A 94,369-nucleotide genomic window follows, 5' to 3' on the forward strand; every position below is an offset into this window, starting at 1 on the left:
CCTTTCCCCATTCCCCTTTCCCCTTTTCCCATTCCCCATTCCCCTTTCCCCATTCCCCTTTCCCCATTCCCAGTAGAATTGGCAAATCTCAACTTGACTAGGACTTAAAACAGTTACTAGAGTGAAAGCGTCAAAATAGAAGACACAGGTTTTGTACAAAAAACCTTGTCTTGAATAAGGAGTTTTTTATCAGTGGTATTACAAGTACAAACCAGCACCTACGAAGCTAAAACTCAAGAAATTGCTAAACAACTTCTAGCAGCTACCCAAGAAAATCGTTCGTTTTTTGCTTCCCTGCGCGACCAAATGCGCTGGGATGATAAATTACTAGCTTGGGCTATGAGTAATCCAGGGTTGCGGGTGCAATTATTCCGGTTTATAGATACACTACCTGCTTTGCACAGTAAGTCAGAAATTGCCTCTCATTTACAAGAATATTTAGGGGATGAATCTGTAGAATTACCATCAGCTTTGAAGGGAATGCTAAACTTTGCTAACCCTGACTCTGTACCAGGACAAGTTGCTGCTACAACCGTTGGTACGGCGGTTGAAACTCTTGCTCATAAATATATTGCTGGGGAAAATATTAAACAAGTCATCAAAACAGTTGAACGGCTGCGAAAAGAAAAAATGGCCTTCACCATTGATTTACTTGGTGAAGCGGTAATTACTGAAGCCGAAGCCCAATCTTATCTAGAACGCTATCTGGAATTAATGCAACAATTGGTGGAAGCATCAAAGAATTGGGCAGTCATACCAGCCATTGATGAGGCAGATGGCGAATTGCTACCAAAAGTCCAGGTTTCTGTTAAATTAACGGCGTTTTATTCGCAATTTGACCCATTAGATGCTAAAGGTAGTGAAGAACGAGTAAGCGATCGCATTCGTATTCTTTTACGTCGTGCTAAAGAATTAGGTGCTGCTGTGCATTTTGATATGGAACAGTATGCCTATAAAGACATAACTCTGAATATCTTGAAAAAACTTCTATTAGAAGCAGAGTTTCGCCAACGTACAGACATTGGCATTACAATTCAAGCATATCTGCGTGATAGCGAGCAAGATGCTAAAAACGTCATTTCTTGGTTAAAACAGCGCGGTTATCCCCTAACAATCCGTTTGGTAAAAGGCGCATATTGGGATCAGGAAACTATCAAAGCAGCCCAAAAGCATTGGCCACAGCCAGTTTACAATGATAAAGCCGCAACAGACGCTAACTTTGAAGTTATCACTCAGTTATTGCTAGAAAATCATCAATATGTATATTCTGCCATTGGTAGCCATAATGTGCGATCGCACGCTCGTGCCATTGCCATAGCCGAAACTTTAAATGTCCCCCGCCGCCGCTTTGAATTACAAGTCCTCTACGGTATGGGTGATAAAGTCGCCAAGGCTTTGGTTGATAGGGGTTATCGGGTGAGAGTTTACTGTCCTTACGGTGAATTATTGCCTGGAATGGCATATTTGATTCGGCGATTGTTGGAAAATACCGCTAACAGTTCATTTTTAAGGCAAAATCTCGAAAATCGTCCCATTGAAGAACTTTTAGCACCGCCACTCCTAAAAGACGCGGAGACTGAGAGACACTCTGACGCGGAGAATGAAAATTTCCCCGTGTCCTCTTCCTTCATCGGTGCTGCGGATACAGATTATGCTGAAGAGGAGGGTAGAAAAAAGGCTGCGGAGGCTTTTGCAAGCGTTCGTCAACAGTTGGGTAAAACTTATTTACCGTTGATTAATGGCGAGTATGTTAATACATCGGAATTTGTTGATTCTCTCAATCCTTCTAATTTTAGTGAGGTAGTGGGGAAAGTCGGATTAATCAGCGTTGAACAAGCTGAACAAGCTATGCAGGCTGCAAAGGCGGCGTTTCCTAAATGGCGGAAAACACCAGTTCAAGAACGCGCTAACATTCTGCGAAAAGCGGCTGATTTGATGGAACAACGCCGTGCTGAACTTTCCGCTTGGATGGTTTTGGAAGTGGGGAAACCTGTTAAGGAAGCTGATGGAGAGGTTTCCGAGGCGATAGATTTTTGTCGTTACTACGCCGAGGAAATGGAACGGTTAGATAAAGGTGTGGTTTACGACATACCGGGAGAAACTAATCGTTATATTTACCAGCCACGGGGAATTGCTGTGGTGATTTCTCCTTGGAATTTTCCTTTGGCGATCGCTTGCGGAATGACAGTTGCAGCGCTAGTTTCTGGGAATTGTACTCTTCTCAAACCAGCGGAAACATCTTCTGTGATTGCCGCCAAATTCACAGAAATTTTAATTGCTGCTGGTTTTCCTAAAGGTGTATTTCAATACGTACCAGGTAAGGGTTCCCAAGTCGGCGCTTATTTGGTAAATCATCCAGAGACACATATAATCGCTTTTACTGGTTCTCAAGAAGTTGGCTGTAGAATTTACGCAGAAGCAGCAACGCTAAAACCTGGGCAAAAGCACATGAAGCGAGTAATTGCAGAAATGGGAGGCAAAAACGCAATTATTGTGGATGAAAGTGCTGATTTAGACCAAGCAGTTGTTGGCGTAGTGCAATCAGCATTTGGTTACAGCGGCCAAAAATGTTCTGCTTGCTCGCGGGTAATTGTGCTGGAACCGATTTATGATGTTTTTGTACAGCGGTTGGTGGAAGCTACAAAATCTCTGAACATTGGGGAAGCAGAGTTACCCAGTACCCAAGTCGGCCCGGTAATTGATGCCAATGCCCGCGATCGCATCCGCGAGTATATTGAAAAGGGTAAGGCAGAAGCAAAACTAGCCTTGGAGTTACCAGCACCATCACAGGGATATTTTATCGGCCCTGTGATTTTTAGTGAAGTATCCCCCAATGCAGTAATTTCCCAACAAGAAATTTTTGGCCCTGTGCTAGCAGTAATTCGGGTAAAAGATTTCCCACAAGCCTTAGCAGTAGCCAATGGAACTAACTACGCCTTGACTGGAGGACTTTATTCTCGAACACCTTCCCACATTCAACAGGCGTACACAGAATTTGAAGTCGGGAATTTGTACATCAACCGCACCATTACAGGTGCGATAGTTGCAAGACAACCCTTTGGCGGATTTAAACTTTCTGGAGTCGGTTCTAAGGCTGGAGGCCCTGATTATTTATTGCAATTCCTAGAACCACGCGCAGTCACAGAAAATATTCAGCGCCAAGGTTTTGCACCAATTGACGGAGTTGATTAAAGTATAAAATTAAGTGGGGTCAACCCCACTTTTTTAATATTTTAAAACTAGAAAGAGTTTGATGAATAATTTAGTTATCAAAGTTGCTAAAATACCAGAGGAATTTCCAGCGATCGCTGCAATTAGAAAATCAGTTTTTCAAGAAGAACAAGGGGTAGATCCCGCCTTAGAGTTTGATGGCAAGGATGAAATATCTGAACATTTGCTAGCTTATTTAGATGATAAAGCTGTGGGCACTACCAGAATTAGATATTTAGATGACCAAACTGTCAAAATCGAAAGACTTGCTGTTTTGTCTACAGCTAGAGGGCAAGGTATTGGTAAGAAAATTATGGAAAATGCACTCTCGTTTATTGCTAGTAAAAATATTCGAGAAGTTGTGATTCATTCTCAAGAGTATATTAAAAGCTTTTATCAAAAACTTGGCTTTGTAGAAGAAGGAGAAATATTTGAAGAAGCTGGTATTGCTCATATAAAAATGAGAAAAGCTTTACATTTACCATAATTTAAGATTTTTATATCGATTATTTAATAAATAAAATGCAAGATCCCTCTAATAGCATCTCGCATTTTTCAAATTTGTTATTTTTCTTTAGCTAGAATAATGAAGCGCTCATCACGATTAAGCAATCACATCAAAATTGTTATTGGTTAGTGACACTCCACCAAATAGTTGGGCAAATTTTACTTGAGTAAACGTACCGCCACTGCCATCTTGGTCAAAGTACAGCGCACCTGTAGTACCATCATAGATAAATCGCTGAGTGGCGGTTGTTGCAGATGTTCCAAGAGTAAACTGATTCGCTGAAAGTGAACCTATTGACAACTCGCCACCAAAACCAGCAGCCGATACCTGAATAAACTCGTTAGTTGCATTGAAGTCATAAATACTATCAACGCCATCATTGAAACTATTGAAAACAAAGGTATCAGTACCAGTTCCTCCATAAAGAGTATCATCATTGTTCCCACTGATGAGAATATCATTGCCAGCACCACCTTTGAGGGTGTTATTTCCTGAGGCAAAAAACGCAGACAGAATATCATTGCCATTGCCACCATTAAGTAAATTATCCCCTGATGAAAAGTCAACGTACAAGAAATCGCTACCAGCACCACCATCGAGGGTGTTATTTCCTGAGGTAGTAAAGCCGAAATCGAAAGCTGGGACATTATCGGAGGCAAAAAGAAAATCATCACCATTGCCTCCCAAAAGTAGGTTGTCGCCTGTTGACAAATTAACATTCAAGGTGTCGTTACCAGCACCACCGTTGAGGGTATTATTACCAGAGGTGGTATAGATAGAGGTAACGTTTGGGAAATCAAAGTCGAAAACGCCAGTAGCAAAAAGATAATCATTGCCACTGTCACCATTAAGTAGGTTATCGCCTGTTGATAATCTAGCACTCAAGGTGTCTTCACCAGCACCACCGTTGAGGGTATTATTGCCAGACGAATAGCCAAAGAATTTTAACCCTTGCAAAAAGCTAATTAATAATAAGCTAGAGGTGGAGAGAGAATCGTTGCCATCGCCCCCTAAAAGCAGATTATTGCCTGTTAAATCGGATTCATCCAATACAACATCGTCGCCACTACCACCAATGAGAGTATCACTGCCTGCACCGCCCCTCAAAAGGTCGTTGCCACTCTTACCATCGATTTTGTCATTACCCCCTTGAGCATTGATGACATCATCTGAGTTGTCAAAGCCTTTGACATTGTTGTTTAAGTCGTTCAGGAAAGTGACTGTGTTCTTTCTGAAGACCGTGCTTTGGGTAAAGTTGGCATTGAAAACATCAAAGCTGTCCGTGATGCTAGTTTGCCCATAAAACAGAATATTGCCAACCTGGGCTAAATTGTCTAGGTTTTCCAGGGCAAAATTTTGCAGAATTACTTTTGGCTCCAACGAAGTTGCAAAGGCGATTTCTAAGTTGTTACCATTTTGAGTTAGTTGCAGATTTCTCGCAGTTTGCTCAAATTGTGTAAATTGCAAGGTATCCAAGGAGGCGAGGGTTGCAGGTGATGGATTTGAGCCTTTACCAATGCCACCGAAATCCGTGATAGTTGTAACAGTGCTTATGAAACCTAGAACAAATTTATCTTTGCCGCCGCCACCAGTTAATATTTTTTTGTTCCCACTGGCAAAAAAGACATCAAACGATTCACTATAGAAGGTATCGTCACCAGCACCACCGTTGAGGGTGTTATTACCCAAAGCGCCAGAGGCAGAGAGAGTATCATTCCCATCGCCTCCAAACAGCAGGTTATCCCCTGATGAATAGTCAATATCTAAGTAATCGTCACCAGCGCCACCCTTGAGGGTGTTATTACCAATCGTACTAGGAAAGAATGAGAGAGAGCCAGAGGCAAGGAGAGTATCATTCCCATCGCCTCCAAACAGCAAGTTATCACCTGATGAAAAGCCAATATAGTCAATATCTAAGTAATCGTCACCAGCGCCACCCTTGAGGGTGTTATTTCCTTCACCACCAATGAGAGTATCATTCCCCGCTTTACCATTAATCGTGTCCGTCTCATCAGTGCCCACTAGGCTATCATTACCTTTGGTTCCAATGATATTTGCCATAAATCTTACCTTCCTGAATCGATTTTTTCAGTAGCTTGAAGTTCTAAACCTGCTTTTAATGCTGTTTTAAGACACAATGAACTCACTAAGAGTTCACATTTTTTGCAATACTTTCAAGTCACCCTTAAGGGTTACCAATTTTTCCGAAAGATTCACTTTGTTGACCCGCCTGTGAGTAACACTTATCCAAATATGTAGGACTATCTAAGCCTTAAGCACTGTCAAATTCTTTAGGGTATGAACTGATGTAAATAGGCAGTTCCAACCTTTTTTCAATTATCTTTGATTCAGTAGTTATCGCTAACAAAGTGTCAATCAATCAAGCTGAAATGCCTAAAATTCACACTTTATCTTTGATTTGTTGTCAATGCATAAGTCTTACTGTCTTCAAAATACGGATAAACGTTCAGGGGAGAGGGAAAGTAATTTTCATGCTCTCGTTGTGAGCTATATGCCCGTAGGTATTTAGCTTGAAAATAGGGAACATCTAAATAACCTAATATTATTAGGTGCAGAATATTACTTAGATGTCTATAGTTACAAACTCATCTTTGCATATTCTTCACATTTTTCGAGAAAAATTTATATAAAATTACTAATCTTTTTGTAATTTTTATATTTTTATCTTGATTGTAGCAATGTCCCAGTTGCCATATATCTAAAGGATCGAGAACATCAAGCGATCGCTTAATATGATTTTACAATTTTCTTTACAACTAAAAATGTAAGTGCGATCGCCAAGTATTTAAATTAGTGTTTGGTCGGTGTCAAAATCACTTTCACCCAAATATCGCATTAACATTGATTCTAATTGAAATACTCTAATTGGTTTGAGCAGATAGTCGTTAGCACCAGCTTGCAGAATCGAAATTTGCTCTTCTAAAAGTTCGCTAAAGCCCATCATTATCACCTGCAAGTCTTGGAAAGCAGGCTCTTGTCTCAGAATATTTAATAAATCCCAGCCACTAGCATCACCTACTAACTGGACATCTAACAATATTAAATCCGGCTCTAAGGTTTGTACCTGCTTTAAAAAATCATCATTACTATTGATCCACTTGACTTGGTAGCCAATTGTTTGCAGATAATCTTGTAAGACAATACCAGTATTTTGCTCATCTTCCACAAGCAAAATAATTTGATTTTGAGGAATAGCTAGAGAAGGCAATGTAGAGATAGTACAATTTTCTCCTTCTTCCTCATCTCTCAGATGAAATCGATTAGGTAGAAATAAAGTAAACTGACTACCTTCTCCTAAAGTGGATGCAACAGTCACATCTCCACCATGTAAACGCGCTAATTTTCGTGTCAAAGCTAAACCTAAACCCGTGCCTTCATACTGCCGATTTAGCTTACTATCGAGCTGCTTAAATGGTTCAAATAAAAAATGAAACTGGCTTGAGTCAATTCCAATTCCAGTATCAGAAACGATAAATTTCATTCCTTGGGGTACTTTTTTCACTACCAACGATACCTTACCTGCTGGGGTAAATTTAACAGCATTGGTAAGCAGATTCAGTAACATTTGTTTGATGCGTCGTTCATCAGCAATACAAGTATCTGCTTCAGTATCGATTTCATATATGAGGTGCAATCCCTTTTCTAAAGCTGCATCGCGCACCGTTGATATAGCATAGTTACATATCTCTGACACTGGTAAAGGTAAAAGCAACAATTCTTCCTTACCTGCTTCCACCTTAGACAAGTCCAAAATATCATTAATCACTGCCAGTAACTGTTCGCCACTTGTGTATATACAATTAATGTATTCCTTTTGTTTTTCATTGAGAGAGCCAACTATTTCTTGTTGTAGCAATTGCGATAAGCCCATGATGGCATTTAAAGGCGTTCGCAACTCGTGACTCATGGTTGCTAAAAATTCGCTTTTTGCTCGACTGGCTGCTTCTGCTGCTTCTTGGGAAGCACGTAGTTTTAGTTCTGTTTGCTTGCGTTCACTAATGTCCTCAATCATTGCTAGAAAAAACTCAGGTTGGCCATTGCTATCTGGAATCACACAAACAGAGATATGAGTCCAAACTAACCTACCATCAAGATGTAGGCAGCATCTTTGCATTTCAATACGATGTCTATCTACAACTTGTTCTTTAACTTCAACCTTTGAAGTTTTTCCTAAATCCGTGGAAATTTGTGACACCAATTGTTTGTAAATTTCTAAATCACCTTTTTGTGTGCAAACAAAATTTGTAAAGCGTTTGCCGTAGAACTCTTCTCGGCTGTATCCTAAAATGTCGCACAGTGCCCTATTAGTATCGACTATCTGGGCTTTCATATTTATAAGTGCAATTCCCATACAAGAGCGCTCAAAAACTGCGCGAAATTTCGCTTCACTTTGTTGCAACGCTTCCTGTGCAGCATTCCGCTGGTTTGCTTCCATCGCCAAGGTGACAAAATCTGCAATTGAGCCGGCAAAAGTTTCTTCCTCTAGAGTCCATTGACGACCTTCGCCTACGTGTTCGTGACAGACTACGCCTACCAAACGTCCGTCTAGCCAAATTGGTGCATCCAGTAGAGATGTGATGCCAAAAACACAAAGATAAGACTCTGATAATTCTTGGGTTCTGATATCGTTTCTAGCATCTTCTACAGCAATGCTGCGTTCCTGTTCTAAAGCGTAAAAATAAGCGGGATAATTTTTTTTGAAAATCGAACTACCAAAACTATGTTCCTTAGTATTAGCATCGTATAAATCGATGCATTCCATTCTTGAGCGTTCTTCATTATACAACCACACCCCGACTCGCTCAACTGAAAGCGTGCGAGCAGCGGTTTCTGTAATTTCTCTGATGGCCGCATTGAGATTACCTTGCTGAAATGTTTTGCTCCTTGCCAGTTGCACCAAGGTTTGGCTTTTTTTTCGGCGACTATCTTCTCTAATTTGTAAACCCCCTTGGGCTTCGTTATGCTGTGTGATATTTCTAGCAGCCACCACTTGCATGAGTTGTCCTCAAGAAGAAATAATTTTGCCTAGCAGTTCTACGGGAACGATAGAACGATGTTTGTATAACTACAATTACTCCATAAGGTTTTTCATAACCGGAAACTATATTTGTTTTAATCAAATTTCCCATCTTGGAATAACGACTTCCAAAGTATAATTTGCCAATCAGTTCTCTGTCTTGATACCAGTCTTTTTTGCCTCAATGAATCATAATTGGCATTTAAAATTGTTTAGCTATCAAGTAGTATAGAATTTTTAAAAGTGGCTTGCACTGCCAATGTAATCATTACATCACTTAAGTATGTCTAGGTAAATAATTCTTGTTGGGATCGGGTAAGGATGTGGAAGGGAAAAGAGTTTGAGCGTTGTTTACTTTTCTTCACATAGCTTAACTTTTTTGTATTAATACCAATTCTGTATGAAGATGCACAGAATATTAAACGTAGACGCAAAGCGGCAAGACAGAGGCTACCGCCAAGTACGCCTTCTCTACGAGAGGCTTTTGCCAACGCGCAGCGTCTCGTAGAAAAGAACGCCAAGAATAGAGAGTTACTCATTTAGTGGAGCTTTACATTAAATTGGTATAACTTACTTAATTAATTACCATAATCACTACCTTGATACCAACAAACACTACTCATTACCCTTGGATTTTTGGTTTGTCCTGACCTTTGTAGAAGAAGAGGACAAAGAGTCACAGGACAAAGTGAAAATGAGAAAACCCTTTGTCATTGACCATGCTGTTTTTTCCCTTGTTCCTCATCCCCTTGTCTTTTTTCTTCTTCTGTGACTATTGGAATCCCCTGGAATTCCCCTACAGAAAGATATTTAATGACTTGAATTTTGCGAGAATTAAATTAATGGTAGCTGTTGCCAAGGTGGAGCGATGAGAGATAGTAATGTAAGAATTGTTTCCTTAATTCCGGGCGGAACAGAGATTTTAGCAGCATTAGGATTGGTGAATGCGATTGTAGGGCGATCGCACGAATGCGATTATCCTCCAGAAATCGAAAATCGCCCTATTTGTACTCAAGCACGCTTAAACTCCAAGGCTTCCAGCAGCCAAATTCACGATGAAGTCAATAATTTACTGCAATCTGCTCTCAGTATCTATCAAATTAAAACAGATGTTTTACAGCAGTTGCAGCCTACTCACATTCTCACTCAAGACCAGTGTGATGTCTGTGCTGTCAGCTTACAGGAAGTTGAAAAAGCAGTTGCTACACTCTTTGAGAGCCAACCCCAGATTATTTCTTTACAACCCAATATTTTTCAAGATATTTGCGCTGACATTGAGCGAGTAGGCAACATTTTCGGCGTAGATTCAGTCAAACTCATTGAAAATTTAGTGGCTCGCGTCAAAATTTGTCAGCAAAGAATCCAAGGACTTGGTTTAAACGAGTTACCTACTGTAACTTGCATCGAATGGACTAATCCTTTGATGGTAGCAGCGAATTGGATTCCGGAATTAGTCAACTTGGCAGGAGGACAATCTCTGTTTAGTGTTGCCGGTCAACCTTCTCCCCACTTACCGTGGGAAACATTAATAGCAAGTAATCCTGATGTCATTGTTTTTATGCCTTGCGGCTTTGATTTAAACCGCACCCGCCAAGAAGCCCAGCTGTTAACTCAACTGCCGGAATGGCAAAAACTCCACGCCACCAAAACTGGTAGAATCTACATCACTGATGGTAATTCTTACTTCAATCGTCCGGGGCCGCGACTGGTAGATTCTCTAGAAATTTTGGCAGAAATTTTACATCCAGAAATTTTTCAATACGGTTACAAAGGAACCGGTTGGGAAGTTTTATCTGTTGAGAATTAACTTTTAACTATTCACTATCAGAGGACGGCTCATTATTAAAGAACAGCAGACGCACAGCAAGAATGGCAAATCCTACAGCAGCGATCGCTTTCATCAAACGTGTAGGTAATAATTGAGCTACTGCTCCTCCTGCTAATGCTCCCAAAAGACTTGTCAATATTAACGCTGCTGCCGTCCCAAAAAATACAGCCCGTGGAGATTGACAACGACCCGTAAGTGCGATCGCCGCTAGCTGACTTTTGTCACCTAATTCCGATAAAAAAACAGTAATAAAACTCAGTCCAAGAAGATGCCAATCCATATTGTTGAGGGGGGAGATGGGGCAGGGGAGACAAGGGGGACAAGTAGAAAAAGTCATCACCAATGACTAATGACTAATGACCAATCAATACATCCCAAAATAGCATTAGAGAAATCAACAACAACATCACACCTGCTGATTTTTCTACGGTTTTGGGGCTGAGTCGGCTGGCTATCCAACTACCTAAAAGTACACCTAGTAAGCTGGTGGTGATGAGGGCAGCAGCAGATCCAATAAATACTAACCACGGTGAATGAGATTCTGCACTCATTAACAGAGTTGATAACTGAGTTTTATCTCCAATTTCTGCTAAAAAGATGGTTATGAAAGTTGTGCCAAAAATTGCTAGTGCTGATTCCTGCTTTCGAGGATTATCTGCAACTACAGACTTATCTGGTAAGCACTGAGGTGATGTTAAGTTGAAATCGTCACTATCTTTCAATTCTAGCTCAATCTCAGATGAAGATATGCCAGAAATCCCTATAGGTGCAGAATCTAGTTTCACAGGCAATAATTTTGTTGCTAGGTTGCTTTCATATTTCTATCATATTCTCAGATTTTTGTAATAAATTGCAACTCCAGACAAAAAAGTTATTCCAAGAAATGTAGAGACGTTGCAATTGCTAGTCTCTAGAAAATATTTTGGGTGTAAGTCAAATCATCTTAAATCGCTACAATTAAAGGCCAATAGCTCGATCGAACCGTAGTATTTCTAAACTGCGATCGCCGTATACTCCTTCTATTTGCTGACGACAGCAATCAATAGCAAAATCATTGAGTTCTTCTGCTTCAATACCATACATATCTTGAAACACTTCTGCCTCCACCCGGCAAAAGCGCGGACGATTTGGGTAAATACGGCACTCTCGCGTTGTATGGTCAAAATTAATGCACCATCCTCCTTCACCCACCATACTGAGGTAAAGTTCTAGTTCTGCGGGTGAGAGATACTCATCCAAATCTGGACGTTCTGCTGGATCTAGATGACAGCAGGCTCCACATTGCTTAACACATTGCCAAGTTGCCATTTGGGATTGGGGACTGGTGACTGATGACTGGGAGTCGTTATTATAACAATATTGGAATTCTTGTAGAAGTCGGGGAAAGGGGAAAGGTTAAAGGGGAAAGGGATAGATTTTTCCTTTACCCTTTACCCTATCTGTTGCAAAAGTATCTTTTGCAACAGGTCTATTGCTAAAAATAATATTTTGAATGTCATATCATGTCCGCCTAATCACTTATCGAAAAAATTCTCCGCGTAAGAGCGTCAGTCTTAATGATAAGTCTTCAACCGGACATAATGTTATTCTCCAGTCCCCAATCCATCACATTTTATGTCTTTTCTTATAATTTTGTTAAGTAAATTAAATTCCGTAGCCCGTGGCCAGATATGATCGATGGCGGGTTTCCTAACTAAGTTATTGATTTTTATAAACAGTTAGCAGGAGAAGAGAAAAAATGTTTGACGCTGTGTCTGATTTATTTAACGCTTTTACCAGCATCAATTGGGAAGTTATTTTCCAATTACTGTCCGTAGCGCTAATCGTGATTGCTGGGCCGGCGGTAATATTTGTATTGGCATTTCGCAACGGTAACCTTTAAGAACGCTGTTAGCAAAAGCGCGGCGTTTAGCCCGTGCTGAGTGCTGAGTGCTGGGTGGAAATAAATTCGGGTAAAACTCAGAATTCATGACTCAGCACTAGATATTGACAATGCTTGCAAAGCGGCCTGGATAATATTGTCATATTGTGGTTGGGAAATATCAATTTCCTTGGCATCTTGACGATTAGTACCAAGCAAAGCATTTGGCTGTCCTAGTTGCATAGCCAAGATTTTGCCTTCAGGATTTTTAATTCTCAATTCTGCTGCCAAACCATTTTTATAGAAACCACAACTATACTGCCGTTGGTTGTATTCAAAAGTGGTGGTTGAAGAGGTAGGGGGGGAAACAAGAAATTCCTGAAGCTGAATTGGTAATCTCGCACCTACTAACTCTACCTCGATGGTGGTGTTACCGTTGAAGTGATTATTTCGCAGTTTATAAGCCACATCCAAACGTGATGGTAGGCGGAAGTAATCGCGCCAACGCCAAGCGATCGCCTTAATTCTATACTGTTGACCATCAATAGTTTGGGCAATTGTCAGTTTAATGTGACCCTTACCAACTATTTGCTGTTCAATCACTTGGACATTAGGTGTCCAAAAAACAGGATCGGGATTGTCAATACCGCAAGGATGCAAAGCGTCAAGCTGTTGATAAAGCTGGTGGTTGATTTGACTGAGGTTGATTTCAGCATCAATTTTCAACAAAGGCTTGAGATGTTGGAGTTCGAGACATCCATTGGCAAACTCAATTAAACGCGATCGCAATGTCTGTAAATTTTCTGCTGGTAGAGAAAATCCACCGGCTGCTTTGTGTCCGCCAAATTTGCCTAGTAAATCGTGAGAATATTCCAAAGCTGCAAACACATCAAACTCTGGAATTCCTCGTGCTGAACCGCGTATGTGTTGCTCATCTTCATAAGTACCAATGAACACAGGAACACCGTAACGTTCTACCAACCGGGAGGCCACGATACCGATAACGCCGTGATGCCAGTTAGGTTGCACAATAACTAATACGCGGTGTTGCTGTAAAGACGTTACATATAACGTTTCTACAACAGCGATGGCTTCTTGCTCAATTTGCTCGCACATCTGCTGGCGACTGATATTTATTTGTTCGCACTGCATTGCTCTTTCCAGCGCCACCCCCATATCATCTGTGGTTAGCAGTTCAATAACAGTCTGGGGGTTACCAATGCGACCAATGGCATTAATTCGGGGCCCCAACCGAAATCCGATATCTTCAGGCTTCAGCGATTTGGGAGAAGATGCGGGGACGGGGAGACGCGGCGACGCGGAGAATTCTTTCCCCGTGTCCCCGTGTCCCCGTGTCTCCGTGTCTTCTCCCCTCGCCTGCACTCCAGCTACTTGAATTAACGCCTGGACTCCAGCTAAGTTGGATTTGGGTAAATGCTGTAAACCTCTTTTCACCCAACGGCGATTAACGCCAGTTAAGGGAGCTAAATCTGCGATGGTGCCCAATGTAAATAGTGCTAACATTGGTCTAATTAAGCCTTTAGTCTCTCCTAGCTGTTGTGCTAAAGACACTGCCAAGACATAGGCAACACCAACACCAGCAATACCCCTGTAAGGTGAAGATTCAGCGATGAGTTTGGGGTTAAGAATCGCATTGGCTGGTGGTAATTTTTGGGGAATGTCGTGGTGGTCGGTAATAATAATTGCAAGACCTAGTTCTCTAGCTCTAGCTACCGGTTCAAATGCAGAGATCCCATTATCTACAGTGAGAATTAGTCCCACTCCTTCAGTATGAAATTCTTCAACTATGCGTTTATTAATACCGTAACCTTCGTGCATCCGACTGGGAATAGCATAATCTACTTGCGCGCCTAAAGTCCGTAGGCTACGCAAAAGTAAAGCAGTGCTAGTCATACCATCAGCATCGTAGTCACCACAAATAGCGATTTTGGTTTGAGAAGCAATGGCATTTTCCAATAACTCTACACTAATGGCCAAATCTGGAAATTCTTCTAAAGGCGGAGGTAAAACTAAAGATTCTGGTTCTAAAAATTCTTGTGCTGCTTTTGGCGTATCAATGCCACGATTAATTAACAGCTGGCTGATAATGGGTGAAAGATTTGTCTCAAGGGCTAGCTTTTGAGCTAACTGAGTTTTTTGTGGATAAATCTGCCAACGCTGATTGGGTAAGGGTGTAGTTTGTTTTAAGGATTCCGTAAAAGGTCGGTCTGGCACAGTTCAAGATTAGAAGTTTCCTTTTAGATAATAGCGATGCCTGCGGCGGGCTACGCGCTTGAATCACTTTTACCATAAAGACGGCGAGAAAGCCCATTCCTTCTAGTAGTTCGCTTTCGTGACTTGGCTCTTTAAAGGGGAAAGGGGAAAGGGGAAAGGGGAAAGGGGAAAGGGGAAAGGGGAAAGGGGAAAGGTTTTAAATCCCTTACCCTTTCCTCAGCCCTCACAAGCGCATTTTTGGGTTGGCAGACCACTAGGGACGGGATGAATTGCCGATCGCCGTCTGAGTCATTAGTCATTGGTCAATAGTTATTAGTATTATTAAACACAAAATTATTAAGTATAAACCTTAGTAAATAATGACTCGAAATCCTCAGCGCGTAAAGCCGGGGGATGAGTTAACAAAACCCCTGGTTCTCTGCAATGCCTCAAAGATTATATATTTATTGCAATTAATTTTTTCTAGCGTAGTTATTTATCATACGTAGTTTTCAACTATAACACACGTATTACAAAATAACATCTCCCTGAAGCTTAATTGTTAAAAATTAATTTATATTTTAAATTTATTAAAACATTATTAAAAATAATTTACCAGCGACAAATTTAAGCTTTAAAAATTAATGAGGAATCAGAGCAATGACTAATGTTGTATCTCAACTAGAAGCATCACTAATTAAAACATTTCTCCAAGAATCAGAGGGAAATTGGTCTTCTGAACGACGATATTATGCTTTGCCAAATGGTAAAGTTAAGGAAATCAAAAAAACAGTTGCTATGCGGTTTCTAGACCAAGGAAGCCCAGAATTAACTGAACTCGCGCAACTGCACGAATTGAATGAAGATGCTGTCATGACCTGTGGTTCTTACGTTGAATGGAACAATGTAGATATAACAACAGGTGAAGAAGGTTCTAAGCGTTGGACAGTACTTGGTTCTTTGGGGACAACTATGTATTTTGGTCGCAATTTTCCTGTACCCAAACTAGTAGTAGCTGAATATTATTTTCGAGATCCAAAAACTATATATTTGTGGACAGAAGAAAATGGCGCTCTTTTCGAGGAAGAGTTAAGATTCGTGGGTAAAAATTATCGTACTCGACAAACTGTTATTTCTCGTGGTGGCGTGCAACAGATGATTGCTCAATATATGGAAAAGCTGATTGCATAAGTTATCAGCATGTCAAAACTTCTAATTCCTAAAGCAGATTGATTCTACCATCATCCATAATATACAAGGAGCGATCGCCTGGAGAGCGCCAAGTCGGACGAAGTTCGAGCCGCAATGTACCAAAGTCGGGTTTTGAGACAATTGCTTGTAGTGATAAACCCGTTTCGCTCCAAAATATCAAAGATGTGTTTGGTTCTGTACCTTCTATTTGTTCCAAATTTAATTTTTGTCCTGGACTCAAGGATATTGCATCAGTCCCGGAAGGTTTTTGGATTTTAACCAAATTAGGTGTGCTATTTACAACCTCAATTCTGATGTGTTGTCCAGGAGTAAACTGAATTGGACGCGAACCACATTTAGAAGCACATGTTCCGGCCAAGCTAGGACGCGGGTTATTAATGGATGCTGTGAAAACGGTAACTACAATTAAGGCTAAGGACAAAGGCTTAAACATAATACACAGTATAAGTACTTAACTAAAATTTTACTTTAGTTAAGTACTATTAAGCCTCAGCATATTTTCCAGAATTATTAAACTAGGGGAATAGAAAGATGGTGTAAGTGAGGATAGGAAAACTTTTCCATCTTTGCTTTTGAGCATTTAACCGAAACGTCCACTGATATAGTCCTCAGCTTCTTTAGTTTGAGGAGAATTGAACATTTGCAGTGTGGGACTGAACTCCACTAATTTACCGCGACGTTTGCCATACTCGTCAATTTCGGTATTGAAGAAAGCGGTGAAATCTGCGACTCTCGAAGCCTGCTGCATATTGTGAGTCACCATGACAATGGTGTATTGTTGCTTTAGTTCTAAGCACAATTCTTCTACTTGACGGCTAGAAATTGGGTCGAGAGCAGAACATGGTTCATCCATTAATAATACATCTGGCTTCATAGCGATCGCTCTAGCAATACAAAGCCGTTGCTGTTGTCCGCCAGATAATGCAGTACCTTTTTCTTTGAGTTTGTCTTTGACTTCATCCCAAATGGCGGCGCGTCTGAGGGAATCTTCTACTAATTCGTCAAGATTACCTTTATAACCGTTAGAACGGGGAGCAAAGGCAATATTTTCGTATATTGTTTTCGGAAAAGGATTTGGTCTTTGAAAAACCATTCCTACTTGGCGGCGTAATTTTACAGAATTGATATTGGGGTCATAAATATTGCGATCGCGATAATTCAATCTACCTTCTACCCTTGCTCCTGGGATTAAATCATTCATCCGATTAAAGCAACGCAGTAAAGTACTTTTACCACATCCTGAAGGCCCAATAAAAGCAATAATTTGTTTTTCTGGAATTTTTAAATAAACATCTAAAAGTGCCAGAAATCCACCATAATATACTTTTACTCCTTCAGCATTAAATACAGTATTTGCTTGTTCTAATGTAGCGCCATCTCGTTGATTTTTGCTATTACTGTAGGTCATTTGTTGTCTCTCCCAAATATAAAGAAAAAATCATCCAACTAGCTATTAATTTATGCTTGTACACATGCTATATTCTGCTTCAAATTATCTACATCAGGTATCCAAGCCTTATTAATTCTGAATTCTGAATTCTGAGTTCTTACCAATTACTTAACGTGTTGAGAAGCGTTGCCGGATATAAATTGCCACACCATTTAAGGCTAAAATTAACAACAACAACGCAATAATTGTTGCGGCTGCTGCATCAGCAAAACCTGGTTCTGGACGAGTGATATAACTGTAAATTTGAATGGGTAATGCCATAAACCTTTGGAATAAACCAGGATCGAAGGTGAGAAAACCCACAGCACCTACAACAATTAGAGATGCTGCATCACCAATAGCACGGGATACAGAGATAATTACTCCAGTCAAAATACCAGGAATTGCATAGGGTATGACATGACTGCTAATAGTTCGCCATTTAGTTACACCTAATCCATAAGAAGCGTTTCGTAGGGAATCTGGCACAGCGCGAATTGCTTCTCTCGCCGTCACAATAATTACTGGTAGAGACAATAAAGATAAAGTCAATGCACCAGAAATCAAAGCGGGGCCAAACCCAAGCAAATAATTAAAAACTCCTAAACCAAGCAATCCGTAAACAATAGAAGGTACACCTGCTAGATTACTGATGTTAATTTCAATAATTGCTGTCCACCAAACTTTTGGTGCGTATTCTTCCAGATATAAAGCTGCTCCCACACCAATGGGTACAGTTACTAAAATCACAATAATTCCGAGAAGAATACTGCTGACAATAGCAGGACGAATGCCACCTTGGTCAGGGAAACGAGAAGGTGTTTCTATCAGAAAACCAGGTGATAAAAATCTCCCTAATCCATCTTTGAGAATATCAAAAAGTAGCAAAGCTAGGATAAATAAACCAATGAGTAATCCTAATAAAAAAAGGACTTCAAATACTTTTCCTAGCGTTTCTCTCTTTTCAATATTATCAGTAAATTCTGTTGTTGCATCCCATGAATCATTTTGTTTAAAACTTGTAGCCATGCCTATTACTCGTATTTTTCTTTAAAGCGATTAGCAATCCAATAACTAACAATATTTAACGTTAGTGTAATGAGAAATAAAACAGCGCCTACAGCGTATAATGTCTTGAAATTGAGACTACCACGGGGACTATCTCCACCAGAAATTTGTGCCATGTAAGCTGTCATAGTTTCTATGGATTCGGCAAAATTAAGAGTCAGTTTTGGTTGTAGTCCGGCGGCTATCAAAACAGTCATTGTTTCGCCTACAGCACGAGAAATACCCAAAATAATTGAGGCGATAATCCCAGAAAGTGCTGCTGGTAAAACTACTTTAAAAATGGTTTCTAGTTTTGTAATACCTATGGCGTAAGCTCCTTCCCGCAAAGAACGTGGAACTGCTTTAATAGCATCTAAACTAATGGAACCAACCGTGGGAGTAATCATTATCCCCATCATTAATCCTGCGCTCAAGGCGTTAAAAATTTCCACAGGTATCAAATTCCTGAGTAATGGGGTAACAAATAATAGTGCAAAATATCCATACACTACTGTTGGAACCCCTGCTAGGAGTTCTACTGCGGGACGTAAAATAGCCGCTACTTTGGGTTGAGCATATTCACTCAAATAAATCGCAGAAGATAAACCCAAAGGTATGGCTACTGACATTGCGATCGCAGTAGTCAAGAAAGTACCATTAATCAAGGGCCAAACGCCAAAATGTCTCTCTGCAAATAAAGGCGTCCATTTAGTATCTAGAAAGAATTGGGCAAAGGAAACTTCTTGGAAGAAACCAAATGTTTCTTGAAAGATAATTAACACAATGCCAAAGGTAGTCAAAACTGAAACTAAGGCACAAGCAAATAAAATTACTGCAACAATCTTTTCTGAAATGTCTTCAGATGCATTTTTCTCCAGAGACTGCCTAGATGAAAAATAACTATCTTCTTGAAAATTCGTATTTGCCATAAATGCTTAATTTGTTTGTTAATTTTTGATTTCAATTACTTCTAAGCTGAAATATTTTCACTTTTTATCCTTTGGTTAACAGACCACCAGGAGCTTATTTAAATAAAATTTGTAATCGGTTCGCCTGGTTTTGCTTTTTTAAATTTTGTCCCAGTTTCACCCCTAGCAAATTTTTGTTTAGTTTTGATATAGGCTTCATCGGGTAGTGCAACATAACCAACGCTATCTACCCATTTCCAAGAATTGTCTAGATAAAAATCTACAAATTCTTTAACTGCTGGTTTGGTATCTAAAGATTTTTTACTGACATAGATAAATAAAGGTCGAGACAGAGGCGTGTAGATATTTTTGATTACATTATCTACAGGAACAGGTTTTTGACATTTTCCCAAAGGACTTTCTACAGCCACTAAATTCAGTTTTTCTTGGTTTTGAATATAGTAAGATATACCTACATAACCTAATGAAAATTCATCTCCTGATACACCTTGTACTAGCAAATTTTGATTGTGACTAGGAGTGTAGTCTGTACGGCCATTCTTGGCTTTGCCAGTAACAGCTTGAGTCAAATAATCGAATGTTCCTGTGTCAGAAGCGGGAGCATACAGCTTCAGTTTTTCATTGGGAAATTTGGGATTTACTTGATTCCAACTCAGTATTTTACCGTCTGATTTAGCACTCCAAATCTTGTCTAGTTCCTTAATAGTTAGACATTTAGCAAAGTTATTTTTGCGATTGGCAATCACGGCAATGCCATCTAAAGCTATAGGCAACTCAACAAAGTCAATGTTCTTACTTTGACATTTCTTGATTTCTTCATCTCTAATGGTACGAGAAGCACCAGCTATATCAATGTCACCATTACAAAATTTACTGAAACCGCCACCAGTACCACTTGAAGCCACACTCACCTTCGCTTCGGGTTTGCTTTTACCGTATTCTTCTGCAACTGCTAAAGAAACAGGAAAACCCACAGCTGCACCATCAATACTTACTTGACTTTTTAATTCTTGTCCGCTGCTACAAGCACTGATACTAGCAGCAATAAGCGTTATAGATGTTAGTAAAAGACTATTTTTTAACTGGGGACGAAAGTTCATATGATTATCAATTGAGGTAAAGTAACACAAATGCCTAACAGGTTATATTTATTTGCATCTAGAAAATACTGCATTCCAAATCAGTAATTATGCTTTTTTGCCAGCTACAACTTTATCGAAAATTGCCCCATCTCCAAAAAATTTTTGCTCGATATTATCCCAGCCACCTAAATCTTGAGACGTAAATAATGTGTCTACTTGTGGATATTCAGATAATACTTCTTGGGCAACAGTGGGGTTCACAGGACGATATTGTAATTTAGCAAATTCTCGTTGAGCTTCTGCTGAATAAAGATAGTCAACAAACGCTTGTGCAACTGTTCTTGTCCCGTGTTTATCAACGTTTTTATCAACTACAGCTACCGGGTTATCAATAGAAATATTGAGTTTTGGTACAACATAAGGCAGTTTATTTCCAGTTTTCTCTGCCAAAATTACTTCATTTTCGTAGGTAATTAAGACATCTCCCTGACCTTTTTGGAAAAATAAATCGCTAGCCTCACGAGCATCTTTTGTCAACGCAGGGGTATTTTTATAGACTTTGGTGACATAATCTAAAGCTGTTGTTTCGTCACCACCAGCTTGAGTCACCGAACCCCACAAAGCTAGGAATTCCCAAATAGCAATACCAGAGGTTTTTGGGTCAGCCGCAATCAATGTCACCCCATCTTTTGCTAAGTCTTGCCAAGTATATATGTCTTTGGGATTACCTTCGCGGGTAACAATCGTCGCAACCGATCTGCTGACGATACCATTTCTAGGAGATTTGATTTCCCAACCTGGTTTAATCAAAGCTGCTTGCTGAATTTTATTTACATCCAGAGGAAGTGCCAAATGTACGATATCTGCTTCTTGTGAACCGTCAATCACAGCAGCAGCTTGAGCGCCAGAACCCCCATAACTTTGTTCAAATATGACGTTTTGGTTGTGTTCTTGCTTCCATTTTTCTACAAATTTTGGAATGATTCGATCGTGAGCTGCTTTTGTAACAGAAAAGGAAACCAGCCTCAGCTTGACATCAGCATTGTTAGCTGAACTACTTCCACAGGAAGCAACTAACATACTTAAAACAGCACCTATGAGTACCAAACTCACAAAGCTTTGAATACTACGCCCATTCAACCAATTTCTAATTAGGCGTTGGTAGCAAAATTTCATCACTTGCAAAGTTTTCTGGCGATAAATCTGCATTACCTGAGCTAGGTAGTTACCTACTTGTGTCTGTTGTTGCGGCTCGCTCATCGGAATTCACCCCTAAAACTACGGTATTTCTAGTTAGATACCGTAAAAAGAATTATAGGGTATACACAACGAAAATTTTCATCTGACTTCAACTTTTTTTACTCTAGCTATAGTTATTTCAAATACAGCTACAGCAGTTGTGTTGGCAAGTTTGTGTATTAAATCTGAACAAGATAAGAGTAAGTCGCAGTGAATATTTATCTTTAGGATAAGACAGGAAACAGAAGGCTCTAAGGCTGATGTTAAGAGGATTTTAGTTCAATTAACATTTATTCACATAATTAGGTTTTTTCACACCCGCTTACCAAACCGACTTGAGACTTTCAGCTTTTTGTATTCAAAAACCAGTAAAAATAACAATCGCAGTATGTTGGCGTAACTGAATGTTGGTATTTACAGACATTGACTGTAAAGTAACTTGATGCTTTCCTGTACACCTGCGATCGCCCAATTAATTTATATACATATAATAAATAATACTTGAATATCAATATTCAACATCAAATTCCTGGTGGCTAACAGCATGTAAATTGTTGAATTTTTAGAAAAAATAATTCAGTAAATTTTCTGAAAAGATGTCAGATACAAAGTAAAAAATTCTGTTAGAGTAAACTTAGCGATCGCTCACATACTTGGTCTTTAGTTACTGCCCAATAATTTGCAGCTTGTTTTATACTCATTGATAAAAGTTTTGGATCTCCCAAATTCCAAATATCTTCAGGAGTAGTTGGAGTAATTCCCAGACATTTGATAATTTCTTGAGCAATGGCTCGTGCTAACGGTGGCGGTACTGCATTTCCTACCTGTCTTGCACCATGCCATTTAGTAATATGAAAACGGAACCAATCAGGAAACCCATGTAATCGCGCCATTTCCCGTACCGTAATGCAACGAGGCTGACTATAATGAATAGGTCTAGGAGAAGTATGTGCGCCGTGAGCAGCATCAGTTCCGGCTCTCAAAGTGTTGGCTATGCCATTTTTTGCAAGTTTGAAAAAATGAGAAATAGGTTCTTTTTTTCCTTCCTCTGTAGCGAGAAATCTAGCACGTGAAATATCGGAATGATTAGTTCTCATACTAGAAGTTAAAACAGAGGAATTCCAATTTCTTCTATAGCCAAAATGCCAACTTTTATCATTTAAACATCTCATTTCTTGGGCATAAATACTCGGATTGCTCCATTTTTCAGTTTCTACACAATCACTAAATAACAACTCCTCAAATTCTTCTGCTTCTGGTAAATCTCCAATGGCATCCCAACAACAAGGAGTAGGAGATAATAAAGCATTGGCTAATGTTTCACCAAGTTGTTTATGAGACGGTATAGGATACTCAGGCAAGGCAAAACCTTTCTTTGCACCGATAAGAAATAATCTTTCTCGCCTTTGTGGCACTCCATAATCAGCAGCGTTCAAAACTTTCCACGGTAAACGAACTTGATAGCCATTTTCGCTGAAAGTTTCGATTAATTCTGATAGAAAACATTTATGTTTGCCAACTGTCAAACCTTTAACATTTTCAAAAACAAAATAAGAAGGTTTTAATTCTAAAACAATTCTGATAAAATCTTTGACTAAAAAATTTCTGGGATCGTCTAATGCTCTGCGTCCTATGTAGGAGTAACCTTGACAGGGCGAACCAGAAATTATAGTTTCGATATTTTGATTAGCAATTCCAGTTTTTTCTCGAATTTCTTTACCCGATAATTCAGTTATCGAACAAGGTAATACAACACAATGAGGAAAATTAAACTGATGAATCACTGCATGAACCGGATCTATTTCCACAGCAGCTTTCACATCAAAACCAGCTTGTTCAAATCCTAAACTCAGCCCTCCTGCACCAGCAAATAAATCTATGACTATTGGTCTTTTTCGCTGTTGTTTCATTTTTTTGCATTGGGCATGGGGCATTGGGCATGGGGTATGGGGCATAGGGGATGGGGAGATGGGGAGATGAGGGAGACAAGGAGAGAAGTCACCAGCGACGGCTTGGGGTAATAGAGTAGCCATTGGCCGTACTTGCTTTGCGTCTGGCTTCTCTTCTCCTGTGGTCGCCCCTGGGCGAACGAGACAGTACGCTAACGCAGGAAAGAATTGTTGCAATCTGTCTCCCTTGTCCCCCTTGTCCCCCTCATCCCCCCATCTCCCCATTCCCTATGCCCAATGCCCCATACCCTATTCCCCACTTCCCGATAACATTGCTAAAATTTCTTGAGCAGCTCGATTGCAAACCCCAATTTCTCCCAAATTACGCTGCATTTCTTGATAATCTGCCAAAGTTTGCTGCCTGCGAATTGGATTGATTAGTAATTCCATAGCTGCTTGAATAATGTTCTCTGGGGTGGCTTCCTCTTGTAAAAATTCTGGGACAATTGGCTTCATCGCCACTAAGTTGGGTGGCGATGCAAAAGTTATGGAACCTTTGAGGAATTTACGAGCTATCCAAGCGGTCATGGGATTTAGGCGGTAAACTACAACTTGGGGCACGTTTAATAAGGCAAGTTCTAAGTTGACGGTACCAGATTTGGTAATGGCTAAATCAGCAGCAGCAAAAATTTCCTTTTGTTGACCTGACATAACTGTAGCCCGTAAACCATAACGTTTAATTGCCTCTTGGATTGGCTGTCTGTAGATTTCCAAAGACAGGGGAATCCAAAACTGAACTTCGGGTAATTTAGCTTGAATAGTTTGGGCGGCTTGAAAAATAATTGGTAAAAGATATTTTAATTCTTGGCGGCGAGAGGCGGGTAGCAGAGCGATCGCAATTTGTTCTGGCTCAATGCCCAGTGTTGCACGTGCCGCTTGGCGACTGGGAGCGTCTTGCATCCGGTCGACTAAAGGATGCCCCACCCAAGTAACTTCTGCTCCCTGCTCCCGATAGTAACGGGCTTCTTCGGGGAAAATTGCCAATAGCTTGTCTGTGAAACCGACAATTCGATTAGTATTACGCAGACTCAATGACCAAGCCCATTCTTGGGGAGCTATGTAGTATACCACAGGAACACGTGGTAAATTTTGTTGCATAAAAGTGCCGATCGCCAGATTGGGACTCATATAGTCAATCAGCACTACCAAATCTGGTGGATTTTCTTTTAGGTAAGCGATGGCTTGTCGTTGCACTTGGAGAGTCGGCAAAACATAAGGTAGCCCCTCCAGAATACCCATTGAGCCAATAGTACTAGTATTGCCCAGTAAAATTGCCCCAGCTTGCTGCATTTTTTCGCCACCCAGGGCTAAAATCTCCAATTCCAACCCCATCGCCACAGCTTGACGCTTGAGTGCTGTAATGAGCAGCGACCCTTGCAAATCGCCAGATACTTCGCCGGTGCTGATAAATATCCGCATTTGATAATTCAAGTTTTAAAAGTGAGGAGTTAGGAGTTGAGAGTGAGGAATTAAAAGTTATGAGTTAGAAATTATGGGTTAGGAGTTAGGAATTATGGGTTAGGAGTTCAGAGTGAGAAGTTCAGAGTTAGGAGTGAGAAGTTAAGAGTGAGCAGTTAAAAGTCAGGAATTACAAATTTAGAGTGAGGAGTTAGCAGTTAAAAAATTTTATTTATCAACTCATAATTCATAACTCCTAACTCCTAACCAATAATTCCTAACTCCTAACTCCTAACTCCTAACTCATAATTCATAATTCATAACTCCTAACCTCTAACTCACGATTCATCACTTACGCCTTTTTTTGCCTTGCCAGGAATTAACCCACGTCTTCCTGGCATCTGAGAAAGTAGTAGGAACCGCCTCAAATGCTGCAATTCTTCTGTATCTCCCAACAATTCCAGTTGTTCTAAGGCATCCTTAAAGGACAAATTAGAGCGGTAGAGAATACGGAAGGCTTTTTTGAGCATTTGTAAATCTGCTGCGTCCATACCAGAGCGTTTGAGTCCCACAAGATTCAGGGTTCGCACCCGCGCTGGATTTCCCTCCACCAGCATGTATGGAGCTACATCTCGGTCAATACGCGCCATACCGCCGACCATTGCTTGTTTACCAATATGCACAAATTGATGGACACCTAAAACCCCACTCAGCCTTGCACGTGATTCTATATGTACGTGACCCGCCAATGCCACAGAGTTGGCAATCACTACCTGGTCTTCAATCACGCAGTTATGAGCCACATGAACATAAGCCATGAGTAGGTTACCATCACCAATCACCGTGGCTTCGCCAGCACCAGTAGCGCGGTTAATAGTCACATACTCACGAATCAAGTTGTTATTACCAATTTTGACCCAGGTTGGTTCTCCTACGAATTTGAGATCCTGGGGTTCCATGCCTATGGCTGCTCCGGTAAAAATTTGATTTCCCGCCCCAATTTCACAAGGCCCCTCTAACACTACATGAGCGCCAATAATTGTTTCAGGGCCGACTTTGACATGCGCTCCAATCACAGCATAGGCACCGACTTGCACTGTATGGTGGAGTTCCGATTTGGGATGAACTACAGCAGTTGGATGAATAAGCGTTTTCAAGGGTGAATCTCCAGAACTGTCTTAATAAGCCAGCGCGAACGAGGTTTTCTCAGGCAGTGCTTGGCTCTAATTACAGAGTTGTAGCGACTGCCGTTCCATTGAGGCGACTGGCATTGCTGAGCGTGAGTGTTTCAGTGAACGAAAGTGTCGGGCAAGCAAGTTTGAGTGTGTGTGCGTAGCGTCTCGCCAGAGAGGGCGGCGAAAATTAAGAAATGATCGGATTGCTGTTGTGGATTTTTTTTTACTGTTATCCTGATGGGGATTCAGTAGGGCAGTTCACGGCGATCGCCCATACCACGAAAGCAAACTTTTAGTTAACTAAAGAAAACATCAATTCGCCTTCACAAGCGAGTTGACCGTCAACTTCGGCAATACCTTGCATTTTACCGAAACGACGTTGTTTTACCCATAACAGTTCCACTGTCATCACTAGTTGATCCCCCGGTATGACTTGCCGACGAAAGCGGACTTTATCGATACCAGCGAAAACGAACAGTCCACCTTCAACCTGAGACATTTGAGTTAAGACAATGCCCCCGACTTGTGCCATTGCTTCGACAATTAGCACTCCTGGCATCAGTGGTCGTCCGGGAAAATGACCTTGGAAACAAGGTTCGTTGATTGTGACATTTTTAATGCCAACAGCTTTTTTACCTGGGGTGTAGTCAATGATTTTGTCTACAAGTAAAAATGGGTAGCGATGGGGTAATAGTTGTTGAATTTCTTCAGATGTGAAAGTTGTTTTAATCTCAGATGTGATTGTAGTGTCATTTGTCCCTTGTTGTTCGGTAGATACGGGTGTAGTGCGATCGCTGCTATTCACTTGGGTAAGGATTGACATTAGCCGTGTAGTTTTTTGTTATCTGGTAATTGGTAGGCGTATAATGGAACCCTTGTCAATTTGGGATTTTCAGCTTTGAGATCCAATCTAAAATCTGTCTTGAAAAGTTCAGATGCCTGCGGCAAGCCCCTTCGGATCTACTCCGGAAGCCGACGCACCCTATGGGAAGCAAGCTACCGACTTTTCGCAAAATCCCAAATCTAAAATTTTCTTTGCCAGTTGAATGTGTAAATTGTGGCTGGCTTTATACGCTAAGAAATGAGCAACAGGAAAATTTCCCAGCAAACTCAAATCTCCTACTAAATCCAAAATTTTATGACGGACTGGCTCATTTGCAAATCTTAATGGTGGATTTAACCACCCTTGGGGGCCACAAACCAGTGCATTATCTAAACTACCACCTTTAATTAACCCTGTTTTTTGTAAGTGTTCAATTTGATGCAATAATCCAAAAGTCCGAGCCGGAGCAATTTCCGCAGCAAAGCTACCAGAACCATCTCCTAGTTCAGCCGTTGGTGACCAACTATACCATTGATTACCAATGGCAGGCAGGTCAAAATCAATACCATAACTAAAACGGGTTTCTAGTGCTGGGAGGGCACATACAAAGGCATCTTCTTGATAAACCCATATTGGTTGTTGAATAGCCAAAGGTTCTTGACGATCAATTGTTTGTGATACCAAACCAACTTGGGCAATATTAGCTGTCCACACCTCTGCTGAACCATCCAAAAGTGGCACTTCTGAACCGTCAATTTCAATGCGGGCGTTATTTACACCCATACCCGAAAGTGCCGCCAACAAATGTTCTACTGTGCGAACATATACCTCTCCCTTGCCCAATTGAGTTGAGAGAACAGTGTGATTAACCGCCGCAATCTGGGCTGGAATGATTGGCATATCAGGTAAATCCACCCTAACAAAGTAGCGTCCACTACTAGGTTCACCTGGTAATATCCGCACTTGTGTAGTCACACCGCTATGCAGTCCCACTCCAGTTTGGGTGATTGGAGCTGCTAGAGTGTGCTGTTCCATAGCCAAAAAGTTAGTATATTGCGTTTATCCTTCATCATCTGTTTTTGGTAAAACCCCTGATATTCCCTTAAAAATGTCATTAATCCCTTTATCGGAACAGTATTCAGGCAAACGTCAAAATTAGCAAGCTCATCTTAAAAAGTGATGAGTTAAGAGTGAAGAGTGAGGAATTAAAACTCCCAACTCCAAACTTCTAACTCCAAACTTCTAACTCCAAACTTCTAACTCCAAACTTCAAACTCCAAACTCTAAACTCCAAACTCCAAACTCCAAACTCCAAACTTCTAACTCCAAACTTCTAACTCCAAACTCCAAACTCCTAACTAGTTAAAACCTTTCACCAATACCGAAATTAATCCGGCTATCCCCGTCATCATTGATACCGTAATCAATACGAATTGGGCCTAAGGGAGATTGGACGCGAACGCCGACGCCATAACCATAGCCAGTACCGTTTTTGTTCAGTATTTCAGCCGGTCTAGTGGTGGTTCCCAAGTCACTACCGATATCAAAAAATAGCGCGCCGCTAACTACTGAAAAAACCGGAAACCGATACTCAACTGATGCTTGCACGTAACTGCGTCCGCTACTCAGTGCCCCTTCTTCGTAACCCCGAACCGAGTTACTACCGCCAATGGTAAAGGCTTCGTAGGGCGGTAAGTCACCAAGGACGGTTCCGGCTTGCACATTAAACGCCAGGGTTTGTGCCCCTTTAGTGAGGCGAAGTAATTGCACGGGGAAATATTGGCTGTAGCTACCACGCAATCTTGTGAGTAAAATATTACCCTCTCCTATAGGTACTGACTGATCGATTCCGAAGCGGAGATAAGAACCGCTAGTGGGTTGGAGAGGATTATTACGGAGATCCCGCTGCGCCCCCAATTGCAACAGCAATAAATCGTCTTGACCATTACCAGAAAAGCTCAGTGGCACTTCTTCTGGACTGATGCGGTTGCCATTATCGTCGAATAAGGCTCCTGTTATTCTTCGGTTGCCATCAGCATCTTCGGTGGTAACTCGTTGATACTGTAAACCTGCTGAGGCAGTCCACACTGAACTTTTGTAGGGATTGGAGGAAAGGGGACGGGTAAAAGTGACACCACCACCGAAACGGACGACACGGGGGCGATCCTGAGCTTCTGTATCTGCGGGATTATCAGGATTAAATGTCCTAATCTCCTGATCTTGGCCGTCAAAAATCAGCGAAATGGAACTACGGCGAAAAATATTGGTTGTGTAGGAAGTCCGGTAAGGATCTCCAGCAATCCAGGGATCGGTAAACCGCAGGTCAAACAGCAGTTCCCTTTCTCCTACCTGTACCTCTGCTCCTAGTTTTTGGTTTCTGCCATTGAGGTTTTGCTGTTGATAGCTAACTGTACCAAAAAGTCCGCTGGCAGAACTAATCCCTGCCCCAGCAGCGATGGAACCGCTGCTACGTTCAGCAACATTCACTACTACATCAACTTTGCTGGGGTCAGTACCAGGGTCAAGGGAGACATTCACATCCTCAAATAGTCCCAGCCCATACACGCGCTGTAGGTCTCTTTGGACTGTGTTGCGGTTGAATACCTGTCCTGGCTTTAATTCGACTTCCCGCGTAATGATGTATTCTTGGGTGCGTCCCCGAATTGGTTGTCCTTTTTCGTCTGTTTCCTGACCATCTTTATTGCGGAATCGGACTCGGATGTTTTCCACCACCCCTTCTGCTACTTGTAAGGTAACAACTCCGTTTTCAGAGACTTGGGGCGCTCCAATGACGTTGGCTAGTACGTAACCTTGGTCTTGATACCGCTTGTTTAACTGCTTGATTCCTTCTTGCAAGTCACGCAGGTTTAGTATTTTACCATACTGGTCGCGAAATACTTCATCTACAGTGTTTGCTGGTAGTACCGAGGGAACGCCTGTGCCAGGATTGGCTTCCACTTGTACCTTAGTCAAAACGGGATTGGGCTGGACAACAAAGCTGACTCGTACTCCCAAAGGGGTGTCTTCTGGCGCTGCTTGGACATTGGAGAAGAAGCCAGTACCAAAGATAGCGTTAATATCTTCTTGCAGTTGGGTACGGGTTGTGGTTCGTCCTGGTTGGGTACGAATGACTCTGTAAACTTGTTCTTCCAATTCTGGTGCTAGTTGCCCAGTTTGCGATCGCACCACTACTTCTGAGACCAGGACGCGGGGATCGTTGGCTTCTGGGGTTGCACCTGGTTGTGTATTTTCAGGAGCCGTGCTTGGGGCTGGGGCGACACCTGGTTGTGTATTTTGCGGAGTAGTACCTGGGGCTGGGGCTGGTGTCCGTTGTTGACTATCTGGAAGTGGGATGTCAGGAGTTGAAGATGGCTGTTGAGTATCTTCGGGAGTTGTGGGTAATACAGGTTCTGTTGCAGGGGGATTGACATTTTCTGGGACTGGAGTCGTCTCAGGAGTTGGTAAAGGCGTTGGTTGTTGAATATCAGGGGGTGGAATGTCTGGAGCCGGAGATGGCTGTTGAGTCAAATTGGTATTACTTTGAGGTATTTGTGCCGTTGTTGTGGAGGTTGGCACTATCACCTCTGGTGTGGCGTAGGCGGAGAGTGGTGAAGAGGTCGCAGTGTTGGCGGTTTCCGTCTTAGGTGGAACGCCTAGCGTTAGCGCAGCATTAGCGACGTTAGGAGCGTTACCCGCGAACTCGTTGGGCGAAGCCGTTCTCGAAGAGTAGGGCTTGTCGTCAGACATCGCTTTTGTTTTTTTACCAGGGAAAACTGCCACCACACGAGATTCTAGATGCTCGTTATTAGAGTCACTTTGACCAGTGTCTTTTTCTGGCTGCTGATTGGTTTCCAGCGTCAAAACTTCGGTTGTCTGTTTTGAACTGTTGGCGGTTTGTGCATTTGCACTCGGTGAGCCACCCAAAGGCGCTGCAATTGCTACTGCTGTCAGCAATACGGGATATAAACGCATTTTACTTATGATTCCTCTTCACAACCACACACACCATCACAAATTAGTCATTAGTCATTAGTCACTAGTCATTAGTCATTTGGCATTGGGGAGCCACTGCGCCCTTGCGGCTGTGCCGACTGAAAGCAAGTGGCATCATCGGGCATTGTTTTTTTACAAAAGACGAAGGACAAATGACAAAGGACAATCCACACGAGTTTAATAGATTTTTCCCAGTTTTTTAATTATTACTATCTATTGCTTTTAGTACTCGCTGTAAAACCTCCTGGTAGGCATCTTCTACATTTCCTAAGTCCCGACGAAATCGGTCTTTGTCTAGTATGCGGCGGTTTGAGTCTGCTTCTTTGGTATCCCACAAACGGCAGGTGTCGGGGCTAATTTCGTCTGCCAAGAGCAACTGCTGTTGTGAGTCCAAACCAAATTCTAGTTTGAAGTCCACTAGGGTAACGCCGCACCGCTGCCAAAAACCATTGAGAAACTCGTTGATTTGCAATGCTAGATGTGTAATTGCATCGACTTGTTCCGGCGTGGCTAACTCTAGCAGGTACAGGCGATCGCGTGTCAACAAAGGATCTCCTAATTCATCGTTTTTGTAATAAAACTCAACCAAAGGCTGTTTGAGAATTGTACCCACGGGTAACCCTGTTTGCTGACACAGGCTGCCAGCTGCAATATTTCTAATCACTACTTCTAAAGGCAAAATCTTTACTGCTCTCACCCGCATCTGATTAGGGGCAGGGCTGTCAATAAAGTGAGTCTTTATACCATTTGCCTCCAACTGTTTAAAAAGCTGGCTGGAAATGCGGCAATTAATTTCTCCTTTTCCTTGAATACTGCCGCGCTTTTGGGCGTTAAATGCTGTGGCATCATCCTTGAAATCAGCCAACAAGACTTGCGGATCGTCCGTTGCATAGAGAATTTTTGCTTTGCCTTCGTATAGCTTGGAATTAACAGACATGGTGGCAGGTAGAATTGTAGGCGTTTGAGGCTTCACCATTTTATCTTTAGTTATTAACCATTGGCCAATACTAATGACTAAGACGACGAGACGACAATTCCTTCCATCCTTAGAAGAAACGGACTTCCTCGTTGTCTTTTGGTGAAAATAGTTGTAAGAGTTTGGTTTTTCAGTGAATGATTAGTCAACACGAGCCGATTACTTGAGATTCAGGACTTGATCTCTAACTTTTAACAGAAGACAATTAGATTTAGTAAGTGCTAAATTTTTCGTGTGTAATTTATTCATTCGTAGTCTCCTTGTAATTATTTTTGCAAAGAAAATTTAAATAAATTGTATATATTAATACCTGGTAAATAAGGGTTTCTAGCGAAGTTAATTACAATACCAATTTCATAAATTAAGATGAGATAAATTGACAATTGAGAGAAAAATTAAATATTCTCTCTAGTCGCTTTAGCAGAGACTTTCTTTGTAAAGTTTACGGTGAAAGTTTTTTAACCTTTAGACTTTAGTTTCAATATCTGAATCGACCAATTCCCGGATCGCTAGTTGTAAATGGAGTTTGATGATTGGGTTTACCCAGTCTGACAAACAAAGAACGGGTTACCTAGTGATTTAGCTGCCAAAATTTGAACAAACGAGGGAATTTAATAAATGGAGAGAAAAATAGTGAATAAGGATGATTTTATCTATCCTCGCGGTCGCTACTACGGTCAAGTAAAACCAGAAAACTTGGTGTTTAACGCGAATCTACAGGAATTTGCCCAAAAAGTAAGCTACATTTGCAACCTGGAAACGGGTGGAAAAATGCCTCCAGATGAAGCTTACGACCAAATCAAGGATTTATGGAAACAGTTGAAACGCTCAAAAAAAGAGCTGAAAATTGGTGAAAATCCATTTTTGGATGATGGGGAAATTCCAGATTGAAAAGCTAATTGAGAACGAATAGCCCAAAGTTAAACCCAAAAAAAGCATTTGTTGACTTTCAGTTACCTTGTAACCTTGGCTGTTACTTAGCAATCATTGTCCAAACACCATCCCAAGATTCTGGAGGCGGCGTTTGTAGGTAACTACAAGCACGTTCTAGGTGGATATTCACGGCTTGGTCTTGGGGTTTGATGCGTTTAGCAGCTTCAAAGCAAGCGATCGCTTGGGAGAAGTTACGCAATAAATAAGCCGAACGTCCTGTATGATAGTGAAACAAAAACTCTTGAGTTTTGGGATCTAAAGGAATACTGCGATCGCCAATTAGCTCGTAGATATCAACAGCTTGGTGTTTTCCTTTGACTCGAATTCTATCTAACTGCCGCACCCAAATGCGATCGCTGCAAAGCTGGTAAGTAAATTCACTTAATAGAATATCACAACCGTATTCCTTAGTTACTCCTTCTAAGCGCGAACTTAAATTTACGCCGTCGCCAATTACGGTGTAATCCATTCGTTTGCGCGAACCAATATTACCCGAAACCACTTCCCCAGAACTAATCCCAATCCCAATACGGATTTCTGGCTGTGCTTGAATAATTCGTCGCTGGTTAAATTCTTCTAAGCGTTGTCGCATATCCAAGGCTGATTGTACAGCTCTCCAAGCATGGTTTTCTGTCAGTGGTAGCGGCGCACCAAATACTGCCATTAAAGCATCACCAATAAATTTATCGAGTGTGCCTTCGTAATTAAACACTGCCTCCACCATCGTTTCAAAATACTGATTTAGCAGCGATACCACCTCAGCTGCACCGAGATTTTCCGTAAGTGTTGTGTAACCTCGGATATCAGAAAATAAAATGGTTACTTCTTTACGTTCGCTTACCATTAAGCCATCTTCCCCCAAAGCCATGACTTGTTCCACTACGTGGGGCGTCAGGTAACGGGACATGGTAGTTTTCATGCGTTTTTCTTGACTGATGTCTTCCAACACCACCAAACCACCACGGACACCGCCTTCTGGGTTAGTCAGGGGATTAACAGTGAGATTGATGCTGCGTTCTAAGATTTGCACCTCATGGGATGTGAGAAACTTAGACTTGGAAGTCAGGGGTTGATTCCAGGGAATAAAAACATCGGGATTATGGCGATCGCGCACTGCTAAACTTAAGTACTGAGTTTTGGATGCTGAGTCTTGAATGAAACTCAAAACTGGACACTGACTCAACGCCCCGCTATCGCTAACAACATTCGTCACTTGATACAATCCCACAACTAAACTTTGCTCTGGCACATAATGTTTAGCTCCAGTTTTTAAACTATCTTCTAGCCGCATTTGCAGATTTTCAATGGGCACAACTTCCCAAACTCGGCGGCCAATCAAATTTTGTTCCCACAAAAGCTTGTTGGTTTTAGTAGTAGTAGCATCTCCAATGGGACAACCCAATAACTCCAAGGCTGCATCATTAATTGTGACAATTTTTCCTGCCATATCTGTGGAAATTACAGCATCGGAAAGACTCTGTAAAATGTCTTTTTGATACTGTTTTTCTAACAATACATTTTCAAATAAACGAGCATTTTCTAAAGCGATTCCCGCCTGGATATTAAAAGCCCGCATAAACTCTTCATCAGAGGCAGTAAAACTGCTTTGTTGTTTATTAATTAATTGCGTTACACCAATCAATTCATTGGCCGAATTAAACACAGGTAAACATAAAATATTGCGAGTTACGTACCCAGTTTTTGTATCTGTAGTCGGGTCAAAGCGGGGATCTTTGTAAGCATCAGGAATATTGAGAGCTTCACCGGTAGAAGCTACATAGCCAGCAATGCCACGGTTAGCAGGAATGCGAATTTCAATTAAATTTATACCATCTGCTGCCGCTACTTTTGTCCAGAGTTCGCTCATTTCTTTACGATATAAAAATAGCGTACTGCGGTCTGCTTGCATTAAAATTCGGGCTTGCTCCATGACTATTTGCAAAGTCGCTTCTAAATCCAAACTTTGCCCTAATGTTTGAGTTGCGCGCAGTAAAGCCGTTGCGCCTCTTTGATTCCGGGCAGCGACATAAAAAGATTGGCAGCTTTCTAGGATAATTCCAATGGAAGCAGCGAAATCTCGAAAACGTTCTTCATCATCATAATTAAATGGAATATTTCCAGTTTTATTAGCCAGTTGCACTACCGCTACAGTTTGATTTTTGCTACTAATAACTGGCATACATAAAATATTGTGAATTTTGTAGCCCATTTGTTTTTCCAGTTCTGGGCTAAATAAAGGATGAGTGGAAGTATCAGATATATTTAAATATTGCCCCGTACTTGCAACATGACCAGGAATACCGACTGTGATGGGAGTACGAATTTCTAAGAATTTTTGAGTATTATCTTGGGGAACTTTTGACCAGAGTTGACCTTTATCATGGTCAACTAAAAAAATAGCTGTGTGTTCTGCTTGCAGGATTTGACCAATTTTGAGGGTAATTGCTTCCAGGACTTTCTCCAACATCGTTTCTAGAGCTTCATTATTAATTAATTCAATGGCTCTGAGAAATTGCTGGAACTCAGCTGTTATAAAATCTAATAAACAAACAAATTCATTAACAGATAAATCTTTAACGCGACGCAGTAGGGCGTGAGTACGATTAACTTGAGTTAGTTCAGTTAATGTAGCCAAGACGCTACCAGGATTAGGGAGTGTCATGGAAATTTTAGATTTTAAATTTTAAATTTTAGATTTTGGGCATTAGGAGTTAGGAGTTGGGAGTTGGGAGTTAGGAGTTAGGAATTATTACCTCTGTTCCCTGCTCCCTGTTTGCTCGTTGCCTGTTCATGTCCCTCATCCCCCCAATACCCAATACCTATTGTCGAGAAAATACCACCTTTTGATAGTAATCTTGGAGCTGGAAAGTGGCGGCTGCCCAACCCCAGCTTTCTGCTTCCCTACGAGCATTTTGACGGATGATGTCTCGTTGTTGTTTCTGTTCTAAGAGGCGGACAGTAGCTGCAATTGCCCCTTGAACATCTACTGTTGGCTCAAAAAGATATCCATTAACACCATCTGTGACAATATCAGGGATGCCTCCAGAACGGGCTGCTACTACTGGACAACCCGCTGCCATTGCTTCTAGCAATACTAAGCCTAGTGTTTCGGTTCGGGAGGGAAAAATAAAGGCGTCAGCACTGGCAAAGGCAGAACCTAATTCTTGCCCCATGAGATAGCCAACAAAATGAGTGTTTGTACCAGCAAAGTGTTTTTCCAGTGCTTGGCGGTGAGGGCCATCCCCGACTAATGCTAATCGAGCTTCGGGTATTGCTTCTAAAATTGGTTTGATGCGCTCAATTTCTTTTTCAGCCGAAAGACGCCCAACGTAAAGTAGTAAGGGACTTTCTGGATGATTTTGCGATAGACGCGATCGCATTTCTACACTAGCTAAATCCGGATGAAATAATTCTGTATCCACCCCACGCTGCCATAAATCCACCCGTTCAATACCGTGTGCTGACAGTTCCTCCATCATCGCTGTGGAGGTACACAAATTCAAGGCTGCTTGATTATGAGCGCCTTTTAGCAGTTCCCAAAGTAGCCCTTCTAGCATACCCAAGCCGTAATGCTGGAGATACTGGGGTAAATGGGTATGATAAGAGGCCACTAAGGGTATTTTCAGGGTTTTGCTATAAAATATACCAGCTAATCCCAAAACAGCTGGATTCACGACATGAATAATATCTGGCTGAAAATCTTCTAAGGCATAACCAATGGCTGGGCGCGGAAGTGCCATTTTTAATTCTGGATACAATGGCAGAGGAAAGCCAGTAACGCCGTAAACTTTAGCGCCTTTATGTTCTGTGATGCCTCCCTCAGGGGCAACCACCAGCACTTGATTGCCATTGCGTTGTAAATGATCCACTGTGTGGCGCAGGCGCGTTACAATGCCGTCAACCTTGGGTAAAAAGGTTTCGGTGAATAGAGCAATTCTCATAAAAAACTATTCAGTCCAGGCAGATAATCCCAGCTTTTCTTGCGTTTCGACATCAAAAACAGAGTAAACTATCTCCTGTGGTGTAATCAATTGTTCACAGTCAGACTTAATGTTTTGCCGCTGCGTTTTTACAAAGTCTGAGATATCCTCGATGTTCATAATCCAATCTTTGGCATAAGCAGCTAGGACTTGACCACGCAACCCTAACTGAATAGCGCGTCGTTCTAATTTTGTACCCAATGGATGACGATCTGGATCCCATTGCAAACGAACTTGTGAGTGCTTTAGTGCTGTTTGCCACGCACTTTTGTTGGGATAAAGTTGTGGAACAAAGCTAGAATGAACAGCTGCCTTTAAAATTTCATTAAAAGCCCAACGCTTAATCCAAATAGCCAACACCACCTCTTGCCCAGTTTTTGTACCCCATCCAGAACGATACATCATCCACAGGAAGTTTGGTTTGATCCAACTCATACGGTCAAAACTGAACTCACCACCAAAATAACCGTAGGTGGCGGCGAAGTCACCAATAGCTGGACGATATGCCTGATAAACAACAATTGACTGGTCGTCATATTGTGCTAAAATATGCCGACCAGTTTTTGGCCAGTTATTGACTTGAGTGAAATAAGGTTCTGTTATCAGCCGCACGCAGGATTAACTCTAACTTCTATGCCAAGATACTTTGGGCAGAATTTGTTTTTTATCAACTCGTTTCTGATACTTGATTGCAAAGTTTAACAAAGAATCAAGTAAAGAATCAGAGAGATAATGGGGCTGTAAACCTAAATCCAGCAATTTGGTGTTTTTAGCGTTGAAGTAATGTTCTTCTTTTTCGATTCTGGGATTATCTAAGTTATTGATTTCTACATTCAATCCCATAGCATTGCCAGCTTTTTTCACCATCAAGGCCAAATCGCCGACGCTGAATTGTTCGGTAAATTGGTTGAAGACGCGGAATTCACCAGCTGCGGCAGGATTAGCGATCGCTAATTCTACACATCTGACTGTATCGCGAATATCCAAAAATCCACGAGTTTGTCCGCCTTTGCCGTAAACGGTAAGCGGATGCCCAATGGCTGCTTGAATGCAAAAACGATTCAATGCTGTACCAAACACGCCATCATAATCCAGTCGATTAATTAATAATTCGTCCATCCCCGTTTCTTCGGTTAGGACGCCGTAAACCACACCCTGATTTAAATCCGTTGCCCGCAATCCCCAAATCCGGCAAGCAAAATGGATGTTATGACTATCATGGACTTTGCTTAAATGGTACATCGAACCAGGTTGCTTGGGATAAGGTAGGGTATCCTTGCGTCCATTGTGTTCAATGGTGATATAGCCTTCTTCAATGTCAATGTTGGGTGTACCGTATTCACCCATTGTGCCCAGTTTCACCAAATGACAATCTGGGAAATCTTCCCGCATCGCATACAGTAAGTTCAACGTACCAACTACGTTATTTACCTGGGTGAGAACTGCATGTTCGCGGTCAATCATCGAAAAGGGAGCCGAACGCTGTTCGCCAAAATGCACTATGGCATTTGGCTGAAATTGATGTAATGCTTTGTTGAGAAACTCGTAATTAGTAATATCACCAACAAACAGGTCGATAGATTTACCAGTCAAATCTTGCCAGCGCTGGAGGCGTTGCCCAATAGGTGCGATCGGTGTGAGAGTTTCAACACTCAGTTCATTATCCCAGTGCCGCCGCACCAAACTATCTAAAATTCCAACTTCATAACCTTGATTAGAAAGGTAAAGAGCAGTTGCCCAACCGCAATACCCATCGCCACCAATAACCAGGACTTTCATCTTCACCAGTTTTTACTCGCTGATAGCTTAATCTATCAGGTTTGTGTCCCCTCTCAATCATCATTCTGAGAGAGATGTCAATTTTGGGCATGGGGCTTTCTAGGAAGTGTGGGAGGTGTGGGAGGTGTGGGAGGAAGGAGGGGGAAGCATAAATTCTCTTTCCCCCCACACTCCCCACACTCCCCACACTCCCTCATCCCCCCATCTCCCCATCTCCCTTATCTCCCAATGCCCCATTCCAAACAACTCAAGACTTCGGAATCCGATATTGCTGAGCAATGTAATAGAACAAACGGTAGTAATTTGGAAATTCTTGGCTGTTGCTTCGTCCCTGCCAATAGTATTGCACTTGATTATGAGTTAGTGTCAGTGTCATTGAAGTTGCTTGACGATCTACTTCTACAACCAGTACGCCGGATACTCCTTGGACGGTTTTAAAGTTGGGTTGTATTTTTTTCCCAGACTGTAGGCTTTTGTCAATGGAATTTGCTAGCTGATGACTTGCCCACCCACGAATTTCCACTGTTTTGTTCTGGGGGGAAATCAATCCAATCCCATCATCGTTTTCTGGGCCTGGTAAAGAATTCCAATTACTCGGATATGGAAACTCAAAACCGTAACGAGAGTTGCTATAAGTTTTCCAGGTAATGGCTTCAACGTTAAAATCGGCCGCCGTACAACTCCACAGCAAGAACGATAAGGGAATGAAAAATTTTTTTATCTGGACTGCCTTGTGCCTTTTGCCCCCCACCCGATCCTGACGATAAATATTCACGACGACCTACTTAGAAGTACCAAAAAATATATCTCTATCTCAATACTTGTCGGGTTTTGGGGAAAAGGGGAAAGAAAAAACCTTTACCCTTTACCCTTTAACCCCTTCGGGGTTCGCCAGTCGCTCATGGGGGAAACCCCCAAGACCGCGCTGGCTCACCTTTTCCCAAAACCAAATTCCGAGTTGAAAATGCACAAAGCGAGCAGTATTGATCTCTATCTCGTTTTTAGAGCTAAGCTACTGCTGCTTGATTAAATCTGGGTAAATTCCAGATAACCGTTTTATAAGTAACTCAATTTACCAAAGATGTCACTACTTCACACAGTGAATTCTATATTATGTAAACAAATGTAACGAAATAGCCGTCAAAACGTTTTACTGTCTTGACAATGAATAGAAGAATCGATAACGTAATATACATACCCGGGTAAGACCGTTAAAGAGTTATATGCAAACGCAAACTAAGCAAAAGGTCACTTTGTATTTATCGCCAGAATTGCACAGAAAACTGAAGATTCGTTCAGCAATCGATTGCCAAGCAATGTCAGATCTTGCCGAACGTGCCCTCACTTTTTACCTGTCTAATTCGGATTTAGTAGATGAAGTTGAAGCTTCATCTTATGGGCGGACTCATAGAGTTTATTCATGCCCGACTTGTAATAGCTCATTAGTCTTACGTGATGGGGAACTGGTTACTTTAGGCAATCAGCCAGGAGTAGTTGGTCAAGAGCATCTTTCCATTGATGAAATAAATGAAGATGAAACCCATCCCAAGGGTGAGGAAGAGTTGGTTCCTTGCTAGATAGGAATGATGAATGAATAATTCATCATTTCGGTTGCCTTTACTAAAAGCAATGTCTCTACTGTCTCTATTAGGTCTCAAGTAGGTCGATGTATGAAAGAAGAGCTCAATATCCTAATTCAAGCTCAATACCCTTTAATCTACCTTGTGACCTCCGAGGAAGAGCGGGCTGAGCAAGCGATTTCCACTACTGCCCAGATGTTGAAGCCTCAGCGCCGAGTATTTGTTTGGACAGTAACACACGGCATTGTTGAGTACGGTCAACCCCGGAATGTCACCCAACATAATACCGTATCTCCAGAGGCGGCGATTGAGTGGATTATCCGGCAAAAAGAACCCAGTATATTTATTCTTAAAGATTTACATCCGTTTATTGATGCGCCTGCAACCACAAGATCGTTGCGTGATGCGATCGCCAGTTTCAAAGGTACTCAAAAGAACATCATTTTGATGTCACCAATGCAGCAAGTACCGATAGAACTGGAAAAGGAAGTTGTAGTTCTCGACTTTCGCCTGCCAGATATGGCTGAGTTGAATAAAGTACTGACTTATCACATAGACCAATATCGTGGGCGGCGGTTGACAACAGAAGCTAGAGAGAAACTTCTCAGGGCAGCTTTGGGTTTAACCAAAGATGAAGCTGAAAAAGTCTACCGGAAGGCGCAGGTAACTACGGGGCGTTTGACGGAAGATGAAGTAGACATCGTTTTATCTGAGAAAAAGCAACTGATTCGGCGTAATGGCATCTTAGAGTACATTGAAGAAGATGAAACCATTGATGCTGTAGGTGGCTTAGAGGAGCTAAAAAAATGGCTCAAGCAGCGTTCTAATGCTTTCACAGAAAGAGCGAGAGAGTATGGTTTGCCTCAACCAAAAGGGATGTTAATTTTGGGTGTTCCTGGTTGCGGTAAGTCATTGATTGCCAAAACTACTTCTCGCCTGTGGGGTTTGCCATTGTTACGGCTGGACATGGGTCGAGTCTATGACGGCTCGATGGTGGGGCGAAGTGAAGCAAACTTGCGTAACGCCCTAAAAACAGCAGAATCTATTTCACCAGCAATTTTGTTTATTGATGAATTAGATAAATCTTTTGCTGGTAGTGCAGGTTCCTCGGATTCTGATGGTGGAACTTCGAGCAGAATCTTCGGTTCTTTCCTCACATGGATGCAAGATAAGAAATCTCCAGTGTTTGTGATGGCAACCGCAAACAGAGTGGAAAGGTTACCTGGAGAATTTTTGAGGAAAGGGCGTTTTGATGAAATATTCTTTGTGGACTTGCCAACTCCAGAAGAACGCCAAGATATTTTTAATATTCACCTGAGCAAGCGCCGTGAAGACATCTCTAGATTTGACCTTGAGCAACTAGCTAAGATGTCCGATGGCTTTTCCGGTGCAGAAATTGAGCAAGCGATCGTGGCGGCGATGTATGAAGCCTTCGCCCAAGATCGGGAGTTCACACAACTAGATATTATTGCTGCGCTAAAAGCAACATTGCCGCTGTCTCGAACGATGCAAGAACAGGTAACGGCTCTGAGAGATTGGGCCAGACAGCGAGCGCGTCCCGCAGCATCCTCCGTTGCTGAATATCAGCGAATGGAGTTTTAAAAGCTTTCCTCTGCCATCCCAGGGGGAAAGGCTAGCTTTCAGGCTAGCAGTTATGAAAAAAGCCGCCTCCTGCTAAGTGCGGCTTCGTCCAAAACAAACCGTTGTCGTATTTCTCAATCTTCTCATTGGAGGAAACCCAAATGTCTCACTTTAGCACCCTGCGTACCAAGATCACCGATGCCGAAATCCTCAAAGCTTCTTTGCGCGACCTCGGTATCAGCGTAAAGACTGAAGCTGATGTCCGTGGTTATAACGGTCAGCGCGTTCGTTCTGATATCGTTGCCGTATTGGAAGGCGAATATGACCTTGGCTGGTCTCGCAACAGCGATGGTTCTTTTGACCTCATCGCTGACCTCTGGGGCGTTGCTAAGAAGCACAACCAAACCGAGTTGATCAACTCCATTAACCAAAAATATGCTGTTAACAAGACCTTGGCTGAAGTAAAACAGCGCGGTCTACAAAACGCCAATGTGAAGTTGGTATTGCAATAACAATTTCTCTGCGCGTTCCCAAAGCTGCACGGGTTAACCAGGCATTAGCGGTTAGCCCGCTTTTTTTCGGGACTGAGATTTACAGCATTTTTTAGGTAGATGCTGTAAATCTCAGTTCCTATTTTAATGGTTTATGGTAATAGCCTAATCTCATATCATGTCCGGTTGAAGACTTATCATTAAACTGACGCTCTTACGTGGGGACGCTCTTACGCGGAGAATTCTTTTGATAAATAATTATAACATCATATCAAATTCTCAATAATTGTGTCCACCTACTTAGTAACTTCGATGTTATGAGAATATGTTAATTGCTACCCATGAATGAGTAGCAATCTTTGGTGTTCTACACCTGATAAAAACTAAGGAAGATTAAGAAATAATCACCCTTCACACTATTTAATGTGCATTGCTTTCAGCAGGCATACCAATCATTTTTGCAGCATTTTCTTCGCTTTCAAGAATACCGAATTCAATCAACAACTCTTCTAGTTCTTCCATTTCAATTGGTGTAGGAATTTGAAGATTCTGGTTGTTGATGATTTTGGTAGCCAATGTGCGGTATTCGTTAGATTGGTTGCTGTCAGGTGCGTACTCGTTAACAGTCATCCGACGCAACTCAGCGTGTTGAACAATATTGTCGCGAGGTACGTAGTGAATCATTTGGGTGTTTAAGCGTTTTGCCAGAGTTTCGATCAGTTCGATTTCTCTGTCAACGTTCCGGCTGTTACAAATCAAACCACCCAAACGCACACCACCAGTATGTGCATATTTCAAAATACCGCGAGCGATGTTGTTAGCAGCGTACATCGCCATCATTTCACCAGAGGTAACGATGTAGATTTCTTGTGCTTTGTTTTCACGGATAGGCATAGCAAAACCACCGCAAACAACGTCGCCTAATACGTCGTAAGATACAAAGTCAACATCTTGGTAAGCACCGTTTTCTTCCAAGAAGTTGATGGCAGTAATAATACCGCGACCAGCGCAACCTACACCTGGTTCTGGGCCACCAGACTCTACACACCTTACACCACGGAAGCCGGTCAGCATAACTTCTTCAAGTTCGAGGTCTTCTACTGCACCACGTTCAGCAGCCAAGTGCAAAACGGTGGTTTGAGCTTTACTGTGTAGCATCAAACGAGTGGAGTCAGCTTTAGGATCGCAACCAACAATTAGGATGCGTTGACCCATTTCTGCCATAGCTGCCAGAGTGTTTTGAGAGGTAGTAGACTTTCCAATACCACCTTTACCGTAGAAAGCTATTTGTCTGATTTTGCTATCGATAGACATGGTTTGTGTTTTCCTAGAATTAATTAGTTGATGGAAGTGAAGATTTACCTAAGACTGAACATTTGGTTGTGTTGGCACATAGCGTTTGCCAATAAACACACCAGTCAAAAATAGTGAGATTGGATAGACGAGGATTTGATGTTTTAGGAAGAATGCAAATATGACTCTCTCCAGCTTTCCATTGGATATTGTTGCTGGGATTTGATATCAGGAGAAATATCTGTCTGGTTTTGTTGACTGAAGCTTAAAAACCTTGGTATAAGCATTGTAGGTTGTTGTAACTAAATGACCATTGGTTGCTCAAGCCTTGAGAGTTTTTACAGTAGCAATTTCAACCTTTACAGGGTTTTTATCCTGCACCCAACCAACCAAAATTGCAATTTACTCTTAATGGTTGTTACATATTTCCTATGTTGCTTACGCCACAGTTGTCTCATTCGATATCCTAAAATACCGAGCGATCGCTTCTTGATGTTTCTTCCAGTTATTCCTAAAAAATCACTTAATCCCATCGTTATTAATGCAGAGAAATCATTCTCGTTCCTCATTTACAAGGCAATTCTCTGCATTGATAACCTTTCTCACTATGGTTTAGGCGGTGTATCAATGAATTTTGATAATCTAGTTAAATTCCTTAATTGTGTGGAACGGTATCTACTATGCTGGAAGTTTTAACTTCCAGAGTAAGCAATTACTAGAACATAGTTATAGTTGCGAAAAACACTTAATTTCGCTTATCCTAAGTTCAGTAACCGTTCTTATTTATTTCGGATTGCCACAATGTCCTAAGAGTCTTTCTCCCTCGACTCTAAGAATAATTTTATCTGGCTTTTTAACTAACTAGCATAGCCAAATATTACTGGCTATTACCGAAACAAGCTATGATTGACTTCAAGCCTTTACTAGGTGATTACCTTGCTGATCTGGTTTTTGTTTATCGTTACTAAAATAGATAACGATATTGAAGCGGACTTACCAGAGCAAAAGTACTTTTTTGAAGTCTTTTTGCATTTTTACTTTCGATTCCTATTTTTAGATTAGCACAACTTTTCTAATTTATTTTTTGTGAATCAAATTATTTTCCAATTTTGGAATTATTGCTCACATATAACTTATTTATCTTTTATTAAAGTTAATTCAATAGATTAAGTATAAATCTTAGCAATTTTTAGTAATGTGTTGCTTTAGCATCGCCCTCATTCAATCTGAAAACCTCATATAATAAGGTGATATACAATACTTGTCTATACGCGGTCTATATCGTCGAGTTTCATAATACTGCGCCTAAACCTAAGGTATGAATAGAAAATCTATCCTTGTACAATCTACCACTCAGACTTGAGAAAGATATTCTGTAGAGTAACTAAATATTGTGTTAAGGTTAAAGATGATAATAAAAATCGAACACAAATTTTGTTTTTATTGTTAACAGGCTTTTACTCGATTGTCTGGATGGTTTAAGACTAACCAGCAATAATTAAGTAAGGAAATAGAATGACCCAAATAATAGTAAACGATAGTGAAGGAATTGAATCAGCCTTACGTCGTTTTAAGCGAAAAGTTTCTAAGGCGGGTATTTTTCCAGATATGAAGAAAAATCGTCATTTTGAAACGCCAGAACAAAAACGTAAGCGTAAAGAAGTTGCACGGCATAGACAAAATAAGAGAAATTTCCGCAAATGAGTGGAAGTGTAAGTGTTTACACCATTGTTGTATTTTTATAACTACTCTAGAAGCAGATTATAAATTGCAACTTTAATGTGATAAGATTCATAAATTCCCCACATAAGTACTGTGGGGAAGAGAAAGTTTTTGATAAAAAATAATATTAGCTTGCTAATTCAACTAACGCGTCCCACTGAAACCTAATTACGCATGAAACTAAGCAGCCACGATAATGTTCGGTTGTAAATACTGACAGTGTGACATTGGTCTGACCTAGATCTAAAATTTGTTTGACCTTACAAATTTGCCGTTTATTCTTGCAGTATGCAACAATGCGATCGCCAGCTTTGACATCCAACGCTTTAATTTTCAATTTCTACCTACTCCTACAGTTATGGATCTAAAACTTCGTCATCTATTGGAATTTTTTTATATGATTTTTGCTTAAAATTCTTGACTAAAAATATTTCTCAATAATTTAATAATAACATGATTTTACATTTAAAAATTACTTAAATTTTTGTGAGTCTCAAGCAGTTTAGTTTTCGATCTGAAATTTCGCTCAAAATTATAAAATCAAGCTCATACACACAAAAAATTAAAATATTATTGTGCCAATCAGAAACGATTGAGATTTAACTAAATCTACTGTATGCTACGCGAAGGGAAAATCCGAAATACCATAATAGCGATCGCAACAGGAATTCAAATTGACACAGAGTTTTCCCTTAAACTACACAACTAACCATATTTGCAATTTACGGAAGTATTAAAAAGAAACAACACCACATAGTGGTTGGCTGTTAACGCTTCACAGTCAACAGTTAACTGTCTGCTATGAAATATTTTTTACTTGTAATATCATATCCGCATCATTAGTTATGATTCCTACAGCAATTGCACCCCGCCCCTTAATCGCCGAATTTCGGGGCTACGGTGTACACACAAGTTATCGAATCACTACCAGTCCTTTCTTTACCCCACCCTAACCCTCCCCTTGTCAAGATGCGGCTGGTGAATAAAGGATCAGACCCCTCGTCGAGCCACAAATTGGTTTGTAGAGACGTAGCAATGCTACGTCTCTACATCGGGTGGTATGACGAAAAATCCTTCAATGAGGGGTGTCACCCCTGATTCGCCAGCTGTATCTGCGTAGGGGCGAACAGCCGTTGGGTAAGTCTAGGGGCGTAGGCTCTGCCTTCCCGCAGGGTACAGCCGTTCGGCCGTACAAGTTATTGTATCTGTATCAAGATTTTGGTGAATTGGTATTATACGGTGGTTAGAAGTATGCGATGCGTGCCTGACATCGACATATTCCCTGCAATGCAGACATGATCTTGGTGAAGTTACTCACAGTTGCGAATGCCAGGGTTTGCTGACTTTCGCTTTAAAACCTACGTTTACAACAGTTCCAAAAGTTTGGTGGATCTAACTAAATCTCTCAAGGCGAAAGGATTGTCTTGGAGATTATGTTATTTCTCTTGGACAACATAACTGCGCTTTCGCTGTTTTGATTCCCCATATTTAAACAATATCACACTTTATGCAAAATTTTTTGCTAAAGGCAATTTTTTTTGCTAAAACTCTTTTTGAACTTTTGATTATGGCTCATAAGTCCCTAGTGGTCTTGCCAACCCAAAAATGCTGGGTGAGGGCTGGGGAAAGGGAAAGGGGTAAAGGGTAAGGGATTTAAAACCTTTCCCCTTTAAAGAGCTAAGTCACGAAAGCGAACTGCTAGCCATCGCCACTAAAGGACTTATTTGAGATTTGTGTTTTTACCAAATTTTTTAGCAAAAAGTAGCGTCGAATACTGTTTTCTAAATAGGTTTAGTATTTGATGCTTGATAGGTGAGTTATAGCAAATGAGTAGTAAGTATCAACCCATTTACTTGATTGCTCAAAGCAGTTAATAGTGCCTAACCTATGTGACTACAGCGTATAACCGTAAAGAATACACCACCAACAAATTTCGCTTTTGGGGTAAGTTTTGCCTCACTAAAAATTACTGCTTCAGCTAAACAAATATGCACATATTTATTGCACAATCGGCTATGGCAATCCGATTTGATTTTACTCTCAGATAATAGGGAGTCAGTAGGCGATGAATTGGTATATACAGGCAGGGAATCAGCTTTTTCCAGTTGATGGCGAGTTTTTTCATCCAATCAAATAGGGTTTCTATGTGAAGGCTGAATGGTTTTGCAATATTTGTGCAAAGAATCATTGTCGTACTTTGCCGTTGGTTAAAGTTCTATGAATAAATCTTGTCTACCTCCAGATGATTTGCCCTCAAATCAAACAATCAGAGTCAGTGAATTACTATTCAGACAACTTGAAGAAGCAATTAAAAAAAGCTTTTTCTTGGCATGTGACAATGTGACACGTATGTTGTTATGCAGTTGTCATTGGTATTTCCAAATCAATAGTGGCATTTTGATATTAATTATGGTTTGTCACGATATGCAAAGTTATCGCAACATTATGAAAAGTGTTCCCCATTTTGCTGAGAAGTTAAAACAGTTTAGCAACAGAGCTAGAATTACTGTTAGTTCTCCAATTGACAAAGGTATGCCCTGGGTACTTAGTATAGATAATATTTTACCGGATGGAGACTTGCCTATTACCTGATAAATCAATTTTGTGGCGTAGACGCAAAGCGTCTTGTCGTCAGACATGGCTTTTGATGTAGGAATTAGAGCGATACTAATTGATAGCAATCTTAGTTGATTTGTGAAAAATTTCGGTGGTGGATGTTGACTGATGACTGTTGAGTGTTGACTGTAGTCAAACAACGGTGTGGGGAGTAAAATTTTGCAAATGATTGAGGAGTGTTATGTATAGCAGGCAATAAGCAATAGGGAAAGAAAGTTTCTTGGTGTCTGGGTTTTACTGTCAATTTATGTCCTAAACTATGCTTTGACTGCTATAAGTTGTAGAAAAATGTTCTAAGCCTCTCTCCTAATAGGAAAGAGGCTTAAAACTTGAGAATTAATCTTTCTTATGGTCTATTACTTAGCTCCAAAAATACGCTTTATTTTTGAGATAGTTTTTCCTCACTGGTAGAAAGAGAGCGAATTAACTCGCGAATGACATCCGTTGCTGGCCTTCCTGTGGTTGAACAGTATTGTTCAAGCTTTTGCGCCTCTTCTGATGCCAGATTGATTGTAAATCGTTTAACAGCCCATTTTTTATTCATGATTTAACAAACTATGTTTTGACAACTACTTCTCTAATATCAGTTTTCTATGCTGTTACTACAATGGTATAATCAATGAAATTGCATTTAAGAAATAGTGAAGACAAACGCTATATTTCTTGATTAACCATGAAGAAATAAATTTTACTCTAAAATGTGAAGTTTAGCTAATTGAAATCCGAGAATTATAAACATAATGTTAAGCTCGCCATAAAGCATACAAATACCAATCGAAAAATTACTGAATTAGACAAAAACCAAAAGACCGAGAAAATATAAATTTAAGATTAATTTTTCCTTTTAATTTGATTGATAGATGATTAGCGATCGCCATAAATTAATAACCAAGGATAACCAACAATTTTACTGAAAAGCAAGGTATTTTTGTTCTAGTTCTAAGGTAATTATACTAGCAATTAAGCATAATAAACCTACGGCATAACCAACAAATACATCAGTGGGCCAGTGAACGCCTAAATAAAGCCGACTAAAACCGATGGCAATAATTAAAATAGCAGTCAACGCCAGAATTTGTTTTTGCCATTGAGGATATTCCTTGGCCAAAATGTAAGCGATGACACCATAAACTACTAAAGATAGCATAGAGTGACCGCTGGGAAAGCTGGGGTGACCAACATTAATAATCCACTTCCAAAGCGTTGGACGCGCTCTACCAAAGATTACTTTTAGTAACGCCATTAAAACCATTGCACCACTAGTAGCTATACCCAAAATAGTTGCTTGCCAACGATGATTATTATATAACCAATTAGTTTCCACTCCTAAACTAATTAATAGTAAAACTAGTGGTTCTCCAAAAAAAGTGATACCAACCATGAGCCTGTCGAGCAATGGAGTATGCAACTTTTGGATTGCTAGCAAAATAGTGGCATCAAGACCATATTTGTGCAACAATGCACTACAAACAGCCAAAGAAAAAATAACCCCAGATATCCGAGTCAGATCCTTGTTTAGTGTATATATAGGTAAATTTTTAGCTTTTTCTTTGATATCAAGTTTTTCTACAAGTAGGTTATTAAATTTTTTTGTGTAATCTAAGACAATATTTTCGAGAATCAAGGCCATGGCCTTTGGACTCAAATCTTGATGAAAAATTACGAGGACATTTCCTGTCAAATCATTAACCTGATATTGGGCGATTTTTTTCTCCTGCGATAATCTCAATGCAATGTGGTTTTTGAGACTTGGAGAATGCTTCAGTCCACTTACTTTGTATCTGGCTCTGCCTTTGACAGTGGTATGTATGGCTTGAATCAAAATACTTCGATGGTCGCCATTGCTCAAATCAGCGTTCATTATTGTAACTAATGATTTTGCTCAATAGGATATTCTACAGCGATTTCTGGAAAATCAACGACATTTTTTAACCGTTAACTTTAAACTATCAACAGTCAATAGTCAACAATTATTGTTAAAGTAGTGGCGATCGCTGCTGTAATTATGCTAAACAGGGTGTTGCCGATGACACCTCCAATAAAATGGAATATTCTGATTGTAATAAATAATCATATACTTTCCCAAATATGAATAACTTGAAATCATCAGGCTTCACTTGCTGGTTAACTGGATTATCTGGTGCAGGAAAGTCAACTTTAGGAATCGAAATCACTAAAGCACTAGAGGAATTATCAGTTCCATGTGAATATTTAGATGGTGATGTTATCCGTACCAATCTTTCTAAAGGCTTGGGTTTTTCTCGTGAAGATAGAAATACCAACGTTGCCAGAGTTGGTTTTGTTTGTGGACTGTTAAATAAACATGGCATCAATACCATTGTGGCTTTAATTTCACCTTATCGAGATGGCCGCGAACAACTGAAACTTCAAATACCCAATTTTATCGAAATTTTTGTTGATACTCCTTTGGATGTTTGTATTAAAAGAGATATTAAGGGTTTGTATAAAAAAGCTTTAGCTGGGGAAATTGCTGAATTTACTGGAATTTCGTCTCCCTACGAACAGCCTTTAAATCCAGATATCACTCTCAAAACTCATAAAGAAAGTGTCAGTCAATGTGTGGAAACGGTTATCAATTATCTTCAAAGACAGGGGAAAATATAAGGAGTCAGGAGTCAGGAGTCAGGAGTCAGAATTCAGGAGTCAGGAGTCAGGAGTCAGGAGTCAGGAGTCAGGAGTCAGAATTCAGAATTTTAAATAAGGTTTAGTTGAAGTAGGTGGACACAATTATTTAGAAGACGCATTTCGACTTTGCTCAATGCTCGTTAAGCTTATTCCAAGAGGGTTGAGTGCAGCGATGCACTGCGCCGCCGTGAGCTTGTCGAAGGGAGCCTGTCGAAGTGTGGAAACCCGGCGATATCGAGTTAGGTTTAATTTAGTTCTTCTATTTATCAAGAAAGGCAGAGGACTATCAGACGCGATAAATCGCTGTCTACAAGTGTTTTGGTGTTATCTGAAGTGTATTGGATTATAGACTAATACGGTTTAGTTAAGGCTAAAAGTCTTTGTCAATGTCAATTTTTTTAACGAACCGCAAAGGACGCAAAGGACGCAAAGAGAAGGAAGAAATGCTTAACTGAATCGTATTGAATTATAGATAGTATCTAAACAAACAAACCCGCTTAAGCGGGTTTATAATTTCTGAACGTATGTTTCCATTAATTCGCCTCCAAATTGTTATTGGAGACCTGTGACTGATATGCACATTTTTGCATGTGTATCTTTGGAAAAGTTTCCATTAATTCGCCTCCAAATTGTTATTGGAGACTTCACCCCATCTGTACAGAGTAAATGGTGAAACTTTAGTTTCCATTAATTCGCCTCCAAATTGTTATTGGAGACTGCTCCAAGAGCCAGAACTCCAGCACAAAATCAATTCGTTTCCATTAATTCACCTCCAAATTGTTATTGGAGACGAACTTATCGGTAAGTTCAATTTCTACTTTAAGAGTTTCCATTAATTCGCCTCCAAATTGTTATTGGAGACGCTGACTACATCAAAGATGGGCTAAACGATCGCATCACCCAAATCAAGTTTCCATTAATTCGCCTCCAAATTGTTATTGGAGACTCTTATTTGGATGGAGCAACATCTGGGGCTAAAGACGTTTCCATTAATTCGCCTCCAAATTGTTATTGGAGACAATACCGCGCCGACTCCGATTTACCCCTGAGCAATGTTTCCATTAATTCGCCTCCAAATTGTTATTGGAGACTTGGTCATCCTTAGATTGGACACCTGCCAAATCAGGGTTTCCATTAATTCGCCTCCAAATTGTTATTGGAGACGTTGCTAACTATGCCAGCAACGTGAAAGCAATCAGTTTCCATTAATTCGCCTCCAAATTGTTATTGGAGACTTCCTTTATGTATATAGTAATAATTCCCTTATTGATGCCGTTTCCATTAATTCGCCTCCAAATTGTTATTGGAGACCCCTCCGAAAGAGAGAGAAGAGTATTTAATGTTAAAAGTTTCCATTAATTCGCCTCCAAATTGTTATTGGAGACTTGAAATTAATATAGAAGATAAAGATCTGTTAGATAGTTTCCATTAATTCGCCTCCAAATTGTTATTGGAGACACTGGCATCATGTTGTAGGTTGGGGTGGATATTTCGTTTCCATTAATTCGCCTCCAAATTGTTATTGGAGACAGCAAGACTCTGGGAGGCTTGCAAAAACAGGGTTGTAAGGTCTGTTTGCGCGGGTCTATTCAAAATTAACGTTTGAGCGATCGCTTGTCAAGATTTTGGTTAAACAAAAATCCTTGAAAACCTTGTAACACAACGTTTTCAAAGCTTGCGCGGATCTATTTTTAGCAAAAATCGCTCAAATACAATCACAGTAAAGATTTCAGCCTAAAATATTCTACTGTCTAAAAAAACAGCCAAGCTCCGCGCAAATCATTGCTAAAACCCCCAGTCAACAGTCATAACTCATTACTCAACCCATAGAACGATTATCCTACCCAAATTGAAAACGATAAACTTTTTACAAGGTGATTTAAAAGGTGTAGGGTAATGGTGCGATTAAAGCTGTGGCAATGGGTTGTGTTGGCAATGCCCATCGCTTTTATTATCATTTTTTTGCTGGTATCCGCCGGTTTACAAATCCATGCGTGGGGTATTAATTGGATTTGGGCTGTGTTCACTCTTTTGTTTGTTGGCTGGCGTTGGCTGTTAGTTAAATGGACTCAACCCGCCTTACAACAGGTGGAAGCTGTGTTGGCTGAGGTGCAGCAAGAATTGGAATCGGCGGTGGAAGATACGGTGGTATCAGCAGGAGGTGACACTACTAAGCAAGCCGAAGCTGCTTTGCAAGAAATTTTGCAAGCTGCACAAAGCGATCGCCCCTTGTGGGAAGATTGGCAAACTTTTTGGACGCGATGTCAAAATTTAGTTGTAGCCATCGCTCATATTTACAATCCCCAGGTTCAATACCCGCTGCTGAATATTTACGTACCCCAAGCTTACGGGCTGATTCGGGGAACGGTGGATGATGTGGATGTGTGGATGCAAAATTTATCCCCGGTACTTAATCAGGTAACGGTGGGACAAGCATACCAAGCTTACGAAGTTTACCGGAAGTTAGAACCATCTGCCAGGAAATTCTGGAAAGCTTGGAACTGGGCGCAGTGGCTATTAAATCCGGTGGCGGCGGTGGCGAAACAAGTTAGCCAAGGTTCTAGTAATCGCGCTACTGAGCAATTATTGGTGAATTTGAGCCAATTATTGCGGGAAGTTGCCTTGAGGAATTTATGCAAGCAAGCGATCGCTCTCTACGGAGGTAACACGTCTGCAATTCCAGTATCTTCAACTACACTAACTTTACCCAAAGCAAAAACCCAAACACTCAAAGAAATCCTCACTCAAGCCCAACCTGCTGAGGTGGTTGAACAAAAACCCGTAAATATTCTGTTGGTGGGGCGCACAGGTTCGGGAAAAAGCAGTTTAATTAATACGCTATTTCAAGCAGATTTGGCTATTGTGGATGTTTTGCCTAGTACGGATCGCATTCAAAATTACCAATGGCAGTCTCCAAGTGGAGAAACTTTGACGCTTTTAGATACACCTGGATACGAACAAGTCAACCGTACAAATTTCCGGAATATAGTGCTTGATTATGCAGCTAACGCGGATTTATTGTTGTTAGTTACCCCAGCCCTAGACCCGGCGTTGCAAATGGATGTGGATTTTCTCCAAGATATGAAAGGGGAAATTGCAGATTTACCAGCGATCGCAGTTGTGACTCAAGTCGATCGCCTGCGTCCCATCCGGGAATGGCAGCCGCCTTATGATTGGGAATGGGGCGATCGTCCCAAGGAAATTGCGATTCGTGAAGCTACTCAATACCGGGCTAAGTTGCTGAATGAATATTGTAATTTGGTTTTTCCCGTGGTGACGGCTGAGAGTAAAACCAACCGAGTGCCTTGGGGAATCGAGGCGCTGTCTTTGGGACTAGTAAACACCATCGCCCCTGCAAAACAACTGCGTCTCGCCCGATTTTTGCGTAACCTGGAAGCCCGCACTGTTGCCACTGCGAAAATCATCGACCGCTACACCTTTCAAATGGCTACCACCAAGGGATTAACATCTCTACTTAAAAGTCCAGTTCTTCAGTTTATTTCCACTTTATCAACTGGATCTCCAAACTTGGCTTATGTGTTGGCAGAACAAATTCCTGTGGAACAGTTACCAATTGTAATTGGTAAACTCCAAATGGCCTATGAGCTGTTCTCGCTTTTGAATACAGATAACCCCAACCAAGTGAATTTTGATTTACTATCTTTGTGGCCGTTGTTGTTAGACAACTCCGCTTCAGCCGAACAAAATGCTTGGGCATTTGGTCACGCCTTAGTGGAATATTGGACTCAAAATTTGACGGTGGAACAACTTAGCGATCGCTTTCAGAAGTATTTATCTACTTTAAATCCAATTAAACAGCAAAATTAATATAAACTTAGGGACTTCTAAGTATTGTTGACTGTTGACGGTTCACAGTTAACAGTCAACATCTCCTTAACTGAACCGTATTACCTGATTCACTACCATAAAAAAACTACGAGATACACACGTGTGCCCCACCTCGTAGTAACAATTTATAATCTCTGCGACTTTAATCAGGGGAAAGTTCAAAATTTCCCGATGGAACCTTCTCCTTCAGAAAATGCAGTTGCCTCAGCTTCTTTCAAGAATCCGCTGTAGGCTTCCATGCCGTGTTCGCCGATATCCAAACCTTCTAATTCTTCTTCTTTGGAAACTCTGATACCTAAAGTAGCTTTGAGAACTAACCAAAAAATGCTACTTACTAAAACAGTGAAACCACCTACTGAGATTACACCCAAAAATTGAACGCCCAACTGTCCAAGGCCACCGCCTGCAAATAAACCTTTTGCTGGGCCAAGTCCCTCACCATACCAAGAGTAAACACCAGGGCCAACAGACCACAGACCGATTGCTAGAGTTCCCCAAATACCGCAAACTAAGTGGACTGAGGTAGCTCCCACTGGGTCATCAATGCCAATTTTGTCAAAGAAGGTGACGGAGAATACTACAATTACTCCAGCAATTAAACCGATGATGAAAGCACTACCAATATTGACGAAAGCACAAGGGGCTGTAATTGCAACTAAGCCAGCCAAAATACCATTGATAATCATTGACAAGTCTGGTTTACCTAAGTAAAGCCAAGCTGTAATTGTGGCAGCAATACCGCCGACTGCACCAGCCATGTTGGTTGTTAAAGCAATGTGAGTAATTGCACTAGGATCGGCAGTCATTGTTGAACCAGGGTTGAAACCAAACCAGCCCAACCAAAGAATTAAACAGCCCAAGGTGGCAATACTCATGTTGTGGCCTGGTAGGGCAAGAACTTGCTTATCTTGATATTTACCAATGCGGGGCCCAAGAAATGCTGCTCCCATCAAAGCTGCCCAGCCACCGACGGAGTGAACCACCGTAGAACCAGCAAAATCCCAGAAACCGCTTTTTGCCAGCCAACCGCCGCCCCAAATCCAATGTCCGGTAATTGGGTAGGAAATACCTACGAGTAAGAGACTGAAAATCAGGAAGCCAACAAATTTAATTCTTTCAGCAACTGCACCCGAAACAATTGTTGCTGCGGTTCCAGCAAATACTAGCTGGAATAAAAATTTGGCTGCTAGGGGTACGCCAGCCCAACTAAGGGCACTGAAGATACCTTTATAAGCATCTCCTGTGGTAGGACTATTATCTTCTCCTGCTAAGAAAAACCCACTCAAGCCAAAGAAAGGGTTACCATCACCGAACATTAAGCCGAAGCCAATTGCCCAAAAAGCAACGGTGGCTAAAGCAAACACAATCAAGTTTTTAGCAAGAACGTTGACTGCATTTTTCTGGCGACAGAAGCCGGTTTCTAACATACAAAAACCAGCGTTCATGAAAAATACTAAAAAAGCTGCCAGCGCAACCCACAGTGTATCGAGAGCAATTTTCAATTCTGCTGTAGTCGGGCCGGCAGCTGGAGTTTGGGCAACTGCGGCATAACCCCAACCCAATACAATCAAACAAGCTAAAGGTAAGCAAGCTTGCCAACTGGGGGTGAGTCGCCCAAGTGCTAAATAAAATCTCTTGACTTTTGAATTTGATTGTGTAGTCTCTCTGTAATTTCTTACAGACAAATGCCTTCTTTTTGGGTTCGATTTTTGTTTGTACATGAATTTGAACATCATCCTTCAAAACATCGTTCAAAATAGGAAAAAATGCAATCGCAAACTGAAATTCCACGACTTTTGATATTTTTCCTTGAGACCACTTGTTTCCAAAGCAGAAAATCAAATATCCTTAGTAGGAGTTTAAAGAAATATTGGTACATTTGTAAATATTTTTTATATATCTTTTTCAGAAATTCAGATATTGTTTCTCGAACAACAAACTCTACTTTACTTAATCTTTAACGACCCCAAACAAAGATTGTCACATGTGTGGCAAGTAACAGGCCTGTAAGCTTATGATTGTCAGGATTTTACGAGCAGTTTATCAGCTAAAGTATGCTAAAGTATGCTTCAACTGCTAACTAAGTAGGTGTGAAAAAACTCAACTATGTTAAGAGAAAATAACTTAGCTTGAACTCTCTTTCCTCCTGAATTCAAAGTGGTGAGTAGGGAGTAGGGAATGGGAAAGACCACTTTCATATTTGACCTTTACTGCCTCCTGCCTCCTGCATGATTCTGACGATAAATATTCACAACAACCTACAGGATTCATATTTGATTTCTGCGAAGCTAGGTACACTTTTATTTGTTTTTATTTGTTAAGAGTCTCTAGGTGTGGTTCTCCGAATCAAATCGGATTTCTATACTTAAGAAATCACTCAAATAAAAATATGCTCTATTCCTTCTCAAAAGTGTTAATTTCAGAAGTCTGAGTAGCTTTTTTTTCTGCTTCTGTTATTGGATAAACATCTGGCCACACTGAAGCACCGTGTTGGTAAATATCGATACCGATGCCATCGCCTTGGGGATTGACACGTAAGCGTCCTATTGCTTTGAGACCACCATACATTAAAAAGGCAAAGCCAATGGTGAAAATTGCGATCGCCACTAACCCCAAAAGTTGTATCGCCAGCAAATCAAAGCCACCACCTAAAAATAATCCTGCCTTTTTGTTTAGCGTCAGTTCTGCTTGACCGAACAAGCCTATTGAGAGAGTACCCATCATGCCATTGATACCGTGTACAGAAAACGCCCCTACCGGATCGTCGATGTGGACTGACTCGATAAAATCTATTCCCAGTACAACCAAAATACCACCCGTCAAACCAATCAAAACTGCTGCCCAAGGAGCAACGAAAGCGCAAGGTGCTGTAATTCCTACCAATCCAGCCAAAGAACCATTAAGACAATAAACCAAATCCCATTTCCCTGTGCGGATGTATTGGAAAATTATCGTTGCCAGTGCCGCTGTGCTAGCAGCTAATGTAGTATTAATTGTTACTAAACCCATTAATCCTGGATTAGCTGTGCTGAGAGTTGAACCAGGGTTGAATCCGTACCAGCCAAACCACAAAATCATCGTTCCCAGAGTTGCCAATCCCAAATTATGGGCTGGCGGTAGTGTCCCCCAAGGCGGACGACCGGGACGGGGGCCGAGTAAATAAGCACCAATCAAGGCTGTCCAGCCACCCACGGTGTGCACAACGGAACTACCGGCAAAATCATGATAGTACAACTTGGTTAACCAGCCGTTAGCGTTCCAAGCCCAATGAACTACCAGTGGGTAGCTAATTCCACCAATAATGCCACTGTAAATTAAATCACCAATAAAATCCGTTCTTCCGGCCATTGAACCGGTGGTAATGGTAGTAGCAGTAGCAGCAAAAGCGAATTGAAAGAAGAACAAGGTATAGGTATTGATGGCGGCTGTGGAACCAGGTGCCCCTAATGGATAACTACCATCAGCAGCTGGTAACTGACTGAGGAAGAAGGTATCTATGCCAAACAAACCGCCAAAACTCGTACCAAAGGCAATACCAAAGCCGATAGCCCACCATGTCAAAATGGTTACAGCAGCATTAATGAAGTTTTCCAATAAGGCATTAACTACACTTCTTTGCCGCAGCAAACCTGCTTCTAACATGGCAAACCCAGTTTGCATAAAGAATACTAAAAAACCAGATAGTAATACCCAGGTAGTATCAATGGAAATTTGCAGCTTTGTCGTCGTTTCCGATAAAGATTGCACAGTAGGAGGATCTGCCGCCTGGACAACTGTCGGCGCTAAAACTGCAAATACCATTGAACCGATACCTAGCGCCATTAGGCGATACCAGGGTTGAATACGGTTATTCATTGCTCACTTTTTGCTGCTGGAAAAGCGATCGCCGATGTTGATCGATAGCTCAACAACATTTGGCTGCACTTTGGTAAATTTATACCTCAAATGTATAAATTTGATTGATTGTCTATTTACTTGAACCAAAAAACTGTATTATTGAATACACTTTTCTAGGATTTTGATGGCAACATAGCTTTCGGTAAAACAAATAAAGCAACTATATCCTTTGCAGTTACGTATTTTCCGGTATTATAATTAGACAAATTTATATTTGATTAAGTTTTTATACGAAAAATTAATTACTCGTTACTTTTAAAGTTATGCGGAATACACGATATTCAATGTGTATGAAACCGCTCTGTTAAACCTACCCAAAACTACTTAAGTCTAGTAGTCTGCCAACTCAAAAATGTTAGGTGGACGTTGGGTAAAGGTTAAAGGGAAAAGGGAAAGGGATAAAAAACATGAGTCCCTTTCCCCTTCACCTTTAAAGAGCCAAGTTGCCTTGGCGTACTACTAGCTTGCTACCTGACGTTGATGTTCTTGATCCAGAAATGCGTTCGGCTGAAATTTGGCAATCTTTTCATCGATAATAAAAGATTTCACATATTCAATCATCATCGGTTGGAGGGAAAACAAACCCGATTTGACATCAATCCACGATCGCCCTTGCAGTAGTTCTAAGGTTTCCAGTAGTTCTTGGGATGAAACTGAGGATGGCATCTTTGTTCGTAGCTGTGAAAAAGAAATGGGTTGACGATCGAGTACCATGCATTGAATCGTTACTTTAGCTACATCCGGTAGGTGTTCAAATTCTGGATCTAAATCGTTGAGAATTGTACCGAAAAGTGTAACTTTTTGTTTTAAAAATTCAGTAATACTACCATCAAATAACCTTTGAATCGTTATGGCAATGCGGTTTAGTATATGGGGATTTCCTGCATAGGATTCGATTAATCGATTCCAGTCGTCTGGCGTTCCTCTAAAGGTTCCTTTTGTTTTCAAAAGTTCTTGTATGTCTGTAACCTGTAATCCTTGGAGAGAAAATACTCGCACAGGTGTTGTATTTCCTTCAAGCGGAGCGATCTCATGGGATTTGATCCGACTAGTTAAGATTAAGCAACTTTGATGGGTAGCTTCTCCCACTCTCCTAAATAATTCACAGTATTCCCCGACGGTTGTGTGGTGGAGCCAGATGCAATTTCGACAGGTGATTTCTGTGGCTGCACATTCTTGGAGAAATCTGTCAGCACCATCTAAAACTAGTAAACAACGATGATGTTGCAGATAATGAATCAGTCGTGAAATTCTGTGATTGAATGATTCTGGTAGATCGGTTTCTTTCCCATCGGATAGGACGGAGATTAAGTCTGCAAGGAGATCGTTGACTGAAGGAGCCGGAAGGAGCGATCGCCAAATCACGAACTCAAACTGATTGTGAAGTTGTTGAGCGAGCTTCACCGATAGACAGGTTTTGCCGATACCACCCATACCCAATAGTGTGATGAGACGGCAGGGTATTGGTTGCTCTGGGGTAGACTCAGCTAAAATCCAGTGCTTCAAGGTTGCCAGTTCTTCTGTACGTCCGTAAAAAAGGGATACATCTGGTGCTTCTCCCCAATCAATTCGATTTGGAATTTTTCTGTTGTCTTCCTGCGGATTGATATCTGGATTGGCTAACTGATAGTCGTTAGGTTCTAGTTGTAGTTTGAATGCTTGGAAACAATAATTCAGGGTTTGCCGATCTACTCCTATTTCACAGGCAAATACCTTTGCTACCGTATCTGGGTCTAACCCCATGCGAAAGCCTAAAGCTTCACGGGTATAATGTTTATCGAAATTTTCATTACTTTCTGATTGAGATTTTGCATCTTGGAGTTTCTGCAATCCTTGGGGCGTTAGGATTACACCACGTCTGCGGCTTCTTTGTTGGGATTTCATGGGGAATGTTGCAGGTGACAAATGTATTTTTTATGGATAGGCATGAACGTTTGTAGTGCATCGTTAAGATACACCAACAAACATGAGATAACTGGCACAAGTCAGCAGTAAATAACTTCAGCTGCCAAAGCTATAAAATTATCTACAACTCAATCGAGTCTTAATTGTCAAAACTGTACCTATTCAAACGATTTTTTTAAGAATTATGATAGGAAACACAGATATTAAGAACTATTTCAGTCTGAAATCAGGTAAGTTTTACAAGACTAAGTGAAGTAAATTTATCCAGCTAATTTTATGTTACCTGCTTTATTCTCCCACCAACATTAAGTAATTTTACGGATTGGATTTAGTTGGCGATGCCTTTCTTTTGTGTTGTATTTTCGTAATTCAGCTTTTGAATAGCGATCGCTGTTGCTGGAATTGGGAAGCGATCGCTTCTGCTGGCTAATATTCGTCTGTGCACCGCAGATACTCGATTTTCCTGGGGGGAAGGTCACGGTTGCCTATGTCTAATCAAATTGTACTCAGATTGGGCGGGTTTTTCGATTGATCTGAAATGTATGGGCGATCGCACAATTGATTCCAATGTCTGAGTCGTGAGAAAAAGGTCAAAGTTTTCAGGCTTTAAAGTTCATCAAACTCACGTACTTTTATGTTAGGGCAATACAGTTCGGATAAGTTCAAAATTCTGGGAGAGGCAGCCAGAAATATTTCTTCAGATTTGCTTTTTGGCAACCCGAAGTTAAGCAATTTTAGTGCCGCTGATTAAGTTCGTCATAATTAAGCACTTACTCCTGCAAGTGGTGAAATGCTTGTTGATACTAGTGATGATAAATTTTATGAGAAAATCCACACCATTTTTATTAAAATCCTTAATTTCGGTTGATGCAATTGACTTAATAAAGCAAAACTATAACAGAAAGCATTGTTCCCAAAGATTAAAAATAATTGGGTTGAAATAAAGGTCGTTACCAATGTCAATCACTGGAAAATTCACGAATATTCCTAATGGCAATATCGTGCCAACAGTATCAGGCAACCGTCTGAGTGCAACTTTTAAGATGGAGGCAACTTTTACAAATCCAAGTGGTTCTGATGATTGTGCAGGAGGTGAGTATCGTCAATACGTAAAAGGTGTCTTTAAGTGTAACGGGAAAGAGGTTACACATCAGTTATGTACAACATATCTTTCAAAAGAAAATTTGCAAGAAGATGGTTGTCCACCAGAAAAATGTACTGCTTATGGTTATCGGAGTTGTGATTATAAGAAACAAGAGTACACACCAACTAGAGACAAAGGTTGTACTTTCTCGGCAGACGACACACCTAGTATTACAAGCAATCCTGGAGATGAGGTAGAAATAGACCTAAGTTTTGTAGGACAACTTATAGATACAAAAAAACCCGATAAAATACTCGCTCAAGCAATATGGACGGTGAAAGGTACAGGAAAACTAGTGGCACAAAAGTTAAGCACTGTAGAAGATACGATCACAAAAACAAATGAAAGGCTCTCAGTTCAAGCAATTTATAATTGTGAAACTGATACTTGGGATTTTAACGTTATCATTTCCCGCCCATCTGGTTTACCACCTATCCACAGTAGTGAGATTGAAGTACAATTTCTAGACGCAACAGGCAAATTACTTAATATACTTACAGCCCAACGTGGTCAACTAACTGAGGTTGGTGGAACAAATCTTAAGAGTGCAGTTGCAATGTATCAAGTAAGCACTGGTAAAACTCTACCTGCATCTTTATTTGTGAAGTTTCGTGAAGATACTTACTCTATGAATCTTCAATAAATTTGAATTATCTTAACTTCCCGTTTTTCACAGTTTATTCAATCATTTGTTGACTTTTAAAAAGTCTCTTTTTTTACAACTATCTAGTAATCATAAGAGGTCAAGATGATGGTTCAAGATGAAGTTACATACACCCTTACAGCTATCAACAATTCCACCAATTCAACTAACATTTGTGTTTTTCAGCAAGACCCAAATATTGGAGTTTCTAATGTATGCTCTTTAGCATGGTTTTCAAAATATGCTTATCAAGGTACAACAGTTAATTTTAGTTGGAAATTAAATTATAACTTTGTCTGGTCTGTAACAGGTGAGTTGAAGCCAGGAATACCGTTTAATGCAACCCAGGCTCCTGTGGCCGGATTGCAAAATAACAACCAGATTTCATTGGACTATGACCCAATTCATGATGCTTATTTCTTCACTCCCTCCTCTCCAATTACAGCACCGCCATCAGGCATACTTCGTATCTTGGAAACTGACAACATCCCTCTTAAGAAAGCATCTGTAGGTATTGGTATGGATGGAAAGGGCACGTTTGTTGTAGAAGCTCAACCTAACTTGACATTGAACTTTACCCCTCACCCCAAATATTATATTCTTGCTGGTAATTTCACACAGGGTCAGGTATTGGACATTTCAGAAACGACTGCCGCTCTAGAAGTGTCGTTTGATAAAGTTTATCAAATGACAGCAATTTTGAATGAAGATAATATTTGGAGTATCAAATCAACTCTTGAGGTAAATAAGCGATTTCTTGAATTAAGGAAGACTAACCATCATGTGAAATGGGGATCGCTCTACTGAAGGAAATTACTTTTGGTTTAAAAAACTAGCCTCTTCATTTTCTATCTGGTGTTGCTGATTCAATGTATGAATCAGTAACACCAAATTGAATATGACCCAACTTTAAAACAGCGAGTCATAAATGCTATTAAAGAAGGTGGTTTAGCTGCTTTTGAGAAAGCGATTGATAACCCCGCAGGCGCTTTTATTGTAGGAGCTATCAAAGGTTGGCAGGAAGTAGAAACTTAGTAATTATCCCACCCATTTATTTAACCTAGTATCAACAATCGCTACTGCTGTAAATATTTTTCATAACCGAGTTCTTCTAGTTTGGCTTGCTTAGCGAGTACTGATTCAGATAAAGTTTGGCGATATTGTTGGACTTTTGCCAGCAATTGTGGTTGTGCTGTGGCGAGTATTTGTACTGCTAAAAGTCCAGCATTTTTGGCATTACCGATGGCCACTGTTGCTACGGGAATACCAGCAGGCATTTGTACTATTGAATACAAAGAATCCAAACCTTGCAAGTTACGGGTAGCTACAGGAACACCGATGACAGGAAGAGGAGTTAAAGAAGCTACCATTCCAGGTAGATGAGCCGCACCACCAGCACCAGCAATAATTACTTTAATACCGCGTTGGTGTGCGAGTTTAGCATATTCCACCATACGTTCTGGGGTACGATGAGCCGAAACTATCGCCACTTCAGTTTCAACACCAAATTCCTCACAAACTGCGATCGCATCTTTCATGGTGGGCAAATCAGAATCACTGCCCATGATAATACCTACTAAAGGAGTCATAGAATTAGTCATTAGTTGTTGGGCATGGGGCATGGGGCATTGGGCATGGGGCATTGGGAGTGTTGACTGTTGACTGAGGAATTATTCTCCTTGTCCCCTTGTCTCCCTTGTCTCTCCGAAGTTCTGATGCCTGCGGCAACCCCTTCGGTGTACACCGGAAGCCGGCGCTCAGACTTCTCTCCTCATCTCCCCAGTCCCTTTTACAATCAGATTTAGCTATATTCTCGCGGATGTGATGACTCAAGCAATACAAAGTGCCCTAAAAATTATCAATGCTAGAGTGCCCACTTACAAAGATTTGCAAATGCTCTTGATTAATCAACAGGGAATAATTGAGCAAATCTTACCAATGAATACTTCAGAGGCGCACAGCTCTACGCCCCTACTAAATGTAGCAGGTGATTGGATTTCTGTTGGCGGCGTTGATTTACAAATTAACGGTGCTTTGGGATTGGCATTTCCTGATTTGAAGAATGAAAACGCTCATCTGTTGGAAAAAATAACGCAATATTTGTGGAATGTAGGAGTAGATGGATTTTTACCAACACTTGTCACAACTTCGGTGGAAAATATTCAGCGATCGCTTGCAGTCATCGCTAATTTTATTGAAAAATCCAGTTTGGGGGCAAAGTCATCCGCCAAAATTCTCGGAGTACATCTAGAAGGGCCATTTTTGAATTTCCAGAAACGTGGCGCACACCCACAAGAGTATCTCTTACCCCTCACCATTGAAGAGGTAAAGCGGGTTTTGGGAGATTATGCCTCTTTTGTCAAAGTTATCACCTTAGCACCGGAATTAGATCCTAGTGGTGAAGTTATTCCATATTTGCGTTCTTTGGGAATTACCGTTAGTTTAGGACATTCCCAGGCGACGGCAACGGAAGCGCAACGTGCCTTTGAACTAGGCGCAACGATGGTAACCCACGCCTTTAATGCTATGCCACCACTACATCATCGCCAACCTGGGTTACTAGGGGCAGCAATTACTCATCCTAATGTTATGTGTGGTTTTATTGCCGATGGAGAGCATGTTTCACCCATTATGCTGCAAATTTTACTGCGCGCCAGCGATGGAGAAAAAGGGCTGTTTCTGGTGAGCGATGCCCTTGCACCTCTGGGATTACCCGATGGGGTATATCCTTGGGACAGCCGACAAATTGAAGTCAAAAATGGTACAGCACGACTACCAGACGGCACATTATCAGGAACGACTTTACCGTTATTAGTGGGAGTCGAGAATTTGTTAAAGTGGGGAATTTGCGATGTAGAAAGTGCGATTTTATTAGCTACCAATGCACCTAGAAAAGCAATTGGTTTACCAGGAATTGCCCCGGCTCAAACCGCCAATTTATTACGCTGGCATTGGGACGAACAAACAAAGAAACTATCTTGGCAACGATTATCAAAATAAACCATGTAATGGGGGCGAACAAATCTTCGCCCCCATTAATATGTTGACGGTTAACAGTCAACCGTCAACCGTCAACAATCAACAAAAATGCCCAACACTTTAGTAATGAGTGCCGGTTTTACGATGGTTGATGGCAGTTACAGCATCAGGTTTGAGCAACTTACCTTCATCTACAGTTGCATATACAACCCAGTGGTCGCCGCATTCCATACGTTGGTTAACTGAGCATTCCAAATATGCCAAAGCGTCGGTAAGAACAGTACAGCCGTTATCTGCAACTGCTGTGCTAAAGTTGGCAAATCGGTCTTCTCCAGGGGCAAAAGATTTACGGAAATGCTTTATGTAATCTTGATGATTGCCTTCAGGTAGAATATTTAAGGCAAATTTACCACCAGAATACATTAAAGATTCCATTGCTCGATCTTTGGCGATCGCTACAGTAATTCCAGGTGGATTAAAGGTAGCTTGAGAAACCCAAGCGCCTAGCATCCCAGTAGATACTTCTCCTTGCTTTGCTGTCAGCACGCAAACGGAACCAACAATTCGACCCACAGCTTGTTCCACTGGAGTTGCAGCTTGTTGGGGTACGCGCACTTTTTTCGCCTTTCTCAAGGCTTGGGCAAAATCTGTACCTACTTCTTCACAGAATTTGAGAGTCACATCATCAGGCTTAAATTTCACCTTCAGAGTCTCAAATCCCAAACGATATCCAGCATCCCGGAGTTTACCTTCAATTAAATCGAATGCTTCGCCACTCCAGCCGTAGGAACCAAACACCCCAGCCAGTTTGCTGTTGTCACCACTCGATAACACAATACCTAAAGCAGTATGAATGGGAGTTGGTGCATGACCGCCGATGGTGGGAGAACCGATGATAAAACCATCTGACTCTTGTAAGTTAATGCGAATTTCATCAGGGGTGGCAAATTCGCAGTTAATTGATTTCACCGCCACTCCGCCTTTGGTCAGTCCCAGGGCGATGGCTTGTGCTAAAGTCGCTGTGTTTCCGTAAGCCGAAGCATAAAGTAAAGCCACGGAAATTTCGCGATCGTTTTGAGAACGACTCCATTCTCCATAAGCTTTAGTCAGCTGGATTAAGCCGGTGCGTACTATTGGCCCGTGACCCACAGCATACATTCTCACTTGCAAGTCTGATATTTTCTCCAAAGCCGCTTGCACGTGACGAGCTTGGGGAGCCATCAGACAGTTAAAGTAATAACGCTGGTCTTCTTTAAGGGCCTCAGGATTATCGTCAAAGGCTTCATCTCCACAGATATGAGTTGCAAACAACTTATCTGTGTAGAGAATTTGAGTTTGTTGGTCGTAGGTACAAAGTCCTTCCGGCCAGCGCGGACTAGGAATAGGAAGGAATTTTAAAACATGACCTTTGCCCAAATCCAGAGTTTCTTTCCCCCGCATCACCAAGACTTGCAAATCCCGGTCTAAGAAAGCAGCACGCAAATTGTTAGCACCAGGAAGAGAACAAACAAAAGTTACCTGTGGTGCTAATTCTAAAATTGCTTTGAGGGTTGCAACTCGATTGGGATTAAAATGACCTAAGATTACGTAATCTAAACGTGTCAAATCTAAAGTTTGCCGCAATGCCTCTAAATAAATTTCCGTAAAGCTTTCTGGCGGTGGATCGATGAGTGCGGTTTTATCAGCTTCAATTAAATAGCAATTGGAGGTAGTACCTCTTTCAAGTGCGTATTCAATTTCAAACCGCAGACGTGACCAACTACGTGCCCTGAGAGCCTTACTATTTGTAGCAATTGGTAAAACTTGTACGTCGCGTGGCTTGGAATTGATCATAGTTGTTAAATGTGGGAATTGGGAATTGGGAATTGGGCATTGGGGGAGATGAGGGAGATGGTAACGCCAAAGGGCAAAGGGCAAGGGGGAAAGGGGAAGGGGCAAAGGGGAAAGGAAAGATCCCTCCTTGTCTTCTCTTACAAAGTTTGGATCAAAGGAGACTTTTGCTCCAACTTTGCGCCTTTCCCCTTTTCCCTTTTCCCTACCCGGAGGGTTTTGCCCTATTCCCTAGTAATAATTTCCAACTTTGCGATGACGAACGGCTGTCAATGCATCGGCTTTGGAAACACGACCGTCTTGGACGGTGCAGTATACAATCCAGTGGTCGCTGCACTCCATACTGCTCTGGACTTCACATTCCATGTATGCTAAGGCATCGGTGAGAATTGGAGAGCCGTTTTTGGCGGTTTGAGTTTTCACTCCGGCAAATCTGTCAGCACCAGGATGCAAGCGTTTGAGGAAGTGCTTTTTAAGTTCTTGATAGTTGCCTTCTTCCAACACGTTGAGGACGAAGCGATCGCCTACTTGCATTAACGAATCAATGGCCCGGTCTTTAGCAACGGCAATTGTGAATCCTAATGGTTGCAAGCTTGCTTGCGATACCCAGGAGGCTAGCATGGCGCTGCTAACGTCACCTTTTTTGGCGGTGACGATGTATAGTCCGTTGCTAATCCGACCCAGGGCTTTTTCCAGGTTCACATCGATGGATTTGATTTGCTTGATGTTGCGATCGCGCACCAGCAATTGACCCAAGTCTGTACCAGCTTCTTCACACAGTTGGAATGTGGATGCGGTGGGAGCTTCTCTAATGCGAATGGCCGGGAAGGCTTCTTTGACACCCAGGTCGATGAATTTTCTCCGCAGTGTATCAATGGGTTCATCATCTCCGCCATAGCATTCAAATAGCCCAACCACTTGCTTGTTGCGAATTACGGCTAATAGGGAACTGATGCTAGCTTGGGCGGCGGCGCTGGTGCTTGGTGGCATACCAATAATGATGCCAGAGGCTCTACCAGCTAGCTCTTGAATTTCTTGGCTTTGGGCTGTACTCAGATCTAAGACTTCTACCCCAACTCCTGTTTTCTGAATTCCCTCGGCAATTGCATGACCAAGGCGTTCAGCATGTCCATAATCTGAAACAAAGAATAAGCCAACTGTTGTTTCTGCTTTAGCTTGTCTTTGGCTCCAAGTTTCGTAACATCCAGTGAGAACGTCTAGATGGTGATACAGTAATGGGCCGTGACCGTTGGCGATAATATTAATTTTCCCCAATTCACCCATTCTCTTCATGGCATTCAGCAGAGAACGAGCGTTAGGCCCCATCAAGCAGTCGTAGTAAAATCTAAAGTCAGCTTCGATGGCTTCTAAATCTTCGTCAAAGGTGCGATTGTCACAAAAGTGCATCCCAAAGGCATCACAGGTATAGATGATTTGGGTTTTGCGGTCGTAGCTAAAGATTGTGTCCGGCCAGTGCAGATTAGGCGCACTCACGAATTCAATTTCGTGTCCTTTGCCAATATCTATGCGATCGCCACTTTTAACAATCCGTTTGGAAAATGGATCGTGTACTAAACCTTCCAAAAATTGTAATGCAACTTTAGAAGCCAAAACAGTGGCTCTCGGCGCTAACTGAAGCACATCTTCCACCAAGCCGCTATGATCTGGCTCTGTGTGACTAACAATTATGTAATCTATTGTCTTGGGATTAACAAGACTTTTTAAGGTGTCTAAATACAGCTGGCGAAACTTCTGGTGAGAAGTATCAATTAAAACTGTTTGTTCGCCCCTAATGAGATATGAATTGTAGGTTGTACCATTTTGCAGTCCGAATTCGATATCGAAGCGATCGCGATCCCAATCAAGAGAGCGAATCGCCGTTGTATTAGGGGCAATTTCTACAGTTTGTATAGTTAGCCGATGTTGAACGTTCTCTGCGATCGCTACCATTATCCGTCTCCGAGCGCAAATTTTTAGATTTCTTCTGCCCCCATTATCTCTATTAATTTTTTTGAAAGTTGTAATAAATATCAGTTTTTGCAATTTTTAACTTGTATTAATTATTGCTATTTTTTAGCATTTTTTTTAACTCAAAAAATCTACTAAATACTAATTTATATCTTCTTATTTACTGAGTATCTGTTTTTGCTAATTCTCAAATAACTGATAGTTATAAAATATCATGTGCATCATATTTTTGAAAGATAATAATCGAAAATTATCCCAGATATCCAAAATTTAAATGAATCTAAAATTTATTTATATGATTAAATTTGAGGTTACTCTAAGATAAATTTAGAATCCTCTTGTTTCTGAATTTAATCGACTATTAAACTTATAAATTGCGCGCTCGCTTATTAAATTCATTGACTATTGACGATGAATTTTTAATACTCAGCAATATACAGTGGATTCAATACTGCTTGCTTTGTGCATTTTCAACTCTGAATTTGGTTTTGGGAAAAGGTGAGCCAGCGCGGTCTTGGGGGTTTCCCCCATGAGCGACTGGCGTTAGCGTCAGCGTTAGCGACGAAGGAGCGTCACCCCGAAGGGGTTAAAGGGTAAAGGTTTTTTCTTTCCACTTTTCCCCAAAACCCGACAAGTATTGATAGTGGATTACATTGCTTAAGAGGGTTGTAGCAACTGTCACTCAACACCTAACATCAAAGCAGATGTAAGTTAAATATGTAATGGCTTAACTAAATAAAAAAGTAAGAAAAGTAAGAAAAGTAAGAAAAGTAAGAAAAATTGTGAGAGATTTTTGATAATCATCACCTAGTAAGGAAACAGCAGTATTTTTTTCAATGGATATTACATATTTTGTTTTCTCAAGGGAAAATATTGATACTAGAATGTAAAAATTATGTAAACTAGAGGAAGCAAGTATCTTTTCGGAGATAATCAAAACTAATTACCTCAAACCAGTAGAATAAAAAACTGAGACTATAGATTCATTTTTCTGTTCATCCATCTAATTCTCAAATGGCAGCAAAATTTTTTTAAAGTTTCGATAAAATACCTGTAAGAATACAAAGGATTGAAAAAGACTAATGATACATTTTTATAGGATTGACATTGGGTATTAATCAAGATAAAACCAAAAAAATGGCTTTATAGCTATTAGTTACGGTATCTGATTATGCAAAAAATATACTTATACAGGTGGAGGCTCTATTGTTAAAGATGCCTAATTTTCCCTGTGAATTTACGATTTTTAAAATGTTCTGAAGCCGAGAGGTTGTGTGTAGAAGCCATCAAAATAGACTACGGTAGCATTAATACTTATTTTTGAATTTATATGTATTATTTGCATGTGTGCCGTCTCAATTGAAAGGTCTGATATAGATGTAAAAATGCCAAATATTGACTGTGCCAATTTTAGATTTTAGATTGCTGATTTTAGATTTTTTTAGTTTATGCCCCGTCCCTAGTGGTCGCAACAAATCCAAAATCAAAAATTTAAAATCCTCAAACCCTGCACCCTAGTGGCCGGGGTCAATCCAAAATCCAAAATCCAAAATTCTTTGACTGTGTGAAAGGTTCTTGTTTATGGGATGCCGATTGAAAGTTTTTCTCACTGAAGAAGAAAAGCAGACTTTAGAAGAGTTAAGAAAAGCTAAAGATATTCCTCAACGTACAAAGGATCGTGCCCAAGTTTTATTATTGAATGCTCGTGGCTTAAAAAATGAGGAAATTGCTAAAGGCTTGAACTGGGCGATTTCAACAGTACGCCAAACCCTCCATCGCTGGAAAAAGTCGGGGTTAGCAGGCTTATGGGATGCACCTGGACGAGGAGGAAAACCCCGATATTCGGAATCAGATTTGATTTATCTAGAAAACTGCTTAACTCATGAAGCAAAGGCTTATAATTCTAAAGAGTTAGCACAAAAACTCGCATCTGAGCGTCAAGTAAATTTAAGTGCAGATCGGCTACGGCGGGTACTGAAAAAAAGGCAAAGAAAGTTTGACAATTTACCCGTACCACTCCAGAAGTAGAATAATTAAAGCGTTGACTGTTGACGGTTCACAATTAACAGTCAACAGTAAACAGTCTTCTATTAAATATTTTTTACTTGGAAATCCTTGAATGAAAAAGGTTTGAGGTGTTTACGTCTGTTTCCTCTTTTTTGAGTCACGTAAAAAACTGACTTATAACTGAGTTTTTGAGGAACGCAGAAAACAAACTGTATAATCTGAGCATCTTGCCGTTCAAAAACCTAGCTATGGCACGATCGGTTACAGTTCGCAAAGATTGTATTGAAAAAGTCAAGTTGGCTGTAAAACGTTATGGTTTTTCACGCCAAAAAGATTTAGCCGAGGAGTTAAAATGTTCCCTAGCGACAGTTAGTAACTTCCTCAACGGTAAACCTGTTGATTTTTGGTATTTTCAAGAAATTTGTCTCAAATTGGGACAAGATTGGCAAGCGATCGCAGTTCTTGACTACGACGACAGCAACAGTAAAACTAAAATTCAAGAGCCGTTTGTCTGTGAGGCGGAATCTGACTTTGTTTATGTAGAACGTCCTCCCATTGAATCTCTTTGTTATGAAATCCTTTTGCGACCGGGTGCTTTATTGCGGATTAAAGCACCTGGTTTGATGGGTAAGACATCTTTAATGGCTAAGGTTTTGCAAAAATTAGCAAAGCGAGGATATCGAACCGTCCCGTTAAACCTTCATTATGCAGAGTTAGAAGACTTTAGCAGTCTGAATAAATTTTTGAAGTGGTTTTGTATCAGTGTTGGTCAAACTCTACAAATGCCAAACAAACTTGCTGATTATTGGGATGAGCAATTCTCTACCAGCAAGGTAGACTGCAAGATATATTTTGAAAAATATTTACTGGCAAAAACAGAAAGTCCTTTGGTGTTATGGTTGGATGAAGTGGAGCGGGTTTTTCCACATCAAACAGTGGCTACGGAATTTTTAGGACTTTTGCGAGCTTGGCACGAAGAAGCAAAAATTCGTCCTATTTGGCAAAGACTGAGATTGGTGGTCGCTCACTCTACAGAAGCTTATATTCCGCTGAAAATTAATGAATCACCATTTAATGTTGGAGAATCAATAGAGTTACCAAAATTTACCCCGGAACAAGTACAGAATTTAGCTCAACAGCAGGGCTTTTCTTGGGATTTGACTGAAGTTAATCTGTTGATGGATATGATAGGCGGACATCCATATTTAGTGCAACAGATTTTCTTTCATTTGAAAAACAATCAGAGTATTAGCCTGGAAGAAATTTTGCAAACTGCTTGTACAGAAGCGGGAATTTATGGCTCTCATTTGCGGCGATATTGGTGGGAGATTCAACAGCATTCAGAATTAGTGACAGCACTAAAAACAATTGTTGCAGCAAATACAAGTGTACGAATAGAACCAATGCAGGCATATAAATTGCACAGCATGGGACTAATAAATTTATTAAAAAATGAGGTAACAATTAGCTGTAAATTGTATCAAGAATATTTCGGCGATCGCCTTTTTGATTAGACTGAGTTTGCAGTTCAACAAATAAAGTTAATAAATAACAAGCTTTTGTAATTGCTTGCTCTATTTAGATAAGTAAATAAAATTTTTAAGTTGAATATATGGATGCAGAAGCTAATTTAATTTATCAAGTGGGGGGTAGTTTACCTGCTGATGCTCCTAGCTATGTGCGCCGTCAAGCAGATGATGAACTGTATCATGCTCTCAAAGCAAGGGAGTTTTGTTGCATATTAAATTGCCGCCAGATGGGCAAGTCAAGTTTGCGCGTACAAATCATGCAAAAGCTACTCAAGGAAGGTATTGCTTGTGCTGCTATTGATATTACAGCGATCGGTACTCAAGAAGTAACCCCAAAGCAGTGGTATGGAGGCTTAATTAGAAGTCTTGTCAATAGTTTTGAAATATCAGAAAATTTTCACTTGCAGACCTGGTGGCAAGAGCGTGAATTACTTTCTCCAGTCCAGTGTTTGGTAGAATTTATTGAACAAGTGCTGCTCAAGCAAATTTCTCATGAGATAGTGATTTTTATTGATGAAATTGATAGTCTCTTTAGTTTAAAATTCAATGATGACTTTTTTGCAGTTATCAGAGGTTTTTATAACAAGCGAAGTGAGAATCCAGATTATAAGCGATTGACATTTGTATTGTTAGGTGTGGCGACACCTTCAGATTTAATTAGTGACAAAAATCGCACGCCATTTAATATTGGTCGAGCAATTGAACTCACAGGCTTTGAGTTAGATGAAGCAGCAAATTTAGCTAACGGTTTAACTAAGGTAGGAAATTTCCCAGCTTTATTAAAAGAAGTTTTAATTTGGACGGGTGGTCAACCATTTCTCACCCAAAAATTATGTAAGCTCATTGTGCAAAAGTCAAAAAGCTTGTTATTTAATCGTAGATGTACTGATGCCGAATGGGTCGAGACTATTGTACAAAATCATATTCTGACAAACTGGGAAGCCAATGATGAGCCAGAACATTTAAAGACAATTAGAAATCGCATTTTCAGTAACGAACAACATATTCGCCAGCTATTAGGACTATATCGCCAAATTCTACAATATGGTGAAATAGCAGTAGATAAAAGTCCAGAACAAATGCAATTGCAACTATCAGGACTAGTAGTGAAACGTCAAGGTAAATTAAAAGTTTATAACCGCATTTATAAATCAGTTTTTGACCGCAGTTGGGTTGACATGACATTAAGTAATCTGCGACCATATTCAAAAGCAATAACTGTTTGGTTAAATTCTAGTTGTCAGGACAAATCACAACTTTTACGCGGTAAAGCATTACAATATGCATGGCAATGGGCAAAAGATAAAAGTTTGAGCGTTCAAGATTATCAGTTTTTAACTGCTAGTCAAGAATTAAAAAAACTATCTCAGCAAAGATTTGTTGTAGGGTTATTAGCTAGCACAATATTTGTAAATAGCATCATTGTAGTATTTCAACAAGAGATTACTAATTTAATTTATTTATATAGCTCATCAGTAGCTTTAGCAGAACCAGAACGTTTGAGTAAAGGTGAGCGCACTTTTTTCCGTGATATAGATACGAATTTTGATATTCTCATTGGGAATGAGGCTTTTAAAAAAAAAGAGTATTCCAGAGCTATTGAATCCTTCAAAAAAGCTATAGGAGCTAATCGCAACGATCCAGAAGTCTGGATTTACTATAATAATGCACGTGCAAATCAACAAGGTAATCCTCTAACCTTAGCAGTTGTCATACCTGTAAATGCCAGAAAAGCAGTTGCTCAAGAAATATTAAGAGGAGTAGCACAAGCACAAAATAATTTTAACGAGAAACATATAAAAACAAATACTCCCTTATTACAGATTGTAATTGCCAATGATGACACTGAACCAATCCAAGCTGCAAAAATCGCCCGCAGCTTGATTAGAGATTCAAATGTTTTAGGGGTAATTGGACATTATAGTAGTAGTGCTAGTTTATCAGCATTACCAGAGTATGAAAAAGTTGGCTTAGCGATGATATCCCCCACTAGCAGTAGTAGCTATTTAAAAGGTAAAGTTTTTTTCAGGACAGTTACTATCGATAATTTACTTGTTGAACAGCTAGCCAAATATGCTGTAAGTAAGAATGTAAAACGAGCTATGATTTTCTATCAACCAGAAGAAACATACAGTAAAAGTCTAACAATGGCATTGGAAAATCTTTTGAAAGAAAAAAAAGTAATTATTCAAAAAGTAGATTTGACGGATCCTAAACTAGATATAAATGATAAAGCTTTAACTAATGAATTAAATCAAGCTGATGCACTTATTTTATTTCCCAATGTAGATATAATTCCTATCGCTATTCAAATTGCCCGTTTACGAAATAGTCAGACTAATATTCAAAACAAGTTGCTGCTGGTGTCACCTACTTTTTATAGCTCAGATACTTTAAAAGCAGGTGGAGCAGCTTTAAAAAATATGGTTGTACCTGTCCCCTGGTTTGCAGGTACACCAGACGCAAAAGAATTTGCAGAGAAAGCTATGGATATGTGGGGAGGGCAGGTAAGTTGGCGCACTGCTGGTACTTATAATGCGACTCAAGATTTCATTGAAGCTTTATCAGCGTCTAACACACCTTCTCGTTCAACTGTGTTGGAAAAACTTCAATCTATGAATATTCAAGGTAAAAAACCGGTACTTGTAAAAGTAGTTAAAAGTGAAAATTGTTCTAGAGGTATGGAATTTTGTTTTCAACTGGTTGATTCTGGGAAATGAGCGATCGCAACTACAGTAAACTAAAAATGCGATCGCTCAACATCTTCACTCTAATATTCTTTGGTTGGAGTAGGCGCTAAAAGTCCTGCCAAGCCACCTAAAGCACCCGTCCCAAGTCCAATGAGAATTTCAGGAATTTTCTTATCATTGGCTTGCAGCCAGACTGTACTGCCAATACAAGATACTAAAGTTAATGCCAATGCACCAACAACAATTCGGTAAATCCATCGGTCTGTTTGCAGAGGAGTTCCCACACAAGAAACTTGCTCTGATACTTCAGTAATTGACGATACTGCTGCGGTTTCTGAAACTTGGTTTGTTTTAATGCTATCTGATTCAATCCTGATAATAATGTTCTGTCTCATGGCGCAGGTTCCTCTCATTTTAGATTTGGAGTTATGAATTGATTCTTTTATTAGCTCAATTCCATGAATTAATTTAATTCCATTAAACCTGAACGCTGACTGAGATTAGAACTGAAAAATTTCAGCGACAAAAGACTTTTTACTGGCTTATTAATGACTTAAAATTTTTAGAGCAGATTTCAATTTAGAGATACATTGTTTAGTTGAGATAGATAACCAGAGAGCCTACGCTGAATTGTGTATTCTTCTTCAAGACAGCAAAAAACAAAATCCACCTTGATATCAAATTATCAGGTGGATTTGTTAGTTTTTATTTTAGTGGATCCGAGCAGAGTCGAACTGCTGTCCAAATTGGGTATTGACCCCCCGCTCATTCACAGGTTTAGCCTATCTGATCCTCAAGGCGGGAATCGTTCATTATCCCGAACGTAGGATGCTCTGGTTTAATCTTAGCCAGCAAGCCAACCAGAGAACGCTTGCTAGAGCATCCGTTGGGGTTTGTCCCTAGCCCTTAACGGAGTCGGACTAAAGACGCTCGAACCTATAAGAGGCGTTTTAGGCAGCTACTAGAGCTTCCCGACGAGCAAATTTTACGATGTTATTCGCATTTACTTTTGTTTTGAGCCTTTGATTTCCGAGAGATGACTCACTCTCGACCTGAATCACAGAGCAGCGTTCGCCAACCTGTCGAAACCGTGACGGACCCATGCGCTATACATATATTATAGTTTTCTGTCACCGAAATGTGTCGCCAGATGACAAAGAAATATTAAACTTCCATTAACCAAGCTTAACTGTCATGAGTCAAACTACAAGCAAAGTTAGCTAGCTCTGCAAGATTGCCAGATTAAGATAATAATCACTCTTTTGTTACTTTCAGCAGAGAATAATCTCGAAACCTGATTATAGCGATCGCATCCACATTAGTACAGCCTAGATTGAGTTTTATATATTACATTTATACTCTTCAGTATTTTCTCACGAAAGATTCCGGATTGCTGTAGCTCTTATTTGGCAATATTCATCAACAGACATCCTAAACCAATTAACCAGCCTATTCCTAAACCCATAAGAGAAGTCCCAGCTAGAATGAAAAATCTTTCCCATCTATTGAAAGATATCAATGATTCATCTGCAACTTTTAACAAAAACCAAGCCACAAGCAAAACAATCGCCCCAAATCCAGATGTAGCCGAAGCCACAAACAGAACCACAACCATACTCAAAACTATAGTCACAGCTTTGCTAGTGCCAAACAACGCCCAAGCTCCAGCCATTGCCAAAAATCCAGCCACAACCACAGCTTTTACAACAGATCCAACTATGTTCGCAGACAAATTTCCAGGCAAAGCTAAAGCTAAAGACCCAAACAAAGCCCAAGCCCCAGCCCAACCCAAAGCCACAAGACTAGCCCAAGCCACAGATCCAAACAAAGATAAAGCCCGAATTCCAGACAAAACCAAAGTTATAGACAAAGCTACTGTCACAGCTAAACTTCCGGATAAAGCTACAGCCAACGATCCAGACAAAGCCCAAGTGTAAGCTAAAAATAATCCTACGCTCCAAGCTATACCGCCAACCACAGCTACAATAACCATAGCTCCATACCCAACCACAGCCCAAGCAAAAGCTATAGGCCAAACCAAAGATCCAATAACAACAACGGATATAGCTAAAGCCAATGCTCCTGCCGAAGCCACAGTTTCAACCCCAGCCCAAGCCATAACCCCAAATACAGTCCCATAAAAAATCGAACAACTGTCAATATAACCCACACCTTCAGCTCCAACTAAACCCCAAGATTCAGCTTCAACCACAGCCCAAGCAAAAGCACCAGATAAAACCAAAGCCCAAGCACTAAGTGGAGCAGAAGATAAGTACAGAATAGTACCAAAACCAGAATAAGATAGCATAAACGCTATCATCCAACCCCAAAGAATTTGTCTTCTCTGCATGATGTAATTTCTACTTTATTAGACACTTTTCTAAACAAGACAAAGGGTTCGGTAAATAGTTAATTGATGACAAGAATTGAATATTTATATAGAGTTTTCCTACTAATCGAAGAAACACTTCTTTCCTTAAATTCCCATATCACAGCAACCTCAAAACTAAAAATAGCTAATCGCTAGTTTGAAAGTTACCAGTGATTAGCTATTAGTAATAGTTAACAATTGAGTTCTAAGTTAATGCCTCTGCACCACCCACAACCTCAAGCAGTTCTTGGGTAATTGCCGCTTGTCTGGCTTTGTTGTAAGACAGGGTGAGGGTGTTAATCAATTCACCAGCATTGTCACTGGCATTACTCATCGCCGTCATCCGGGCTGCTAGTTCGCTAGCTGCGGATTCTTGCAGCGCCCGTAATAGTTGGTTACTCAGATACAGGGGTAACAAAGAATCAAGAATCTGTAAGGGATCTTGCTCGAAAATCATGTCAGGAGCCAACGGCCGCACTTGCTTTGTGACTTTCTCGCGTTCGACTTGAAATTGGCCGCCACGGGTTGTCAAGCGGAAAATTTCATCATCTCCTGTTTCTAGACCTTGGGCATCTAAGGGTAACAGAGTTTGTACTACAGGACGAGAGCTAACCAAAGACACAAATCTGGTATAGATTAATTCAACCCGGTCTACTTCTTCTGAAAGGAACAACGAAAGTAGCTGGTCGGCAATTTGAGTAGCTTCGGCTGCGGTGGGAATTTGCTCTAAGCCGCTGTAGGTAGAATCAATGGGTTGATTGCGACGTTGAAAGTACTGTGTAGCTTTCCGGCCGACAATCACAAACTGATAATCTATACCTTCTGCCTTGAGTTCCTTGGCCCGGTTTTCGGCACGACGAATAACGTTAGTGTTGTAGCCACCGCACAGACCCCGATCGCCAGAGACAACTAAAAGCGCCACGGACTTAACTTGGCGTTTTTTCAACAGTGGTAAGTTTGCTTCTTCAAACCGCAGACGGGTTTGCAGACCATACAATACTTGTGCCAAGCGATCGGCAAAGGGGCGAGTTGCTAGCACTTGTTCTTGCGCCCGGCGTACTCTAGCCGCCGCAACTAGGCGCATGGCTTCTGTAATTTTTTTGGTGTTTTTGACCGACTGAATGCGATCGCGTATTGCTTTAAGATTGGCCATGTTCCGATTTTAGATTTTAGATTTTAGATTTTAGATTTGGAATTTCGGATTTTAGATTTAATCCTGAGTCAAAAATCCACCAATCCAAAATCCGATTTGAAATTTTAGATTAGGAATTCTGGATTTTAGATTTAATCCAAAATCCAAAATCCAAAATCCAAAATTGTTACGCTGTTGCTTTGAAGGTCTTTTTGTATTCGGTGAGTGCTTCCTTCAAAGCTGCTTCTTCATCGGCATCTAGTACTTTCTTGGTTTGTACTGCTTGGGCGTACTGGGGTTTACCTGTCTTTAAGTATTCCCGCAGACCTTGAGTGAAGGCAGTAACTTTTTCTACTGGTATGTCGTCTAAGTAACCGTTAATACCAGCATACAGAATTGCTACTTGCTCGTATACAGACAGAGGAGCGTTTTGGGGTTGCTTGAGCAATTCCCGCAGGCGTTGACCCCGTGCCAATTGGTCTTGGGTGGCTTTATCTAAGTCAGAAGCAAATTGCGCGAAGGCTTGCAAATCGTCAAATTGCGCCAGTTCCAGTTTAATTTTACCGGCAACTTTTTTCATTGCCTTGGTTTGAGCCGCAGAACCTACGCGGGATACGGAAATACCAGGGTTTACAGCAGGACGGATACCAGCGTTGAACAAGTCAGAAGACAAGAATATCTGACCGTCTGTAATGGAAATTACATTGGTGGGGATGTATGCGGAAACGTCACCAGCTTGGGTTTCGATGATTGGTAGGGCGGTCATACTACCTTTACCTAATTCATCGCTGAGCTTGGCTGCCCGTTCTAGCAAGCGGGAGTGGATGTAGAATACATCACCAGGGTAAGCTTCCCGTCCTGGTGGACGACGCAACAGCAAGGACATTTGCCGATAGGCTTGGGCTTGCTTGGAGAGGTCATCGTAAACTACCAGGGTGGCTTTGCCTTTGTACATGAAGTACTCAGCGATGGTTGCACCTGTGTAGGGAGCTAGGTATTGTAAGGTGGCTGGGTCACTGGCATTAGCGGCAACGACGATGGTGTAATCAAGTGCGCCTTTTTCTTGCAGTGTTTGTACTACGTTAGCTACGGTGGAAGCTTTTTGACCAACTGCAACGTAGACACAGATTACATCTTCTTCTTTTTGGTTGATGATTGTGTCAATGGCGATCGCAGTTTTACCGGTTTGGCGGTCGCCAATAATCAATTCCCGTTGACCGCGACCAATGGGAATCATGGAGTCGATAGCTGTGATACCCGTTTGCATTGGTTCGTGTACGGAACGACGGGCAATGATACCGGGTGCTGGAGATTCAATCAAACGGGTTTCTGAGGACTTGATGTCTCCCTTACCATCAATGGGACGACCCAAAGCATCGACAACCCGACCAATTAAGGCTTCGCCCACGGGAATCTGAGCAATTCTACCAGTGGCGGTTACAGAGCTACCTTCTTGAATTTCCAGACCTTCACCCATTAGTACCGCGCCCACGTTGTCTTCTTCCAAGTTTTGGGCGATACCAACTGTACCGTCTTCAAATTCCAAAAGTTCTCCAGCCATAGCCTTTTCCAGACCATAGATCCGGGCAATACCGTCACCCACTTGCAGAACAGTACCGACGTTAGCAACTTTGACTTCTTGGTCGTATTGCTCGATTTGCTGTTGGATAATACTGCTGATTTCGTCTGGTCTAATTGATATGCTCATGTGTCTATCTATTTTGCTTTCGAGACTGAATTCAGTGCTGAGCGATGAGGGACGCGATATAATCGCGTACAAGAGTGCTTTGACAATTTTAGATTTTTAATTTTGGATTCAGGGAGAAATCTAAAATCTAAAATCTAAAATCCAAAATTCATTTCTAGCCACTAGTTAAGCGCAATGAAAGGCGGCGCAGCTGACCCCGGATACTGGCGTCAATAACTTGAGAGCCGACTTTAATAATCACACCACCAATTAATTCGCCGTCTACTTTGGTTTCCAGTTCGACTTGACGAGCATTAGTGATGGCAATCACTTTTTCTCTAATTGCTTGCTGTTGAGCTTCTGTGAGGGGAACGGCTGAAGTTACTTCCGCTAATACGGTTTGGTTCAGCTGCCGCAACAGCGCTAGATATTGCTGTAAAATCGGTTCCAAGAAGGCAATGCGCCGCTTATCTACCAGTACGAGCAAGAAATTGCGTAAGTAGGGATTACCGCCTTCACCAACTAGTTGTTTGATGAGAGATTTTTTGTTCTCAGGCTGAATAAATGGGTTGCCCAAGAAGCTTTGTAGCTCTTTGTTTGTTGAGAGCAGGCTTATAAGAGTCCGCGCATCTTCTCCGAACTCTTCTGTCAAATTTTTCGATTGTGCTATTGACAAAAGTGCCTGTGCATAAGGCTGAGCTATTTCGACGAATGCAACTTGACTTGTCATGCTCTGCCTCCCAATTGTGCGATGCTGCGGTCAATTAAACTTTGTTGAGCATCGTCAGCAATTCCACCTTTGAGTTGCGACTCGACTCTTTGTAATGCTAGTGTAGCTACCCTCTGCCGCAGTTGGGCGATCGCTCGCTCTTGTTCGGTGTTTAAGTCCGCTGCTGCTGTTTGTTTCAAGCGTTCTACATCTTGCTGAGCCTTCGCCAATAAAGCTTCTTTCGCTTTTTGGGCGTTTTCTTCGGCAGCTTTGCGGATGCGTTCTGCCTCTGCTTGAGCTTCAGTTAATTGCTTTTGCGCTTGGGATAGGGCGACCTTGGCCTCTTTTGAGCGCTCTTCTGCTTCCTGAATGGCGGTGGCAATATTGGATTGTCGCTCGTTCAGGATGTTGCTTAAAACTTTACGTCCGAAGTAGAATAATATGCCAACCAGAATCGCTAGATTGATCAGGTTGGTTTCTAATATGTCTAAATTTAGACCGAAACCACCTTCTGCTGCGCCTTCTGCCAATTCAGAGCCAACAGCGTTCGCTTCTGCGGCAAGTAATAAGAATGTGCCCATGATACCCATCTACAAGTGCGCTGCTTGCTGTACGTTCGTCTTTTCCCGTAGGGAAACTAAGTAAATAAATCCCGTAAGGGAATTAGGTAAATAAATCCTGAAGGGAAATCAAGTATCTTTCATCCCGAAGGAAAAAAGTGCCTTTTTTGACACTTAATTTAGCGCTCTGGAACTAATGCCCAGCTGCGCCTATGTTGACACAGGACTAGTCCTGTAAGCTTATCTAACTACAGGTTGTCCCAATAGTTTTTCTAGAATTTGTCTGCTGAGAGCATCAACTCGTTGCTCTAAGGTACGTAAAGCTTCCTGCTTTTGTTGTTCTATTTCAATAGCAGCTTGTTCTCGTTGAGACTGAGCTTCTTTTTGCGCCTCAGCGATTTTTTCAGCTGTAATTTTCTTAGCTTCTACCTGAGCTGCTTCTAGAATGGCTTGCGATTGTCTGCGAGCATCTGCGAGCTGCTGCTCGTATTCTGCGGCTAACCGAGAGGCTTTCGCCAAGCTTTCTTTTGCCTCAAGGGTATTCGTTCGGATGTAATTATCGCGATCGTCTAGTACCTTGGTGAGTGGCTTATAGAAAATTACATTCAACAAAGCTGCCAATAACAGGAACTGCAATGCCATGAAGGGCAAGGTAGCATCGAAATCAAACATTTCTCTCCTCTTTGGCTGGAGTAGCAATTTTCATGGCCTGCAAAATCATCCAACCTTTGATATTTTTTTTTACAGACCCATAGCCAAGAAGGGTCAAGGGATTTTGGATTTTAGATTTGCAATTTTGGATTAACACTAACCCAAGGCAAGGGTACGTTGTTCTGGAGATTGATGATTTAAGATTTGTGACACCAAGTAGCTTCAGGATATCTACCGGAAACTCTTAATAATCCAAAATCCAAAATCTAAAATCTAAAATTGGTAATCCCCAATACCTCATAGATTGTAGAGGCGTGATGGTTCACGTCTCCACACTCATAATTTGAGGTCTTATGCTGAGAAGGGGTTAGCAAACAGCAGCACCAGAGCAATTACCAGACCGTAAATGGTCAGGGATTCCATGAACGCCAAGGTTAATAGCAGAGTACCGCGAATTTTTCCTTCTGCTTCTGGTTGACGGGCAATACCTTCTACTGCTTGTCCAGCAGCATTACCTTGACCGATACCAGGACCTATTGCAGCTAAACCGATTGCTAGAGCAGCAGCTAGAACTGAAGCAGCAGAAACTAATGGATCCATTTTGATTTTCCTTGGTTGATTACAGAACTAACAAAAGTAACTTAACGATTAGAAACGTGGTTTCCACGCTGCACCGGGTTCTCACTAATCGCGTTTTGCGATGTTTTGAGCGCATACCGCTCTTGGAACTGTGCTATCAACTGAGAAGCTCAACATTTATCAGTTATCAATTGTCACTTGCGCCGCAAGCTTGATAACTGTTAACTGTTGACTGATTTAATGCTCCTCATGCTCTTCTCCGCCATGTCCCTCCATTGCCTCATGAATGTAGGCTCCGGCTAGGGTTGCAAAAACTAGGGCTTGAATGGCGCTAGTAAATAAACCCAGAGCCATTACAGGCAGAGGTATAAACAGAGGAACTAGCAGAACCAGCACCGCTACTACCAATTCGTCCGCCAATATATTGCCAAATAGACGGAAGCTTAGGGAGAGGGGCTTAGTAAAATCTTCTAGGATTGCGATGGGCAACAGCACGGGTGTTGGCTCTATATATTTCTTAAAGTAGCCCAAACCCCGCTTGCTAAAACCCGCGTAAAAATACGCTAAAGAGGTTAGCAGTGCCAATGCAACAGTCGTATTGATGTCATTGGTGGGAGCTGCCAATTCACCCGAAGGTAGCTTGATGAGCTTCCAGGGAATTAGCGCACCTGACCAGTTCGATACGAAAATAAACAAGAATAACGTACCAATAAATGGTACCCAAGGGCGATACTCTTTCTCACCAAGTTGGTTTTTTGCCAAATCTCGAATAAATTCCAGGGCATATTCCATCAAGTTTTGGATACCCTTGGGAATTCTTTGAGCATTGCGAGTAGCAGCTAGTGAAGCTACTACTAAAATGCTAATCACAAACCACGAGGTGAGAAAAACTTGCCCATGAATTTTAAGATTGCCCAACTGCCAGTAGAAATGATGACCTACTTCTAATTCGGCGAGGGGAAAAGAATTAAAGGCGTTTAAGACACTAAGCATTTGCATTCTTCAAGCATTTTCCCCAACGAGCGAGGATTGGGAGTATTGTCTTTAGTGAGCCTGATTTTTTAAGAATCAGGAATGAACGCAGTTTGCACCGTATAGACGAGGAGCGTGGCTTTGTAAGTTAGAAATCCCAAAAATATGGGCAAAATCTTAAGCTCATGCCATTGAGTTGCCAATACAAACACCCCAATAAACAGAGCAAAACGAGTTTTGCTCAAACGCTTTTTCTCACCACCGAGTCGCTCAACATCTTTAGCCAGCATTTTTAAGTAAACCACACCTGTACATGCTCCAATCAAATAATTGAGAGCAATGTTTAAGGAATAAAAAATCCACACAGAGATAAAAATAATCCCCGTCAAGACAAGTGTGATTACCAATAACTTTTGGTAAAGTTGATAGAACTCTCCCATTGAGTTATCTGATTCTGTTTCTGTGTTCTCAGAATCAGTTTTAGCATCTTGTCGTGTCATCGGAGTCGGTGCAATTGGTTCTTCTGACAAGCTCACGGGACTTGAAAGTAGTACAGCTAAATAGAATGACTGCACATTCAGTCAGCTGAATCATATCACGATCCGGTAACAATACTTTAGAAAAAAACAATTAACTTCTTACCAGTGTGAAAAACTAAACAAAGTCACGCTCTCTTATACAACAGAGCGTTTGATGAGCAGTTATCAGAAAATGTGGCAATAATCAAGAATTAATCCTTGAATAATTACCAATTTCTGCAAATTTTAGCTTTTTTTCAGTGAACGATCGCCCTCCAAGATTTTTGGATCGTCAGCATTTTGGTGTTGGAACTAAGTCGGTATTGAGGAGTAAAGGCGCTGATTGGAAAGCAGAACTTGTAAAATAGCGCCTTGTTCTTAGACTTTGTACCAGTGCTGGATTCGAGTACATTCTCACTTTTTAAGCGTGCAACATTCAGTTGATGGGGCACTTTTCTAATTTACATCAGATTTGCCAAAATTCGCGATTGGCCATCGCCCATCACCAAAAGTAAAAATGAGACTGTCATTAAGCAGGTGTCAATAAAATCAGCTGCTGTTGAATAAGCTTTCTCACCGCATCTAATTCCAGTTCCACACCTGCCAAAATCTCTGCCACAGTGGAATTAGCATCACATCTTTGCATAAATTCCAACTCTGGAACTGACAATTTCACAATCTGATAATCGTAATTAAAGAACGATTGACTGGGAAATCCCTCAAGACATGGATTCAGTTCCGGGATTGCTGCTAATAGGGCGTTATCGTCTGACCAGTCGGCTTTCACTAGTGGAGGACGACCGAGGAAAAATTCGTAATGACTGACTTCTGGATCTAGTAATTCTATCAGGCGATAACGTTGGCGATCGCTCAATCCTTGTGCCCGTTCTATCAACTCCGGCGCTTTCCCCAAAAGTCTCTCTAAATTCCAAAAACTCGGATTCGAGAACCCAATAAACTCCAACCCCGAAGCATCGATTAATTCAAACAACGTTTCAATGTTGTAGTCAATTTCCTGGGGATGAACATACATATCAGCAAAGTGTTCGTCCTTATGGTTTTCTAACGACCAACGCTGTTTTTCATACTTGACAATTCTATTGCTTTCTGGTAGGGAGTTAAATATCTTGCGTCCGACTTGGACACCATCGCGATAGTCGCCTTTTTTGTCACCTTGGAGAATAGCGATCGCTTTTTGCATGAGTTGAATTTCCCAACGTCCCAACTCACCATAGACAAAAATGTGCATCAAGCCGCCTGGGGCTAACTTTTTCGCCAAGGCTTGAATACCACCAATTGGGTCGGCGGTATGATGCAAAACACCAACGCAGTTAATTAAATCAAACTCACCCGGTAACTGTTGGGCATCAAATAAGCTGAGGTGACGAAACTCAACACGGGTAGCCCCAGAACGCTGACAACGTTCTTTGGCAATATCCAAAGCACCGCTACTGAGGTCAATTCCCACAACAGTAGCCTGAGGATTGAGGTGAACCAAGTACTCTGTACTTACACCTGTACCACAACCAGCATCTAAAATGCGGACATCTTGCTTTTGGGGTTTCTGACCAGTGCAGAAATTATAAGCGGCTAGCCAATTCCACCGCCAATTATACCCCGGAGGTGGTTCATCCAACAACGCTTCTGGCGGAAAGGGGTAGGTATTGTAGAGTTTGGCAACGGCAGCACTAACAGTTTGGGAATCCGACATGATGAGGAATAACGCAGCAGTTTTGAGTTTAGCGGATGGTGGATGATTAGGGCAAAGATTATTCTTGCTTATTTTCTATTACTTATCTAACAGCAAAATCAGTAAATTCGCGTTTATAAGGAGCGTGAAATCCTAATAAAATATCTTCTTTCGATACCCCAGCAGCGATTAATTCGTTAGCAATGCCGATTTCTGTACCATCTGTTTGCATCTAATTTTTTATGTTTGATATTTTATGTTAATTATAGCTGTTGAATTACCAATTTACATTTTTTAACTCAACAGTAAATATTTTTCGTTTAGAGAATCATTGTTTGATTTTCATAACTCAATCAGGGTTTATATATACCTCTTATGATTTACGACCAATCAGAGTTTGATTTACGCTGTGAATGGGGCGCACAAGGAGTTTTCCAACTTGCTTGTATCAGTGATGTGGTAATAATAGTTGATATTCTTTCTTTTTCTACTTGTGTAGAAATTGCCACTAACAATGGTGCGATAATTTTTCCCTATGCATATAAAGATGAATCAGTTATAGATTATGCCAAATCACTACAAGCAGAATTGGCAATTCATAGACAACGTTGGACAACAATTGGATATTCTCTTTCTCCAAAATCACTAGAAAAAATTCCAAATGGAACTAGACTAGTTTTGCCTTCGGCTAATGGTTCTTTTTTAACTTTACACACTGGAAACACACCAACTTTGACTGGCTGTTTACGAAATTGCCAAGCTGTAGCTGAGTTTGCTCAAAAGTATGGCGATAAAATTGCTGTGATTCCTGCTGGTGAGAGATGGAAAGATGATGGTAGTCTCCGACCTGCTTTTGAAGATTTGATTGGTGCTGGGGCAATTCTCAGCTATTTACGTGGTAGTTTATCGCCAGAAGCCGAAGCAGCCGTCGCAGCATTTCAAGCTTTCCGGCAAGATTTAGTAGGATACTTGAAAAAATGCAGTTCTGGTAAAGAATTGATAGAAAAAGGTTTTGAACCAGATGTTAAACTGGCGGCTGCATTTAATATTAGTGATTGCGTGCCTTTATTGACTGATAATGCCTATGTTAATTCTAGTTATAGAGTTAATTGAATAAGAATTCATAAGTCAGCAATTTTTTAGTAGAAGATTCAAATTTAACCAATAATTGAAAATTTGGTGAAAAAATGGCATCGTTGATTCATTCACTAGTAGGACTTACGCACGAGTCACGGAAGAACGTAGACGCGGAGCGGCTTGCCGTAGGCTACCACAGAGGCACAGAGTTCACGGAGAAATGAGAGTTTGAGAGATATTTTGCGTAAATCCTGACTAGTATTACTTACAGCGTTTTGCAGGTAAATGAAGTATACACACGGGTAGGGGCGAACGACCTTACCCTACGGGAAGGCAAAGCCTACGCCCTTACAATTATCTGTACCTCACAAAGTTGCAATCTGCTATAAATTCATTCTGAATTCTGAATTCTGATTTCTAAATATCACATTGATTAGTTTGACAATATTTCGCACTATCAATAAATTCTTGCAAGTTTCTTAACGGAATTATTTGCAATGATGACCCGCCTTGCACCTCAGCAGTGATGTAAGCAAACTTTTGCCCGCGATAATATAGGTCGCGACCAACTTTGGTAACGTAGCGAGACTTCTGAAAGTCATTAGCAATTTGAGAATTATAAATATTTTGTAACAATTTCAGGGTATTGGCACTTTTTGTAGTGAATTTGAGACCGCTACCACTAACTGTGATTCCTTCTTTTGTTACTGTCCCCTTTTCATCAGTGACATCGGCATAAAAGTACAGTTTTCCCTTTGTACCGTCATAGCCGTGGGCTTCGCTGTTGTATCTCAGAGTCGGTAGTTGAGGTCTGGTTTTTGCCCACTTAACAACGGTGCTGATGTTTTGGTCTGGAAGCGCATTTACAGGAGCGATACTCAGTATAACTGCCATAGCAGACGCACTAGCACTGAATAAATAGTTCAATTTAGAAAATTTAGTCATAGTATTTTCACATAGATAGTTATGGTATTAAAGCTCTAGCTTATTCAATTTAATGCTATTTTCATAACCGCGTCATCGAAGTAAAGTTAATTTTTTAGTAGCAAAATTAACTTTATATCGATAATAGTCGCTACCCATTGGTTTAGGGACTTGCTACTGTTACCAGCCCTTATCCACGAGAAACTGCGCCAATGGGTAGAAAATACCTTTGGGGAAATAGGGAACAGTGGGAAAACCTGCCCGAATATTAGCTTCAGAGCAACTAAATCTATTTATGATAAAGAGATCAAAAATTTGTTTTGAGCGGAAATTGTTACGAAAAACATGATGTCCTCATACAAAACCCCTACCTTAAAGTATGGGGATTTCCCTGTTGCCTGTTGCCCGCCCTCTGTTTTCTTTTAACCGTCAACAGTCAACCATCAACCACTAGTAGTCAGGGTAAGGGGTAAAGGATAAGGGATTTAAAACCTTTGCCCTTTCCCCTTTACCCTTTACCCCGCCAAGTTCACTTGGCGAACTACTAGTTCCCTGAGATTCTGGGGTTGACATTGGAAAAATGACAAATTACTACCCATTTATTTACAAAACTTAATTTTATCTCAGACAAACAAGATTATCTATTGCAATTTGATGCATTAAGGCTACATATTCTACATACTTCTTAATAAACCTGCCTTGAGAACCCAAAACGTTTTAATCTAAAAGCTAACTGGGTTAATTTACTGGCAGTTTTGCAGGCAGTACTCATAGGCTCATTAAGCATAGACGCACCGATGTGTCAAGCCTCAAAGCGACCCAGACTTAACACATAAACGATTATGATGGGAGTTTTACAAATCCGATGAGTGTTAAGGCAAGTGGTGGAAGCTCAGTTGCGCGTCCGCAACTATATCAAACCCTAGCTGTAGCGACAATTACCCAAGCGGAGCAGCAAGACCGCTTTTTGGGCACTGGTGAACTAAATGAACTGGCAAGCTATTTTGCATCTGGTGCAAAGCGTCTAGAAATTGCCCAGACGCTCACGGAAAATTCTGAGATCATCGTATCTCGAGCTGCCAACCGGATTTTTGTCGGTGGTTCGCCAATGGCTTTTTTAGAAAAGCCCAGAGAACCAGAACTAGTAACTGCTGGTGCTGGTAGTGGTGATGTTCAACAAGGGATGCAACTAGGAACAATAACTTACGTTGAAAGCCGTGGTGGGTTCCTAGAAAATTTACGCTCAATTTTTAACTCATCCCCCTCAGGCCCCACACCTCCAGGTTTTAGACCAATTAACATTGCTCGTTATGGCCCAAGTAACATGGCCAAGAGCTTGCGGGATTTATCTTGGTTCTTGCGCTATGCTACTTATGCGATCGTTGCTGGCGACCCCAACATCATCGCAGTGAATACACGCGGTTTACGGGAAATAATTGAAAATGCCTGCTCCGGTGAAGCGACAATAGTGGCTTTGCAAGAAATTAAAGCTGGGGCACTTTCCTTTTTCCGTAAAGATCCTGAGGCTACAGAAATTGTGTCTCAGTATATGGATGTTCTGCTTACAGAATTCAAAGCAGCCACACCCTCTAATAAACTACGCCAACGTCCTTCTGGCGACCAGCAAGGTTTACAACTGCCACAAATTTACTACAATGCGGCAGAACGGCGTCCTAAGTTTGTGATGAAACCTGGGTTGTCAGCTACCGAAAAAAATGAAGTAGTGAAAGCAGCCTACAGACAAATCTTTGAGCGCGACATTACCCGTGCTTATAGCTTGTCTATTTCTGACTTAGAATCAAAAGTCAAAAATGGTGACATCTCCATGAAGGAGTTTGTTCGCCGTTTAGCTAAATCTCCTCTTTACCAAAAACAGTTTTACCAGCCTTTTATTAACAGCCGAGTCATTGAACTTGCTTTCCGTCACATTCTGGGACGGGGGCCAAGTAGCCGCGAAGAAGTACAAAAATATTTCTCCATCATTTCTACTGGTGGTCTAGCAGCTTTAGTAGATGCTTTAGTAGATTCTGCTGAATACGGCGACTATTTTGGAGAAGAGACAGTACCTTACCTCCGTGGTCTGGGTCAAGAAGCCCAAGAATGCCGTAACTGGGGGCCGCAACAAGACCTGTTTAACTACAGTGCGCCTTTCCGTAAAATACCTCAGTTCATTACTACGTTCGCGGCTTACGAGCAACCCCTACCAGACCAGCATCCCTACGGTTCTGGTAACGATCCGTTGGAAATTCAGTTTGGGGCAATTTTCCCAAAAGAAACTCGCAATCCCAGCACTAGTCCGGCTCCTTTTAGCAAGGATACCAAACGCATCCTGATTCACCAAGGGCCAGGTATTAATAACCAAAATAGTAATCCTAAGGCACGGGGTGAAGCTCCTGGAACTCTTGGACGCAAAGTGTTCAAGTTAGATCAATTACCTGGGACTGTTGGCAGAAAGGCTCCGAAAAATTCTAGCGTCAGATTCTCTGAAAGCTCTACCCAAGCAGTGATTAGAGCTGCTTACCTACAAGTTTTCGGTCGCGATGTTTACGATGGTCAGCGGCAAAAGGTGTTGGAAATCAAGCTGGAAAACGGCGACATTTCTGTACGCGAGTTTATCCGTGGTTTGGCTAAGTCAGATGTATTCCGCAATCTGTACTGGTCATCGCTGTATGTTTGTAAAGCGATCGAGTATATTCACCGCCGGTTGTTGGGTCGTCCAACTTACGGTCGTCAAGAAATCAACAACTACTTTGATATCGCTGCTAAACAAGGCTTTTACGCAGTAATTGACACCATCATTAACAGCGTAGAGTACAGCGAAGCATTTGGTGAAGACACAGTTCCTTACGAACGGTATTTGACTCCTGCTGGTGTATCAGGACGACAACTGCGTGTTGGTAGTATTCGTGAAGATATTACCCCGAAAGTCCAGAAGGAAGTAACGCCGACCTTTGTAACACTTGGTACTGTCACTGAAAACCGGTCACAACCAGATATTCAGTTCCGCATTAACCAAGGTGTTAGCAAGCAACGCGAACAAACCAAAATCTTCAAGTTGGTGGCAAATACCAAAGATAAAGTTGCAGTGCAAACTTTGATTAGCGCTGCCTATCGTCAGATTTTTGAGCGGGATATTGCACCCTACATCGCTAAAAATGAATTTACGGCGTGGGAAAGCAAGCTGGGCAACGGCGAAATCACTGTGAAAGAATTTATTGAAGGTTTGGGTTACTCAAATCTTTACCTGAAAGAATTCTATACACCATACCCCAACACCAAAGTAATTGAGTTGGGAACCAAACACTTCCTGGGACGTGCCCCACTAGACCAGGCAGAAATCCGCAAATATAACCAGATTTTAGCTACTCAAGGTATTCGTGCCTTCATTGCAGCTTTGGTAAATAGTGTCGAATATAACGAAGTGTTCGGTGAAGATACTGTACCTTACCGTCGTTTCCCGACCTTACCAGCGGCAAACTTCCCGAATACTGAGAAGCTTTACAACCAGCTAACCAAGCAAAATGACGATGTAGTTGTACCGAGCTTTAAGCCCGTGCAACCCCGCCCAGGCTCTGGCGATACACCACTTTTAGCCCAGGCGATCGCAGATATCGCCAGCCAAAAAGCGAGCCAGCCGTCCTATGCTGAACTAGGTCGTTCTTACAGCAATGGTAGTGGACAAACCGTAGAACTAGGTGTGCGTAAACATGCACGCATTTACCGTTTAACAGAAAGCACCAGCCTAGTCGAAAGACAACAGGCTGTTAATGCCATTTACTCTCAGGTATTGGATATTTATAGCGGTAAATTAACCGATAATTTCCGCCTGAGCGAGCTAGATAGCAAACTCCAGAATGGTGAAATTTCTGTCCGCGAGTTTGTGCGCCAACTAGCTAGTTCCGAAATCTATCGCCAGCGCTTCTGTTTACCTTATCCCCGTGCCAAGGTAATCGAGTTCCTCTTCCGTCATCTATTGGGACGCGCGCCTGCGACTCAAGAAGAAATTCGGGAGTATAACAAGCTGCTAGATGAGAGCGGTTTGCCAGGGGCTGTAAAAGCAATCGTGGAAAGCCCAGAATATAACCGCTACTTTGGTGAAGATGTTGTCCCTTACAATCGCTTTCCATCCCTGCCAGCAGGTAACTACCTTGGTAGCGTGCAGGCGGCTGAATAGGGACTAGGGAGATGGGGAGATGGGGAGATGGGGGAGATGAAGGAGTAGGGAGCAGGGGGAGAAAATCTTCTTCTGTGTCCCCTGCCCCTAGAGCCTCTGCCCCATGCCCCATGCCCTTTCTCAACCTTTTGTAATACTGCTCTCAGATTGCAGCTAAAAGAGTAAATCTGAAAAGTAATATTACAAAGTGTTAAGAGCAGTCATAAATGCTCAACAGAATGCCGGAAAATGTTTTGCGGAAGGTAGCTGAGTTTAAAAGCTTGTGTACTTATGTTGACTCAAGCTAACTCTTAATTTATTAGCCTTAGCAGTTGTGAGACTGTAATGTCTAAAACAATGAGAAAATAAACTCAGTTGACTAAATCAAAGTCGCACCAGTTTAATCAAATCCTGGTTTCATTCGTATTGGAGGAATCCATTAATGAGTATCGTCACGAAAGCGATCGTGAATGCTGATGCAGAAGCTCGCTATCTCAGCCCCGGTGAATTAGATCGGATCAAATCCTTTGTAGCAGGTGGCGAGCGCCGTCTGCGGATTGCTCAAGTTTTGACAGACAATCGCGAACGGCTAGTTAAGCAAGCTGGCGACCAACTATTCCAAAAGCGTCCTGATGTTGTGTCTCCTGGTGGTAACGCTTACGGTCAAGAATTGACAGCTACTTGTCTGCGTGACCTAGATTACTACCTCCGCCTCGTTACCTACGGTATCGTTGCTGGCGACGTTACCCCCATCGAAGAAATTGGTGTTATCGGTGCCCGCGAACTTTACAAGTCCTTGGGAACTCCTATTGATGCTCTTGCTGAAGGTATTAAAGGAGTGAAGGCTGCTGCTTCTAGCCTGCTGTCTGGTGATGACGCTGCTGAAGCTGCTACCTACTTCGACTATCTCGTTGGTGCTTTACTAGGCTAGACCTGTTTACTAGGCATCAAACAGAAGTATTGCAATACAGTTGGATATAAGGGATTAACAACATGGCTCAAGACGCAATTACCGCTGTTATTAACTCCGCGGACGTTCAAGGTAAATACCTCGATACCGCTGCTTTAGAGAAGCTGAAAGTTTATTTTTCCACTGGCGAACTGCGGGTACGTGCTGCTAGCACCATCAGCGCCAACGCTGCTACCATTGTCAAAGAAGCTGTAGCAAAATCTTTGCTGTACTCTGACATCACTCGTCCCGGCGGCAACATGTACACTACCCGTCGTTATGCTGCTTGTATCCGTGATTTGGACTACTACCTCCGCTATGCAACCTACGCTTTGTTGGCTGGCGATCCTTCCATCCTAGATGAGCGTGTGTTGAATGGCTTGAAAGAAACCTACAACTCTCTGGGTGTACCTGTTGGTGCTACCGTCCAAGCTATCCAAGCAATCAAAGAAGTAACTGCTAGCTTGGTAGGTTCTGATGCTGGTAAGGAAGTTGGTGTTTACCTAGACTACATCTCCTCTGGCTTAAGCTAAAAGCTGGTTTGCGCTTAAGAATTTAGGTGCGGCTTTATTAAGGTCTGGAAATCAACCGTGAGTGCTAGAACGTTATATTGCTTATCTTGTGTCTATTATCAGTGATGAGTGTTGGTGGTCTAGTATTGATGTTTGATTTCCAGCCTTGGAAAAAATAATTTAAAGATTTGCACTCAAAATTTAGAAATAAAAAAGTTTCCACAAACAATACAGGAGATTTTCACAACATGGCCCGTTTGTTTAAAATTACTGCTCTTGTTCCCAGCCAAACCCGAATTCGTACCCAACGCGAACTGCAAAACACCTATTTCACTAAGCTAGTTCCCTATGAGAACTGGTTCCGCGAACAGCAACGCATTCAAAAAGCAGGTGGTACAATCATCAAAGTTGAACTAGCAACCGGTAAACAAGGTGCTAATACTGGTTTGTCCTAATTGCTGTAGACAGAACATTTATTTTAGGGAATTGGTTAAGAGGTCGAGAATGACCTCTTTTTTGTTGTTGGTTAACTGTTGACAGTTGACAGTTAAGTGTCAGCGGTCAACTGTATGAGTGAGTACGCAATTTAAAAGTCTAATAGTTTAATAGAGAATTAATTGAGAATAGTTACTAAAAACATAATCAAATGTTTCTAGCTTGGTAAGGGGTAAGCCTTACTGGGCTAACTACAAGCCTCTCTATTGAGTTTCTATCGAAGATAGAGTCCCCAACTACCTTTCTTAATATATTTAGCGAACCATTTAAATCTGCTGAGTAGATTTTTCCTGAGTTAGACCTAAACAAACCTCTCTTGATTCTTCTGCCTAAATATTGCTCATGTTTTTTAATGGGTTCCAAATCCAGAAAACTACATTTGGATGTGTAGCTCTCCTCGCTGATTTGTACTTTGAT

72 protein-coding genes, 1 other RNA gene, 2 pseudogenes and 1 CRISPR repeat array are annotated in these 94,369 nt (G+C 41.2%); of the genes and pseudogenes, 25 read left to right on the forward strand and 50 right to left on the reverse strand.

Annotated elements, in window-relative coordinates:
- Positions 1-192 precede the first annotated feature (192 nt).
- Both pruA and VF06_RS08100 read left to right on the forward strand, forming a co-directional pair.
- Positions 193-3,192 (forward strand): L-glutamate gamma-semialdehyde dehydrogenase, encoded by a 3,000-nt coding sequence (pruA, locus tag VF06_RS08095; RefSeq protein ID WP_099066982.1) that lies wholly within the window; start codon positions 193-195, stop codon positions 3,190-3,192.
- 61 nt (positions 3,193-3,253) lie between these two features.
- The gene (locus tag VF06_RS08100; protein ID WP_099066981.1) at positions 3,254-3,697 is read left to right on the forward strand and encodes a GNAT family N-acetyltransferase; all 444 of its coding nucleotides are present in this window, start codon (positions 3,254-3,256) and stop codon (positions 3,695-3,697) included.
- 117 nt (positions 3,698-3,814) lie between these two features.
- Here the strand turns inward: VF06_RS08100 and VF06_RS08105 are convergent, their stop codons facing one another.
- Both VF06_RS08105 and VF06_RS08110 read right to left on the reverse strand, forming a co-directional pair.
- Positions 3,815-5,779, reverse strand: a complete 1,965-nt coding sequence (locus tag VF06_RS08105; protein ID WP_099066980.1) for a beta strand repeat-containing protein — start codon at positions 5,777-5,779, stop codon at positions 3,815-3,817.
- 745 nt (positions 5,780-6,524) lie between these two features.
- Positions 6,525-8,735, reverse strand: coding sequence for a GAF domain-containing hybrid sensor histidine kinase/response regulator (locus tag VF06_RS08110; RefSeq protein WP_099066979.1), 2,211 nt, complete (start codon positions 8,733-8,735; stop codon positions 6,525-6,527).
- 889 nt (positions 8,736-9,624) lie between these two features.
- Between VF06_RS08110 and VF06_RS08115 the strand changes: the two genes are divergently transcribed.
- Positions 9,625-10,563 (forward strand): cobalamin-binding protein, encoded by a 939-nt coding sequence (locus tag VF06_RS08115; protein WP_099066978.1) that lies wholly within the window; start codon positions 9,625-9,627, stop codon positions 10,561-10,563.
- Positions 10,564-10,570: 7 nt separating this feature from the next.
- Here the strand turns inward: VF06_RS08115 and VF06_RS08120 are convergent, their stop codons facing one another.
- The 3 genes from VF06_RS08120 to VF06_RS08130 all read right to left on the reverse strand — a co-directional run bounded on the left by VF06_RS08120 (position 10,571) and on the right by VF06_RS08130 (position 11,892).
- Positions 10,571-10,864 carry a TMEM165/GDT1 family protein gene (locus VF06_RS08120; protein ID WP_099066977.1) on the reverse strand — a complete coding sequence of 98 codons (294 nt, stop codon included), beginning with the start codon at positions 10,862-10,864 and terminating at the stop codon, positions 10,571-10,573.
- 73 nt (positions 10,865-10,937) lie between these two features.
- Complete coding sequence (locus VF06_RS08125) at positions 10,938-11,369, reverse strand: TMEM165/GDT1 family protein (RefSeq protein WP_099066976.1); 432 nt, start codon at positions 11,367-11,369, stop codon at positions 10,938-10,940.
- Positions 11,370-11,541: 172 nt separating this feature from the next.
- Positions 11,542-11,892, reverse strand: a complete 351-nt coding sequence (locus VF06_RS08130) for a YkgJ family cysteine cluster protein (RefSeq protein WP_099066975.1) — start codon at positions 11,890-11,892, stop codon at positions 11,542-11,544.
- A 430-nt stretch (positions 11,893-12,322) separates the two neighbouring features.
- Here VF06_RS08130 and psb30 point away from each other — a divergent pair, with 430 nt between their 5' ends.
- Positions 12,323-12,466: a photosystem II reaction center protein Ycf12/Psb30 gene (gene psb30, locus VF06_RS08135; RefSeq protein WP_069068686.1), complete on the forward strand. Its 144-nt coding sequence runs from the start codon at positions 12,323-12,325 to the stop codon at positions 12,464-12,466.
- An 84-nt stretch (positions 12,467-12,550) separates the two neighbouring features.
- Here psb30 and VF06_RS08140 read toward each other — a convergent pair whose 3' ends face one another.
- Positions 12,551-14,680: a single-stranded-DNA-specific exonuclease RecJ gene (locus tag VF06_RS08140; protein WP_099066974.1), complete on the reverse strand. Its 2,130-nt coding sequence runs from the start codon at positions 14,678-14,680 to the stop codon at positions 12,551-12,553.
- 639 nt (positions 14,681-15,319) lie between these two features.
- On the opposite strand from VF06_RS08140, the gene VF06_RS08145 reads away from it, so the two are divergent.
- The gene (locus tag VF06_RS08145) at positions 15,320-15,850 is read left to right on the forward strand and encodes a phycobiliprotein lyase (protein ID WP_099067821.1); all 531 of its coding nucleotides are present in this window, start codon (positions 15,320-15,322) and stop codon (positions 15,848-15,850) included.
- A 28-nt stretch (positions 15,851-15,878) separates the two neighbouring features.
- Here VF06_RS08145 and VF06_RS08150 read toward each other — a convergent pair whose 3' ends face one another.
- The 13 genes from VF06_RS08150 to purC form a co-directional block, all read right to left on the reverse strand.
- Complete coding sequence (locus VF06_RS08150; protein ID WP_099067822.1) at positions 15,879-16,304, reverse strand: hypothetical protein; 426 nt, start codon at positions 16,302-16,304, stop codon at positions 15,879-15,881.
- 147 nt (positions 16,305-16,451) lie between these two features.
- A complete protein-coding gene (gene pstB, locus VF06_RS08155) occupies positions 16,452-17,279 on the reverse strand; it encodes a phosphate ABC transporter ATP-binding protein PstB (protein WP_099067823.1) in 828 nt (275 codons plus the stop codon).
- A 150-nt stretch (positions 17,280-17,429) separates the two neighbouring features.
- Entirely contained in the window at positions 17,430-18,329 is a 900-nt protein-coding gene (gene pstA, locus VF06_RS08160; RefSeq protein WP_099067824.1) for a phosphate ABC transporter permease PstA, read from the reverse strand.
- Positions 18,330-18,334: 5 nt separating this feature from the next.
- Positions 18,335-19,276: a phosphate ABC transporter permease subunit PstC gene (pstC, locus tag VF06_RS08165; RefSeq protein WP_099067825.1), complete on the reverse strand. Its 942-nt coding sequence runs from the start codon at positions 19,274-19,276 to the stop codon at positions 18,335-18,337.
- A gap of 98 nt (positions 19,277-19,374) precedes the next feature.
- Positions 19,375-20,376: a PstS family phosphate ABC transporter substrate-binding protein gene (locus VF06_RS08170; protein WP_099067826.1), complete on the reverse strand. Its 1,002-nt coding sequence runs from the start codon at positions 20,374-20,376 to the stop codon at positions 19,375-19,377.
- Positions 20,377-20,463: 87 nt separating this feature from the next.
- Complete coding sequence (locus VF06_RS08175) at positions 20,464-21,618, reverse strand: sulfate ABC transporter substrate-binding protein (protein ID WP_099067827.1); 1,155 nt, start codon at positions 21,616-21,618, stop codon at positions 20,464-20,466.
- A gap of 602 nt (positions 21,619-22,220) precedes the next feature.
- Positions 22,221-23,507 carry a DNA cytosine methyltransferase gene (locus VF06_RS08180; protein WP_099067828.1) on the reverse strand — a complete coding sequence of 429 codons (1,287 nt, stop codon included), beginning with the start codon at positions 23,505-23,507 and terminating at the stop codon, positions 22,221-22,223.
- 288 nt (positions 23,508-23,795) lie between these two features.
- Positions 23,796-24,965, reverse strand: coding sequence for a lipid-A-disaccharide synthase (gene lpxB / locus VF06_RS08185; protein ID WP_099067829.1), 1,170 nt, complete (start codon positions 24,963-24,965; stop codon positions 23,796-23,798).
- A gap of 317 nt (positions 24,966-25,282) precedes the next feature.
- Positions 25,283-26,101: an acyl-ACP--UDP-N-acetylglucosamine O-acyltransferase gene (gene lpxA, locus VF06_RS08190; protein WP_099067830.1), complete on the reverse strand. Its 819-nt coding sequence runs from the start codon at positions 26,099-26,101 to the stop codon at positions 25,283-25,285.
- 310 nt (positions 26,102-26,411) lie between these two features.
- A complete protein-coding gene (fabZ, locus tag VF06_RS08195; RefSeq protein WP_099067831.1) occupies positions 26,412-26,942 on the reverse strand; it encodes a 3-hydroxyacyl-ACP dehydratase FabZ in 531 nt (176 codons plus the stop codon).
- A 159-nt stretch (positions 26,943-27,101) separates the two neighbouring features.
- On the reverse strand, positions 27,102-27,977 hold the full coding sequence (gene lpxC / locus VF06_RS08200; RefSeq protein ID WP_099067832.1) for a UDP-3-O-acyl-N-acetylglucosamine deacetylase: 876 nt from the start codon (positions 27,975-27,977) through the stop codon (positions 27,102-27,104).
- A 327-nt stretch (positions 27,978-28,304) separates the two neighbouring features.
- Positions 28,305-30,914: a BamA/TamA family outer membrane protein gene (locus VF06_RS08205; protein ID WP_099067833.1), complete on the reverse strand. Its 2,610-nt coding sequence runs from the start codon at positions 30,912-30,914 to the stop codon at positions 28,305-28,307.
- Positions 30,915-31,134: 220 nt separating this feature from the next.
- Positions 31,135-31,872, reverse strand: coding sequence for a phosphoribosylaminoimidazolesuccinocarboxamide synthase (gene purC / locus VF06_RS08210; protein ID WP_099067875.1), 738 nt, complete (start codon positions 31,870-31,872; stop codon positions 31,135-31,137).
- Between the two features lie 657 nt (positions 31,873-32,529).
- Here purC and VF06_RS08215 point away from each other — a divergent pair.
- On the forward strand, positions 32,530-32,802 hold the full coding sequence (locus VF06_RS08215; RefSeq protein WP_180267276.1) for a DUF7219 family protein: 273 nt from the start codon (positions 32,530-32,532) through the stop codon (positions 32,800-32,802).
- Between the two features lie 82 nt (positions 32,803-32,884).
- Here the strand turns inward: VF06_RS08215 and VF06_RS08220 are convergent, their stop codons facing one another.
- The 5 genes from VF06_RS08220 to VF06_RS08240 form a co-directional block, all read right to left on the reverse strand.
- Complete coding sequence (locus VF06_RS08220) at positions 32,885-35,506, reverse strand: GAF domain-containing protein (protein ID WP_099067834.1); 2,622 nt, start codon at positions 35,504-35,506, stop codon at positions 32,885-32,887.
- A gap of 157 nt (positions 35,507-35,663) precedes the next feature.
- The gene (locus tag VF06_RS08225) at positions 35,664-36,785 is read right to left on the reverse strand and encodes a glycosyltransferase family 4 protein (protein ID WP_099067835.1); all 1,122 of its coding nucleotides are present in this window, start codon (positions 36,783-36,785) and stop codon (positions 35,664-35,666) included.
- A gap of 6 nt (positions 36,786-36,791) precedes the next feature.
- Positions 36,792-37,436, reverse strand: coding sequence for a DUF4291 domain-containing protein (locus VF06_RS08230; protein ID WP_099067836.1), 645 nt, complete (start codon positions 37,434-37,436; stop codon positions 36,792-36,794).
- Between the two features lie 12 nt (positions 37,437-37,448).
- Entirely contained in the window at positions 37,449-38,603 is a 1,155-nt protein-coding gene (locus VF06_RS08235) for an NAD-dependent epimerase/dehydratase family protein (RefSeq protein ID WP_099067837.1), read from the reverse strand.
- 247 nt (positions 38,604-38,850) lie between these two features.
- The gene (locus VF06_RS08240) at positions 38,851-39,378 is read right to left on the reverse strand and encodes a hypothetical protein (protein ID WP_306474299.1); all 528 of its coding nucleotides are present in this window, start codon (positions 39,376-39,378) and stop codon (positions 38,851-38,853) included.
- Positions 39,379-39,826: 448 nt separating this feature from the next.
- Here VF06_RS08240 and VF06_RS08250 point away from each other — a divergent pair, with 448 nt between their 5' ends.
- From VF06_RS08250 to VF06_RS08260, 3 genes are all read left to right on the forward strand, one after another.
- Entirely contained in the window at positions 39,827-40,180 is a 354-nt protein-coding gene (locus VF06_RS08250) for a slr0373 family blue light stress response protein (protein ID WP_099067840.1), read from the forward strand.
- A gap of 93 nt (positions 40,181-40,273) precedes the next feature.
- Positions 40,274-41,785 (forward strand): stress-responsive protein Ycf46, encoded by a 1,512-nt coding sequence (gene ycf46 / locus VF06_RS08255; RefSeq protein ID WP_099067841.1) that lies wholly within the window; start codon positions 40,274-40,276, stop codon positions 41,783-41,785.
- A 140-nt stretch (positions 41,786-41,925) separates the two neighbouring features.
- A complete protein-coding gene (locus VF06_RS08260; RefSeq protein ID WP_015136553.1) occupies positions 41,926-42,276 on the forward strand; it encodes a DUF1257 domain-containing protein in 351 nt (116 codons plus the stop codon).
- A 399-nt stretch (positions 42,277-42,675) separates the two neighbouring features.
- On the opposite strand, the gene nifH is transcribed toward VF06_RS08260, so the two are convergent.
- Positions 42,676-43,569: a nitrogenase iron protein gene (gene nifH / locus VF06_RS08265; RefSeq protein ID WP_099067842.1), complete on the reverse strand. Its 894-nt coding sequence runs from the start codon at positions 43,567-43,569 to the stop codon at positions 42,676-42,678.
- Positions 43,570-45,063: 1,494 nt separating this feature from the next.
- On the opposite strand from nifH, the gene rpsU reads away from it, so the two are divergent.
- The gene (gene rpsU / locus VF06_RS08270; RefSeq protein WP_099067844.1) at positions 45,064-45,252 is read left to right on the forward strand and encodes a 30S ribosomal protein S21; all 189 of its coding nucleotides are present in this window, start codon (positions 45,064-45,066) and stop codon (positions 45,250-45,252) included.
- A 145-nt stretch (positions 45,253-45,397) separates the two neighbouring features.
- Here the strand turns inward: rpsU and VF06_RS08275 are convergent, their stop codons facing one another.
- Complete coding sequence (locus VF06_RS08275; RefSeq protein ID WP_099067845.1) at positions 45,398-45,607, reverse strand: hypothetical protein; 210 nt, start codon at positions 45,605-45,607, stop codon at positions 45,398-45,400.
- Between the two features lie 1,880 nt (positions 45,608-47,487).
- Between VF06_RS08275 and VF06_RS08280 the strand changes: the two genes are divergently transcribed.
- Complete coding sequence (locus VF06_RS08280; protein WP_099067846.1) at positions 47,488-47,862, forward strand: hypothetical protein; 375 nt, start codon at positions 47,488-47,490, stop codon at positions 47,860-47,862.
- A gap of 403 nt (positions 47,863-48,265) precedes the next feature.
- On the opposite strand, the gene VF06_RS08285 is transcribed toward VF06_RS08280, so the two are convergent.
- Positions 48,266-48,430, reverse strand: a complete 165-nt coding sequence (locus VF06_RS08285; RefSeq protein ID WP_199338993.1) for a CopG family transcriptional regulator — start codon at positions 48,428-48,430, stop codon at positions 48,266-48,268.
- Positions 48,431-48,793: 363 nt separating this feature from the next.
- Complete coding sequence (locus VF06_RS08290) at positions 48,794-49,747, reverse strand: phosphatase PAP2 family protein (RefSeq protein ID WP_099067848.1); 954 nt, start codon at positions 49,745-49,747, stop codon at positions 48,794-48,796.
- A 227-nt stretch (positions 49,748-49,974) separates the two neighbouring features.
- On the opposite strand from VF06_RS08290, the gene cysC reads away from it, so the two are divergent.
- Together cysC and VF06_RS08300 are read left to right on the forward strand one after the other, a co-directional pair.
- Positions 49,975-50,511: an adenylyl-sulfate kinase gene (cysC, locus tag VF06_RS08295; protein ID WP_099067849.1), complete on the forward strand. Its 537-nt coding sequence runs from the start codon at positions 49,975-49,977 to the stop codon at positions 50,509-50,511.
- 547 nt (positions 50,512-51,058) lie between these two features.
- Positions 51,059-52,062: a CRISPR direct-repeat array (repeat unit 37 nt; unit sequence GTTTCCATTAATTCGCCTCCAAATTGTTATTGGAGAC).
- Positions 52,063-52,428: 366 nt separating this feature from the next.
- Complete coding sequence (locus VF06_RS08300; RefSeq protein ID WP_099067850.1) at positions 52,429-54,360, forward strand: GTPase family protein; 1,932 nt, start codon at positions 52,429-52,431, stop codon at positions 54,358-54,360.
- 179 nt (positions 54,361-54,539) lie between these two features.
- Here VF06_RS08300 and VF06_RS08305 read toward each other — a convergent pair whose 3' ends face one another.
- The 3 genes from VF06_RS08305 to VF06_RS08315 form a co-directional block, all read right to left on the reverse strand.
- Complete coding sequence (locus VF06_RS08305; RefSeq protein WP_099067851.1) at positions 54,540-56,102, reverse strand: ammonium transporter; 1,563 nt, start codon at positions 56,100-56,102, stop codon at positions 54,540-54,542.
- 673 nt (positions 56,103-56,775) lie between these two features.
- Positions 56,776-58,236 carry an ammonium transporter gene (locus VF06_RS08310; protein ID WP_099067852.1) on the reverse strand — a complete coding sequence of 487 codons (1,461 nt, stop codon included), beginning with the start codon at positions 58,234-58,236 and terminating at the stop codon, positions 56,776-56,778.
- Positions 58,237-58,737: 501 nt separating this feature from the next.
- Positions 58,738-60,162 (reverse strand): NB-ARC domain-containing protein, encoded by a 1,425-nt coding sequence (locus VF06_RS08315; protein WP_099067853.1) that lies wholly within the window; start codon positions 60,160-60,162, stop codon positions 58,738-58,740.
- A gap of 977 nt (positions 60,163-61,139) precedes the next feature.
- On the opposite strand from VF06_RS08315, the gene VF06_RS08320 reads away from it, so the two are divergent.
- Both VF06_RS08320 and VF06_RS08325 read left to right on the forward strand, forming a co-directional pair.
- The gene (locus tag VF06_RS08320; protein ID WP_099067854.1) at positions 61,140-61,970 is read left to right on the forward strand and encodes a hypothetical protein; all 831 of its coding nucleotides are present in this window, start codon (positions 61,140-61,142) and stop codon (positions 61,968-61,970) included.
- A 105-nt stretch (positions 61,971-62,075) separates the two neighbouring features.
- Positions 62,076-62,777 carry a RhiA family protein gene (locus VF06_RS08325; RefSeq protein ID WP_143861725.1) on the forward strand — a complete coding sequence of 234 codons (702 nt, stop codon included), beginning with the start codon at positions 62,076-62,078 and terminating at the stop codon, positions 62,775-62,777.
- A 269-nt stretch (positions 62,778-63,046) separates the two neighbouring features.
- Here VF06_RS08325 and purE read toward each other — a convergent pair whose 3' ends face one another.
- The gene (gene purE / locus VF06_RS08330) at positions 63,047-63,559 is read right to left on the reverse strand and encodes a 5-(carboxyamino)imidazole ribonucleotide mutase (RefSeq protein WP_099067877.1); all 513 of its coding nucleotides are present in this window, start codon (positions 63,557-63,559) and stop codon (positions 63,047-63,049) included.
- Positions 63,560-63,570: 11 nt separating this feature from the next.
- A complete protein-coding gene (locus VF06_RS39015; RefSeq protein ID WP_143861724.1) occupies positions 63,571-63,714 on the reverse strand; it encodes a histidine kinase in 144 nt (47 codons plus the stop codon).
- Between the two features lie 80 nt (positions 63,715-63,794).
- Between VF06_RS39015 and nagA the strand changes: the two genes are divergently transcribed.
- Positions 63,795-64,970 (forward strand): N-acetylglucosamine-6-phosphate deacetylase, encoded by a 1,176-nt coding sequence (gene nagA, locus VF06_RS08335; protein WP_099067856.1) that lies wholly within the window; start codon positions 63,795-63,797, stop codon positions 64,968-64,970.
- Between the two features lie 99 nt (positions 64,971-65,069).
- On the opposite strand, the gene VF06_RS08340 is transcribed toward nagA, so the two are convergent.
- Both VF06_RS08340 and VF06_RS08345 read right to left on the reverse strand, forming a co-directional pair.
- Entirely contained in the window at positions 65,070-66,782 is a 1,713-nt protein-coding gene (locus tag VF06_RS08340; RefSeq protein ID WP_099067857.1) for a diflavin flavoprotein, read from the reverse strand.
- A 228-nt stretch (positions 66,783-67,010) separates the two neighbouring features.
- Positions 67,011-68,729 carry a diflavin flavoprotein gene (locus VF06_RS08345; RefSeq protein ID WP_099067858.1) on the reverse strand — a complete coding sequence of 573 codons (1,719 nt, stop codon included), beginning with the start codon at positions 68,727-68,729 and terminating at the stop codon, positions 67,011-67,013.
- Positions 68,730-70,328: 1,599 nt separating this feature from the next.
- Between VF06_RS08345 and VF06_RS08350 the strand changes: the two genes are divergently transcribed.
- The 3 genes from VF06_RS08350 to VF06_RS40470 all read left to right on the forward strand — a co-directional run bounded on the left by VF06_RS08350 (position 70,329) and on the right by VF06_RS40470 (position 75,003).
- The gene (locus tag VF06_RS08350) at positions 70,329-70,775 is read left to right on the forward strand and encodes a helix-turn-helix domain-containing protein (protein WP_099067859.1); all 447 of its coding nucleotides are present in this window, start codon (positions 70,329-70,331) and stop codon (positions 70,773-70,775) included.
- A gap of 227 nt (positions 70,776-71,002) precedes the next feature.
- Positions 71,003-72,268 (forward strand): AAA-like domain-containing protein, encoded by a 1,266-nt coding sequence (locus VF06_RS08355; protein ID WP_099067860.1) that lies wholly within the window; start codon positions 71,003-71,005, stop codon positions 72,266-72,268.
- A gap of 98 nt (positions 72,269-72,366) precedes the next feature.
- The gene (locus VF06_RS40470; protein ID WP_099073031.1) at positions 72,367-75,003 is read left to right on the forward strand and encodes an AAA-like domain-containing protein; all 2,637 of its coding nucleotides are present in this window, start codon (positions 72,367-72,369) and stop codon (positions 75,001-75,003) included.
- 50 nt (positions 75,004-75,053) lie between these two features.
- Here the strand turns inward: VF06_RS40470 and VF06_RS08365 are convergent, their stop codons facing one another.
- From VF06_RS08365 to VF06_RS08425, 13 genes and pseudogenes are all read right to left on the reverse strand, one after another.
- Entirely contained in the window at positions 75,054-75,368 is a 315-nt protein-coding gene (locus tag VF06_RS08365; protein ID WP_099067861.1) for a hypothetical protein, read from the reverse strand.
- Between the two features lie 316 nt (positions 75,369-75,684).
- Positions 75,685-76,074, reverse strand: a transfer-messenger RNA (tmRNA) gene (gene ssrA, locus VF06_RS08370).
- A gap of 301 nt (positions 76,075-76,375) precedes the next feature.
- Positions 76,376-77,323, reverse strand: coding sequence for a hypothetical protein (locus VF06_RS08375; RefSeq protein WP_143861723.1), 948 nt, complete (start codon positions 77,321-77,323; stop codon positions 76,376-76,378).
- A 226-nt stretch (positions 77,324-77,549) separates the two neighbouring features.
- The gene (locus VF06_RS08380) at positions 77,550-78,497 is read right to left on the reverse strand and encodes a F0F1 ATP synthase subunit gamma (protein WP_099067863.1); all 948 of its coding nucleotides are present in this window, start codon (positions 78,495-78,497) and stop codon (positions 77,550-77,552) included.
- 166 nt (positions 78,498-78,663) lie between these two features.
- Positions 78,664-80,184 carry a F0F1 ATP synthase subunit alpha gene (atpA, locus tag VF06_RS08385; RefSeq protein WP_099067864.1) on the reverse strand — a complete coding sequence of 507 codons (1,521 nt, stop codon included), beginning with the start codon at positions 80,182-80,184 and terminating at the stop codon, positions 78,664-78,666.
- Positions 80,185-80,338: 154 nt separating this feature from the next.
- On the reverse strand, positions 80,339-80,893 hold the full coding sequence (atpH, locus tag VF06_RS08390; RefSeq protein WP_099067865.1) for an ATP synthase F1 subunit delta: 555 nt from the start codon (positions 80,891-80,893) through the stop codon (positions 80,339-80,341).
- On the reverse strand, positions 80,890-81,462 hold the full coding sequence (locus tag VF06_RS08395) for a F0F1 ATP synthase subunit B (RefSeq protein ID WP_099067866.1): 573 nt from the start codon (positions 81,460-81,462) through the stop codon (positions 80,890-80,892). Before VF06_RS08395 ends, atpH begins: the two co-directional genes overlap by 4 nt.
- A gap of 210 nt (positions 81,463-81,672) precedes the next feature.
- Complete coding sequence (locus tag VF06_RS08400) at positions 81,673-82,104, reverse strand: F0F1 ATP synthase subunit B' (RefSeq protein WP_099067867.1); 432 nt, start codon at positions 82,102-82,104, stop codon at positions 81,673-81,675.
- Positions 82,105-82,434: 330 nt separating this feature from the next.
- Positions 82,435-82,683, reverse strand: coding sequence for an ATP synthase F0 subunit C (gene atpE / locus VF06_RS08405; protein WP_019493624.1), 249 nt, complete (start codon positions 82,681-82,683; stop codon positions 82,435-82,437).
- A gap of 216 nt (positions 82,684-82,899) precedes the next feature.
- The gene (atpB, locus tag VF06_RS08410) at positions 82,900-83,661 is read right to left on the reverse strand and encodes a F0F1 ATP synthase subunit A (RefSeq protein WP_180267275.1); all 762 of its coding nucleotides are present in this window, start codon (positions 83,659-83,661) and stop codon (positions 82,900-82,902) included.
- A gap of 62 nt (positions 83,662-83,723) precedes the next feature.
- Entirely contained in the window at positions 83,724-84,170 is a 447-nt protein-coding gene (locus VF06_RS08415; RefSeq protein WP_099067868.1) for an ATP synthase subunit I, read from the reverse strand.
- A gap of 511 nt (positions 84,171-84,681) precedes the next feature.
- Positions 84,682-85,863: a class I SAM-dependent methyltransferase gene (locus VF06_RS08420; protein ID WP_099067869.1), complete on the reverse strand. Its 1,182-nt coding sequence runs from the start codon at positions 85,861-85,863 to the stop codon at positions 84,682-84,684.
- 82 nt (positions 85,864-85,945) lie between these two features.
- A pseudogene (locus VF06_RS08425) lies at positions 85,946-86,074 on the reverse strand (element excision factor XisI family protein); the annotation flags it as partial.
- A gap of 143 nt (positions 86,075-86,217) precedes the next feature.
- Here VF06_RS08425 and VF06_RS08430 point away from each other — a divergent pair.
- Complete coding sequence (locus tag VF06_RS08430; protein ID WP_099067870.1) at positions 86,218-86,955, forward strand: 2-phosphosulfolactate phosphatase; 738 nt, start codon at positions 86,218-86,220, stop codon at positions 86,953-86,955.
- A gap of 381 nt (positions 86,956-87,336) precedes the next feature.
- Here the strand turns inward: VF06_RS08430 and VF06_RS08435 are convergent, their stop codons facing one another.
- On the reverse strand, positions 87,337-87,864 hold the full coding sequence (locus tag VF06_RS08435; protein WP_099067871.1) for a hypothetical protein: 528 nt from the start codon (positions 87,862-87,864) through the stop codon (positions 87,337-87,339).
- Between the two features lie 844 nt (positions 87,865-88,708).
- Between VF06_RS08435 and VF06_RS08440 the strand changes: the two are divergent.
- The 5 genes and pseudogenes from VF06_RS08440 to VF06_RS08455 all read left to right on the forward strand — a co-directional run.
- Positions 88,709-92,011 (forward strand): annotated as a pseudogene (locus VF06_RS08440) (phycobilisome rod-core linker polypeptide); the annotation flags it as partial.
- Positions 92,012-92,028: 17 nt separating this feature from the next.
- Positions 92,029-92,151 carry a hypothetical protein gene (locus tag VF06_RS42500; RefSeq protein WP_257207478.1) on the forward strand — a complete coding sequence of 41 codons (123 nt, stop codon included), beginning with the start codon at positions 92,029-92,031 and terminating at the stop codon, positions 92,149-92,151.
- A 287-nt stretch (positions 92,152-92,438) separates the two neighbouring features.
- Entirely contained in the window at positions 92,439-92,927 is a 489-nt protein-coding gene (apcA, locus tag VF06_RS08445; protein ID WP_099067873.1) for an allophycocyanin subunit alpha, read from the forward strand.
- Positions 92,928-92,989: 62 nt separating this feature from the next.
- Positions 92,990-93,478, forward strand: a complete 489-nt coding sequence (apcB, locus tag VF06_RS08450; RefSeq protein ID WP_099067874.1) for an allophycocyanin subunit beta — start codon at positions 92,990-92,992, stop codon at positions 93,476-93,478.
- Between the two features lie 227 nt (positions 93,479-93,705).
- Complete coding sequence (locus VF06_RS08455; protein ID WP_073640732.1) at positions 93,706-93,912, forward strand: phycobilisome linker polypeptide; 207 nt, start codon at positions 93,706-93,708, stop codon at positions 93,910-93,912.
- Between the two features lie 187 nt (positions 93,913-94,099).
- Here VF06_RS08455 and VF06_RS41965 read toward each other — a convergent pair.
- A partial coding sequence (locus VF06_RS41965) for an RNA-guided endonuclease InsQ/TnpB family protein (RefSeq protein ID WP_143874516.1) occupies positions 94,100-94,369 on the reverse strand: 270 nt, incomplete at its 5' end.

Origin of the sequence: Nostoc linckia z4, from assembly GCF_002608075.1 — a bacterium.
GTDB lineage: Bacteria > Cyanobacteriota > Cyanobacteriia > Cyanobacteriales > Nostocaceae > Nostoc > Nostoc linckia.

Bases quoted from the DNA above. Each gene is read 5' to 3' on its own strand.
- psb30 (WP_069068686.1), top strand. From the start codon at position 12,323: ATGTTTGACGCTGTGTCTGATTTATTTAACGCTTTTACCAGCATCAAT.
- VF06_RS08400 (WP_099067867.1), bottom strand. From the start codon at position 82,104: ATGTTTGATTTCGATGCTACCTTGCCCTTCATGGCATTGCAGTTCCTG.
- purE (WP_099067877.1), bottom strand. From the start codon at position 63,559: ATGACTCCTTTAGTAGGTATTATCATGGGCAGTGATTCTGATTTGCCC.
- VF06_RS08345 (WP_099067858.1), bottom strand. From the start codon at position 68,729: ATGGTAGCGATCGCAGAGAACGTTCAACATCGGCTAACTATACAAACT.
- VF06_RS08150 (WP_099067822.1), bottom strand. From the start codon at position 16,304: ATGTTTAAGCCTTTGTCCTTAGCCTTAATTGTAGTTACCGTTTTCACA.
- VF06_RS40470 (WP_099073031.1), top strand. From the start codon at position 72,367: ATGGATGCAGAAGCTAATTTAATTTATCAAGTGGGGGGTAGTTTACCT.
- VF06_RS08285 (WP_199338993.1), bottom strand. From the start codon at position 48,430: ATGAATAAAAAATGGGCTGTTAAACGATTTACAATCAATCTGGCATCA.
- VF06_RS08170 (WP_099067826.1), bottom strand. From the start codon at position 20,376: ATGAACTTTCGTCCCCAGTTAAAAAATAGTCTTTTACTAACATCTATA.
- VF06_RS08100 (WP_099066981.1), top strand. From the start codon at position 3,254: ATGAATAATTTAGTTATCAAAGTTGCTAAAATACCAGAGGAATTTCCA.
- fabZ (WP_099067831.1), bottom strand. From the start codon at position 26,942: ATGTCAATCCTTACCCAAGTGAATAGCAGCGATCGCACTACACCCGTA.
- VF06_RS08365 (WP_099067861.1), bottom strand. From the start codon at position 75,368: ATGAGACAGAACATTATTATCAGGATTGAATCAGATAGCATTAAAACA.
- atpH (WP_099067865.1), bottom strand. From the start codon at position 80,893: ATGACAAGTCAAGTTGCATTCGTCGAAATAGCTCAGCCTTATGCACAG.
- VF06_RS08120 (WP_099066977.1), bottom strand. From the start codon at position 10,864: ATGGATTGGCATCTTCTTGGACTGAGTTTTATTACTGTTTTTTTATCG.
- VF06_RS08260 (WP_015136553.1), top strand. From the start codon at position 41,926: ATGTCTCACTTTAGCACCCTGCGTACCAAGATCACCGATGCCGAAATC.
- VF06_RS08280 (WP_099067846.1), top strand. From the start codon at position 47,488: ATGAATAAATCTTGTCTACCTCCAGATGATTTGCCCTCAAATCAAACA.
- ycf46 (WP_099067841.1), top strand. From the start codon at position 40,274: ATGAAAGAAGAGCTCAATATCCTAATTCAAGCTCAATACCCTTTAATC.
- VF06_RS08455 (WP_073640732.1), top strand. From the start codon at position 93,706: ATGGCCCGTTTGTTTAAAATTACTGCTCTTGTTCCCAGCCAAACCCGA.
- VF06_RS08310 (WP_099067852.1), bottom strand. From the start codon at position 58,236: ATGAATAACCGTATTCAACCCTGGTATCGCCTAATGGCGCTAGGTATC.
- VF06_RS08380 (WP_099067863.1), bottom strand. From the start codon at position 78,497: ATGGCCAATCTTAAAGCAATACGCGATCGCATTCAGTCGGTCAAAAAC.
- VF06_RS08215 (WP_180267276.1), top strand. From the start codon at position 32,530: ATGGAGAGAAAAATAGTGAATAAGGATGATTTTATCTATCCTCGCGGT.
- pstB (WP_099067823.1), bottom strand. From the start codon at position 17,279: ATGACCTACAGTAATAGCAAAAATCAACGAGATGGCGCTACATTAGAA.
- VF06_RS08110 (WP_099066979.1), bottom strand. From the start codon at position 8,735: ATGCAAGTGGTGGCTGCTAGAAATATCACACAGCATAACGAAGCCCAA.
- VF06_RS08375 (WP_143861723.1), bottom strand. From the start codon at position 77,323: ATGCAGAGAAGACAAATTCTTTGGGGTTGGATGATAGCGTTTATGCTA.
- VF06_RS08205 (WP_099067833.1), bottom strand. From the start codon at position 30,914: ATGCGTTTATATCCCGTATTGCTGACAGCAGTAGCAATTGCAGCGCCT.
- atpA (WP_099067864.1), bottom strand. From the start codon at position 80,184: ATGAGCATATCAATTAGACCAGACGAAATCAGCAGTATTATCCAACAG.
- VF06_RS08225 (WP_099067835.1), bottom strand. From the start codon at position 36,785: ATGAGAATTGCTCTATTCACCGAAACCTTTTTACCCAAGGTTGACGGC.
- VF06_RS08235 (WP_099067837.1), bottom strand. From the start codon at position 38,603: ATGAAAGTCCTGGTTATTGGTGGCGATGGGTATTGCGGTTGGGCAACT.
- VF06_RS08250 (WP_099067840.1), top strand. From the start codon at position 39,827: ATGCAAACGCAAACTAAGCAAAAGGTCACTTTGTATTTATCGCCAGAA.
- pstA (WP_099067824.1), bottom strand. From the start codon at position 18,329: ATGGCTACAAGTTTTAAACAAAATGATTCATGGGATGCAACAACAGAA.
- lpxB (WP_099067829.1), bottom strand. From the start codon at position 24,965: ATGCGGATATTTATCAGCACCGGCGAAGTATCTGGCGATTTGCAAGGG.
- purC (WP_099067875.1), bottom strand. From the start codon at position 31,872: ATGTCTGTTAATTCCAAGCTATACGAAGGCAAAGCAAAAATTCTCTAT.
- VF06_RS08300 (WP_099067850.1), top strand. From the start codon at position 52,429: ATGGTGCGATTAAAGCTGTGGCAATGGGTTGTGTTGGCAATGCCCATC.
- VF06_RS08350 (WP_099067859.1), top strand. From the start codon at position 70,329: ATGGGATGCCGATTGAAAGTTTTTCTCACTGAAGAAGAAAAGCAGACT.
- VF06_RS08130 (WP_099066975.1), bottom strand. From the start codon at position 11,892: ATGGCAACTTGGCAATGTGTTAAGCAATGTGGAGCCTGCTGTCATCTA.
- atpE (WP_019493624.1), bottom strand. From the start codon at position 82,683: ATGGATCCATTAGTTTCTGCTGCTTCAGTTCTAGCTGCTGCTCTAGCA.
- rpsU (WP_099067844.1), top strand. From the start codon at position 45,064: ATGACCCAAATAATAGTAAACGATAGTGAAGGAATTGAATCAGCCTTA.
- VF06_RS08435 (WP_099067871.1), bottom strand. From the start codon at position 87,864: ATGACTAAATTTTCTAAATTGAACTATTTATTCAGTGCTAGTGCGTCT.
- nifH (WP_099067842.1), bottom strand. From the start codon at position 43,569: ATGTCTATCGATAGCAAAATCAGACAAATAGCTTTCTACGGTAAAGGT.
- VF06_RS08395 (WP_099067866.1), bottom strand. From the start codon at position 81,462: ATGGGTATCATGGGCACATTCTTATTACTTGCCGCAGAAGCGAACGCT.
- VF06_RS08180 (WP_099067828.1), bottom strand. From the start codon at position 23,507: ATGAAACAACAGCGAAAAAGACCAATAGTCATAGATTTATTTGCTGGT.
- VF06_RS08430 (WP_099067870.1), top strand. From the start codon at position 86,218: ATGATTTACGACCAATCAGAGTTTGATTTACGCTGTGAATGGGGCGCA.
- VF06_RS08105 (WP_099066980.1), bottom strand. From the start codon at position 5,779: ATGGCAAATATCATTGGAACCAAAGGTAATGATAGCCTAGTGGGCACT.
- VF06_RS08340 (WP_099067857.1), bottom strand. From the start codon at position 66,782: ATGATCAATTCCAAGCCACGCGACGTACAAGTTTTACCAATTGCTACA.
- apcB (WP_099067874.1), top strand. From the start codon at position 92,990: ATGGCTCAAGACGCAATTACCGCTGTTATTAACTCCGCGGACGTTCAA.
- VF06_RS08420 (WP_099067869.1), bottom strand. From the start codon at position 85,863: ATGTCGGATTCCCAAACTGTTAGTGCTGCCGTTGCCAAACTCTACAAT.
- VF06_RS08315 (WP_099067853.1), bottom strand. From the start codon at position 60,162: ATGAAATCCCAACAAAGAAGCCGCAGACGTGGTGTAATCCTAACGCCC.
- VF06_RS08220 (WP_099067834.1), bottom strand. From the start codon at position 35,506: ATGACACTCCCTAATCCTGGTAGCGTCTTGGCTACATTAACTGAACTA.
- VF06_RS08115 (WP_099066978.1), top strand. From the start codon at position 9,625: ATGAGAGATAGTAATGTAAGAATTGTTTCCTTAATTCCGGGCGGAACA.
- atpB (WP_180267275.1), bottom strand. From the start codon at position 83,661: ATGCAAATGCTTAGTGTCTTAAACGCCTTTAATTCTTTTCCCCTCGCC.
- lpxC (WP_099067832.1), bottom strand. From the start codon at position 27,977: ATGGAACAGCACACTCTAGCAGCTCCAATCACCCAAACTGGAGTGGGA.
- nagA (WP_099067856.1), top strand. From the start codon at position 63,795: ATGACTCAAGCAATACAAAGTGCCCTAAAAATTATCAATGCTAGAGTG.
- VF06_RS08290 (WP_099067848.1), bottom strand. From the start codon at position 49,747: ATGAACGCTGATTTGAGCAATGGCGACCATCGAAGTATTTTGATTCAA.
- VF06_RS08305 (WP_099067851.1), bottom strand. From the start codon at position 56,102: ATGTACAAACAAAAATCGAACCCAAAAAGAAGGCATTTGTCTGTAAGA.
- apcA (WP_099067873.1), top strand. From the start codon at position 92,439: ATGAGTATCGTCACGAAAGCGATCGTGAATGCTGATGCAGAAGCTCGC.
- pstC (WP_099067825.1), bottom strand. From the start codon at position 19,276: ATGGCAAATACGAATTTTCAAGAAGATAGTTATTTTTCATCTAGGCAG.
- VF06_RS08145 (WP_099067821.1), top strand. From the start codon at position 15,320: ATGACTAATGTTGTATCTCAACTAGAAGCATCACTAATTAAAACATTT.
- VF06_RS08320 (WP_099067854.1), top strand. From the start codon at position 61,140: ATGTCAATCACTGGAAAATTCACGAATATTCCTAATGGCAATATCGTG.
- VF06_RS08325 (WP_143861725.1), top strand. From the start codon at position 62,076: ATGATGGTTCAAGATGAAGTTACATACACCCTTACAGCTATCAACAAT.
- cysC (WP_099067849.1), top strand. From the start codon at position 49,975: ATGAATAACTTGAAATCATCAGGCTTCACTTGCTGGTTAACTGGATTA.
- VF06_RS08355 (WP_099067860.1), top strand. From the start codon at position 71,003: ATGGCACGATCGGTTACAGTTCGCAAAGATTGTATTGAAAAAGTCAAG.
- VF06_RS42500 (WP_257207478.1), top strand. From the start codon at position 92,029: ATGGGGAGATGGGGAGATGGGGGAGATGAAGGAGTAGGGAGCAGGGGG.
- VF06_RS08175 (WP_099067827.1), bottom strand. From the start codon at position 21,618: ATGAGCGAGCCGCAACAACAGACACAAGTAGGTAACTACCTAGCTCAG.